Source organism: Streptomyces sp. SID13031 (genome assembly GCF_010548305.1).
In the GTDB taxonomy this organism is placed as follows: Bacteria; Actinomycetota; Actinomycetes; order Propionibacteriales; family Kribbellaceae; genus Kribbella.
In genome coordinates this window covers 1-110,499 of sequence record NZ_JAAGLV010000018.1, presented here as the reverse complement: position 1 = coordinate 110,499, position 110,499 = coordinate 1, and the positions used below count along the sequence as shown (strand labels likewise).

Sequence of the window (110,499 nt, the reverse complement as noted above, 5' to 3'; positions counted from 1 at the left end):
ACCCCGAGCACCTTGCCGGTGCCGTCGAAGCCGCCGCGGTGGTTGGTGGCTTGGCTGGCATCGGGCAGCAGCTCGAGCAGTACGCCGAGGGCCGCCTGCGGGGTGATGTCCGCTTTCGCCTTCTGTGGTTGAGTTGTGGCCACTGAAGCGGCCGGGGCCGGCGTGCTGCCGGGCGGGGCGTTCAGTGATCCGGCGTAGGCGACGGCTCCACCCAGTACGGCGATGGTGGCCGCGCCGCCGATGATCCGGGTCAGCCGCCGGCGGCGTACCAGCTTGTTGCCATAGGCAACGCTGCCGGTGAGGAGCAGATCGAGGTCGACCTGGGTGTCGTCCGCCTCGGTGTGCAGGCGGTCGCTGAGTTCGGTCTCGAAGCTCATCAGGGGTCCTTCCGGTTCCGGGCTCATCGCCCGCTCAATTCGCTGAGGTCGGTGCCGAGCCGGGCGCGCAGTTTGAGCAGCGCCCGCTGGCTTCGGGTCCGGACCGCGCCGGGGCTGACGCCGAGGATGTTGGCGGTGTCCTCGACGCTGTGGTCCTCCCAGTAGCGCAGGACGACGATCGCCCGGTCGCGCCCGGACAACTCGGCCAGTGCGGCGAACAGGGTCAGCCGCAACGCGGTGTCCTCGCCGTACCGGCCACCGTCCGGTACTTCGGAGGTCGGGCGCTCCAGCCGGATCTTGCGCTGGGAGTCGACATAGGTGCGCACCATGACGGTGCGGCTGTAGGCGACCGGGTTGTCGGCCCGGCTGACCTTGGACCAGGCGGCGTAGAGCTTGCCCAGGGTGGTCTGGGTCAGGTCCTCGGCGCCGTGCCGGTCACCGGCGAGCAGGTACGCCATCCGGAACAGCTGGGCCCCCCGCGCGGCGGCAAAATCGTTGAACCCTTCGAGATCGGCACTCACGATCACCCTTCCGTCGGTAACAGCCTGTCAGAGGAGTAAGAGCCCGCCTGGCTGGTTCTTGTTGCACCAGGCCTGCAGAAAGTTGCCGGGAAAGTTGTCGGGGCAGGGGCCGTAACCCCGCGATGGGCAGGTGCGTTGGAAGAAGAGTCAGTCCCAACTCGGGCGGGGACGGCGCCGGCTTCAGCCTGCGCTGGTTCGGGGTCAGGTGCGACCGTGGGGGAAGTCATGAGTTCGAATTTGCATGTCCGGCGAGCCTCGGAGCTCGTCGACATCACGCAGGTACCGGCCGCCAGACCGGCGAATCTGCAGCAGCTGGAAGAGATCTGGGGTGCTCTGGTCCACGAGGTCGCGACCGTGCAGGCGATCTCCACGGCTGCCGTGGAGGCCCGCAGCGACGAGTCGCGGGTGGCACTGCTCAAACTCCTCGAGGCCGAGACCGCCGAGGTGGTCGCTCTGGTTGAGGAAGTGGGCCGCGAGTTCCCCGCTCAGGTGAGCGCGGCAAGCTGACCACTACTGTGGTCCTCCAAGCCAGGAGGTGCACAGATGGTGGTGCCGTGGGCCGATCACGCGATCTGGTGGCACGTTTATCCGCTGGGGTTCGTGGGGGCTGAGCCCGCTGCGCTTCCCACCGGATTCCGGACGCCGCGGCTCGGGCGGTTGGAGAACTGGCTCGACTATGTGATCGAGCTGGGGTGTTCGGGGCTGCTGCTCGGGCCGATCTTCGAGTCGGAGACGCACGGGTACGACACCATCGACCACTTCCGGATCGACGCCCGGCTGGGTGACTACGAGGATTTCGACTCGCTGGTCGCCGCCGCCAAGGAGCGTGGGCTGCGGATCGTGCTCGATGGCGTCTTCAACCACGTGGCCCGGAGCTTCGCGGCCCCGCCCGAGTGGTTCAAGCACCGGCCGGACGGGTCACTCGAAACCTTCGAGGGGCACGAGCACCTGGTCGTGCTCAACCACGAGGAGCCCGCGGTCCGCGAGTACGTCGTCGAGGTGATGTGCCACTGGCTGGATCGCGGTGTCGACGGGTGGCGGCTCGACGCGGCGTACGCGGTGCCGCCCGAGTTCTGGCGTGGGGTGTTGTCGGAGGTTCGCGAGCGGTTCCCGGAGTCGTGGTTCGTCGGCGAGCTGATCCACGGTGACTACGCCGGCTATGCCGCGACGAGCACGCTCGACTCGATCACGCAGTACGAGCTGTGGAAGGCGATCTGGAGTTCGCTCAACGACCGCAACTTCTTCGAGCTGGCCTATGCGCTCGAGCGGCACCAGCAGTTCGTCGACCCGCTCGTGCCGCAGACGTTCGTGGGCAACCACGACGTGACGCGTATCGCCAGCAAGCTGGACGATCCACGGCACCTGGGGCACGCGCTCGCGGTGCTGTTCGCGGTGGCCGGCGTCCCGAGCATCTACGCGGGCGACGAGCAGGCCATGCAGGGCATCAAGGAGGACAGGTTCGGCGGCGACGACGCGGTCCGGCCCGAGTTCCCGGACAAGCCAGGGGAGTTGGTCGACCCGCACTGGGCGACGTACAGGCTGCACCAGCGGCTGATCGGCGTACGGCGTCGCAACGCGTGGCTCACACGTTCGCGGACCAAGGTCGCCCACCTGACCAACCAGGCGCTCGCACTGCGCTCAGGTGACGCGCGTGGCCAGCTACTTCTCCTGCTGAACGTAGGAGACGAGGCCTACCGCTTCCCAGTGGAAGTGGCAGGCCTCGTCATCGCAGCCCAGTCGGACCCCGGACACCTACCGGAGGACCCGCTGCTGGTGCCGCCGCACGGCTGGCTGGTACTGGCTACCGGTTGAGCAGAGCCTGGAACGCCTCTCCCAGTGCAGTAGTGGGGTCGGCCGGCAGGTCATGCGACCGGTAGGCGATGTGGGCGTCCGGGCGGACCAGTAGACAGCCGTTGTCAGTGATCTCGCGCAGTCGCGCCCAGTCGCCGTACAGGTCGTCCAGCTCGAGACCAGGGCCGACCACGAACGCCTCGACCTCGACACCGGTCTGCTCCGCGATCGCCCTGGCCGCCTTGACCCAGGCCTCGCCACCGATGCCGGTGAGCACAGTGAAGCGGCCCTTGCCGACCACATCGAGCGTGCTGACGGTCTCCGTGCCACGGGTCAGCCAGCAGTGCGGGATACGCGCACCCGGCCAGGTAGTCGGGTGGTAGTAGAGCTCCGGGTCCCTGTTGTACTCCGGCTCGTCGGTGCCGTCCGGGACGACCGCTGCCGACTTGTACCGCTGACCCAGCTCCACCCCGTGGGCGTTGAACTCGTAGTCCTTGAGCTCGATCGCCTTGCGCAGCTCCTCGCGCTGAGCAGCGCCCTCAGGAGTGTCGTCCTTGCGCGAGTCGATCGTGCGGCCCGCCGGAGCGTCCGGGGTCATCCCGAGCGCGTGGAAGATCTGGCCGAACTGGGTGCGGCTCTTGTTCGCGCGATCGACGATCTGCCGGGCGATCGGGGTGCGCTCCTCGTCGTACGTGTCGAGCAACGCCGGCGACGCCTGACCCTTGAGAACCAGGGCGAGCTTCCAGGCCAGGTTGTACGCGTCCTGGATCGACGTGTTCGAGCCGAGGCCGTTCGACGGCGGGTGCCGGTGGATCGCGTCGCCCATACAGAACACCCGGCCGACCGACGCCTTCTCGGCGTACATGTGGTTGACGCTCCAGACCGAGGTGCCCTTGAGCTTCACGTCGATCGTGTCGTCACCCACCAGGTTGTGCACGATCTCGGTCGCCATCGCCTCGTCGACGACCGGCGCGGGCTGGTTGATGTCGTAACCCCAGACGATCAGCCACTCGTTCCACGGCCGGACCATCCGGACCAGGCCGGCGCCGATGCCACCGATCTGCGCACCCGGCTGCAGTACCCAGTACAGAACGCTCGGCCGGTGTGCGACGTACTTCGACAGGTCGGCCTCGAAGACGATGTTCATCGAGCCCTCGATGTCCATCGCGCCGGCCATCGGCAGCCCGATGTCCTGGGCGACCTTGCTCCGGCCGCCGTCCGCGCCGATCAGGTACTTCGCCCGGATCTGGTACGTCTCGCCCGACAATCGGTCCCGGACCGTCGCGGTCACGCCGTCGTCGTCCTGCTCCAGCGACACGTACTCCGTGTCGAACCGCAAGCGCGCGCCGCGGCTGGCCGCAGTACTGACCAGGATGGGCTCGAAGAGCGTCTGCGGCAGGTCGCAGGGGAGGGTCGGGCTCGCCTCGGTGTAGTCGGCCAGGCGCTGCGGATGCGTGCCCCAGGTGCGGATCCGGCCGATCTCCTCACCGGCCAGGCTGGTACAGAAGGCGGTCTGGCCCATCAGGGCGTGCTCGGTGCCCTGGCCGGTGATCTTGTCCTCGATGCCCATGTCGCGCATCAGCTCGATCGTGCGCTGGTTGGTGATGTGGGCGCGCGGGGTGTTGGCGGTCCAGCCGTAGCGGGTCAGTACGACGTTGTCGATGCCGTAGCTGGACAGGAAGAGCGAGGCGGCGCCACCGGCCGGGCCGGTGCCGACGATGAGCACATCGGTGGTCATCACAATGATCGGGTCTCCTCGGTGGTGGCGAGCACCAAGTCGTACTGGACGGTCGAGTAGGGCTGGTCGAGCACGCGGCCGTCAGGCGCCGTACCGGCCGGGTGCTCGGTGACCTCGGCGATCAGCGAGTCCTTCACGCCGAAGACGGCGTCGTCGTGCAGGTGCTCGTCGCCGGCGGCGAAGACGTGGGTGATCAGCCGGGAGAAGCCGGGCGCGGTCACCATGAAGTGGATGTGGGCCGGGCGCATCGGGCCGCGACCGGCGGCCCTGAGCAGCTCGCCGACCGGGCCGTCGTCCGGGATCGGGTAGGCGACCGGGCGAACGGCCCAGAACGAGTAGTTGCCATCGGCATCTGTGGTCAGGTGCCCGCGGTTCTGCGGGCCGTCGATATCCTTCTGGACGTCGTAGAAGCCGTCCTCGTCGGCCTGCCAGGTCTCGACCAGGGCTGCTCTGATGGGATTTCCGTGGAGGTCCAGGACGCGCCCGGTCACCAGGCAGGGCTGTCCGGGGGCGCCGTTGGACAGGTCGTCGCCGAGCTTGATCTCCGGCGAACCCTCGACGAAGAACGGCCCGAACACGGTCGACTCGGTGGCCCCCTTGGGTTTCTTGTTGCCGAGGCCAACGGTCAGCATCGACAGCCCGAGTACGTCGGACAGCAGCACGAACTCCTGCCGGCTGCCGGTGGACTTGTGGCCGGTCCGGGTGAGGAAGTCGATCCCGGCGAACCATTCCTCCTCGGTCAGCTCGACCTCGCGAGCGAACGCGTGCAGATGCCGGACCAGCGCGCTCAGCACGGTCTTGGTGCGCTCGTCGCCGCTGCCGTCGAAGCTTGCCACGACCGCGTCGGTGAGTTCGTCTCCTGCCAGGTCCATCAGTAACTCCTCATGCTTCGATGACCATCGCCAGTCCCTGGCCGACGCCGATGCACAGCGTCGCCAGGCCGTACCCGCCACCACGACGGCGCAACTCGTGCGCGAGCGTGGTCAGAATCCTCGTACCGGAGCTGCCGAGCGGATGCCCGAGCGCGATCGCCCCGCCGTTCACGTTCACCTTTTCGCGGTCCAGCTCGGGCCATTCGCCCAAGCAGGCCAGGCTTTGCGCCGCATATGCTTCGTTGAGCTCGACCAGCTTCAGGTCGTCCCAGCCGATTCCAGCCTTTTGCAGGGCTTTGCGGGATGCCTCGACGGGGCCGATGCCGAAGTACTGGGGTTCGACTCCGTCGACGGCCCGGCTGACGATCCGCGCGAGCGGCGTGATGCCGAGCTGTTGGGTCATCGCCTCATCAGCGATCAGTACTGCGGACGCTCCGTCGTTGAGGGTGGAGGCGTTGCCCGCGGTGACCGTACCGTCGTCGCGGAAGGCCGGCTTGAGTTTCGCCATCGTTGCCGGGGTGCCGCCGTCGCGGATCGACTCGTCGCGGGTGAGCGGGTCCGGCGCGTTGCGGCCTTGGGGGAGGATCGGCGTGAGGTGCTCCCAGGGCACGATCTCGGCGTCGAACCTGCCGGCCGCCCAGGCCTTGCCGGCCTTCTCGTGGCTCTCCAGGGCGAAGAGGTCTTGGGCTTCACGGCCGACCTGGTACCGCTCGGCGAGCTGCTCGGTGGCCTCGCCGAGGGAGACCGTCCACTCCTTCGGCATCCGCGGGTTGATGAGCCGCCAGCCGAGCGAGGTGGATTCAGCGGTCACACTGCCGTGAGGGAAGGCCTTGTCGGGTTTGGGGAGGACCCAGGGGGCGCGGCTCATCGACTCGACGCCACCGGCCACGACCAGGGATGCGTCGCCGGTCTCGATCGCCCGGGCTGCCTGGATCGCAGCCTCCAGGCCGGAGCCGCAGAGCCGGTTGACCGTCGTACCGGGAACGCTGGTCGGGTAGCCGGCTAGCAGCGCGGCCATCCTTGCCACGTCGCGGTTCTCTTCACCCGCGCCGTTCGCGTTGCCGAGGAAGACGTCCTCGATCAGCGCGGGGTCGAGCCCGGGATGCCTCACCAGCAACTCCCTGAGCGTGACGGCGGCCAGGTCATCGGGGCGTCCACCGGACAGGGCGCCACCAAGCTTGCCGACGGGGGTGCGGACAGCATCCAGCAGAAAGGCGGATCTCATCGTTCACCTGCCCAAGCGCGGTTGAGGATTTCTCTTACGTCGATGGAGGTACTTGCCTGAAAACGCTCTGCTGCTTCCTTTGCCTGACTCTCGGTCAGCCCGAGCTCGCGCAAACTCGTCGGGACACCAGCGGTGCTGAACAGGTCGAAGAGACCGGTTGCCAGGTCGGTTGTCTCCAGCACGGCCTCGAGTCTCGCCTTTGCGCGGGGGACTTCGGGCGCCTTGACCCTGGTGACCTGGGGTAGCACTGCCGCGTGGGTCTCCGCGTGCGGGAGGTTGTAGGCGCCGCCGAGGAGGTGGCAGAGCTTGTGGTGCAGGCCTGTTCCCGCGCTCGCCAACGCCGAACCGGCCAGCGAGGCGCCGTACAGAAGGTTGCTGCGGGCATCGAGATCGGTGGGGTTCTCCAGCACCTGCAGAAGACCTTCGCGGAGAGCGCGGGCTGCTTCGACGGCGGTGACCTCGGTGATCGGGTCGGCCTTGTCGGTCCAGGTGGCTTCGACACAATGCGCCAGCGCGTTGGCGACGCTGGCCGCGGTCACCTTCAACGGAAGTCCGCGGCTGAGCACGGGATCGTAGATGACGGTCTTCGGCAGTACGTTGAGGTCGGTGCCGGTCTTCTTGTTCCCGTCCTCGGTCTGCCCCCAGACCGGAGTCATCTCCGACCCGGAGTACGTAGTGGGGACCGCGATGATGGGGAGCCCCGCGGTCAGCGCGATGGCTTTGGCCAGGCCGATCGCGGAGCCGCCGCCGATGGCCACGATTCCCGTCGCGCCGACCTCGATCGCCTTGGCTCGCGCCGCATCCGCCTTCTCCTTCGGGACGTGCTGCCTGACCTCGTCGATCCTGCCCGCGAAGTCGTCACCCAGCGCCAGCTGGACCACGTCCGCACTGTCACGTGCAGACTTGGTTGCTATCAGCAACACCTTGAGGCCGCTGGCCTCCAAGGGGATCTGATCGAGTGCTCCGGCGCCGAGGATCACCCGGCTCGGCAGGCCTACATGAATGAATGCCTCAGGCATCGACCGGCTCCCGGTTCCGCAAGTTCCGCAGGGCATCCAGCTCACGCTCGCTCGGCGCGGCCACCGCTTCGATGCTATCGGCAACCTTTAGCGGCCAGCCGGTCGCCGCGATCGCCTGCTCGACCGTGACTCCCGGATGCAAGCGGGTCAGGGTCAGCTCGTTGGTGACCGGGTCCGGCTCCAGTACGCCGTGGTCGGTGATCACCAGCGTCGGGCCCGCGCCGGGTGCCTGCCGTTCACGCCCGGTCGGGCCGTAGCCGACGGACGAGACGAAGTCGACGCGCTCGACGAACGTCCGCGGGGACTGCTTGACGATCACGATCACCCGGCCGGCCGCGGCGGCGATCTCCGGCGCGCCACCCGCGCCCGGCAGCCGGACCTTCGGGTTCGCGTGGTCGCCGATCACAGTCGTGTTGATGTTGCCGAACCGGTCGATCTGCGCCGCGCCCAGGAAGCCGACGTCGATCCGGCCCGCCCCGACCCAGAAGTTGAACATCTCCGGGACCGACACCACCGAGATCGCCGTTGCGGCCAGGTCGTCGTCGCCGATCGACAGCGGCAGCTTCTTCGGCTTCGCGTCGATCGCGCCCGATTCGTAGACCAGCCGGCAGTTCGGCGCGTGGGTGCGCCGGGCCAGGTTGGCCGCGAGGTTCGGCGGCCCGACGCCGACCAGGCAGACGTCACCGTCGAGCAGCTCGCGCGCCGCGGCGACGTTCATCATGTCCGCGCTCGTCCACTCAGCGCTGGTCGGCTCAGGCATTGCTGCTCTCCTTGAGGTCGTTCTCCGCGGCCCAGGCGAGGAAGGCCTCGCGATCGCGCGAGATGGCGTCCCACTGCTGGTAGAAGTCGTTGTCGCGCACGGAGTACCCGGCGGCGTACGACGGCCAGGCCCCGTTCGGTACGACGCTCACGGCCGACAGCACCCAGTTCGGCAGGATCACCGCGCCGGTGTGCTCGGGGAACTCGTCCACCACCTCTTCCACGGTGACGATGGCCCGCTTGGCGGCGAGCACGGCCTCCCGCTGCACCCCGGTGATTCCCCAGAGCATCACGTTGCCCTCGCGGTCGGCCAGCTGCGCGTGAATCACCGACACGTCCGGGTTCACTGCCTTCACGGCGGCCAACTCCTCGCCGGTGAAGGGGCAAGTGACCCGGCTGATGATGTCCCGCTGCTCCTCGAGATCCGTGCCGCGGTAGCCCCGCAGTACTGCGAATGGCAGCCGCGCTGCGCCGGCGGAGTACGCATTGGCGAGCCCTGCATGGCTGTGCTCGTGTACTACGAGCCGGTGCGGCCACTGGTTCTCCACTGCGTCCCGGAGCCGGTGCAACGAGCCCACGCCCGGGTTGCCGCCGTACGAGAAGACGATCTCGTCGGCACAGCCCAAACCGATCAGCTGGTCGTAGATGAGGTCGGGCGTCATCCGGACCAGAGTCAGGTGGCGACGGCCCTGCCGGGCGATCTCATGAGCGGCCGCGAAGGGGATCAGGTGCGTGAATCCCTCCAGCGCGACCGTGTCTCCGTCGTGAACGTGCTCGGCGATCGCGTCGGCCAGGGGGACTGGACTCGTCATCGGCTTCTCCGCTTAGATATTTCTGCTAGGATTTCGCACAGCGAAAGATTCTTCTTTCAACGAAAAGGCTAGCTCATGGTTGGTGATGCGTCTACAAGCCCTTCCGTCGGCGGCTCAGGCGGTGGGACTTTCCTGCAGGGGCTCGAGCGTGGGCTGGCCGTGATCCGGGCGTTCGACGCGGAGCAGCCGTCGCTGACCTTGAGCGAGGTGGCCCGGGAGGTCGGCATCACGCCGGCGACCGCGCGGCGGATCCTGCTGACGCTGGAGGAGCTCGGCTATGTGCGCAGCGACGGCCGGCGCTTCTCGCTGACACCGCGTGTGCTGGCGCTCGGGTGGGCCTACCTGTCCTCACTGGACCTCGGTGACATCGCCGGCCCGTTCATGGAGGAGCTGAGCCTCAAGACCCAGGAGTCGTGCTCGATCGCGACTCTGGACCTGCCCGACATCGTGTACGTAGCCCGGGTGCCGACCCGCCGGATCATGACGGTCGCCCTGGGCGTGGGCGCCCGCCTCCCGGCGTACGTGACGTCCATGGGGCGAGTGCTACTGGCGGATGCCGCGGCGCATGAGGTGTCGGCGTACCTGTCGGCGCTGGAGCCTGAGGCGCTGACTGACCACACTGTGACGTCGGTGGACGAGCTGCGGGGGCTGATCACGCAAGCAGGTGCCGACGGCTATGCACTGGTCGACCAGGAGCTGGAGCTGGGGCTGCGGTCGATCGCAGTACCGATCAGGGACTCGCGGGGCCGAGCCGTTGCCGCCCTCAACGTCTCGGCCCACGCGTCCCGATCCACCCGCGCCTCGCTGCAGTCCGACGTACTGGGACCGCTACGAGAGTGCGCCGACCACATCGGTACTGCGCTGCGGCGGCGCGGGCGAATCTAGCTGCGTCTACTAGGGGGTCCTAGCCAAGACCGATCTGGGCGTAGAAGGACTGGTTGTCCCAGAACAGGTACTCCTGAACGCAAGAACTCCCGCCACCCTCGTGGGGTGACGGGAGTCTTCTGAGTCTGGGTGCCGGAGCGCCGCGCCTGGGTGCCGGGAGTGCGCCGCGCCTGGGTGGTCGGGCCGGAGGGCCCGAGCCGGGCGGTTGTCAGTCGGTCTGGGTGACCTTGCGCAGGCCGCGGGGAGCGTCGGGATCGAGGCCCAGCTTGCGGGCCAGGGCCTCGATCGTGCGCTGGGCCGGGATCACCAGGGCCAGCGGGGCGAGCGTCTCGGGCAGGTCGGGGCCGACCAGGTTGACGTCGCACAGGGATGCGAACCGTGCGTCGCCGCCGATGCCGAGGATCTTGCTGCCCTTCTCGCGGACGATTGCGGCGAGTTCGGTCATGCCCGGCAGCGCGGGGCCGTCGGCGGCGGCGACCAGGATGGTGACCAGGTCGGCGTCGACGACGGCGATCGGGCCGTGCTTGAGGTCGGCGTACGAGAGACCGCGGACCGGCTGCAGGCAGGTCTCCTCGAGCTTCAGGGCGACCTCCAGCGTCGTACCGAAGGTCAGGCCGCGGCCGCTGGACAGGACGTCGTGGGCGCCGGCGAGCAGTTCCGCGGCGGCGTCGACCGAGCCTTCGAGCATCTTCGCGGCGGCGTCCGGGACGCGGGCGATGTCGGCGTCGAGCGTGCCGGGCTTCTGGGCCAGCGCGTCGACCGCGACGGTGATCGCGGCGAGCTGGGTGGTGTAGGTCTTGGTCGCCGGGACGGCCAGTTCCTTGCCTGCCTGGGTGATCAGCGCCACGTCGGCGACCGAGACCAGCGGGCTGTCGCCGTCGTTGGTGATGCCGACGATCGCGGCGCCGTTGCGCTTGGCCCACTCGGCGGTGTCGACGATCTCCTGGGTCGCGCCGGACTGGCTGACCGCGACGACGAGCGAGTTCGACAGGTCGAGGTTGGCGCCGTACAGGGTGGCCACCGACGGCGCGGCCAGCGAGGCCTGCCGGCCGGCGTGGATCTCGGTCAGGTAGCGGCCGTACACGCCGGCGTTGTCCGAGGAGCCCCGCGCGACGAAGATCACGTGCCGGCGGCCGGCGGCCAGCCGGGTGATCTCGTGCCGCAGTGGCAGCACGTGCTCGAACGTCGCGGCCAGGGCCGCGGGCTGCTCGGCGATCTCGCGGGCCATCTGGGTGACGGGGACGGGGACGGGCGTTGACACCACGACGATCACTGGTCCTATCTGGTCTTAACAGGTATGCTGCGCACGATAGCAGTGAGCGGTGAATCGGGGCACCCCCCGCCTTCCCGCCGAGGTCTGGAGGATCGAGATTCGATGGTGGCGACCAAAAGGGCCCAGGTCCGATCGGTACTTGAGCGGCTGATCGACGTCGAGTTGCACCCGGGTGACCCGATCCCGTCCGAGCGAGCCTTGGTGGACAAGCTGAACGTCTCCCGGGTGACCGTGCGGCAGGCGATCAGCGACCTGGTCGAGTCGGGCGCGCTGGAACGCGTGCATGGCAAGGGGACCTTCGTCACCGGCCCTCAGGTCGACTCCCAGCTGCACCTGACCTCGTTCTCCCGGGAGATGCGCGCCCGTGGGCTGGAGCCGGGCACGGTCGTCTTGTCGGCGACCGAGATCGAGGCCTCCGACGAGACCGCGAAGGGCCTGCGGGTGCCCAAGGGCACCAAGGTGATCCGGGTCGAGCGGCTGCGCACCGCCGACGCCTCGCCGATGGCCTACGAGGTCGGCTACTACCCGTCCGCGCTGTTCCCCGGCCTGCTCGGCCGCGAGCTCGGCACCCTGTACGACGTCTTCGCGGCCGAGTACGACGTCGTCGTCACCTCGGGTGAGCAGACCGTCCGGGCGGACAACGCCGACGGTCACGTTGCCCGGGTGCTCGGTGTGGCCAGGCGGGCACCCCTGCTGGTCCTCGAGCGCACCACCTTCGCCGGCCGCAAGGTGGTCGAGCTGTCCTGGTCGGCGTACCGGGCCGATCGCTATCGCCTGCACATGGCCCTGACACCCCGAGGGCCGCGTTCCGGGTCGGCTTGAACTAGCCGGCCCAACTCAGCCGCTTGACCCCTGTCCGACCCTCCGATCCGTAACAAACTGGATCGGTCCTGTTCATCAACTGGTCTGTTCTCTTGCTGTTCGCTCCCCGGTCACCTGACCGGCTCAGCAGGCGGGCCGCCTCGTACGACGAAGTGTGCGGCGGCAATACTGGAGCTCAACCCACATGGAACTTTGCTGTGAGGAGTACCGCGAGACATGCCTATTGCCACCCCTGAGGTCTACGCCGAGATGCTGGACAAGGCGAAGCAGAACGCCTTCGCCTACCCGGCCATCAATGTCAGCTCCTCGCAGACGCTGACCGCCGCGATCCGTGGTTTCGCCGAGGCGGGCTCGGACGGCATCGTCCAGGTCTCCACCGGCGGCGCGGACTACCTGTCCGGCTCGACCATCAAGAACATGGTCACCGGGTCCGTCGCACTGGCGGCGTACGCGCACGAGGTCGCCAAGAACTACAACGTGAACATCGCGCTGCACACCGACCACTGCCCCAAGGACAAGCTGGACGGCTTCGTCCGGCCGCTGCTGGAGATCTCCGCCGAGCGCGTCGCGCGCGGCGAGAACCCGCTGTTCCAGTCGCACATGTGGGACGGTTCCGCGGTGCCGCTGGACGAGAACCTCGAGATCGCCAAGGAGCTGCTGGCCAAGGCCGCGGCGGCGAAGATCGTGCTGGAGATCGAGGTGGGGGTCGTCGGCGGTGAGGAGGACGGCGTCGCCGCCGAGATCAACGACAAGCTCTACACCACCGTCGAGGACGGCCTGGCCACGGTCGAGGCGCTCGGCACCGGAGAGCACGGTCGCTACCTGACCGCGCTGACCTTCGGCAATGTGCACGGCGTCTACAAGCCCGGCTCGGTCAAGCTGCGCCCGGAGATCCTCAAGGAGATCCAGGACGCGGTCGGCGCCAAGGTCGGCAAGGAGCGCCCGTTCGACCTGGTCTTCCACGGCGGCTCGGGCTCCACGCTCGAGGAGATCCGCGCCGCGGTCGACCATGGCGTGATCAAGATGAACGTCGACACCGACACCCAGTACGCGTTCACCCGTCCGGTCGCCGGGCACATGCTCGCCAACTACGACGGCGTGCTGAAGATCGACGGCGAGGTCGGCAACAAGAAGGTCTACGACCCCCGCGCCTGGGGCAAGGCCGCCGAGGCCGGAATGGCCCAGCGCGTCCTCGAAGCCTGCGAGAACCTCCGCTCCACCGGCACCTCCCTCCTCGCCTGACACCAAACCCACACCACGGTGCACCAGCACCACCGCACCTGTTTTTCCGGAAGGGCTCGCCGTCAGGCGGGCCCTTCCGGCATTTCGTCATCTCCAGGGGTTTGTATCGTCGTGGACATGAAACCGCTGAAGTCCGCCGTCTGGATCCCGCTGTTCGACGAACTGGCTGATGCTCGCGTGGTCGCCGGCCTGGCCGCGAGCGCCGAGGAAGCGGGGTGGGACGGGCTGTTCGTGTGGGACCACGTGCGCTGGCGGCTCCCGGTACGAGCGGTCGCCGACCCGTGGATCGCCCTCACCGCCGCCGCGATGGCGTCGGAGACCTTGCGGCTGGGCCCGATGGTGACGCCACTGGCCCGTCGCCGGCCCGCCATCCTCGCCCGGCAGACCGCGACCCTCGACCAGTTGAGCGGCGGGCGGCTGACGCTCGGGGTCGGTCTGGGCAGTGATCGGTTCGGCGACGAGTTCAGCCGCTTCGGTGACGAGGTCGACGAACTCAAGCGCGCCGAGCTGACCGACGAGTCGCTCACCATCCTGCGCGCGGCCTGGTCGGGCGAACCCGTCCGGCATCACGGCGAGCACTACACGGTCGACGACGTCGAGTTCCTGCCTCGGCCCGCCCAGGATGACGGCATCCCGATCTGGATCGCCGGCTTCCCGGGCAAGCTGCGCCCGCGTCGCCGCGCGGCCCGGTACGACGGCTTCTTCCCGGTCAACCTCAGCCATCCCGACCAACTGGCCGAGGCGGTCGAAGGAGTAAAGGAGTTCCGCACCGATCCCACCTCGCCGTACGACATGGTGGTCGCCTTGCCGCCAGGCACCGACCCTCGGCCGTATGTCGCCGTCGGCGCGACCTGGTGCCTGACCGACTTCGACCCGCACTCCGTCAAGCTCGCCGAGGTCGAGGCAATCATTGCTGAGGGCCCCTTTTCCTGAGGGCTCTCCGCAGGAACGTCAAGGTCTTCGCCGGTGACGGCGAGGGTCGAGGGTGTGGACTCCGGTACGCCGGGTCGCCCGGGCGAAGGTGGTGCGGAGGCGGTCGGCGATGAGGTCGGGGTAGTCGAGGTCGGTCCAGGAGATCCAGCAGTACTCCAAAGGCTCGGGTGGCTCGGCGTCTGTCGATCCGATGGCGCCGAACGCGCGGTCGGACGCTTCGGGTGAATAGTCGTCGAATTCCTCGCTCCAGAAGGGGAACCGGGGCTCGAACTCGACGACCGTGCGCTGATCGGGAAACCAGAGTGTGCTCGCAGGGTCCAGCGTGTGCTCCTCGAGGAGAGGTGGCGGCGAGGGGGAGGGCGCAGGAAGGTCAGCCTCGGTGAGGATCAGATGGAGGCGAGACTCGGCCACGGAGGCCGAGCCCGAACCGGCCAACTCCAGCACCCGTTGAGCCCGCGCAGGGCCGCAGCCGAGCGGGTCCCCGTCGCGGGCAGGAGCCTCGGCGAGGTTGTTGATGGCGCGTCTCAGGTCTGCGGGGGTGGCCAGGCCGGCGTACAAGGCCGCTTCGGTCAGGGCTACGGCGGGAGCCAGGGGTGAGGTGGCGGCGATCTCGGCGACGGCTCGGGCTGGGGTGACGAGGCGGAGTTTGTTCCAGACGGTGACACCGGGGCCCACCGGGTCTCGGACATGGCGGTGGATGCCGCTGGGTTGCAAGCCGGGGGTGCCGGTGCGGGTGGTGAGGTGGAGGTCGGTGAGGTCGAGACCCCAGAGCGGCAGGGCATGTAGGGCCGCCGCCGATTGGTGGCTCGCGATCAGGCCGGGCTCGCCACGGCGTAGTACCTGGAAGAGGCGGCGGAGATGGAGCATCTGGTCGTCGACGAGGGTGAGGGTCTGGTGCGGGGCATAGGTGCCCGGCCGGATCCGGCGCCAGCCGCCGGTGTCCAGCAGGGAGTCGATGTCAGGGTCGGGGTAGCCGCAGGCGCGCGCATCGGCCCGCGTGAACACGCCGCCACGGATGTGCGTCATCACGCTGAGTTGTGGGTTCACACCTAAGAAGGTGCACCGCTCAGCGCCCCGAACCGGCGGCTACTTCAAAGCTGTGGACAGAAGAGGGCATAAAAATAGCCCGTCATGTCTGTATGACGAGCTCGGCGCGAGTCGGTACCCAGGGTTGCCACAGGAGCGGCATATTGGCCTCGGACGGCGTCCGATTGCCTTTGCGCTCGTTACACGAGGCATGGGCGGCGACCGCGTTCAGCCACTCCGTCCGGCCGCCTCTGGATCTTGGCTGGACATGATCCATCGTGTCGGCGTTGGCCAGCCCGCAGTAGGCGCAGTGGAACTTGTCCCGCCGCAGTACGCCGTGCTTGCTGTACTTCATCCGGCCGGCCGCGTAACGCCAGTGAGTCACCACATAGCGGACCAGTCGCAGCACGCGTGGCACCGGAAACGGGCCGATGGTCCGCTCTCCGTGTGCCTCTTCGACCACTGCTACCTCGCGGACCAGCATCCGGATGGCATGCTGGATCGACACGGTGTGCAGCGGCTCGTATGACGCGTTCAGGACGATCACGCTCATCCGGTGCCTCCTTCCGGCCGTAGCTGGGAACCACGGCGGTCTCGACGCAAGGTCTCAAGCATCCGTGGCCATCGGGTGAACGGTCAACGGATTTCGTCAGACGGTCACGTGCCGGTACGGCTTCGTGATCGGCGAAGATGGAGCTATGGAATTGAACAATCTGCTATCAGGCCCACCCGAGACATTACTCCCCGTCGACCCGGCGGCAGCGGAACTCGCCGCCGGGGCCGCCGCGGTCGACATCGCGGCCAAGTTCCCGACCTCCTCACTGGCCTGGTCGGTGCTCGCGGAGACTGCCCTCGCCGAGGGCAACACGATCGAGGCCTACGCCTACGCCCGGACCGGTTACCACCGCGCTCTGGACCTGCTCCGCCGCAACGGCTGGAAGGGGCACGGGCCGGTCCCGTGGGAGCACGAGCCGAACCGCGGCTTCCTGCGCTGCCTGGCTGTTCTCGGCAAGGCAGCCGGGATCATCGGCGAGACGGACGAGGCCGAGCGCTGTACTACGTTCCTGCGCGACTCGTCGCCCACAGCGGCCGACGTACTGGCATAAGCAGTCAAGTAGCTAAGTAGGTTGTAGGGGTCGGCACCGACGGGACATGATCCGTCGGTGACCAGCCCCTATGCACAGCAGGGATTCCGCGTCGGCTTCGACTGGGGGCCGGTCGGCGCGGCTGCCGTTCCCGGCAACCTGGTGGCGGTGGTGGACGTACTGTCCTTCACCACCGCCGTCACTGTCGCCGTCGACCTCGGTCTCGACGTCTACCCGTACCGCTGGCGAGACGAGACCGCAGTCGCGTACGCCGAACAGCACGGCGCCGTACTGGCCGTAGGCCGGTCGCAGAAGCAAGGCATCACTCTCTCGCCGGTCTCGATCCGGCAGGCACAAGGTGTACGCCGCCTGGTGCTCCCGTCGCCCAATGGCTCGACGATCTCCCAGCAACTCAGCGACAGCGGCTCGACTGTGCTGGCCGTATCGCTGCGCAACCGGTCGGCCGCAGCGGACTGGGCGGCTCAAAGGCTGGTCGATGACCCTTCACTGACGGTGGTGGCGGTTGCCGCGGGGGAGAGGTGGGCCGACGGCTCACTACGCCTGGCCGTCGAGGACCTCTGGGGTGCTGGTGGGTTCCTGGCCGCACTGGTCGACCGTGGCGTCGGGCCACTGTCCCCGGAGGCCCGAGCCGCCGCAGCGGCGTACAGGGACGTTGCTGGTGAGCTCCCGACGCTGCTGCACGAGTGCGCGGGCGGGCGGGAACTGGCGGAGTACGGGTTTGCGGAGGACGTGGTGATCGCAGCTGAGGTCGACGGGAGCGGGTCGGTTCCTGTCCTCGGGGATGTCGCCTTCAGGTCCGCGTCGCCGTCAGCCGGCGGAGGATGAGGCCGAAGACCCGCTCTGCCGGGATGTAGCCGATCTGGCGGGAGTCGTAGCTCTCGTCGGGGTTGTCGCCGACGACGAGGAGGTGGCCGGGTGGGACAGTGTCGCCCTCGGGGAGCTTGCCTGCGGCAACTGGTGGGACGCGGTCGCCGGCCAGGGCGACGACTCGCTTGACGATCCAGCGCCGGTTGGTCTCGCCAGGCCTGGCCGGCGGTCGCTGCCACGGAATGGTGACGTCCTCGCGGACCAGCACGCCGGCGTCGTACGGGGATTCGAGCACGACCACGTCACCGACCCGCAGTGGGCGCGGCGCCCGCCATGCGAGCAGCCGGTCGTTGTCGGACAGGGTCGGCTCCATGCTCCGGCCGGCCACGGTCACCGCGGCCAGCCGACGCCTCGCGGTCCGCACCGCAAGCAGCCCCAGCAGCGCGCCGCAGCCGAGCCAGACGGCCAGCGATGAACGGATCGGCATCGTCCGACCGTACCCGATCCGGTGCCTGCCAATGCCTCGCAGTTGGCAGGAACCTGACTTCACAATCCGTCGCTCAGACCAGCATGAAACCGTGTCGCCAGATTGCCGAAAGTTGCAGCAACCTGCAAATTTCGACGCTGGCGAGCCCCTGCGTTCCGTGGGTACTCTCGTGCCAGTTATCCGCCCTCCTCGGAAAGGAATAACACATGGTCAAAGCATTGCAGAACCTCGGCGACCGCATCCTCGGAAAGGTCGTCCCGGAGGTTGTCGCAGAAGCCGGTGTCCAGGACTCCCAGGTGAGTTGCGGTTGTTTCTGGGACTCCCCCGGCTACGTGAGAAAGGTCAAGAACTGCTCGGCCGGCTCCTGTGGGGCCTGCTACGTCGTCGGCGCCTGCTGACGCCGGTCCGCGGCGCGACGCGATTCTGACCACACGATGCCGGTGGCGGAGGTTTCCAGGTCACCGGCATCGTGAATCCTGACGACGGTCCGGGGAATCAATGATGGCATATCTTCTTTTCGCCTGCTCAATTACTCTCGGCCTGGTTTTCGGAATATCGGCGGCCAGTAAATCCGGCCGGTCGGCGTTCCGTGATTTCGCCACCTCGGCCGGACCCTTGGAAGTGCTGCCGCGGGCTGTCCGCCGGCCGGCGGCCCGAGCGGTCGTGGTGTCCGAGCTGGCGCTGACTGTGCTGCTGCTGATCTCGGCGGCGGCCGTTGTCAACGCGGCGTTGGTGCCGGTCGCGGTCATCGCGCACGCGGGTGCGGCGGCGGTATTGCTGGCCTTCACCGTCGCCATCGTGCTGACCCTGCGCCGCGGCGGACGGCAGCCGTGTCGCTGCTTCGGCGCCAAGGCGACACCGCTCGGGCCCGCTCATATCGTCCGCAACGTCCTACTTCTCGTCGTCGCGTTCGGTGGTCTGGCAACCCTGAGCGGAAGCCACTCGATCGAACCGGCCGGCGCTGCGCTGGCCGGTGTCGCCGGTCTGGTGGCCGGGCTGCTGGTGACGCGCTTCGACGACCTGACCGACCTGTTCCGCACCCCAGAAATCTCCGCCCGCGGTCACTGAGGCCCGGCGCACTCGACAAGGAGAAGGTCATGGCAATCCTGACTGCCGCGGTGGTCCTGGTCGGCGTTCTCGTCCTGTTCGACCTCCTGCTCACCCTCGGGCTGGTCAAGCGGGTGCGCACGCACGCCGAAGTGCTCGACAAGCTGGTCAACGCGCGGCCAGGCCCTCAGCTCGAGCCCGGCCGGCTGCCTCCTGGCACCGTCGTCGGCGAGTTCGCCGCCACCACCTCGGACGGGCTTGAGGTCAGCCGGGCGTCCTTCACCGACGGCGCGGTCCTCGGCTTCTTCTCCACCTGGTGTGAGACCTGCGCCGAGCAACTTCCGGGCTTTCTCGCCTTCGCGGAACCGTTGGGCCGTGAGCGGGTGCTCGCGGTCGTCCACGGTGGTGAGGACCAGCTGCCGGGACTGATCGCGAAGCTGTCGAAGGTCGCCCAGGTGGTGGTCGAGCCCGACAACGGCCCGATCGCCAAGGCCGTCGGTGTCGACGCGATGCCGACGATGGCCGTGATCGACAAGCACTGGCGAGTGACCTCCTCGGGCTACCAGGCGGACTCGCTCGCCAGCGCTGCAATCTGATGACCGCCCGCGACAGCGCCCGCAGTACCGGCCGTGATCCGGGCTCGATCAGGTCGTTGTCTGCGGGTGCGGTCGAGGCGCTCGTCGTGGCCTGGCGTGCCGCGCCCGGTGGATTCGCCGGATACTTGCTGGCGAGTGCCGTCAGCGGACTCGTACCGGTGGCGGCCGCCTGGCTGATGAAGCTGGTCCTGGATCGGCTGACGACGGGCGCCACCTCCACCAGCGACCTGACGTTGCTCGCGCTGGGCCTGGCTGTGGCCGGTCTGGCGATGGCGGTGACAGGTGAGGTGGTGCGCTATCTCGCCGCCGACGTCGCCCGGCGGGTGACGGTGCTGACGCGGGACCGGCTGTACGAGGCGACCGTCCGGATGACAGGGCTGGCGAAGCTCGAAGACCCGGTATTCCGCGACCGGTTGCGGATGAGCGAGCAGCACAGCACCTCCGGTCCGATGATCATCCTCGACGCCGTGGTGGGCAGCTTCCAGTCCGTGCTCACCTTGGTCGGGTTCGTGGTCACCCTGGTGGCGCTGAGCCCACTGATGGCCGCAGTCGTGCTCGTCGCCGCACTTCCCGGCCTGTACGCCGAACTCAAGCTGAGCCGGCGTCGCGCGGAGATGATGGCCGGGCTCACCCCGACCGAACGCCGCGAGTACTTCTACGGCGAGCTGATGACCGGCCTGGAGGCGGCCAAGGAGATCCGCCTGCTCGGCCTCGGCCGGCTGTTGCGGGGGCGGATGCTCACCGAACTCCGGAAGGCGAACGCGGACAAGCGGAGGATGGACCGGCGCGACCTGCTGGTCCAAGGGCTGCTCGGCGGCCTCGGTGCAATTGTCGCCGGCGCCGGGCTGGTCTGGGCGGTACTTGCCGCTGGCAACGGCCGCCTCACCCTCGGCGACATCTCGGTCTTCGTGGCGGCCGTGGCCGGAGTGCAGGCGGCGCTGGCCGCCCTGGTGAACCGGGTCGGCCTGGCGCACAACGCGCTGTTGATGTTCGCGCACTATCGGGCCGTGACGAGCGAAGGCCCAGGTCTGCCGGAAGCCGCCGAAGCGATCCCTGTACCGGAGCTGCGGCACGGGATCGAGTTCCGCGACGTGTGGTTCCGTTACAGCAACGACCATCCCTGGGTACTGCAAGGTGTCGACCTGTTCATCCCGTTCGGACAGGCGACGGCTCTGGTCGGGCACAACGGCGCAGGCAAGAGCACGCTGGTGAAGCTTCTCTGCCGCTTCTACGACCCGACCAAGGGTGCGATCTGCTGGGACGGCGTCGACCTGCGCGAGCTCGAGGTGACCGATCTCCGCAGGCGGCTCGGCGCGGTCTTCCAGGACTTCATGTGTTACGAGCTCAGTGCCGCGGAGAACATCGCCTTCGGTGAGGTGGACGGCGCGGAGGAGCTGGCCAGCGACCTCCGCCCGCGCGTTCAGGGGGCCGCGAACCGGGCCGGCATCGACAGCACTCTGGAGAGCCTGCCTCGCGGGTACGACACGATGCTGTCCCGGATGTACTTCGACCAGCAGGACAAGGAGGACCCGGAGACCGGGGTGCTGCTGTCCGGTGGTCAGTGGCAACGAGTCGCGCTGGCTCGTGCCTTCCTGCGGGACCGCCGCGACCTGCTGATCCTCGACGAACCGACCGCCGGTCTGGATGCGGAGGCCGAGCACGAGATCCACGTCAGTCTCGCCGCTCACCGGAAGGGCCGGACGAGTGTCCTCATCTCCCACCGCCTGGGGGCCGTGCGCGATGCCGACCGGATCGCAGTACTGGTCGGCGGCCGTATCTCCGAGCTGGGGAGCCACAGCACCCTGGTCTCCACCGGCGGCACCTATGCCCGCCTCTTCGCCCTCCAGTCCAGCGGCTACGCCGAGGCTCCGGGCGGTGGCGTAGACTGACTTCGTCATCAAAACCCTCGAGGTTCTGCCCGGTGACATAGCCGGTAGGCGGCGTGCGTCCCCGCTTCCTACCGACAATGGACGGTTATAGGCGGTACGGACGGACCGGCGCAGCAGGACGCCCACGGTCCGATCACCGCCCCACCGGGCAGCGGAAGGTACTACCGTGCCGGCACTCACCGGACGGATCCGCACGCCCCAAAAGCCTGCACAACAACCGCAGCAGCCCCAGAGCGGCTATCGCGTCGCCCTGCGCACACCGGGAGCGTTGAAGTTCTACCTAGCCGCCGCGCCAGCGCGGATCGGCATCGCCATGACCGGACTGGGCATCGTCTGGCTGGTCCACGGCTCCACCGGCTCGTACGCCGTCGCAGGCGTGGTGACCGGTGGATTCGCCGTCGCCGAAGCGATCGGTGGACCCCAGGTAGCCCGCCTGATCGACCGCTACGGCCAGCCCCGCATGCTCCCGATCACCCTGCTCCTGCATGCGACTGCCATCGCACTACTGATCGCACTGACGCTTGCCGCCGCGCCTGTCTGGATGCTGGTACTAGCCGGCGTGCTGGCAGGTGGTTCGCTCCCGCAGATCGGTGCGCAGACAGCAGCCCGCTGGTCGCACGTGTTGCGAGGGACCCCAGTCCTCTCGTCTGCCTTCGCGCTGGAGTCTCTCGGTACCAGCCTGGCCTTCCTGGTCGGGCCGGCCCTCGTTGGAACGACGAGCGCCTTGGTCTCCCCAGTGGCCGGCTCAGTGTTGGCCACCACCCTGTTGCTCACGGGCGGGTTCTCGCTAGCGGCACAACGCCGCACTGCGCCTCCGCCAGTCGTGCGTGTTCGCCAGGAGGGCTCGGATCGCCTGCTGCACAAGAGGTTCCTCGCGCTGGTCGGTGCCACTGTCGGAATCGGCCTGTTCTTCGGCAGCATGCAGGTCTCGGTCACAGCCTTCGCTGTCAGTCGCGACTCGGCTTCACTGGCCGGACCGCTCTACAGTGTCACCAGCCTGATCAGTCTGGTCGCCGGAATCGCCTACGGAGCAAGGCGTTGGCGCACGCCGGCCCAACGGCAGTTCGTCATCGCGTTCGCCGTCCTCTTCGTCACCAGCCTCCCACTCCTCGTGGTGAACAGCCCTCTGGCCATTGGCTTGGCGCTGGCTCTACCAGGCTTGGCGCTGGCACCGATCCAGGTACTGTCCGCAGTGCTGGTCGAGTCGGAGGTTGAGCCCGCAGTACTCACTCAAGCCTTTACCTGGTTGAACTCTGGCAGCGCGGCCGGCATCGCGATGGGTGCGGCCGTAGCAGGGCGAGCAGTGGATGCCCACGGCCCACAGTTCGGCTTCGCAATGGCGATCACCGCGACCCTGGTGGCTACTGCGATGGCCGTGGTGGTCTACCGGGTGCCGCGGCGGAGAAGTGCCCAGACGAGTCGAAGATGGTCATCGGAGACAAACGAGGTTCGTGCTGACGTAACGTAGTTTTGTCGGTGACTGCTGCGACACTTCGTCAGGTAGGGAAAGACGCGATGCTCGATCGCTGTGACGGGTAGTCTCGGCGAAGGTCGAGGAGGGGACAGTGATGACGGACATTTACACGACGCCGCTGCTGACCGCGCGTGAGGCGGCGCGGTACTTGAGGATGCCGGAGTCGACCTTGGACAGCTGGCTGGCCAATGACTCGCGGCAGCCGCTGGTACACGCTCTCCATCCCGAGCGCCGCGGTTGGCCGCGGGTTCCGTTCGTCGGAATCATCGAAGCCTATGTACTGCGGACTCTGCGTGAACTGGGTTTCTCGATGCCTGACATCCGGCGAGCTGCTGACCTCGTTCGATCTGAGTTCGATGACCCCTACGCCCTGGCCAGTGAACGGGTCGCGACCGACGGCGTCGGGCTGTTCGTCCAGGTCGCGGACGAGTCTCTTGTCCACACGCGGGATCGTCAGATCGCCTTTCCCGAGGTCATCTCGGAGTACCTGACCTACATCAGCTGGGATACGACGGGCAGCCCCGAGCGACTTCGCCTGCCGCAGTTTCCGTCGCAGGCAGAGGTCATCATCGACCCGAGGTTCGGATGGGGAGCGCCGGTCCTTGCCAAGAGCAAGGTGCCGGTCGAAGCCCTGGTCTCGCTGTGGAGAACCGGCGAATCAATCAGCGTCGTTGCCGAAGAATACGACCTTCCCGCGGATGTTGTAGAAGATGTCCTTCGCCAGGCCGCCTGAGTACTTCTTCGATCGCAGTCTCGGCAAAGCCTCTGCTGGTCGGCTGCGTGACAAAGGCTGGACGGTCCACCTCATCGCGGACTTCTACCGAGACGATGCTGCCGACGTCGCCGACGAGGAGTGGATCGCCGAGGGGTGTTCCCGCGGTTGGCTTCTTCTTACGAAGGACAAGAAGATCCGGTATCGGGCCAACGAACTCAGTGCGCTGGAGAGCGGACACCTGTTCTGCCTGGCCTCGGGAAATCTCGCCCTGGACGAAATGGCGCAACGCTTCGTTGCGGCAGAGCAGGCCATGATCAGGGCCAGCCGAAGACACGCTGTCGGCTTTTGGCACGTCCATGATCAAGGTCGCATCACCAAGATGTGGCCCTGACCGCCAGCTGCTCCCGTCCGTCAGCGGTAGGTGACCTGGGCTTCGGCGGCGGCGCGGGTTGCGTACTCGGCTGGGGTGACGCCGATCTGCTCTTTGAACTCGTGGGAGAAGTGGGCCTGGTCGAAGTAGCCGAGGGCAGCGGAGAGGTCGGCCAGATCGGTGACTTCTCCGCGGGCCAGCAGGTCGGCGCCGTCGTGCAGCCGGTAGCGGCGCAGCACCCACTTGGGCCCGACGCCGACGTACCGGCGGAAGAGGCGTTGGAGTTTGCGCACCGGCAGGTCGAAGCGCTCGGTGACCTGGTCGACCCGGGTCAGGTCGCGGTCCTCGCTCATCGCGGCGATGACGCTCCGGACCAGCTCGTACTGCGCGTCCGCCGCCACCAGGTGATCGGCCATGAACGCCTCGAAGACGGCCCGGCGGCGGACGTCGTCCGGCTCGGCGAAGACCAGGTCGGCCAGCCGGTCGGCGTCGTCGAACACGTCGCGCAGCGGCAGCACCTGGTCGCGGAACGAGCCGACATCCAGCCCGGTCACGGCGCCGAACCCGCCGGCCCAGAACTTCACCCCGAAGACGCGGCCCCGCCCGGACAGCTCGCGCTCGAACTTGTGCGTGCTGACGCCGTTGACGAAGGCGCCACCAGGCTGCTCGAACGTCACGTTCACGCTCGGATAGGGCAGCACCTCGGCGACGTACGGGGCTGGGAGGTCCCACTCGACGATCCAGTACCACTCGACGAAGCGGTCGATCCCCGGCCCGGGCGTGAGCCGGCTCAGGCTTCGGTGCCGGGCCTGCTCCCGCGGATGCAGGATGCCCTTCTCGCTCTCGATCGGCTGCCTGGACACTCTGCAAACCTACGGCAGGCCGCCGACAGAAACCTGTCGCGTTCTTACAAGACCGAACCCGCCCGGCTCGCGAAGACTGCGGGTATGACGACGAACAAGGTGAACCCCATTCCGGCCGGCTACCACTCGCTCACCCCGTACCTGGCCGTGTCCGACGGGCCGAAAGCGATCGAGTTCTACACCGAGGTGTTCGGGGCCGAGGTGATCAGCCGGCAGGATCTGCCCGACGGGCGGCTCGGGCAGGCGGAGCTGAAATTCGGCGACTCGATGCTGCAGCTGAGCAACGAGATGCCGCAGATCGGGCTGCAGGCGCCGACCGGGGAGTGGGTGCACTCCTCGCTGGTGCACTACGTGCCCGACGTGGACGCGACCTTCGCGAAGGCGATCGAGGGCGGGGCGCGGCAGGTGGAGGCGGTCCAGACGTTCATGACCGGCGACCGGTTCGGCACCGTGATCGATCCGTTCGGGCACCGCTGGGCGATCCTGACCAAGGTCGAGGACGTCTCCCCGGAGGAGGCCGACCGGCGGGTCAAGGAATGGCTTGCGTCGAACCCCGAGGGCCTGGACCCCTCCTGATCGACGCTGGCTGATCGACGCCACCTGATCGACGCTGCGGGCAACCAGCGGCGGCGACCGGCGGCAATCAGGAGGGGGCACCGGGCAACGAGCTTGAGCGCTTGTGAAACGGCCGAAACCCCTTGTGGGCATGAAGAAAGCGGCCCGCCGGAACCGTCCCCTGCGGCAGTTTCGGCGGGCCGCTGACTAAGAGTGTGCACGCGATCACCGAAAATCGCAACCCGTCGTGATGAATTGCGTGCTCGGTGTCACGTGTTGCCCACTGAGCCGCGTCCGAGCGTGGTAATGCGCAGTTCCGGTAGGCTTTGGCCGCAAGAGCCTGGACGCGGTGCCGGATGAATGTTCGGTGAACGTGGCCGGGCTTCACCCGTTCTTCAGCGGAACAGCTAGCGATCGGCCGCTGCGGCGAGGATGCCGTCCGGGCCGACGCGTGAAGAGGAGGGCTGAGATGCCCGCAATCGTGCTCGTCGGCGCCCAGTGGGGCGATGAGGGCAAAGGCAAGGCGACCGATCTGCTCGGCAACACCGGAGCTGAGATCGACTTCGTGGTGAAGTTCAACGGCGGGAACAACGCCGGTCACACGGTCGTGATCGGCGATGAGAAGTACGCCCTGCACCTGCTGCCGAGCGGAATCCTGACCCCGGGGGTGACTCCGGTGATCGGCAACGGCGTGGTGGTCGACCTGAGCGTGCTGTTCGAGGAGCTGGACGCGCTGCAGGTTCGTGGCGTCGACACCTCCCGGCTGCTGATCAGCGCGAACGCGCACCTGATCCCGCCGTACAACCGGACCTTGGACAGGGTCGCCGAGCGGTTCCTCGGCAGCCGCAAGATCGGTACCACCGGGCGCGGGATCGGCCCGACCTACGCGGACAAGATGAACCGGATCGGCATCCGGGTCCAGGATCTGTACGACGAGAAGATCCTCGAGCAGAAGGTCACCGGCGCGCTGGAGCAGAAGAACCAGTTGCTGGTGAAGGTCTACAACCGGCGCGCGGTCGAGATCGCCGAGGTGATGGACGAGCTCCTCGGGTACGCCGAACGCCTGCGCCCGATGGTCGCGGACACCCCGTTGCTGCTCGGCCGGGCGCTCGACGAGGGCAAGACGGTGCTGATGGAGGCCGGCCAGGCGACCTTGCTGGACGTCGACCACGGCACCTACCCGTTCGTGACGTCGTCCAACGCGATCTCCGCGGGCGCCTGCACCGGCTCCGGTATCCCGCCGACCCGGATCGACCGCGTGATGGCCGTCGTCAAGGCGTACACGACCCGCGTCGGAGAGGGCCCGTTCCCGACCGAGCTGCTGGACGCGGACGGCGAGTGGCTGCGCCAGCAGGGCTTCGAGTTCGGTACGACCACCGGCCGGCCGCGGCGCTGTGGCTGGTACGACGCGGTGATCGCCCGGTATGCCGCGCGGATCAACGGGGTGACCGATTTCGTCCTCACCAAGCTGGACACGTTGACCGGCCGGGAGAAGATCCCCGTCTGCGTCGCGTACGAGGTGAACGGGGTCCGGTACGACGAGATGCCGATGACGCAGACCGACTTCCACCACGCGACTCCGGTCTACGAGGAGTACGACGGCTGGAGCGAGGACATCACCGGCTGCCGGACCTTCGAGGATTTGCCGAAGAACGCGCAGACCTACGTGAAGGCGGTCGAGGCGCTCAGCGGCGCCCCGATCTCCGCGGTCGGCGTCGGCCCGGAGCGCTCCCAGATGGTCATCCTCGACAACCGGTTCTAGTCGTCGGTGTAGCCCTGGGCTACATCGATTGGCCGGGGCTCGCTCTCCGCGTGCACTCGAGGCATGACAGAACGAATCAGTACAGAGCGAATCAATACTGGGCGAATCAGCCGAGGCGTCATCCTGTTGCTGGCCGTCACCTGTGGGGTGGCGGTCGGCAACGTCTACTTCCCGGCCGCCATCAGTCCTGTACTGGCCGAAGGTCTCCACATCCCGCCGAACTCCGCCGCGCTGGTGGTGACGGCGACGCAGTTCGGGTACGCGGCCGGGATCTTCCTGCTGGTCCCACTTGGCGACCGGCTGCCGCATCGGCCGCTGATAGTCACCCTGCTCGGGGTGAGCGGGCTGGGGCTGATCGCTGCCGGGCTTGCTCCTGCACTGCCACCTCTGCTCGCTGCGAGCGCGTTGATCGGCATCGCGACTGTGGTTGCGCCGATCATCGGTCCGCTGGCCATCAGTCAGGTGGCGGAGGACAGGCGCGGAGTGGTCAGCGGGACTCTGCTCAGCGGCTCGATCGGCGGCATCCTGCTGTCCCGCGCCCTCGGCGGGACACTCGGCGAATGGCTCGGCTGGCGAGCGCCGTACTTGCTGGCTGCGGCTGTCGCACTCGCTGTAGCCGTGCTCCTACTGCGGCTGCTGCCCGACACGACTCCGCCCTCGGTACAGCGCTACCCGGCGCTGCTGGCCGAGTCGGTGCGGCTCCTGCGCACTGAGCCCGAACTGCGCCGCTCCTGCTTCTACCAAGCGAGCATCTTCGGCGCCTTCTCAGCAGTGTGGACGTGTGTGGCACTACTGCTCACCGGTACGACGTACAGGTTCGGGGCGGAGGCTGTGGGCCTGCTTGCCCTGGTCAACGTGGGCACGATGCTCTGTACGCCGATCGCCGGGCGGCAGGTGGATCGCAGGGGCGCTGACCGGGTCAACCTGGTGTGCCTGCTCGTCGTGCTCGGGTCGGCCGGCGTACTGGCGCTCGGGGCTCTTGGCGGCCTGGTGGGACTGGTGGCGTTGGTGCTGGGCACGTTGCTGCTCGACATCGGGATGCAGTCCGGGATGGTGGCCAACCAGGTGCGGATCTTCGGGCTGAACCGGAAGGTGCTCAGCCGGCTTAATACGGCGTACATGACGTGCGCGTACCTCGGGGGGAGCCTTGGGTCCTGGGTTGGCGTGCGGGTCTATGCCTGGCGTGGCTGGGCCGGTGTCTGTGGGTTGGTGGCCGTGCTGGCGGCTGCCGCGCTCGGCAGGCACCTGCTCGCGGTGGCAGGTGCCTCTGCTCGGGCGGTGGCCGTTGCGGGTGGGGCGTCAGTTGCCGATGAGGGGGAGGTCGTTGATGATCGGCCAGTTGCGGATGTCCCCGAGGCCGGGGTAGTCCGGTAGGTCGGGGGATGAGATCGGCTGGCGGGCCCAGTCGGCGCCGCCGCCGGCCGAAGCCCTGGAGAAGGCGAGGGCCGCGCCGGCCAGCAGCAGGGCTGCGACCAGCAGGCTCAGCCACGCGGGGCGGAAGGCCTTGCGCAGGGTGATCTTGGAGCCGCGGCGCAGCGACGTGCCACCGGGCCCCCACCAGGCGACGAACAGGCCCGCGACACCGCCGACGCCGAAGCCGACCGCGGACAGGGGCTGCCAGTCGATGCCGTTCTGGTTGGCGGCGCCGACGGTGACGATGCCGCCGACGATGAAGCCCACGATGACCGGCAGGATCAGGCAGAACAGCGTGATCAGGGTCGCCGCGATCAGGTGCATCGGGCTGGCGGCGACGGCGACCAGGCCGTCTGACTTGCCGCGGCCGCCACGGACCTGACGGCGGCGCATGAGAGCTGTGCTGCCACGGTCGACCGTACGGGCAAGGGTGATCAGCAGTGCGGCCACCAGCAGGCCGAAGCCGGGGGTGTAGGCGATCAGGCCGCCGAGCGCGAGCATGACGCCGACCGCGAGGACCGACCTCGCCACCTGCTGGTCAGCTGACGGGGGAGTGTCCGCCCGGGCCACCGGTTCGTGACTCTGGCGCCTCGCAACCTCGTTCCCAGCCTGTGGCTGGTAGGGCGCCGGCGGCTGAGGCTGGTACTGCGGCTGAGGCTGGTACTGCGCTGGCGGCTGAGGTTGGTACTGCGGCTGAGCAGGCACGGGGTAATGCGGTTGGTAGCCCGCCGGTAGTGCGGCTGGCGCAGCAGCAGTAGGAGTAGGGCTGTAAGTAGCCGGATGAATTGGGGCGCCGGCGCCATAGCCGGCCACACCGCCCGCATACCCGCCTGCAGCGCCCGCATACCCGCCTGCAGCGCCCGCATACCCGCCTGCGACGCCTGCTGCCGCGGCTGGTCCACCGGCGAGGGCCGTGCCCGCGGCACCTGCGCCTGCCGCACCTGCTGCTGCGGTAGCGGCGGCCTTCTTCGCCTTCTGTCTGGCGGCTACATCTCGGAGCATGTCGCGCGCTGGGGCGAAGGCCGAGAGCGGCGGGATGACCGGTGGCACCAGTTGTGCGACGTCAGCAGGGTCGTGTCTACCTGCGGCCGCGGCGCCGGCAGCTGCTGCTGCGACGGCCTCGTCTTCGTTCATGACGCGCGTCATCAGCGCCGTAGGCGGCGTGAGCAGAGCGGTCTTCGGGTCTTCTTCGGTGGCTGGGTAGGGATTGGGAATCAGCGCGTCGCGGCCCTCGGCATAGCGGTTGAGGCTGGCCATGATCTCCGTCTGGGTGGGACGGTTGCGCCGATCAGGGGAGAGGGCCGCAGCAAGCAGCGGCTTCAGGCGGGGGTCAAGGCCCTCCAGGTCGGCCTGGCCGCTGTGCACCCGATGCAGCACGACCTCGAACGGTCCCTTACCGAACGGACGTCGCCCAGTGGCGGCGTAGGCAGCCGTGGCCGCCCACCCCCACCAGTCGGCCGATTCGGAGACCATCTCGCCTTCGATCAGCTCCGGCGCGAGGTAGCCCGGCGTACCGATCACCAGGCCGGTCTGGGTGAGGCGGAGGTCGTCGGCCGCCTGGGCGATACCGAAGTCGATCATCACCGGCTTGCCGTTGAACATCATCACGTTGCCGGGCTTGAGGTCGCGGTGCACGACTCCCGCCTGGTGGATCGCCTGCAGCGACTCGGCCAGACAACCGGCCAGCGGCAGCCAGCGCTGAGGCGTCAGCGGCCCGCGCTCGTCCACCTGCTCGTCCAGCGGCCGGCCAGGGATGAACCGGGTCACCAGGTACGGCCGGTCGTTGAGCAGGTCGTGGTCGAGGATCCCCGCCACCCCAGGGTGGTTCACCTTCTGCAACGTCGTCACCTCACGCTGCAACCGCGCCCGTGCGGTCGGATCGTGGGCCACGTGCGGCCGCAGTACCTTGAGTGCTACCTCTTTGTGTTCAGGCCCCTCCGCCAGGTACACGACACCCATGCCGCCCTGCCCGAGCCGCCGGATCAACCGGTACGGCCCGACCCGTTCCTCCAGCACCTCGGTCGGTGCTGTAGGCCGTTCCCCCGTTGCTGACATGGCATCCACCGTACGTCGGGAACAGCCCAACCGCTCTCCCCGGACGGACTCCTTTCGCTGGGCCTTGGACGCAATCGTCCGAAAGCCCGTTCCGTCCTGGGGCTGTCTCCTCCCAATGAACGACCCCGATGAACGAACGCTGCACGACCCGCTGAACGGCTCAGCTGAAGAAGCGGAGCAGTACCGGCGAGATCGCGTCGGCCGCGACGTCATGGGTCTGACCGGGCAGTACTTCGAGGGTCGCGTTCGGCAGTACCTTCGCGATCGCCTGGTCGCCGTCGATGATGGAGGCGTCGGTCTGGTCGCCGTAGATCACCAGCGTCTCGGTCGCGACGTCGGTGTAGCGGTCCAGGGCGGCGAGGTCGCCGGACATCGTCCGGCCCATCACGGCGCCGTCGTTGGCGATCGTGTGAGCCACGTCGAGCATCGTCGGCCAGAACGGGCTCTGCTCCATCCCCGCCAGGTACTCCTCGGGCAGGCCGACCGCCTTTGTCATGAAGATCTTCACCGCGTCGCCCCGGCGACCTTCGGCGGTCGCCGCCTGCAACTGCTCGACATAGTCGTCCGGCAGCGGCGGCCGGTCTCCGCTGACGATGAACGGCGGCTCGTAGAGAGCAAGCTTGGTGACGGGCAGACCGGCCCGGGCGCCTTCGAGGGCGAGCGCGGCTCCGGAGGAGAAGCCGCACAGCGCGGCCGAGCCGCCCGCCGCGCCGATCATCGCGCCGAGGTCGGCGAGCTCGTCGTCGAACGGAGTGGTGGAGGCGTCGTTCCAGCCGCTCTCACCGCGCCCGCGGCGGTCGTACGTGTAGACGGTGAACGAGCCGGCCAGCAGCTCGGCGACCTGGTTGCCGGTCTGGTTGAAGGCGCGGAAGCCGGTGGCGCCGTCGATCAGGATCACGGCGGGGCCGGAGCCGACCTGGGAGTAGTCGAGCTCGGTGCCGTCGGACGAACGAACTGTGGACATCGGATTCTCCTCACGATTTGAGTACTGAACGGTACCGTACCCGGAAGAGTACGGTACTGTCTAGTACTGCGAAAGGAGCTCCCCGATGCCAGAACTCACCGCCCGAGCGGCGCTCAAACGCGAGCAGATCCTCGAAGCCGCGCTGGAGGCGTTCCTGGAGAACGGCTACGTCGGCGCGAACATGGACCAGGTCGCGGCGACCGCCTCGGTGTCGAAGCAGACCGTCTACAAGCAGTTCGCCGACAAGGAGCACCTGTTCCGGGCGTTGATCGTGGCGATCAGCGACCGGGTCGAGGATCCGTTCGCGGAGATCGGCCGCGAGGTCGCCGAGGCCGACGACATCGACGCCGCGGTCCGCCGGCTCGCGGACGCCTTCGTCGGCGGGATCATGACGCCGTCGGTGCAGCAGATGCGCCGGCTCGTGATCGCCGAGGCGGCACGCTTCCCCGATCTCGGCCAGGACTACTGGAACCGCGGTTTCGGTCGCGTGCTGCCGACGCTGGCCGACTGCCTCGCCCGGCTGGCTGAGCGCGGTCTGCTCACCATCAAGGATCCGATGATCGCCGCCAACCACCTGGCCGGTCTGCTGCTCTGGATCCCGAGCAACCGGGTGATGTTCTTCGGCCGGATGGACGCCGTCTCACCCGAAGAGCTCGCCGAGTTCACAGAAGCCGGCGTCGAGGTATTTCTGGCCGCGTACAAGAAGCAGTCAGGCAAGAAGTAGTCAAGCGCGACCGATGCCTCGGGGCGGAGGGCACCGGCCGCGCCGAGTCTTAGGTGACAGGCAGAGTGAAGGCGAGCAGCCCGGTGCCGGTGGCGTTGCTGACCCAGGGTCCAGCACCGTTGTGTCCTTGGTAGGTCAGCGCCGTTACGCCAGCCGCAGGGCCCGACAGAGTGAGCACAAGCTTGCCGCCCGCCTGGTAGGCCACCGACGACACAGCAACCGCTGCACCATCCACCCGGAAGTCAGCAGCAGCCCCAGCATCAACGGTCAGCGCATCGGTCGACCGAAGCTGTACTACGAGCTGCGACCCACTAGCACTCACGCGAGACGGGTTAGGCGGAGCAACCCCGACCGACGTCCCGCCGTACAAGTCCCTGGCCAGTACTGCGAACGTGTGGTCGCCCATGTCGCGATAGCCGCCCAGGTACGCGTAGTGGCAACCGTCATGGCCCGACAACCCGTTGGTGGAGAGCACTGTGACGCCGGCCGTGTCGCCGAGCTCCCGCTGAGCCTCACGCAGGCTCATGGCAGTCGTGTTGCCACAGGGAGACGTGCGCACCTGGTACACGTAGTACCGGCTGCCACCCGAGATGGCGCTGCCGAAGTCGGCTCGCCAGTCCTGCAGCAGTGTGTTGAAGCCGGCGAGGTGCACTGGCGCGTTGTCGTTGTCCGACTCGCCCTGGTACCACAGCACGCCGCGGACCTGGTTGATCACGCCGGCGGCCGTCAGGCGCTGCCGAAGCCTTCCGTAGTTGGTGTTCAGGTCGTTGGGGTTCGCGTCGTTGCGCTGGAAGAAGTTGATCGGCTGGCCGCCGTGTGCCCCGTTGACGAGCGCCACCGGCACCTTGTACGTATCCACGATCCGCCGGCCCATCCGGATCGCCCACTGGCCGATCGAGCCGGACTGGTTGGTCACGTCGCCGGTCGCGTAGTGCCAGACCCGGTCAGCCCCGGAGATGGTGCCGTCCGAGGTCGGTGAGCCGTAGCTGCGCAGATACGGCGACTCCTCCGTGTTGGCCGCGCCGTTGAACTTCGCCGCCTCCGCATTGGACTGTCCCTGTACTACGTAGACGTCGCCGGACACCACGCCCTCCCGGCGAGCCACCACTCGGTCGAAGCCGGGTCCGGTGGCGCGCAGTTCGAACGTGTACTCCTGCAGCCCAGCCTTGATCCTCGGCGTGAACCGGAACGAGCTCGACGAAGAGGTGAACGTCTCCGTGCGACCGTTGCTGGTCACCCGCAGCTGCACCCGGCGCACCCGAGGGTCGGTGACCCGCCCGGCCACCGGCACGGTCGAGCCGCTGTTGGCGTCCCGCGGGATCAGCTGCCGGTCCTGGGGCGACTCGGTCAGCGCGACGACCGCAGTACGGACGTACGCGGTGAATCGGCGCTGGGAGTAGCGGTTCGCGTTGTTCGCGAAGGTCCAATCGGGCTGGCCGCCGGGGTTGGTGCCGATGCCCAGCGACAGTGTGCTGTTGTCCGACTCGGCGAACGTGTTGATCGCGAAGACCTGCTTGGCCGCGAGGCTCGACGGGCGGGTGGGGCCGATCTGGGAGACCTGGAAGGAGCCGTAGCCGAGTGGCGAGGTCGGGTTGTCGTCGACGTCGAAGGTGATCGGCGACGCGTTCGCGACCTGGGTGCTGGCGCTCTCCTGGTACTGGTTCGGCCACATCTCCAGGTAGCCGGTCTGGCCGGTGCCGTTCGTCACGTTGGGCACGTTCGACTGGACGTCGAGGTCGCCGACCCGCTGCCGGACGAGTTCACCAGGCCTCGTCGGCAGTCCGATCCGCGTCGCCTCGGTGGAGAACGGTTCCATCGCCGTCCACACCCATTGGGGTCCGTCGGGTCCGTTGAGCTCTACGCAGTACCCGACGCGGTCGAAGTTCGAGCCGATCTCGGCAGTCCGGTCGAGGCTGTACGGCGGGGTCTTGTTCAGATAGCCCGCCCGCTCGGGGAGGTCGATTTGGAGGACCGGCATGAAGCCTGTCGCGGCGGTGTCGCAACTGGTGGCAGCTGCTTGTCCGGAGGCCGTTGCGGCAGCCGGTCCCACCACCGCCTGCAGGGTGGCAGTGGTGGCGATCAGGGTGGTGGCGATGGTGACGATCGAGCCGGCGTTGACGCGTCGAGGCATGGGCGGACCTCCATGGGCGGGATGTCTCCACCATGGGTAGCGGGTCGCTCACCCTTCGTGCGAGCTTTCTGCGCCCAGTGGTCCGATCCCTGCGCCCAGCGGTAGTGACTGCCACTTTGCGTTCGAGCCCCTACCCCACCGACTCATCATCGGTCCCTTGTGTCCCTCCTCACGCGCAATGCTCCAGCGGACCGCGAAACGGTGGAGGGACACAAGGGACCGATGATGAGTCGGTGGGTGGCTGGAAACTAGCGGACGATGTCTTTCAAGCCACTTTCGCTGTGGCGGCGGTCGCGATGAGCTGGTCCCATGCGAATCGAGATCCTGGTCTTCGACGGTGTGGACGAGATGGACGTGATGGGCCCGTTCGAGGTCTGGAGCCACGCGTCGAGGCGGCCGGAGTTCGAGCTGGCGCTGGTCGGGCTCGACGGCCCGGCCGAGGTCACCGGCATGCACGGCCTGCAGTTCAAGGCACCACAAGGACTCGGCACGCCGGACGCGCTGTTCGTACCGGGTGGTGGCTGGATGAACCGGGCGGAGCGCGGTTCCTGGGCGCAACGCGCTGTGCTGGCGCCAAGGATCGCCGAGGTCGCTCAGCACACCCAGTGGACCGGATCGGTCAACACGGATCATCTTCTGCGTAAGAGGATTCCGCGGCTGCCGCGCTTGCGCAGATAGGCGCGCCCGCCGACGACCGTCTCAACTCGCGGCAGGACCAGTTCGAGTTCCTCCTCGATCGTCCACGCGGCCGGCCAGACCTGCGCCGCCAGCTTGCCGGGCTCCATCGACACGAACAGCCGGTCGGTCGGGAAACGATCGAGCAGCGTCAGATCCTGGTCGTAGTACAGCATCTCGATCAGCAGGTACGCCGAACCCGTCAGGCGCCGCGTGGTGGTCAACTCCTCGAAGCTGTGCGGGTGGATCCGGGCGTCACCCTCGACGTTCTCGCGTAGCCGTGCCAGGAAGCTCGGATTGGGCTCGGTGGCATCGACCGAATAGCCGTCGTCGAGCAGCCGTCGGGTCAACGCGCCTTCACAGGCGCCGACCTCGATCACCCGTCCGGCGACGGGATCGAGATGCCCGCGCACCCAGGCCGCGGTCGCGTCCAGCCGCTCGATCTCGTACGCCGAGGTCGCGAACTCCCACGGATCGGGGACCAGCGCGGCGTCCGGGCTCAGGCTGCCCATCAGCGCGAACAACCGGGCGCGCTCGTCGGGGTCGGAGTCGAAGAACCGCTCGACCGACTGGATCCGGCGGGTCAGCAGCGCGTTCTCGTCCTCGTCGTCGAGGCGGAGCAGGTCGGCGCAGTGGGTGTTGACGAAGTCGAGCTTGGCGTCGAGGCTCGCTTGCTCGAGCCGGACATCCAGCTCGGTCCGCCATTGGAACCAGTGCGCGTCACCGACCGCGTGCCGCACCGGCGCCCGCCGGACAGCGGCGGAAAGCTCGAGCCCCCACTGGCCGCGTTGCTCACGCGTGTCGGCCGGGGAGTGGGTCCAGACGGTCGCTGCGACGTCACCGGTCTCGAGCGCGATCGCGTCGGCCGCGCTGCCCGGTGAGAACGGTTTGGCGCCTTCGCCGGACGTCTGCAGCAGGTCGGCGAGTGGCGCGAGCCGGCCGGCCAGCGGCACCCCGGCCGGCAACCGCAGGTAGGCACCACGGTCAGCGATGACCAGATGCACTTCACGGCCGGAGCCTGGGTCTAGAACGGAGAGGAAGTCCACCACGACGTCCTCTGGACGCGTCACCGCAACGACATCAATCATCGGGAACCATATTACGCAAGAAGGCTACGAAAAGATGTCCGCCGCGTGTCGGTGAGTGATCCGCCTGAGACCAGGCGGCCGGCTCGCGCTGACCGCCTGGTGCTTGGAGCTTGGAGCTTGCCAGTGCCCTGCGGCGGCTACTTCTTGAGCTCGGCGTAGACGTCGGCCAGGTCGCCGGCGACGGCTGCCTTGGCCCAGCGGGCGGTGCCGTCGGCCAGTACCTCGTATGCGCCGGACTCGATCCCGTCGAGCGCGGCCTTGGCGATGTCGGCGGGGTTCTCCTTCGGGTCGGTGACCGCGGTGGTCATGTCGGTGTCGACGTAGCCCATGTGCAGGCCGGTCACGCTGATGCCGCGGTCCAGCAGCTCCAGCCGCAGTGAGTTGGTCGCCAGCCAGAAGGCGGACTTCGTGGCGGAGTACGCGCCGTGCCGGGCGACCCACGACAGCGCCGAGTGCGCGTTCAGGATGTGCCCGCCACCGTTGCGCTCGATCACCGGGACCAGCGCGCGGGTCAGGTTCACCGGGCCGAAGAAGTTGATCTCGAAGATCTCCCGGATCGCCTCGAACGGCACGTCCAGGTAGGTGTCCGGCGAGCTGCCGCCGGCGTTGTTGATCAGCACGGTGACATCGGGCACCGCGGCGACCAGGGCGTCGATCGAGGCCTGGTCGGTGACCTCGAGCGGGAGCGTGACGACGCGCGGGTCCGTGCTCGGCTGCGGTTTGCGGGCGGTGGCGTAGATCTTCTTGACGCCGCGGGTGAGCAGGTCGTCGACGATCGCCTTGCCGATACCGCGGTTGCCGCCGGTGACGAGGACGACGGCGCCTTCGAGGGTGGTCATATCGAGCTCCAGGGAGTAGATGGAAACCGTTCTGTTTCCAGACTCTAAACCGATCGGTTTCCAAGCGCAAACCGAGCCGGTACGCTCGATCTCATGAACACCCAGGCGACACCCCGCGAGCGGTTGCTGGACGCGGCGGGCGAGCTCTTCTACCGAGACGGCGTGAACATCGGCGTGGATGCGCTCTGCAAGGCGGCCGGCGTCTCGAAGAAGTCGATGTACCAGCTGTTCCGCTCGAAGGACGAGTTGATCGCCGAGAGCCTGGCCAGCGTCGGCCCGGGCTACCAGCACGCGCTGGAGCCGGGGGTCGAGGACGGTTCCACCCCGCGCGAGCGGATCCTGGCGGTGTTCGGCAAGCTGGACCAGCAGAGCGGCGGCGGCGAGTTCTTCGGCTGCCCGTTCGTCAGTACGGCGTTCGAGCTGAAGAACCCCGAGCATCCGGGCAGCGTCGTCGCGCGGCACTTCAAGCAGCGGTTGACCGACTTCTTCCTCGGAGAACTGGTGGCGGCGGGGGTCGATGACCCCGAGGGGATGGCGATCCAGCTGACGATGGCCTTCGACGGCGCGAGCGCCCGGGCCGTCGTACGGGCCCAGGCGCTCGGCGGGGTCGGAACCAGGCTGGCCGAGGCCCTCCTTGATGCGGCTGGTGTGACAGCTCCGGTACTAGCGAGCCAGGCCCGCTAGCTCGGAGCCGGCGAGCAGAAAGCCGCCGACGCCGAAGTCGGCGGTGGAGTCGTAGGTGATCGGCTGGCTCGACTCGGGCCGGTCGCCGACCTTCTGGACATAGCCGAGGAATCCGTTCGAGTGGACGGCCGTCTGTGCCATTCCGTTCCAGGCACGGGCTGCTACCGGTAGATGATTGACCGACGTCACCAAACCGGTTTTGACCGCGTACGCCGTCGCATAGGTGAAGAATGCGGTCCCGCTCGTCTCCGGGCCGGGCAGGTGTTGCGGGTCGGCGAGATTGACGTTCCAGAATCCGTCGGACCGCTGGATCGGCCGCAATGCACCCACCAGTTGCGTCAAGGTGCTGCCGTACTCGGCGACATTCTGCTGGGTCGGCGGCAGTGCCTTCAGCGTCTTCACGTGGCCGGCCGCGACCCAGCCGTTGCCGCGCGACCAGAGCACCGGTTTGCCGTTCGGCGAGACGATCTTGCCCGGCAGGAACCGGTCGTCGCGGTACCAGAGTCCGCTCGACGCGACGTACAGGCCGCGGGTGCGTTTGGTGTGGTTGTAGAGCTGGTAGAGCTTCGTCCAGTACGCCGGATCGTTGCGCAGGCGGCCGATTCGCGCGAACGGCGGCATCGCCATGTGCAGGGCGTCGTCCCACCACCAGTCATCGATCTTGCTGCTGGCAACCATTCTGCTCAGCGTGTCCGTTGCCGCGGTCAACTTGTTGGCGGAAGGCTCTATTTCGTTGAGGTCCAGGTAGACCTGGATCGCGTTGTGGTTGTCGGCATGCCGGGTGGCGACACCGCCCATGATCCCGTACGAGTGCTTCTCGGCCCAGCTGCGGGTGTAGTCGAGATAGCGCTTCTCGTTGGTCAGCCGGTAGGCGGCCATCAGGCCGCTGAAGAAGGTCGCGCGAGCCCAGCCGTTGTCGCCGGAGGCGGGATGGGTGGCGATCCACTGATCGGCCACCCGGCGGACCAGGGTGACGATCTGTGCGCGGCTCGGCAGCAGGTCGGATGGCGGTGCGGCGGGTGCTGCGGTGGCGGTGACGGAGGGTAGTGCCGGAGCGGCCAGAACGGCGGTTCCCAGACTCAGGAAGTGGCGTCGTTTCATGGGACAAGACCTCACTTTGTTCCATTGGGGATGGGACAAATCAGATTTTTGTTCCAGGGTGAACTTAGTGCTGGTTTGGATATTGACGCCTTCACCCTCTGTCGTCAAACTTCCGAAAGGACCTTGCGGTAAGCAGGGGGTATCGCGGGTCCTACCGCCCCCAAGAACAGGACATCCGCCCATGCGAAAGAAAGCACTGATCATTGCTGCCTGCGCGGCCATCACGGCCGGGACCCTGAGCAGCCCCGCACTCGCCGCACCGAAGGCCGAATCCGCTGTCCAGGCGCCATCGGCCGTCCAGGCGCCGGCCACCTTCACCCATCCCGGTGTCGGTGTCAGCCGCCAGCAGCTCGACTTCATCCGTACGAAGGTGCAGGCCGGCGCGCAGCCCTGGACCAACGCATACAACCAGGCGAAGAACAGCACCTACGGATCGCTGACCCGGACCCCGACGCCCCGGGCGGTGGTCGAGTGCGGCTCGTACTCGAACCCGAACTACGGCTGCACGAACGAGCGCGAGGACGCGATCGCGGCGTACACGGACGCCTTGATCTGGTACGTCACCCGGGACGATCGCTATGCGCAGAAGGCGATCCAGCTGATGGACGCCTGGTCCGCGACGCTGCAGGACCACACCAACAGCAATGCGCCGCTGCAGACCGCGTGGGCCGGATCTTCCTGGCCGAAGGCGGCCGAGATCATCAAGCATGTCTACGGCAACTGGCCGAACTCCGGCCGGTTCGGCACCATGCTGCGCAACGTCTACCTGCCGGAGATCATCAACGGCTCGAACTCCAACGGCAACTGGGAGTTGAGCATGACCGAGGCCATCCAGGGCATCGGCGTGTTCCTCGAGGACAAGACCGTGTACGACAAGGCGATCTCGCTGTACCGGGTCCGGGTGCCCGCCTTCGTCTACCTGGAGTCGGACGGCGCGCTGCCGAAGACCAAGCCGGCGCAGAACCTCGACACCACCGCCAAGATCGTCTCCTACTGGCAGGGCCAGAGCACCTTCGTCACCGGCCTGACCCAGGAGACCTGCCGCGACTTCGTGCACACCGGGTACGGCATCTCGGCGATCGGCCACGTCCTGGAGACGTCCCGGATCCAGGGCATCGACCTCTACCCGGAGTTCGGTGAGCGGCTGCGCCAGGCGCTCGGCTTCCAGTCCCGCTGGGAGCGCAACCTCGAGGCGGTGCCGTCCTGGCTCTGCGGCGGCACCGTGACCCGCGGCCTCGGCCCGATCACCGAGGTCGGCTACAACGCGATGCACACCCGCCTCGGCTACGCGATGGCCAACACCCAGGCCCTGACGGAGTCCCGCCGCCCCGCCGGCTCCAACAACCTCTTCGTGGCCTGGGAGACCCTCACCCACGCAGAAAACCCCAGCTGACAAAGCGCTTACGTCCGAAGAACTCGCGAGACGTCTGCGCAGTTCTTCGGACGTAAGCGGTGTACGTCGGTCAGGTGGGCGTGACGTTCAGGGCGCTCAGGGCTGTTACGAGTTCGGCGAGGTGCTGGGGGTCGCGCAGTGACCGTCCGGTGAGCGTCTCGACCCGGCGCAAGCGGTAGCGGATGGTGTTGGGATGACAGTGCAACTGCTCGGCCGTGCGGTCGGGTGAGCCCTGGTTGCTGCACCAGGTGCGCAGGGTCCGGATCAGCGTCGTCCGCTCGTGAACACCGAGCGCGAGCAGCTCACCGAGTACGACGGCGCTGATCCGCTCGGCTTCGACGGGCGCGGCGCTGACCAGCATCGCGAGCGGGCTGGTGTCGTACTGGACGACCTTGCCGCCGCGATGGCTGAGCGTGGTCAACGCGATCCGCGCGTCGTGCAGCGCTCGGGGCGTGTCCCGGAGATGCTCGAAGAGCCCGCTGACTCCCATGTCGCTGACGGTGCCGCTCTCCAGATCAGCCAGTACTGCGTTCTCCGCCGTGCCCGGCCCGATCGACAGCAGACCGGTGAGCGCGTCCGGCTGCCACCGCCAGGTCGATCGCACTCCGTGCCGGCGCAGGTGGTCGTCCAGGTCGCGGGCGGAGAGCTCCGGTGTCCGGGTGATCGCCACCAGGAATCGCCCGCTGAGCGGCAACCCGAGGGTCTCGCCGATCTCCCACAATGAGGTCGTGTCGGTCACTGTGCCGAGGAACAATGCGTCGAGCATGGCCAGCCGTCGATGTTCGAGCTGGACTGCCAGGTCGGTCGAGGCCGCCCGGTACGCGATCGCCAGCGCATCGGTGCATTCACCCGCCAGGCGCCAGACGGTGGTGGCCGCATCGACCAGGCTCCCGTCGCCGGCGAGACCAGTGGCTCGGGCCGTCTCGACCAGGTCCTGCCAGAGGAGTTCGAAGCCGAGGCGGAAGGCGCGCAGTACGTCGGGGAGCGGTGCGTCCTGCTCGGCGCGCTCCCGGCCAGTGGCGCGAGCGGGGCCGAGGTCCAGCGGTACGGAGGCGCTGAGGCTGCGGAGTACGGGCTCGAGGTTGTCGTGGATCGAGCGCCGGAGATCGGCCGTCGGGAGGTTGCCGCCGGCGTAGAAGGGGAGCTCCTGGCGAACGCGCCGGCCCATCGCGTCGACCACGGCGTCCAGCCGCTCGAGAACCTGATAACCCAGCGCCGACAACTCGTCGCGGGCCTGCGCCTGTGCGCCCATTCCTGCAGCGTAGCCGCAGGTCAGCCTGCACGGATTGGTCCGGCGGACAAATTCTGCGGCTGATCGTGCTGCCCAGCGACATTGTCCGGCGGGCCCGGCCGGATCGAGGCTGCGATCAGGGCTTCGACAACGTCCCGGGAGGTTCGGCAGATGCTGCTCCAGTCGTTCACGGCGATCCTGCTCGCTGTACTTCCGTCGGCCGCCGCGCCCGGAGTGGTGCAGACCTGCTCGGACGTCAGTACTGCGATCTCGGTCGCGGGCGTCCCGGATGGCGTCATCTACGGGCGTTACTGCCGCAGTTCGGTGGCGAGCGCCAAGCCACTCCAGATCCTCGTGCCCGGGGTCACCTACACCCACGCGTACTTCGATCTGCCCGGCTTCGACGGGCGGTACTCATATTCGAAGTACATGAACGACCACGGCTACGACACGTTGGCGATCGACCGGCTCGGGATCGGTCGCTCGACCCGGCCTGCTCTGGGCGTCGCGGTCAACGCGTACTCCAATGCCGATGCGGTGCATCAGGTGGTCAGCGCAGTACGGGCCGGGCAGCTCGGCCGGTCGTATCAGCGGGTCGTGCTGACCGGGCACTCGTACGGGACCTTCGTCTCCGATCTCACGGCCGCGACCTATCACGATGTCGACGGGGTGATCGGCACCGGCTGGTTCCAGCAGCCCAGTGCGCTCGGCGTCGTCGGGCTGGTGTCGACGCTGGGGCCGGCCGCGCTCGACCCGAGGTTCTTCGGGAAGATCCTCGACCCCACCTATGTCACCACCCGGCCTGGTACGCGCGGCTTCTTCTACCAGGCGGACAACGCGGATCCGGCGGTGATCGCGGCTGATGATGCGCTCAAGGACACCGCGTCGCTGTCCGAGACGACGTACCTGGTGGAGACGAACACCGGGCTCAGCACGCGGATCGGCGTACCGACGCTGCGAGTCGTCGGCGCGCTCGACCGGGTGATCTGCAATCCGATCGCCTGTACGCAGGCAGGTCTGGAGCACGCCGCGCCGACGCTCTTCCCGGCCGGGGCCGAGGTCTATGTCCAGCCCGGTGCCGGGCATGACGTCGCGCTCGAGCTGAACAACACCCTGGGATTCGCGAGATCTCTCGCCTGGCTGGAGGAGAGGTTTTGAAGCGGGACTACAGCGGTGAGCTCGAGGGCCGCGTCGCGGTGGTGACCGGGAGCAGCCGCGGGATCGGGCAGGCGTTGGTGCTTGCGCTGGCCGCCGCCGGGGCCGATGTCGTGGTGAGTGGGAAGAGCGAGACGGAGGATCCGCGGCTGCCCGGCACGATCCACTCGGTCGCGGCGGAGGTTCAGGCGTTGGGGGGACGGGCGATCGCAGTACGGGCCGATGTCCGCGACGAGGCTCAGGTCGAGGCCTTGATCGGGCGGACGGTGGAGGAGTTCGGCCGCGTCGACATCGTGGTGAGCAACGCGGGCGCGCTGTGGTGGGAGCGCGTCGTCGACACTCCACCGAAGCGGTACGACCTGATGTGGCAGGTGAATGTCCGCGCGAGTTACCTCGCCGCGTACTACGCGCTGCCGCACATGATCCGGCAGGGCTGGGGCCACCTGCTCACGAACAGCCCCGCGGTGACAACCGCGGCGACGCCCGGAAAGGCGGCGTACATGACGACCAAGATGGGCATGAGCCGGCTCGCGCTGGGGATCGCGGCCGAGCACCTGGACGACAACATCGCCGCCAATGCACTCTGGCCGGCCGCGCCGATCGACACCGCCGCCACCCGGAACTGGGGTGCCGACCGGATGGGTGAACCGGCCCAGTGGCGGCGGCCGGAGATCTACGTCGACGCCGCGATGGAGATCCTGACCAGCGAACCCCGCACCTGTACCGGGCGGATGGTGACCGACGAGGAGATCCTGACCGAACGCGGCTGGACCGCCGAGGACCTCGACTCCTACTGGCTGACGGGTTCGCGCCCGGCCGAACCGTTCTGGATCGATGGGCGGACCTCATGATTCTGGATGAGACCGTGGGATCCTTGCTCCGGTGGGCCACTGAGCAGAATCCCTCAGCGGTCGCGCTGGTCGAGGGACTGCCCGATCCGGCGGATCGCCGTCGCTGGCGATACGCCGAGCTGCTTGCCGAATCCGAACAGGTCGCGCGTGCGTTGCTCGGCCGTTTCGAGCCCGGCGAACGGATCGCTGTCTGGGCCAACAACATCCCTGAGTGGGTGGTGTTGGAGCTGGCCGCTGGTCTTGCGGGGCTGACGCTTGTGACGGTCAACCCCGCGCTGCGGGAGAGGGAACTCGTCCACGTGCTCTCGCAATCCCGGGCCGCGGGCATCTTCCTGGTACGCCGGTATCGCGACAACCCCTTGCTGGACACGCTTTCCGCCGTACGGCCAGAGCTGCCGTCGTTGCGCGAGGTACTCCTTTTCGAGGACTGGTCCGGGTTCAAGGAGTCGGGGTCGCCGACCGAGGTGTTGCCGGATGTGTCGCCTGACGATGCTGCGCAGATCCAGTACACGTCGGGGACGACCGGGAGGCCGAAGGGCGCCGTACTGCGCCATCGGGGGATCACCAACAACGCACGGCTGTCCTACGTCGACACCTTCGACATGGCGCCTGGCGAGGTGTTCGTCAACCCGATGCCGTTGTTCCACACGGCCGGCTGCGTGCAGGGAACGCTTGCGCCGCTGGCGAGTCTGGGTACGCACGTGCTCGTACCTGGGTTCGATCCGGCGTTGCAGTTGCTGCTGACCGAGTCGGAGCGTGGCGCGCAACTGTGCGGAGTACCGACGATGTTGCTGGCGATGCTGGGTCATCCGGCCTTCGCTGGTACGGATCTGTCGTCGGTGCGTTATGCGATCTCCGGTGGCGCCACGGTCGCGCCCGACATCGTCCGGCGGGTCGAAGCGGCGCTCGGCGTACCGATGGCGATCGTCTACGCGCAGACCGAGGCCTCGCCTTGCATCACGATGACCCGGCTCGACGACGCGCCGGACGACCGCGCCGAGACGATCGGCCGGGCGCTAACTGGAGCCGAGGTGCGGATCGTCCGCCCCGGCAGCGGTGAGCCGGCCGGCCTGGGCGAGATCGGGGAGCTGTGCACCCGCGGGTATCACGTGATGGCCGGCTACTTCGACGACCCCGAGCAGACGGCCGCAGCCATCGACCCGGACGGCTGGCTCCACACCGGCGACCTGGCGAGCATGGACGAACGCGGCTACTGCCGGGTCGAGGGGCGCCTCAAGGAGATGATCATCCGCGGCGGCGAGAACATCTACCCCCGCGAGATCGAACAACTCCTGATCACCCACCCCACGGTCGAGGATGTGGCGGTCGTAGGCATCCCGGACCCCTACTGGGGCGAACAGGTCGCCGCCTTCATCCGCCCCGCCCGAGACCTGACCCCAGACCCCGAAACCCTCCAGGCCTTCACCCAAGCCCACCTGGCCCCGCACAAAGTCCCCCGCACCTGGCGCATCGTAGAAACCTTCCCCACCACAGCCTCAGGCAAAATCCAGAAATACGCCCTCCGCGACCAGCTGTCCTGAATCCCTTTGCCGCTGACCCGCTGTAGCTGCGACCATCTCGCCATGACTTTCCACCGAAAGGTCCATGCCGCGTAGGCGACCCGGCGCCGTGCGCGCCCAGCAGACTCCCGTCGACCAGTGCAGCGTGGTCGACGGACTGTCCGCCAGAACGACCGCAGCCCTGGCCCACATCGAACAACGCCGCCTGTGGCCCGGCCGTACCGCGTCCGCACTTCGCAGCTACCGCCGCTTCCTCCGCCAGCCTGGTCGCTGGCTCTATCTACCGCAGTACGGCTGCCCCTGCTGCGACGACGAACTAACCGACGCCAGAGACGACCTCCAGTTGGCGCTAGACGCACTGCCCCCATCGGGCCGCACTGAGCTGTGGCGAATCATCGCCCCACTCGACCAGGAAACACTCCGCCGTACCCTGCCAGACCCCCACTCAGAGGGAGGCCGGGGCCCCTACGGCGCCAACTGGTGGCACCACCGCCTGAAGGAGCGAACCTGATGGCTACATCTGGGGCTTCGCCGCTATCGGGAAACTATTTGCCGCCAGGTGCAAGTTAGTTTCCCTTCAGACGCACTCGTCACCACCGGGGTTTGGAGCTGCGACGAAGGAGCCGCGATGTCGGGTGGGTGGGAGCTGCGACGGAGGAGCTGCGTGAGGCTAGATCTGGGGTTCGCCGCGTTTCCAGTAGCCCTGGAAGGAGATGGCGGGCTTGGGGAGGCCGACGGTGTTGACCAGGTGGCGGCGGATTTGCTTGATCATCGCGGATTCGCCCGCCACCCAGGCGTAGTCGACGTCGTACGGGAGGGCTGTGGACTTGAGGGCCTCTAGCAACGACTTGGGGGCGTCGTCGGGGCCGCCGGTGTGGGGGAGCCAGGTGATGTCCACACGACCGGGGCTCGGGAGGGCGCGGATGTCGCGGATGTCGGGGACCTCTACGAAGACAGTCGCCCGTACGTCGGCCGGCAGCTGCTCGAGGATGCCGGCCAGAGCGGGCAACGCGGTTTCGTCGGCGACCAGCACCCGGCTGAGGCTCGTTGCCGGGGGCACGTAATCCACGCCGGACATCAACAGACCCTTGGTACTGCTGGTGTCGACGGCGAAGGGCAGGATCAGGCCGATCTCCGCGCCCACCGAGACCTCGCTGACCCACGCCGACGCCGGGCCGTTCACGCCGTGCAGGACGAACTCGATGTCGAGCTCGGCCACCGCCGGCCGGAGCGCGCGCACGGTGTACGTCCGCATGATGAAGCGTTCCTCGGCGGGCAGCGTGCACCACTCGGCGTACCAGTCGTCGCCGGTGGGCAGTCGCAGGTCGCCGCCGTCGGGCGGGGAGAGCAGCACCTTGATGCGCTGGTCCGGGCCGGCCGTGACCACGTCGGCGATCCGCGGGGCCACGAAGGTCACCCGGCGCAGGTGCGGGCTGAGGTCGTCGACCGCCGCCACGGTGGCGAGCACCGCGCTGAAGTCGATCGGGCGCTCGAGCACTGTCGTCATGCCAGTGTCTCCGTCAGGGGAAAGTAGTGACAAAGCAGGGGTTCAGATGCGACCCGGGAGCGAGCCGGGTTATGGTGATGCACCTAGAGGTTAGCCTTACCTAAGAGGATCATAAAGTCCAATGCCCCCGCCTTCCGCTACCGACACGGCTTCCGCCGCGGCCTCCGCCGGCGGTATGGGAACTGCTCCCGCCGGCGGTCAGCGGCGCCCGCGTGCCCGCCGGACGACCCTGATCGTAGGTCTGGTCGGCTGCTTCGCGTTGCTGGTGCTCGTCTCGCTGCTCAGCGTCGCGATCGGCTCGAAGCAGATCCCGCTGTCGACCGTGTTCGACGCCCTACGCCACTACGACGACGCGAACACCGATCACGTGATCATCCGGTCGCTGCGGGTGCCGCGGACGGCGATCGGGCTGATGGTCGGCGCGGCGCTCGGCCTGTCCGGCGCGCTGATGCAGGGCGTGACGCGCAACCCGCTCGCCGACCCGGGCATCCTCGGCGTCAACGGTGGCGCCGCGCTCTTTGTCGTCGCAGGCATCTACTGGTTCGGCCTGACCAGCCTGACGGCGTACGTCTGGCTGGCCTTCGCCGGCGCGGCCGCGGCCTCGGTGGCCGTCTACTTCCTCGGCTCACTCGGCCGCGAAGGCGCGACCCCGGTGAAGCTCGCGCTGGCCGGCGCGGCGATGACCGCGATGCTCGGCTCGCTCACCACCGCGCTGCTGATCGGTGACGTCGACACCTTCGACCAGTTCCGGTTCTGGGCGGTCGGTTCGCTGGCCGGCCGCGGTTCGGACATCGCCAACCAGGTCGCGCCGTTCATCCTGATCGGCATCGTGCTCGCGCTGGTCTCCGGCCGCGTCCTGAACGCGCTCTCCCTCGGCGACGACGTGGCCCGCTCCCTCGGCCAGCGCGTCGGGATGGCCCGGCTCTTCACCGCGGTGACCGTCGTACTTCTCTGCGGCGCGGCGACCGCAGCCGCAGGACCGATCGGTTTCGTCGGCCTGACCATCCCGCACGTCGCCCGCCTGGTGACCGGCCCGGACTACCGCTGGATCCTGCCGTACTCGATGCTGCTCTCCCCGATCCTGCTGCTCGGCTCGGACGTGATCGGCCGCGTCGTCGCCCAGCCCGGTGAGCTCCAGGTCGGCATCGTCACCGCGGTCATCGGGGCGCCCTTCTTCATCGCCCTGGTACGCCGCCGCAAGCTGGCGGACCTCTGATGGCCGGCCTCACCGCGGAGCACGCACCCGCCCAGGTGATCGCCCGGGCGCGCGCCGGCCGGCAGGCCCGGAACGTCGCCGTGGTCGTCGTCCTGGCCGTCGTCGTCTTCGTGATCTTCTGCGTCTCGCTCTCGCTCGGCGACTTCAAGATCCCGGTCGTCGACGTCGTCAAGACGCTCTTCGGCGGCGGCGACAAGGCCACCGAGTTCATCGTCAACCGGCTCCGGCTGCCGCGCGCGCTGACCGCGATCCTGGTCGGCGTCGCGCTCGGGATGTCCGGCGCGATCTTCCAGAGCATCGCCCGCAACCCGCTGGCCAGCCCCGACATCATCGGCGTCACGTACGGCGCGAGCGCGTTCGCCGTCTTCGCGATCATCACCCTCGGGGTGACCGGTGCGGCGGTGTCCGGCTTCGCGATCTTCGGCGCGCTGCTGACCGCCTTCACCATGTACCTGCTCGCCTGGCGGCGTGGAGTGTCGAGCTACCGGCTGATCCTGGTCGGGATCGGCATCGGCGCGATCGCGACCAGCGTCACGTCGTACCTGCTGACCAAGGCCCGGGTCGAGATCGCCCAGCAGGCGCTGATCTGGCTGACCGGCAGCCTGAACGGCCGCGACTGGTCGCACGTCCGGTCGATGGCGATCATGCTCGTACTGGCCGCGCCGGTCACGGTCGTACTGGTGCACCGGTTGCGCATCCTGCAGCTCGGCGACGAGACGGCGTACGGGCTGGGCCTGCGGGTCGAGGGCTCCCGGCTGGCGCTGATCGTGGTCGCCGTCCTGCTCGCCGCGGTAGCTACGGCGGCAGCCGGGCCGATCGGCTTCGTCGCCTTCGTCGCGCCGCCGATCGCTCGCTGGCTGACCCGCTCACCCGGCCCCGCGATGGTCGCTTCGGCGCTGATCGGCGCGCTCGTGGTGGCGCTGTCCGACCTCGTCGCGCAGCACGCGCTGGGCGACACCCAGTTGCCCGTCGGCGTCGTCACCGGCGTGATCGGAGCGCCGTACCTGATGTTCCTCTTGGCCCGGACCAACCGGATCGGAAGTGGTGGCTGACATGGAGGCGGAAGTGGACCACAGTCTGTCGGCCGAGAATCTCGCCGTCGGTTACGACCAGCGCGAGATCATCCACGACCTGTCGGTGCGGATCCCGACCGGCAAGATCAGCGTGATCGTCGGCGCGAACGCGTGTGGCAAGTCGACCCTGCTGAAGACGCTCGCCCGGCTGCTCAAGCCGAGCCGCGGGACGGTGCTGCTGGACGGCAAGAGCATCCAGTCGATCCCGACCCGGGCGGTGGCGCTGAAGCTCGGGCTGCTGCCGCAGTCGCCGACGGCACCCGAGGGGATCACGGTCGCCGACCTGGTCGGCCGCGGGCGTTACCCGCGCCAGGGCTGGATCCGGCAGTGGACCAAGGGTGACGACGAGGCGATCGCCGACGCGATGCTGTCGACGGACGTGCTCGAGATCGCCGACCGGCCGATCGACGAACTGTCCGGTGGCCAGCGGCAACGGGTCTGGATCGCGATGGCGCTCGCGCAGGAGACCGACATCCTGCTGCTCGACGAGCCGACCACGTTCCTCGACCTGACCCACCAGTTCGAAGTACTGGATCTGCTGGTCGACCTGAACAAGCGCGACCAGCGGACCATCGTGCTGGTGCTGCACGACCTCAACCAGGCCTGCCGGTTCGGCGACCACCTGATCGCGATGAAGGACGGCGCGATCGTTGCCGAGGGCAACCCGAGCGAGGTGATCACCGAGGAGGTCGTCCAGGACGTCTTCGGGCTGGCGGTCAAGATCATCCCCGACCCGGTCGCCGGTTCGCCGATGGTGGTCCCGATCGGCCGGCACACCACCCGGGCCGATCCGCCCACGACCGACTCGCCCACCACCGACTCGTCCGCGGCCGGCACAGCGAACCCGGCCGCCAAGGCACTGGCCGCGTCGGCCGCCGCCAACGGCATCTGCCGTCCTACCGACCGCTGATCGATGTGAGGGAACAGTGCCTGTACTGAAGTGGAAGACCGTCCTGGCCACGATCCTCGTGGCGGCGTCGGCGGCAGGCTGCTCGTCGGCCTCGGGCAACGAGGCAGGCGGGGGCGATGGAGCCCGCAATCCGGTCCTGGGCGCTTCCGAGGGCTCTGCCGACGGTCCTTCGGCCGCGCCGAGCGCTCTGGCCGACGGCATGGGTTCCGATGTCAGCAAGGACGGCGCGTTCCCGCGAACCGTCAAGCACTTCAAGGGCAGCTCCGTACTGAAGGCCGCACCGACCCGGATCGCCGTCCTGAGCACCGGGCAACTCGACGACCTGCTCTCCCTCGGCATCGTCCCGGCGGCCACCACCCGCGCCACCAGCGCCGGACTCGTACCCGGTTACCTGGCCACCGCCTTCCCGCAGTACCAGGCGAAGCTCGCGGTGATGACCGATGCGGGGACCCGGCAGGCGCCCAACCTGGAGACGCTGGCCGCCGCCAAGCCGGACCTGATTCTCGCCAACGACTCGCTCGGCGAGCTCTACCCCAAACTCTCGAAGATCGCGCCGACCGTTGTCACCGCCGGCAACGGCATCAACTGGAAGCGCGACCTGCTGCTTGTCGGCGACGCCGTCGGCAAGGGGCAGCAGGCCAGGCAACTGGTCGACAGCATCGCCGCCGACGCCGCCGCGCGGGGCAAGGCCCTCGGTGGTGTCACCGTCTCCATGCTGCGGTTCACACCCGACCGCACCCGGATGTTCGGCGTCTCGTCCTTCACCGGATCGATCGCGGTGGACATGGGGCTCGGCCGGCCTGCGTCCCAGCAGTTCAAGGCGATCTCGGAGGACATCTCGGCCGAGCGCATCGACAGCGCCGACGGGGACTGGATCTTCTACTCCGTGCAGGGCGACGAAGGCAAGACGGACGCGGCGAGCGTGCTGGCCGGTCCGCTGTGGAAGTCGATGAAGGGTGTCACGGCCGGCCACGCGGTCAAGGTCGACGACGACCCTTGGTACTTGAACGCCGGCCCGGCCGCCGCCCGCCTCGTCGTCACGCAGCTCGCCGAGCACATCGGCAAGTGAGCAGCCGTCTGGGCGCACGCACGGCCAGGCCGACCCGCCGTCTCGGCGCGCGTGTTGTCTGGCCGGCCGCCGTTCTCCTGGTGGCCGTCGTGGCGCTGCTCAGCCTCGCCGTCGGCGCCCGGCCGGTATCACCGTCGGCCGTCTTCGATGCGCTGCTGCGCGGCGGCAGTACGCCGGACGCACTGGTCGTCCTGTCGCTGCGGGTGCCGCGGACCGAGGTCGGGCTGACCGCGGGTGCCGCTCTCGGGCTCGCCGGGGCGACGCTGCAGTCCGTCACCCGTAACCCGCTGGCCGACCCCGGCATCCTCGGGCTGAGCCAGGGTGCGGCGGCCGGCGTGGTGATCGCCATCGCGCTCGGACTCGCGAACGGGTTCGGCGGCTACGTCTGGTACGCCTTCGCCGGCGCGGTCGTCGCAGCCTGGCTCGTGTATGCCATCGCGGCGCGCGGACGGGGCGGCGCGTCACCCGTGAAGCTCGCGCTGGCCGGCACCGCCCTCTCCGCGATGACTGCCGGGGGCACCACCGTCGTCCTCACCTCCAGCTCCGCCACGCTGGACCAGTTCCGCTTCTGGCAGGTGGGCGCGCTCAGCGGGCGCGATGCCGGCACCGTGCTGAAGATGCTGCCGTTCCTCGTCGCCGGGGCACTGGTCGTGCTGGCCTGCGCCCGCGGCCTCGATGCCCTCGAGCTCGGCGACGACACCGCCCGGGCGCTCGGCCACCGAGTGCTTCTCGTTCGCGGTTCGGCAGCGCTCGGCGCGACCCTGCTGACGGCGGCCGCAGTGGCCGCCGCCGGGCCGATCGCCTTCGTCGGTCTTGCCGTACCCCACCTCGCTCGCCGCTTGGTCTCCGGCGGCAGTCGCCAGGTGCTCCCGCTGTCCGCCCTGCTCGGAGCCGCTCTGCTGCTGGGCGCGGACGTGGCCGGCCGGGTCGTACGGGCGCCAGCGGAGGTACCGGCCGGTGTCATGACCGCGCTGGTGGGCGTACCGGTGCTGGTGGTGCTCGTACGGCGGAAGGTGGCCGGCACGTGATCCCCGCCGGGCTCACCGTGCTGCAGCCCCGGCCCGACCTTTCCATCGTCCTGCACCGGCGCTCCGCTGCCGTCGCCGTTGGCCTCCTGGTGCTCCTCGTCGTCGTGATGGGCGTCTCGGTGTGTGTCGGGCAGACCTTCGTAGCACCCGGCGAGGCATGGCGGACCATGCTCGACGGCGGCGGCCCGTACGACCTCGTCGTCAACGAGTTGCGGGTGCCGCGGGTCGTCCTCGGTGCGCTCGTCGGCGCCGCGCTCGGTACGGCCGGGGCACTCGTGCAGACGGTCGCGCGCAATCCGCTGGCCAGCCCGGACGTCATCGGCGTCGGGCACGGGGCCGCGGCCGCGACCGTACTCGCGCTGGCCACCGGCGCGGTGAGTTCACCCGGCGCGATGCCAGTCGTCTCTGTCGCGGGCGGTCTGGCAGCAGCGGCGCTCGTGTACGTGCTCGCCTGGCGACGCGGGATGCACGCGAACCGGTTCGTGCTGATCGGGGTCGGTATCGGCGTCGCGCTGTCGGCCGTCGTCCAGCTCTATCTCACCGACAGCCAGTTGGAGGCCGCCGAGCAACTGAAACTGTGGCTCACCGGGAGCCTCAACGGGCGCGGCTGGGAGCAGGCCGGCCCGCTGGCCGTAGTACTGGCGCTGTGTTTGCCCGCGCTGGTGTGGGCTGGGCGGGCGATGCGGCCGCTCGGCTTCAGTGACGACACGGCGGCTGCGCTCGGGGTACGGGTGCAGCGGACCCGCCTCTGGCTGACGGTCCTCGGGGTCGTCCTCGCCGCCACCGCCACCGGCGCCGCAGGCCCGATCGGGTTCGTGGCCCTCACCGCGCCGCAGCTCGCACGACGGCTCACGCGTCGGCCCGAGCTGCCGCTGCTCTGCTCCGCGTTGACGGGAGCGGTGGTGCTGGTGGGCGCCGATCTGGCGGCCCGTACGGCGCTGCCGCCGCTGGAGATACCGGTGGGCGCGCTCACTGCGCTCGTCGGCGGGCCGTATCTGCTGTGGTTGCTGGGCCGCGCCAACGAACAGCGGTGAGGATCAGTGTGAACGCCTTACCTGGTAGAGGATGAGGCCGGCCAGTAAGGCGCCCAGGGTGCCGAGGGTCAGGTCGCCGAGGGTGTCGGTGTAGGCGGTCTGGAGCTCGGCCGAGTGGCGGACGAAGGCGACGTACTCGCCGAGCTCCCAGATCACCGCCGCGGTGGCGCCGAAGCCGAGGGCGACCATGGCGGTCAGGCCGCGGGTGAGGTCGCGTCGGGCGAAGGCGGTCAGTGCGCCCGCGGTGAGCAACGCCCACAGGATGAAGTGCATCGCGTCGTCCCACCAGCTGATGGTGTCGAACAGGTTGAACCGGTTGCCGAGCAGATCGATCAGCCAGGGCAGCGTCAGCAACAGGTCGGCAGGCCACGGGAAAGCCTTGTGCAGCTTGCTTTTCGTACGTCCGTAGGCGAACCACCACAGCGGCAGTACCAGCGCGCCGATCGGGTAGACCACCAGCCGGGCGGTCGACGCCTTGCCCTTGATGCCACTGAGATCCGGCCAGATGATTGCCGTCAGCAACAACGCGAACAGCGCGGCCTTGGCCAGCAGGGCGGCGTACTTCGTCCGGTCGGCCCGAACTGCCGCCGGAACGGTCGTGGCAACCATCGTCGTCATGCCTCCCAGTCAACCCGCTGGGGCGACAGCGCGGATGCGTAGTACTACGTGAAAAGGCCCCCGATCGCGTCATTGTGACGCAATCGGAGGCCAGACGTCAGGACCGACGCCTACGGTTGGGAGATCAGCTCACGCTGACCAGGTCGACCACGAAGATCAGGGTCTCGCCCGGCTTGATCGCGCCGGGCGCGCCGCGGTCGCCGTACGCGAGGTGCGGCGGGATGACGAGCTTGCGCCGGCCGCCCACCTTCATGCCCTGTACGCCGGTGTCCCAGCCCTGGATGACCTGGCCGACACCGAGCTGGAAGGCCAGCGGGGTGCCGCGGTTGTAGGAGGCGTCGAACTCCTCGCCGGTGGAGTGCGCGACGCCTACGTAGTGCACGTTCACCCGGGAGCCGGCTTTGGCTTCGGCGCCGTCGCCCGCGGTGATGTCGGTGATCTCCAGATCCGCCGGCGGCGGGCCATCCGGAGGGTCGATCTCAGGCTTGTCAGTCATGTCTCCAGCTAACCAGATGGGTGCCGGGGGACCGGTCAGCGGGCCAGTACATCGCGCAGTTTCGCCCCGAAGTCGACCGGCTTGCCGGGCATCCCGTACTCGTCGCCGAGGAAGCCGCCGTGGTTGCTCGGGAACACCACCGGGGCGAGCCCGAGCCGCTCGGCAACCGCCTTCCCGCCGCGGGCGGCGAGCTGGTTGGCTGACTCCTCGCCGATCCCGACGACCAGTTTCGCGCCGGCCTTGCCGAGCGCGTCGAAGTCGGGCCGGTACGACGTAGAGCCGCGCAGGTTCTGGCCGAGGAGAGCGTCGTCGCGGGAACCGTCGTCCCCGGCGGGGAGCCCGAACATCGCCGGGTCGGGCGCAGGCTGCTCGGTGTAGTCGGCCGGGATCTCGCCGTCGAAGCCGACGAACGCGATGAACTTCGCCATCCCGGCGCCCATGCCGTCGCGCTGGTAGGTCTGGTAGATGTCCTCGGTGGCCTTGAGCGCTGCCTCGCTGTCGGGGACGATCGCCGCCAGCGGTGGCTCGTGTGCGACGAGGGTGTTGATCAGGTCGGGCCTGCTGGTGATGAGGGCCAGTGCATTGATTGCTCCGCCGCTGCTGGCGAACAGGTCGACCGGGCCGGCGTCGAGGGCCTCGATCAGGGCCGCCAGATCACCCGCGTGGTCGTCCGGGGTCAGCTCACCGGTGCCGTCGGTCCGCGTGCTGCGCTCGACGCCGCGCGGGTCGTACGTGACGACCGTACGATCGGTGAACTGCGCGGCCAGTGTCGGGAAGCCACTCGCGGCCATCGGGGAACCGATCATCAGCAGCACGGGCTGCTCGCGATCGCTGAGCTCGCCGCGGACGTCGTACGTGAGAATCGCGCCCGGTACGGCGAGCGTGTGGGTGACGGGATCCGGCATGACAACTCCTCGAATCGGGCACGTGGCTGCTGTCTGGACAGTAGCGCCTGTGCACCCTTCGAGGGCTAGCGTCGATGCCCATGCGGAAGAAACTCGCCATCCTGCTCAGCGCCGCGGTGGTAGTTGCCGCGGCAACAGGTTTGTCCCTGGCACGCCCGTCGGCTGCCTCCGCGTCTGCCCCTGCCTTGACGGGTGAGGACTACGGGCAGTACTCGCTGATGTTCGAGAAGTCGGCCGGTCAGTACTGGGCCGGTGAGGCCGCCGCGGGCCAGTGGGCCTGGACGCCGCTGAGCGCGACCACGGCCGACATCTCCTGGGGCGACCCGAAGGCGTGGCCGCCGAAGTCGGCCGAGCGCTTCATCCACTCCGGCGACTGGGTCCTGCTCGACGGCTACAACGACGGCGCCGGCCGCCCGCTCACCCAGCTCCAGCGCGTGACGTCGGAGAAGATCGGCTCCGCGACCTGCACGGGAATGCAGGAACTCCCGTCAGCCGGCGGCCGCCAGCACTACGTGAAGTGGAACATCCCGACTACCGGCTACTGCCTGGACGCCGTAGGCACCATCAAGCCCCCGAACAACTCCACCACGGTCAACTTCCGCCACCTGCAGAAGTGGAGCCCGCCGCACGCCTGCTCCAACGCGTACTTCACCAACCAGACCTGCATCACCCAGTTCGAGCAGTGGTGGGACGACAACAACCACGCCTACGCCCTCCAACTCTCCCGCTCCCTCGAGATCGCCCGAGGCAAAGGCCCGGCCTTCACCAACCACACCACCGTCCCCGTGGCATGGAACGCCGAAGCCCGCTACTACTGGCACTACTGAACCGCTGACATCCGACGACGCGGGGCGGCCCCGTCGTCTTGGGGTTAACCCCCGAGAGTTCGGCCGGAGGTGGAGCGACGGAGGAGAGGGCGCGTGGGGATAGAACTGAGCGGCCGGGGAGGTGAGTCCCCGGCCGCCTTTTGTTACTGGGCTACTTCTTGACCGTCTTGTTGTACTGGTCGATTTGCGGCTTGATGGAGTCCGCGGCGTCCTTCATGGCCTTGGCGGGATCGGTGCCGAGGACTGCTTTCTCCAGGCCGTCCTCGGCTGCCTTGCGGGCTTGGGGCATGACGCCGAGGATGCAGCCCGAGGAGGCGTTGGAGGGCTTGGTGCTGTGGAGTTGGGTGATGGCGGTGGTGAACTGCGGGTACTGCGCCACCCATGCCTTGTCCTCGGGGAGGTCGAGGGCCTTCGAGTTGATCGGAAAGTAGCCGGTGCCGGTGTGCCAGGCGGCCTGCTGCTCCGGCGACGACGCGAACTTCACGAACTCCCACGACGCGCGCTTCTCGGCGTCCGAGTGACCGACACCGTCGACCCACAGCGAGGCGCCGCCGATGATCGGGCCGCCGGTGCTGTCAGCGGACAGCTTCGGGAACGGCGCCGTCAGCACGGTGAACTTGCCCTTGGCCGCGTCCAGGTAGCCGCGCAGCGAGCCGGTCGACTCCAGGTGCATCGCGGAGGTACCGGACTTGAACACCGCCTGCGCGTCGTCGGTCTTCTTGCCCGTGTTCGGCATGTAGCCGAGCTTGACCATCTGCTGGTACCAGGTGGCGACCTTCACGCCCTGCTCGTCGGCGAAGTCGACCTGGGTCGCGAGGTCCTTGCGGCCGTTCTCGTTGTCGCAGTACGTCGTCCCGGACTGCGCGATCAGCTGCTCCAGGAACCAGCCGTAGATCGCCGCGTTGAAGCCGTACTGGACCGTCTTCCCACCCTGCTTGACGGTGAGCTTCTTGGCCGCGTCCATGATCTCGTCGAGGTTCGTCGGCGGCTTCGCGGGATCCAGCCCGGCCTTCACGAACGCTTCCTTGTTGATGTACAGCAAGGGCATCGACGTGTTGAACGGCATCGAGTTGAGCTTGCCGTCGATCGAGTAGTAGTTCGCGATGTTCGGCTCGATCGAGTCGAGCGTGTAGCCGTCCTTGTCGGCGAAGCTCTGCGTCGGCACGGTCTGCTTGGAGTCGATCATGAAGCGCGAGCCGATGTCGTAGATCTGGACGACCGACGGCGTGCTGCCCTGCTGTACCGACGTCTTGTACTTCGTGATCGTCTCGTCGTAGTCGCCCTGGTAGACCGCGGTGACCTCGATCTTGCCGCTGTTGGCAGCGTTGAACGCCTTCACCAGCTTGTCGACCGCCTCGCCGTTGGCACCCTTCATACCGTGCCAGAACGTCACCTTGGTGACGCCGGTCGCCTTGTCCAGCGCGTCCGCGCCGGGCGCTTCCTGGCCGCCGCTGTTCGAGCCGGAGTCGGAGTCGCCGCTGCCGCAACCGGTCGCCACCAGGGCGAGCACTGCCAGCAGGGAGAAGGCGGCTGCCGTACGCCGTTGTCGGACAGATCGCATCGCAATTGCCTTTCTTTTAACGGATCGCGCCCGCGGTCAGCCCGCGGACGATGAAACGCTGACCGAAGATCACGATGGCCAGGGTCGGGAGGATGGACAGGGTGACGCCGGCCAGGATCAGGCCGGGGTCGGCCGCCTCGGCGTCGTTGAGCTGGCTGATCCCGATCTGCAGCGTCCGCCGGGTGGCCGAGTCGCCGATCAGCAGTGGCCAGAAGAACTGGTTCCAGCCGGCCAGGAAGACGTACAACCCGACCGCCATCAGGGCGGGCTTGTTCAGCGGGACCAGGATCAGGCGCAGGAACCGCCAGTGCCCGCAGCCGTCGATCGTCGCCGCGTCGCGCAGCTCGGTCGGGAACTGCAGGAACGACTGCCGCAGCAGGAAGACGCCGAACGCGTTGGCCAGGAACGGCAGGACCAGAGCCAGCATCGTTCCGGCGTACGACGCGGTCAGCCGCTCGCCGCCGATCGACCAGCCGGTGATGGTCAGGTAGTTCGGCAGCACGATCGACTCCCACGGCACCATCAGGGTGCCGAGGAACAGGCCGAACAGCACGGTCCGGCCCCACATCTTCATGAAGACGAACGCGTACGCCGCGAGCACACTGGTGATCAGCTGCGACAAGGTGATGATCGAGGTCTGCAGGATCGAGTTCAGGTACTGCCGGCCGATCGGCGTACCGGCCGAGGAGGCGCCCTCGTAGTTGCCGGTGAAGATGCCGTGCGGGAACAGGTCCGGCGGGTACGACGAGATCTGGCCGGGCGACATGATCGAGCCCGCGATCACGTAGTACACCGGGAAGATCACCGCGAGCGCCGCGAGGATCAGGACGGCGTAGGTGACGAGCCGTCCGGGGGTCAGCCTGGTCACTTGTAGTGCACCCGCCTCTCGAGTACGCCGAACTGGATCCCCGTGCAGATGAGCAGGATCAGCAGCAGCACGATCGCCTGCGCCGAGGCGGCGCCGAAATCGCTGGCGTTGTTGGCGAAAGCGGTGTGGTAGATCGAGTAGACGAGCGTCTTGGTGGACTGCTCGGGGCCGCCCTCGGGGGTGAGGATCTTGATCTGCCCGAAGCCCTGCAGCGACTGGATGGTCGAGATCACCACCAGGAAGAACAGTTGCGGGCCGAGCATCGGCACGGTGATGAACCGGGCCGCGCGCCAGCCGCCGGCGCCGTCCAGCGTGGCCGCCTCGTTGATCTCCTGCGGGATCGCCCCGATCCCGGCCGACAGGACGAGCACGTTGTAGCCGATGCTCATCCAGACCGTCGTGATCGCGACGCTGACCAGCGCCCAGGAGGGGTCGGTCAGCCAGCCGATCCGGTCCACCCCGAACTTGCCGAGGATCCCGTTGGCCAGCCCGATCGCCGGGTTGTAGATGGTCGCGAAGATCACCGACGCGCTGGCCACCGAGAACGCGAACGGCAGCGCGAAGGCGGTCCGGAAGATCCGGATCCCCTTGATGTGCTGTTCGAGCAGCAACACGATCGCCAGGCCGCCGAGAACGCCCGGGATCACCGTCAGCAGCACGAAGGCGAAGGTGACCCACAGGATGTGCCGGAACTCGGAACTGCCGAGCATGTCCCGGTAGTGCTGCAGCCCGACGAAGGCGTCGGGCCGGCCGAACAGGTCGGACCCGTGCAGCGACAGCGAGACGGACTTCCCGAGCGGCCAGACGATGAACAGAGCGAAGATCACCACACACGGGAGCAGTAGCAGCCAGGAGGCCAGCGATGCCGGTGTGGGACGACGGCCGGGGCGGGCCGAGATGGATTTCGTAGTCAAGCGATTACCTCCAGTCACGCGCAGTCTTACACCGCCCAGGTCCGGACAAACCGAGCACACGCCTAAGTGCACTAGGCTCATGGCTCGTGAAGGTTCTAGTCATCGGCTCTGGCGGCCGTGAGCACGCACTCGTCTGGGCGTTGAGCCGGGATCCTGAGGTCGAGCAGGTCGTCGCGGCCCCGGGCAACCCTGGCATCGCCGCCTTGCAACCGGAGTACGAGAAGCAAACGATCGTTTGCCGTCCGGTGGACATCTCGGACCACGATGCGGTCGTCGCGCTGGCGACCGAGGTCGGCGCCGATCTGGTCGTCGTCGGACCCGAGGCGCCACTGGTCGCCGGGCTCGCCGATCCGCTCCGCGCGGCCGGGATCGCCGTCTTCGGCCCGTCGGGGGAGGCGGCCGAGATAGAGGGATCGAAGGCCTTCGCCAAGGACGTGATGGCCGCGGCGAGCGTACCGACCGGCCGGGCCTACGTCTGTACGACGCCGGAGCAGGCCGCCGAGGCGATCGATGCCTTCGGCCCCCCGTATGTCGTCAAGGACGATGCGCTTGCCGCGGGCAAGGGTGTCGTCGTCACCTCGGACCGCGCCGAGGCGCTCGAGCACGCGGCCGGCTGCGACCAGGTGCTGATCGAGGAGTTCCTCGACGGCCCCGAGGTCTCGCTGTTCGCGATCACCGACGGTGTCACCGTGCTGCCGATGCAGCCCGCCCAGGACTTCAAGCGCCTTGGGGACAACGACGAAGGCCCCAACACCGGTGGTATGGGCGCCTACACCCCGTTGCCGTGGGCACCGGAAAACCTGGTCGAGGAGATCACCGAGAAGGTGCTCCAGCCGACCGTCGACGAGCTGCGCCGCCGCGGCATCCCGTTCAGCGGCCTGCTGTACGCCGGACTGGCGCTGACGTCGCGTGGCGTCCGGGTGATCGAGTTCAACGCCCGCTTCGGCGACCCGGAGACCCAGGCCCTGCTGCCGTTGCTGAAGACGCCGCTCGGCGGACTCCTGTACGCCGCCGCGACGGGCAAGCTCGCCGCCGCCGAGCCGCTGAGCTGGAAGTCCGGCGCGTCCGTGGCGGTCGTCGTCGCGGCCAAGAAGTACCCGGCCAAGCCGCGCAGCGGTGACGTGATCAGCGGTATCGAGCAAGCCGAGGCCGGTGGCGTCCGCGTCTTCCACGCCGGGACCACGATCGAGGACGGCGAGGTGGTCACCTCGGGCGGCCGGGTCCTCGCGGTCAGTGCCACCGGCAAGGATCTCGACGAGGCCCGTCAGCGTGCCTACGCGGGGGTGGGCCAGATCCTGATCAAGGGCTCACAACACCGGACCGACATCGCCCTCAAAGCGGCCCGCGGCGAGATCGACCTGCAGCAGATCAGCTGATCGGCGGTAGAAAGCGGGCCAGCCCGTCGAGGACCAAGGTGAGACCGAAGTCGAACTCGTCGCCGAAGACGTAACCGGGCTGGAGGACGTGCTCCACCGCCAGCTCGGTCAGGTGTGGGTACTGACCTGAGCTGAACTGCTCCATCATCGCCCCGGCCACCTCGGCGGCGCCTTCGGAGCCCTCGAACGGCAGCGACGACTCCTGCAGCGCGAAGCCGTAGACGAAAGCGTCGAGCAGCGCATAGGCGTGGGCCGTCATCGGCACCGAGAAGCCGGCGGCGCGAAACGTGCCGACGTTGGCGTCGTGATGCCGCAACGTCGCCGCGCCCGGGTTGGTCCGCGACTCCATCAAGGCGATCGCCCATGGGTGCTGCCGCAGTACCTTGCGAGCCGACTGCGCGCGCTTGGTGATCTCCGCGCGCCAATCGCCGCCCGGCGCAGGCAGCTCGATCTCGGCGAAGACCAGGTCGACGATGCCGTCGAGGATCTCGTTCTTGTTCGCGACGTAGTAGTAGACCGACATCGGCTTGACGTCCAGCTGGGTCGCCAGCGACCGGATCGTCAGCCCGCCCAGGCCGCCACCGTCGGCGACCGCGACGGCGGCCCGCAGCACCCGCTCGCGGCTGAGCTGCGGGCGGTCTCCGGACCCCTGTGAACGTGGCACTGGACGGACGATAGCAGTTTCGTACTAAGTACGATACGCTCCCCGTACTTAGTAAGATGAGGCTCGGGGGAAGGGGCAACGCGATGGCGCACGGTTGGGAAGGCACTCTGTCGACCACGGGGGAGGACGGGGTGCGAGGGCGGATGCGGGCGGACGGCAAGATGCGCGCGGTCGTGCGGGACAGCTACGGCGCGGCGGACGTACTGCGGGTGGCCGAGATCGCCCGACCCGCGCCGGCGGCGGGCGAGGTGCTGGTGCAGGTCGAGGCGGCAGGGCTCGATCGGGGCGCCTGGCACCTAATGACCGGCAAGCCGTACCTGCTCCGGCTGGTCTTCGGCGTGCGCCGGCCCAGGAATCCGGTACTCGGCCGCGAGCTAGCGGGTCGCGTGGTCGGCGTCGGCGAAGGGGTGACCAAGTTCGCCGAGGGCGACGAGGTGTTCGGGATCGGCGAGGGCACCTTCGCGGAGTACGCCGTGGCGCGGGTCGGCAAGCTGGCTACGAAGCCGGCCAGCCTCAGCTTCGCGCAGGCCGCGGCCTGCGGCATCTCCGGTACTACCGCACTGCAGGCGTTGCGTGACGGCGGCCGGATCCAGGCGGGTCAGAAGGTGCTGATCACTGGAGCGTCCGGAGGTGTCGGCAGCTTCGCGGTCCAACTGGCCAAGGCCTTCGGCGCCGAGGTCACCGGCACGGCCAGTACTGCGAAGCTCGGGCTGGTCAAGTCGCTCGGCGCCGACCATGTCCTCGACTACACCAACGAGGACTTCGCCGACGGCACCGTCCACTACGACCTGATCATCGATCTGGCCGGGAACCCGACGCTGAAGCGGCTGCGCCGGGCACTCACAAAGACCGGGACCGCCGTCATCGCGGGGGGCGAGGGCGGCGGTCCCATAGCAGGTGGAACGGATCGGCAGCTGAGGGCGCGGCTGCTGTCACCCTTCGTCCGGCAACGGATGACCAGCCTGCTCGCGCGGGAGACGGCGACCGACCTCGAGGTGCTGAAGGAGCTGATCGAGGCCGGCCAGGTGGTGCCGAGTATCGACAGCATCGTGCCGCTGACGGGGGCTCCCCAGGCCCTCTGTGACCTCGAAGACGGGTTGGTCGGCGGCAAGATCACGGTCACTGTCTCCTGATGTGGACGACGAGGCCCCCGGCGAACACTCGCCGGGGGCCTCGTCTATTGCCGCAAAGTGCACTTTGCGGGTCGGGCGTGTTACCGATCGCAATTGGGTGGAAATCTCCCGGCTGTATGCAGCGCTTGACCCAGACTCCGTGATCAACCCTGGTCAATCGTCCAGGAAATACCACGGAAAATCAGCCGGCATTGCGCTGGTGATTGACGGTGCGTAGCCGAATTGTAAATTCTGCAAAACTCCTCGGGCTGGCTGCCGCGATGCTCTACAGTCGCTGCTGAGCAGTTCGAGCCCGCCGCCCCGTTGACTCGAAAGGCCTTCCGGAGGCATTGTTTCGGCCCCGGTTAAACAGTTGTATTAATCATCAGAATGCGGGGTCATTGATCCGTGGGGGATTGATCTGAATGACTATGAACACTGTCCTTCCCGCTGTCGAGGATATTCTCGGACCAGCGGCCCAACGTTTCTTCGGCCGGGGATTCCGCCGGGTCGGCTATGACTTGGCCGAGGTCCGGGCCGGTTGCGCCGACGACGTCCCGTGGGCCTCGGCCACCGTGGATGTCAGCTATCCGAGCGACTGGTCGAGGAAGGCCGTCGGGACCGATCTGCGGCCGCACTTCAGCACCATCGACGCCCTGGTCCTCGGCGCCCAGCTGGCCGAGCTCTGTCTGCTCGGGCCCGGGCAGGACCCGGCGATCCTCACCCAGGGCCGGCTGCGCAAGGTCCGGATCACGGCCGGCGGTAAGCCACAGGAAGACCTCGTCGGCCTCAAGGCGACCGCCCGGCGGAAAAGCGTCAAGGCCGAAGCGGGCCAGGAGGTCTCGGTGATCGACTCCGCGATCGGCGCGATGCGAGTGCTGTCCGAGGTGATCCATCCGGCCGCGCTCGCCCCGCCGACGCCGGGGGAGTGGCCCGCCCAGGACCTCGGCGCCCCCGAGGACCGGTACTACGGCGCCGGGTTCAAGGCTCGCGGACAGCGGATCCGCGACCTCGAAGTACAGGATCAGACCAGAGCCACGGCGGTGCTGGAGTTGTCCAGCGACGGTCCGGCGGCGTCGGGTGGTCTGGAGGCGGCCTATCAGCCGTCGGCTTCGATGGTCGACGCCTTTGTCACCGCGCTGCAAATGGCGCAGGTGATGATGTACGACCTCGACGGCGTGCCGCGGCAGCACAGCGACACGTTGTGGATGCGGCAGACGACGATGACTCTCGCCGAGGCCAAGGAAACTTGGGGTTCGGACCTCCCGGTCACCACCGAGCTCGCCGATCCGGCCTTGCTGCAGATGGGCGACGACACCTGGCGCACCTTCACCGTGCTCGCCGACGTGGCCGGGATCAACGTCCGGTCGGCGGTCACCCACCGACTACCGCGGAGCTCGTGATGCGCGCCGCGGTCATCTGTGGCCTCGGTGGCAGCGTGCCGCCGCGCGTCGTCACCAACGACGAACTGGCCCAGCGCCTCGACACCTCGGACGACTGGATCCGCACCAGAACCGGTATCAGCCGCCGTCACGTCGTCGATCCCGGTACTACGACCAGCCACCTGGCCGCCGAGGCCGGGTTGCGGGCCATGAAGAGCTCGGGCCAGAGCACCGTCGACCTGGTCGTCCTGGCCACGACGACCCCGGACCGCGTCTGCCCGGGAACGGCTCCGACCGTCGCCGCGCGGATGGGGCTGACCGACGTACCGGCGTACGACGTGTCCGCGGTGTGCTCCGGTTTCGTCTATGCCCTGCAGGCGGGGGCCGGTGCGATCGCGGCCGGGTTCGCCGACCGGGTGCTGGTGATCGGTGCCGAATCGTTCAGCACGATCCTGGCGCCCGACGACCGGACGACGTCGGTGATCTTCGGCGACGGCGCAGGCGCGGTCGTCCTGCGGGCCGGTGAACCGGGCGAGCTCGGGGCGATCCAGCACTTCGATCTGGGCAGCGACGGCAGCATGGCCGACCTGATCACGATCCGCGGCGGCGGCGCCGAGCAGCGGTCGAGCGGGTCGCAGCTGCTGAAGGAGGACACCTACTTCCGGATGGACGGCAAGTCGGTCTTCTTCGCCGCCGTCCGCCGGATGGCCGACTCGTCCCGGGCCGTGCTGGCCAAGACGGGCTGGCAGATCGAGGACGTCGACCGGCTGGTCGCCCACCAGGCGAACGTGCGGATCATCCGCGCCGTCGCCGAGCAGCTCGGGCTGCCACCGGAGAAGGCGCTGATGAACATCGAACGCGTCGGCAACACGTCGGCCGCGTCCATCCCGCTGGCGCTGGTCGACGGGTTCGCGTGCGGCTCGCTGAAGGCCGGCGACCGCGTCCTGCTGACCGCATTCGGCGGCGGCGCGACCTGGGGATCGGCGTCGCTGAGCTGGCCCGCATTGTCACCCGAACTGACCCTTCCGATCGAAAACGCAGTACCACTACTCACCGCCCATTGAGGAGAAATCTGATGTCTGCTGATGTGACCGCGAAAATCATCGAGATTCTGATCACCAAGTACGACGTACCGGCCGACGAAGTGTCCGAGTCGACCATTTTCGAAGACATCGCGATCGACTCACTCGCCTTGCTCGAGCTGGCGCTGATGCTGGAGAAGCAGCTCGGCGTCCTGATCGCCGAGGGTGTGCTCGGCGGCCACCAGACGATCGCGCAGGCCGGCGCGGCGGTCGGTGCCTTGCTGGCGCAGGCCGCCTAGCGGCGCTGTCAGCAGCCGGTGATGAGATGTTCGCGGATCGTGTTTGGCCGGAACCGGTTACGTGAGATCATCGCCTTTCAGAACGGTCCGATGGCTGGGGGGACAGGAGCCGCACATGACCGCAGTTGACGCTGCCGCCGCTGCCCGGGGGCACAGTTCTGATCGCTATCGCCGATCCGAGCTGGCCGGCTTCCTCCGGGCCCGCCGCGAAGGGCTCACCCCTGACGAGGTCGGTCTCCCGCACGAGACCCGCCGGCGCCGCACGCCGGGACTGCGCCGCGAAGAGGTCGCGGTCCTGGCGAACGTCGGCGTCACTTGGTATACGTGGATGGAGCAGGCGCGCGACATCTCGGTGTCCGCCGAGATCCTCGCCTCGGTGGCGAAGGTGCTGCGCCTGACCGACGCCGAACGCGACTACCTGTTCGACCTGGCCGGGCAGGAGCGCCCGTCCGACTCGACGCCCGAGGGCCCCGAGTCGGTGCACGTGCGCGAGTTGCTGGACAGCATCGCCGACCGCCCGGCGTACTGCGTCGATCGGTACTGGACGGTCCTGGCCAGCAACCGGCTGGGCGAGGTGGTGTTCGGCGCCCGGGCCGGCGAGAACTGCCTGGAGCGGTTCTTCGTCGACGAGGAGGTCGCCGAGCGGTATCCGTTCCGCGAGGCGACCGCGAAGATGCTCATCTCGCAGTTCCGCGAGCAGGCCGCGCGGTTCGCGGGCGACCCCGAGTTCGGCGCGATGGTGGATCGGCTGGCGGCCCAGTCGCCGGTCTTCGAGCACCTCTGGAAGTCTTATGTGGTGGGCGTTGCGCCGCACCTCGACCTCGTCTTCGACCACCCGGAGGTGGGCCGGATGAGCTTCTCGGCAAATGTCCTGCGACCCGTCGTCGACGACGACCGCCGGATCTTCGTCTACCACCCGAAGCCGCACACGCCGACCGCGTCCGCGTTGGCCTCGTTGGCAGCCGAGTGACCGCCCGCGAACGGTGGGCCGCCTCGGCGGTCCACCGGACCATCACGCTCGGCGACGCCGAGATCAGCTACCTGCCCGACGGCCGCGTGGAGCTTGCTCCGCAAGGGTGGTTCACCCTTCCCGACCTCGTCGCCTTCGACTCCGTACCCGAGCTGCTCACCCCGTCGGGCTACCTGACCGGATCCATCGGCTCGCTGCTGATCCGTACGCCGGACTGGGTCGTGCTGATCGACGCGGGCTACGGGCCGCGCAAGCTGTCCCGCGAGCAGTCGCATCCCTCCCTGGGCGAGCTCACCGGCGGCGGCCTGGCCGACCATACGGAAGCCTTCGCCGACGTGGACGCGGTCCTGTTCACCCACCTGCACGACGACCACACCGGCTGGGCGATGGCCGGCTGGCCCGGCACGAGCCTGACCGAGCGGCCGCATCTGGCCGGCGTGCTCGAGGCCCCGTCGAGCTTCCATGGGGTGTCCGACGGCGAGCAGATCTTCCCCGGCCTGACGGCACTGGCCTCGCCGGGGCACACCCGCGGCCACACGTCGTACCTGATCGATCGGGGCGGCGAGCAACTGCTGGTCTTCGGCGACGCGATGCACAGCCCGATCCAGGTCGCGCGTCCAGAGCTCAACTCCTGTTTCGAGGCCGACCCGTCCAGCTCGGTGAAGTCCCGCGCGCAAACGCTCGAATACCTGAGCCAGCCCGGCGTTGTGGGCGCAGGCGTGCACTTCGCCGACGTGGTGTTCGGTACGACGGCAGACAATGCCTGGCACCCGCTCGACGGTTAGCCAGGTAGTACGCAGTACCCCCATGAGGACGCTCTGGATGGGATCACGCCGAAACGTCAACCTGATCCCATGACCACCGAAACCCTCACCGGCCGGCAGCGGCTGATCATGTGCCTGCTGCTCGGTGCCCAGTTCATGTTCGCCCTGGACTTCTCGATCGTCACGGTCGCCCTGCCGGTGATCGGCGACGACCTGGACATGACGCCTGCCGAGCTCTCCTGGATCGTCACCCTGTTCGCCCTCTCGGCGGCCGGCCTGATGCTGCTGATGGGCCGCATCGGCGACTACTACGGCCGTAAGCGGATGTTCCTGATCGGGATGGCGCTGCTGACCGTCGGATCGGCCATCGGCGGCTTCGCGAACGAGCCGAACCTGGTCTATCTCGCCCGCATCCTGCAGGGCGTCGCGACGGCTGTCACCGCCCCGGCTGCCCTCGCGCTGCTGACCACCTCGTTCCCGGAAGGCCCGCTGCGCAACAAGGCGCTCGGCCTCAACGGCGCGCTGCTGTCCCTCGGCTTCGCCGTCGGCGCGGTCCTCGGTGGAGTGCTCACCGAGCTGCTGGGCTGGCGCTTCACCTTCTTCCTGAACGTTCCCGTCGGCCTGCTCGTCCTGGTCCTCGCCCCGGCGCTGATCAAGGAATCCTCCGAGCCCATCCGGCAGAAGCTCGACCTCCCTGGCGCCGTCACCATCTCGCTGGCCCTGCTCTCCCTGGTGCTCGGCTTCTCGCGCGCCGAGGCGGAGGGCTGGGGTTCACCCCAGGTCTGGGTCCTGCTCGTGGCCGCCGCCGTGCTGCTCGGCTTCTTCTGGCTGATCGAGTCGCGCTCCCCGCACCCGCTCGCCGCGGTCGCCGTGCTCAAGCGGCCATCCGTTGCCCTCGGCAACCTTGGTGGCCTGCTCACCTTCTCGATGGAGAGCGGCAAGGTCTTCCTGCTGACCATCTACCTGCAGCGGGTGCTCGACAGCTCGGCCTTCCTGACCGGGATCGCCTTCGCGGTCCTCGGCGCCGGCGCCTTCACCGGTGGCATGGTCGCCGCCAAGATCATCAACCGGATCGGCGCCCGCAACACCCTCGTCTTCGGACTGTTGTTGCAGGGGGCGACTGCTGCCACCTTCGTGCTGCTCGGCCACTCGTTCGCGGCCGGCTACGTCCACATCCTGGTGGCGACGGCTCTTGGCGGCTTCGGGCACGTCCTCGCCATCGTCTCCTACACCGTGGCCGTGACCTCGGGCCTCCCGGACAGCGAGCAGGGCCTGGCCGGTGGGCTGAGCGCCATGACCCAGCAGGTCGCCTTCACCCTCGGTACGCCGATCCTCGCCGCGATCGCCATCACGGCCGGAGCGACCGCGGGTGCCACCACCGACGGGATCCTGAGCGGAGTGAAGACCGGCCTGCTGGTCGACGCCCTCGCACTGGCGGTCGTCGCCGGCTTGATCGCCGTTCTCTACAAGGTCCCCCGTACCACTGCCAGCACCACCCCCGAGGCTGAAGAGACCGTCCAGGTTGCCGAGGCCGAGGTCGCTGGATGACAAATACCGCGCAGTTGCCGACGGACCACTGGCAGTCCATCGACGATGCGCTCGGCCCCGCGGCCGGCCGGTACTTCGGAACGGGCTACAAGAACACCGGGCCGATCATCGGCCAGGTACAGGTCCGTCACGACGCGCAGGCCTCGAGGCTGGCCGGTCACGGCTCCGTGACCGGGGACAAACTCAGTACTACGGACGCCGTCGCGTTGGTCACCGAGGCCCTGGTGGGCCTGGTGGCCGCGCGGTACAGCCCCCAGGCGGCCGGCCAGACCCGGATGATCGCACTCGATCTGCGGGCCTCGGCCAAGCCGCTCGGGGCGGCGCTCGACGACTTCCCGGTGCACGCCAGGTTGTCGGACGAGCCCGGCGGCAACCTGTCCATCAAGGCCTCGGTCGGCAACATCACGGCGGTCGGCCAGGTCGTCCGGCCGACCGGGGCCGGCAGCTTCGCCGACGTCGACTCGGCCGAACGCTTGCCGTCGCTGTTCGGTGTCGGGGAGGAAGCGCCCTACCAGGGCCACACGGTGGCACTCACGGGCGTCAGCTCACGTAGTACCACTGAAGCGGAAGCGGCCTTCGAGGTTGTGCACGACCGGGCCGGTGCTGACGAGGTCTGCTTCATCGACGCGTTCGTCGGCGCGGTCCAGCTGGGCCAGTTGCTGCTGGGCCGGCTGGACGATCTGGTCGGCGCCGGCTGTTTGTGGACGCGCCGGACCTCGTTCCGGGCCTACCGCCCGTTGCTCACCGCACAGCGTTCGCTTCTGCACACCAGGCTGGGCCGGTCCCGAATCGTCCGGCTCGAAGGAAGTCCCTGGCGCTGCGCCGACATCGTCGCCGGCGTCGGGGATGCCATGACTGTCACCTGTTCCGTCGGTCACCGCCTACCCGATCACCATCGGGTCTGACCACTCACACTGGAGAACACCTCATGCGACTAGCAGTCTCCGGAACGTACTCGACCGGCAAGACCATCACCACGATGGCCCTGGCCCACTACACCGGCATCACCCGCAGCGCGGCCAAGACGATGCGGGAGCTGCTGCCCATCTCGGTGCCGGGCAAGACGCTCGAGCAGTGCACGGGGTCGGAGATCCTGATGCTGATCACCCGCCGCAACACCGAGCGCGCGGTGAACGAGTCGCATCTGGGCGACAGCTTCATCTCCGACGGATCGTCCATCCACGAATGGATCTACGGCACCGTCCGGGTCATCGTCGGCGTCAACCCGACCGCGAACACGACGATGGAGAACGTCGAGCGCACCGACGAGATCCGGTACTTCGAAGACGTGATCGAGAAGCTCGGGGTGCCGGCCAAGCAGCATGCCAAGGCGAACTACGACGCCTTCGTCCGGCTGCCGATCGAGTTCCCGATGGTCGCCGACGGCCACCGGCCGGTGAACGAGCGGTTCCGCCTGCTGGCCGACGAGATGATCCAGGCCGAGGTGGACAAGCTCGGCATCCCGACCTTCACGGCCGGCGGCACGGTCGAGGAGCGGCTGGTCTCGATCACCGGCCACTACGGCCTGCCCACGGCGCTGTCAGTCGACGAGGCGGTGGCCCGGGCGAAGGAGGAGTACGCGCTGATCGACACCCGCTCCGAGCTCGAACGCGTCTGATCCCTCAGCTGAAGCGGCTCCGGCGCCCCACCAGGGCGCCGGAGCCCTGACTACGAAAGGAGTTCTCCTGTGGCCACCCGTCCCGCTCCAGACGGTCTCGATGCCATCCCCACGACCGGTCGGTCGGCCCGCCCCCGGCTGGTGATCGCCGATGCCGACGGGACGCTGCTCCGGATCAACTCGCTCTTCTCGCTGCTCCGCTTCGACGCCCGCCGCCGCAACATCCGCGAGCGCGGCGAGAGCTTCCTGGCCGATCTGCGGGCCCATCGCGAGCGCGGCGCTCCCCGCGAGTTCACCAACCGGCGCTACTTCACCTGGTGGCAGGACCGGCCGGTCGACGAGGTCGCGAACCTCGCCGCCGAGTGGTCGAACTCGACGCTGGGCCCGCGAACCTTCTTCCATTCCGGGGTGATCGCGCACGTGGCCAGGCATGTCGCCGCCGGACGTGACCTGGTGGTCCTCTCGGCGTCGTTCCGGCCGGCCCTCGAACCGATCGTGCGGCGCTTCCCGCAGGCCGAGCTGATCTGTACCGAGCCGACGATCCGCGACGGCCTCTACACCGGTGAGGTCGACCTCCCACTCGTCGGCGAGGCCAAACGGCAAGCGGTCATCGACCTGCTCTGCCGCCGCAACGCGGATCTGGCGGACTCGATCGGGTACGGCGACCATCACTCCGACGCGCCCTTCATGGCCCTGCTGGGCTCGCGCGTCGTGATCGGTAGCCGGTTCGACGACATCGGCTGGGCCCAGCGCGAGCTCGGCTCGTTCGAGCTGCTGGACCCGGGCGGCAGCGAGTGAGGCTCGCCCTGGTCGGCGCGCACGGCGCCGGCAAGACCACGCTGGCCAACGCGCTCGCGGCGCAGACCGGGATCAGCCTCGTCCAGCTCAGCCCGATGCGTGATCCGCGCCCGGGTCAGCGCAAGGAGCTGGCCGACTGCTCGAGCGAGGAGATCTGCCAACTCGCAGTACGGCGGTCCTGGGAGCGGGTGCGTGGTGAGGCTCGGGCCGGCGCCTTCATCTCCGACGGCTCGGTTCTGCACGAGTGGGCCTACGTCCTGGCCCGCCTCGCCGACGGACGCGTGACCGAAGGAGAGGCCGACCCGGTACTCCGCGGCTTCGCCGAGGGGGTCGCCACCGACACCTGGACTACCCTGGCCGACCGGTACGACCTGATCGTCTGGGTGCCCGTGGAGTTCCCGCTGCCACTCGACGCGCCGATCACGACCGGCTTCCAGGCCGCCCTGGAGAGCTACCTGAACTCCTGGGTCACCGCGAGCGGAGTACCGGTCCTGACTGTTCGTGGCTCGCTGGCCGAGCGGGTCTCGACGGTCGCGTACTTCCTGCGAGAGGCCTCGTAGGAAGTTCGGTGGATTCCCAGGCAACGTTTTGGCTGGGCCATCGCGTGTAGATAGATATGCAGATGACGAGGGTTCTGGAAGAGATCGCCGCTGGTGACTCCGCCCTGGTCGAGCAGCCGCCCGCCCATGAAACCGAACCTGGGGCCCGCGAGCCGCTCGACCAGCATCTTCGGTGGCTCTGGCGGTAGGGGAACCGAGAGCACCGTGAAATCACGGTTGTCGCGGGCCTTGGCTCGCTGACCCCACCGGTCGGGCACGCTTGCTGGGGGGTGATCGGATGCCGAGGGGGCGACGGCTCGGAGTGCTTGTGCTGGTGCTGGGCGTGGTGGTGATCGCCGCGGCGCTGGCGGGTTGGCGGCTGTGGGGCGGGCGGTCGGAGTACGACGGGAACCTGATGATCTCGTCGGCCCGGGCGGCCCCCGGGGAGACGGTCGAGCTCACCTTCGTGGCGGGCTACGACCACACGAGCATGTTCATGCTGTACCGGATGGGCAGCTCGAAGCCCTCGTACTTCCTGTACTCCGCCAGTGACCGGGGCCGGGCCGAGCCCAGTTGGACGAGGGCCGAGGACGTGCCGGAAGGGGCGGGCTTCTCGGCGATCGGCCGGACGGATCCAGGGCCGGAACGGGTTGTCATCCCGCCGCCCGTGGCGGACGGCGAGTACTCGGTGTGCGCGGTGGCCAAGGTCATGTCCTGCGCCCTGCTAACCGTGGGGCGTTGAGTCTGGGCGACAATGGGGTACGTGCCGACCTCTAGCAAGCCCCGGATCCCGAACGTTCTCGCCGCGCGCTACGCCAGCCCGTCGATGGCTCAGCTGTGGTCGCCGGAGTACAAGATCGTGCTCGAGCGGCAGCTGTGGCTCGCGGTGCTGGGGGCGCAGAAGGAGTTCGGGGTCGCCGTCCCGGACGGGGTGATCGAGGACTACCGGGCCGTGATCGACCAGGTCGACCTGGAGTCGATCGCTGCGCGTGAGCGGGTCACCCGGCACGACGTGAAGGCGCGGATCGAGGAGTTCAACGCGCTCGCCGGGCACGAGCACGTGCACAAGGGCATGACGAGCCGGGACCTGACCGAGAACGTCGAGCAGCTGCAGATCCGGGCCGGCCTCCTGCTGGTTCGCGATCGCGCAGTCGCGACGGCGGTTCAGCTCGGGCAGAAGGCGGCCGACCACGCAGCGCTGGTGCTGACCGGGCGTTCACACAACGTCGCGGCCCAGGCGACCACGCTCGGCAAGCGGTTCGCCTCGGCGGCCGACGAGTTGCTGGCCGCGATCGCCCGGCTGGAGGACCTGATCGACCGCTACCCGCTGCGCGGCATCAAGGGCCCGGTGGGTACTTCGCAGGACATGCTCGACCTGTTCGGCGGCCAGGAGAAGCTGCTCGCCGGGCTGGAGTCGGAGGTCGCGCAGCACCTGGGCTTCCGGCGGGTGCTGACCAGCGTCGGCCAGGTGTACCCGCGCTCGCTCGACTATGACGTCGTCTCGGCGCTCGTCCAGCTCGCGGCCGGGCCGTCCAGCCTGGCGACGACGATCCGGCTGATGGCCGGGCACGAGCTCGTCACCGAGGGCTTCAAGGACGGCCAGGTCGGCTCCTCGGCGATGCCGCACAAGATGAACACCCGCTCCTGCGAGCGGGTCAACGGGCTGGCCGTCATCCTGCGCGGCTACGCCTCGATGACCGGCGAGCTGGCCGGCAACCAGTGGAACGAGGGCGACGTCTTCTGTTCCGTCGTACGCCGGGTCGCGCTGCCTGACGCGTTCTTCGCGCTGGACGGGTTGTTCGAGACGTTCCTGACCGTGCTGGACGAGTTCGGGGTGTACCCGGCCGTGGTGGCGCGGGAGCTGGAGCGGTACCTGCCGTTCCTGACCACCACGAAGGTACTGATGGCCGCGGTCAAGAACGGGGTCGGCCGGGAGACCGCGCACGAGGTGATCAAGGAGCACGCCGTCGCGATGGCGCTCGACCTGCGCAAGGGCACCTCGGACAACGACCTGTTCCACCGGCTCGGCGCGGACGGCCGGCTGGGCCTGACCGAGGAGCAGATCGTCGGCATCGTCGGTGAACCGCTGTCGTTCACGGGAGCGGCTGTCGCGCAGGTCAATGCAGTCGTCCTGAAGATCGACGAGCTGGCCAAGCGCTACCCCGAGGCCGCTGCCTATACGCCGGGTGACATCCTCTAGCTCGTGTACGAACCGCTCACCTGGGCTCTCGTGGCCCTGTCGCTGGCCGCGACGGTCTTCGCGCTGGTACTGGCGGGGCTGGACCGCCGGATCAACTGGTGGCTGCTCGGTCTGATCGGTGTGGTCGAGGTCGCCCTGCTGGGGCAGTTGGTGGTCGGGATCGTCCAGCTGGTGGGCACGGATCGTGACGTCTCCGGGCCGTTCTTCGTGGGCTACCTGATCGGGTCGCTGCTCATCCTGCCGATCGGTGCCCTGTGGGCCCTGGCCGAGAGCAGCCGTTGGGGCGCGGGCGCGCTGGCGATCGCGTGCGTCGTCATCCCGGTCCTCGAGTTGCGCCTGCACGATCTGTGGGTCGTCTGATGGCGGACGCGTCGGCGACCAGGCACGGGCCGGGCCGGATCCTGATCGCCGTCTACGGGCTCTTCGCTCTCTCGGCGACGGGGCGGGCCGCAGTACAGCTCGCCACTCAGTTCTCGGATGCGCCGATCGCCTACTTGCTGTCAGCCGTTGCCGCGGTCATCTACTGCGCCGCCACCTTCGCGTTGGCCAAGGCAACGATCGTCTCCCGCCAGGTGGCGACGGTCGCGATCATCATCGAACTCATCGGAGTCATCGGCATCGGCGCCTTCAGCTACGCCGTCCCCGGCGACTTCCCAGACGCCACAGTCTGGTCCCACTTCGGCCAGGGCTACGGCTACGTCCCCCTGGTCCTGCCCGTTCTCGGGCTGCTCTGGCTGCGTCGTACCGCCAGATCCTGACTCCCAGGAACAGACTCACAGGGAACTGCCAGGTGGACACAGGGAGTGGCTAAGGTTCACCGGACAGCATCGGGGGCATGCAGACATCAGGTCATCCTCGGGTCGAGATCGTCGTACCCGTTCGCAATGAGGAGTACGACCTCGGTCCCAATATTCGGCGGCTGCGCGCGTTTCTGGACAGTGCGTTCCCGTTCCCGGCCGAGGTCTGCATCGCCGACAACGGAAGTACCGATGCCACCTGGGAGATCGGGACGCTGCTGGCGACCGAGCTGCCCGGGGTCCGGATCGTCCGGATCGAGGAGCCCGGTCGCGGTCGTGCGCTGAAACAGGTCTGGTCGTCCAGCGAGGCCGAGGTCCTTGCCTACATGGACGTCGACCTCTCGACCAATCTCAACGCGCTGCTGCCGTTGGTGGCTCCGCTGCTGGCCGGCCACAGTGACGTGGCGATCGGGTCCCGGCTGGCGCGCGGTTCCCGGGTGGTCCGGCGGCCGAAGCGGGAGGCGATCTCGCGCGGCTACAACCTGTTGCTGCGGGCAACCTTGGGGACCCGGTTCTCGGATGCGCAGTGCGGGTTCAAGGCGATCCGGCGAGATGTCGCCGTCGAGCTGCTGCCGCTGGTACAGGACACCAGCTGGTTCTTCGACACCGAACTGCTGGTACTGGCCGAGCGCGCCGGATTGCGGATCCACGAGGTCCCGGTGGACTGGATCGACGACCTGGACTCCCGGGTCGCGATCGCCAAGACAGTCGTCGAGGACCTGCGCGGAATCGCCAGGCTGAGCAAGGATCTCGGCCGCAACCGGATCCCGCTGGAGCCCGTGCGCCAGGCGTTCGGCCGGCCGTCGATCGCCGATCCGCGGACCGCCCTGGCGGCTCGCGTCCTGCGCTTCGCCGGGGTCGGCGTGGTCAGCACGCTCGCCTACATCCTGATCTACCTGGCCTTGCGGCATGCGATGCCGGCCCAGGTCGCGAACCTGCTCGCGCTGCTGATCACCGCGGTCGGGAACACCGCGCTCAACCGCCGGGTCACGTTCGGCGTCCGCGGGGTGGAGAACCGGACCAAGCACCACCTGCGCGGCCTCGTCACCTTCGGCATCGGCTGGAGCCTGACCGCGTCGTCGCTGTGGTTGCTGCACGCGGCGGTCGCAGTACCGGCGCACGGTCTCGAGATCGTCGTCCTGACGGCCGCCAACCTGGCCGCGACGGTGGTCCGGTTCAGCCTCTTCCAGGCCTGGGTCTTCGACGACGAGGCCCCCACTCTCCCCACCTTTGAACCCCAGGCGGTTCTCGACAGCACCCGGAGCAACTGATGAGCACTCTGACCGAACCGACGACCGCGGCGCCACCGGGAGCCAAACGCGCCAGACCGGCCGCGCGCGTCACGGCGTACTCGATCAGCCGCGACAAGGTCCTGTACGGCGGACTGCTGGTGCTGACCGCGATCGCCTACTTGTGGGGCCTGTCCAAGAACGGCTATGCCAACGAGTACTACGCCGCAGCGGTGCAAGCCGGCTCGACGAGCTGGAAGGCCTGGTTCTTCGGGGCGTTCGACTCGTCGAGCTTCATCACCGTCGACAAGACGCCGGGCTCGCTGTGGGTGATGGGGCTGTCCGGGCGGATCTTCGGGTTCGGCGTGTGGAGCATGCTGATCCCGCAGGCGCTGATGGGCGTCGCCAGCGTCGGCTTCGTCTATGTGTCGGTACGGCGGTGGTTCTCGGCGAACGCGGCATTGCTCGCGGGGGCCGTGCTGGCGCTGACGCCGGTGGCCGTCTTGATGTTCCGGTTCAACAACCCTGACGCGTTGCTGATTCTGCTGCTGGTGATGGGCGCGTGGGCGGTCACCCGGGCGATCGACTCGGAGAAGTACGCCTGGCGGTGGATGGCACTGGCCGGCTACCTGGTCGGGTTCGGATTCCTGACGAAGATGCTGCAGGCGTTCTTGGTGCTGCCGGCGTTCGGGCTGGCCTATCTGATCGCGGGCAAGCCGGCGTTGGGGAAGCGGTTGGTGCACAGCCTGATCGCGCTCGGTGCGCTGATCGTCAGCGCCGGCTGGTGGATCGCGATCGTGGAGCTGGTGCCGGCGTCGGCCCGGCCGTGGATCGGTGGGTCGTCGACGAACAGCATTCTGGAGTTGACCCTTGGCTACAACGGGCTCGGGCGGTTGACCGGTAATGAGACCGGGTCTGTCGGCGGCGGCGTCGGGAACCCCGGCTGGGGTGGCGCGACCGGTCTGCAGCGGTTGTTCGGTGGTGAGTTCGGGAGTCAGATCGCCTGGCTGTTGCCCGCTGCGTTGCTCGCGACGGTCGTTCTGGTTGTTGCCGCGGGCAAGGCTGGGCGGACCGATCGGACGAGGGCCTTCGCCATCCTGTGGGGTGGCTGGCTGGTGGTGACCGGGCTGGTCTTCAGCTTCATGCAGGGGATCATCCACAGCTACTACATGATCGCGCTGGCGCCGGCCATCGGTGCGTTGATCGGTGCCGCGGCGATGGTGCTCTGGCGGCGGCGGACCGAGTGGTTGCCGCGGGCAACACTTGCCGGTGGCGCGTTGCTGACTGCCGGGTGGAGCTTCTCCTTGCTGAATGCGGCGCCGACCTGGATGCCGTGGCTGCGGTGGACGGTGCTGATCGTGGGCGTGGTGGCTGCCGGGTTGGTGCTGGTGCTACCTGAGTTGAAGCTGCATCGCACGGCGGTACGGCGTACCGGGTTGTTCGCGGCGACCTTGCTGGCGTTGACGGCGCTCGCCGGGCCGGCGGCGTACTCGGTGCAGACGATCAGCACGGAACACGCCGGCGCGATTCCGACCGCTGGACCCGCCAGTGCCGGCGGCCGGGGCGGCGGTCCTGGCGGTGGCGGCGGCGGCCGGATGGGTACGCCTCCCGGGCAGACCACCAATGGCGCACCTGGCACCACTACCGCTCCTGGCACTACTACCGCGCCTGGCACTACTGGGCAGGGCGCTCCGACCGGGCGCGCTCAGGGTGGCGGCGGAACGGGTGGATTCCTCGGCGGTGGCGGGATCAGCGGGGTGTCCAGTGACCTGGTCTCACTGCTGCAGCAGGGTGCGAAGGGCTACACGTGGGCGGCAGCGGCGGTCACCTCGAATGCCGCTGCTCCGTTGCAGATCGCTGCTGAGGTGCCGGTGATGTCGATCGGCGGCTTCAACGGGACCGATCCGGCGCCGTCGCTGACCGAGTTCCAGCAACTGGTCGCGCAGGGGAAGGTGCACTACTTCATCGGGAGTTCCGGCGGCGGCTTCGGCGGCGGACGCAGTGGTGGTACCTCGAGCGAGATCAGTACCTGGGTCACGCAGAACTACACGGCGCAGACCGTCGGCGGTACGACCGTCTACGACCTCTCCAGCAAATGACGTTCGAAACAGGAGCAAAGAAGATGTCAGAGCCAACCAACCCCACCCAGCCGGTCCCGCACTGGGTAGCGGGCCCTCAGCACCAGAATCCGCCTGCCCCTCAGCCGCAAGGTGGTCCGGCTGTGTCGCCGAGCTGGCCGGCAGGAGCCGTTGCGGCGGAGCAGGCTTCGGCGAAGTCCGGGGCCGGCCGGCCTAGTGGGCTGGTGCTGGCTGGTGCGGGGTCGTTGCTGGCGGTGCTCGCGTTTCTTGGTGGGACCGCCGTCGGGCACGCGTGGGGTGGTTCCGGTGGGACGACGCCGACCCAGGTCGGACCCGGAGGGGGCCGACAGTTCCCCGGCCAGCAGGGGCAGGTGCCAGGCCAGGGGACAGTGCCTGGACAAGGGACCGTGCCGGGACAAGGGCAGCAAGGGCAGGTACCGGGCCAGGGGACTGTGCCTGGACAGGGACAGCGGCGGACGGTACCTGGGCAAGGGACCGTACCGGGGCAGGGGCAAGGCGTTGTCCCGCCGGACTCAGGGACCCAGCAATCTGGCGCTGTGACAGGTCAGGGGAGTGGGCAGACCAGGACCACCTGAGCGAGTGGGTTTGAGCGTGTCGTCCGGGTCTTGGGAGCGGACGACACGCTTGTAGGGCTGGTCAGGAAGGCAGCAGCCTCAGCCGGAGCGCTCGTAGTACCGTCTGCGGCCGGGCCAGGGCGCTCGGGTGGTCGAGCATCGTCGTCACCCGGCTGAACTGCACGTTCAGCCGGGGATCCTGCGCCGCTGCCTGGACGACCAGCCCTGCGATCCACTTCACCAGCCGATACCCGCGCGGATACGGCCCGTCGACGTGCGGCAGTTCGAGATCGGCGAAGGTCGAGATCTGCCAGGCGGCGTCGACGACGACTCGGACCTGGTCGAAGTACTCCCGCGCCGGCTCGTCCAGCGACGGGTCAGAGCGCAGGTAGGCAGACAAACACGACGCATGCAGCGCGGCCGAGGTCATGCCCTGCCCATAGACCGGGTTGAACGAGGCCACAGCGTCACCGGCGACGACCAGGCCGGCCGGGAAGCGTTCCAGCTCGTCGTAATCGCGGCGCCGGCTGTCGGCCTGGTGATACGTGACCACCTCACCGAGGAGCTCGCCGTGGTCGGCGATCTGCCCGAAGTCGGCCGGGAAGTCCTCCCGGCACCTCGTCCGGAAGTCCTCCAGATCTCGACTCGGCCGGTCGTCCCCGTAGCCGGCGACCAGTACCAGCCACCGATCACCCTCGACGGCCAGCACTCCACCTTGGCGCGGCGTCTGCCCACCGCCCGCCTGGTTCTGCGCGATCGAGATCCCGACATCGCTGATCTCCGGGTCACGCTTGAACAAGGCACTCGCGTAGTTGAGCTTGATCGGCATCCGCCGCATGACCGGCTGCGGCCAACCGGCGGCGCCAAGCCAGTCACTCAGCCGACTCGACCGCCCGGTCGCGTCCACCACCAGATCGGCCGGCTCCACCACTAGCGGAGCGTCCGGAGCCGGCTGGTACCGAACCGCGCTCACCCGGTCGCCGCTGAACTCGATCCCGTCGGCCCGCCCGTGGACGAGCCGGATGTTGCCGATCGCCAGCGTCCGCCGCCGCACGTGGTGTTCCAGGAACGGCCGGGTGCTCACCAGCGATGCCCCGATCGATCCCGCCGGCGCAGGCGGGCGGAACTCGCCGTTCACGTAGTTCCGGACGGTGTCCGGCGCCGGATCCACAGCCCCGGCAGCGAGCACGTCAGCCGTGAACCCCGGGAACCACCGATCGAGCTGCGCATGCCCCGCGGGCAGCAACGCGTGCACCTGACTGCCCTGCGGTACGCCGGGCCGCGGCAAGGTCGACTCCTCCGAGCCGTCCCGCTCGATCACGAGCACCTCTTCGGCATGGTCGCTGATCACCCGCGCGGCCATCAGCCCGGCCATACTCGCGCCGAGCACGATCGCGCGCCGCATCAGGATCTTCGGGGCCGCCGGGCGTTCCGCAGTACTGATCCGGGCGAAACGTCGCGCGACTGACTCCACCATGAACGGCCCCCAGCTCTCAAAATACGGAAGTGACTTCCACTTTAGAGCTGGTGCCGGAAATTTGCAGTCTTATGCATGTCGCAGGCCGCTCAGCAGCGCTGCCAAGGTCTTCCGCACCCCGCTCTCGAATGCCTCGGCCGACTGGGTCGTACCGGCTCCCGCGACCCGGTCGTAGAGCAGTCCGTCCATCATGGCCGCGACCGGCCAGGCGGCGGTGGCGGCATCAGGAACCCCCAAGCCCGCCAAGAGGTCCGCGAGCCCCTCGCGCAGTAAACGGCCGCCCTGGATGATCGCGTCGCGCAACTCTGGTTGCCGCCTTGCCTCCAGGGACAGTTCGTAGCGGGCGATCAGGTCGTCCGGGCGGTCGCGGGCCAGGTTCACGACCATGTCGACCATGAGTTCTTCCAGGTTCGAGTCGCCGGGGGGTTCCGCGGAGCCGCGGGCGAGGTCCCGCTCGAGCATGCGGTTGACGCAGGCGGTCAGCAGGGCGCCACGGGTGCGCAGGTAGTACGACGTTGAGCCCGGTGGCAGGCCGGCTTCCTCGTCGACCGCGCGATGGGTGAGGCCGCGCAGTCCGCGGGTCGCCACGAGATGGATGGCCGCGTCGGCGATGGCGGCCCGGCGGTCCTCGCCGAGCGGCACCTTTTTTGTCACGGCCTCTATTCTACTCAGGCTCTACAGATGTAGAGTACGGTTCATGACGACAGCGATCGTGGTGGGAGCGGGGATCGGTGGGGTGACGGCGGCCGTCGCGCTGGAGCAGTGCGGCTGGCAGGTCACGGTGCTGGAGCGGTCGGCGGAGCTGGGCGAGGTCGGTGCGGGGATCTCGGTCTGGCCGGGCGCTGCCGCCGTCCTGTCCGAGCTGGGCGTCAAGGGGATCGCCGATGCGGCGAGACCGGGCGGATCCGCCGGGATGCGCCGCTGGGACGGCCGCTGGATCGTAGACGCGGCCGGGCTCGGCATCGAGATGCCGGTGATGATCCACCGCGCCGAGCTCCACCGCCTGATCACCGATCGCCTCGGCCCCGCCGTCACGATCCACACCGGCACGACGGTCACCGGCCTCACACAGGACGCCAATGGAGTCACCGTCACGGCCGGCCGCCAGGTGTCAGGCGAACCGCGGCCGGGCGACCAGCAGCCGGGCGATCAGGAGTTCCGCGCGGAGTTGGTGATCGCCGCCGACGGGATCCGGTCGGGCATCCGCGGGCTGCTCTACCCGGAGTACCAGGGACCTCGGTACTCCGGCTATACGGCGTACCGGGGGATCGCCGAGCTGGAGCTCGCGGACGAGGGTGGCGAAACTTGGGGCCGAGGGCAACGATTCGGGTTCGCGAAACTGATCGACGGGCGGATCTACTGGTACGCGACGGCCAATCGCGAAGCGGGCGGTCCGGATGACGATCTGCGGGAGCGGTTCGCCGGCTGGCACGACCCGATCCCCGCGCTGCTCGCGGCCACTCCCGCGGTGCTGCGGAACGACATCCACGACCTGCGCACCCCACTCGTCCCCTTCGTGCAGGGTCGCGTGATCCTGCTCGGCGACGCCGCCCACGCGATGACGCCGAACATGGGCCGCGGTGCCTGCTCGGCGATCGAGGACGCCGGCGCCCTGGCCCGGGTGCTGAAGGAAAACAAGGATTTGCTGGCGTACGACGCCGAGCGCCGCCCCGCGACGACGAAGCTGGTCAGGCGGTCGCACTCGATCGGAGTGCTCGGTCAACTGGACAACAAGCTGGCCTGCAAACTGCGTGACGCCGTCCTCGGTCTGGGTGGCAAGGCGGCCGGATTACTGGCCAAACGCCGACGGGTGGAACAATCACCGGTGTGATCACCCCTCCGCAGGCTGTCGAGATCCCCGGTGCGAAGCATCTCCACTCCGGCAAGGTCCGGGATCTGTACGAGCTGGAGTCGGGCGACCTGCTGATGGTCGCCAGCGACCGGATGAGCGCCTTCGACTGGATCCTGGACACGCCGATCCCCGACAAGGGCAAGGTGCTGACCGCGATGAGCCTGTGGTGGTTCGAGCAGCTCGGCGTGCCGAACCACATCATCTCGACCGACGTACCGGTCGAGGTGGCCGGCCGCGCGGTGGTCTGCGAGAAGCTGGAGATGCTGCCGGTCGAGTGCGTCGCCCGCGGCTACCTGAGCGGCTCCGGTCTGCTCGACTACAACGCCACCGGCGAGGTCTGCGGCATCCCGCTGCGCGCCGGACTGGTCGAGGGCTCCCGCCTGGACGAGCCGATCTTCACCCCCGCGACCAAGGCCGACCTCGGCGAACACGACGAGAACGTCTCGTACGACGCCGTCGTGGCGACCGTCGGCGCGGAGACGGCTGAGGCGTTGCGGAAGCTCACGCTCGACATCTACTCGGAGGCGCACACGACCGCCGAGCAGCGCGGGATCATCCTGGCCGACACCAAGTTCGAGTTCGGGACCCGCGCGGACGGCACGATCGTGCTCGCCGACGAGGTGCTCACCCCCGACTCGAGCCGCTTCTGGCCGGCCGCCGAGTGGGCTCCGGGGCGGCAGCAGCCGTCGTACGACAAGCAGATCGTGCGCGACTGGCTGCAGTTCGACTCCGGCTGGGACCGGCACTCCGGCGAGGCGCCGCCGCCGTTGTCGGCCGAGGTGATCGAGCGGACCCGGTCGGCGTACATCGACGCCTACGAACGGCTCACCGGCCAGAAGTTCTGAGTCACCACGGCACCGAGGACCGCGACCTGTGCGCCTACCCGAAGGTCTCGAAGTACCTGGGTCACGGAGACCCCAAGCAGGCCACGAGTTATCGCTGTAGCTAGAAGAGGCCGACACCCAGGGCAAGGGCGATGAAGCGGGCGGCGCGGCCGGCCAGGACGGACAGGGAGAAGGTGACCACGCCCATCCGGCTCGCGCCCGCTATCAGCGCCACCCCGTACAGGGGTGGGATGCCGACCGAGGAGCTCAGCAGGGTGACCGGAATGCCCCAGCGGCGGTCGCTGAGCGCATCGAGCAGGCGCTTGCTGACATCACGGTTCCACTGGACGAACCGGCCGCGGCGGGTCCCGAGGTCGACCGGCTTGGGTGCCTTGCCCTTCTTCGCGGCGTAGCCCGGCCGATACCGCACGGCTAGGAACATCGCCACCTTGCCGATCGTCTGCCCGACCGAGACCCCGATCCCTGCGACCACCGGATCGAGCTTGCCGGAGGCACCGACCCCGATCACGTAGACCTCGGCGTTCAGCACAGGGATGACTGCGGATCCGATCCCGAATCCGATCGCCAGCACCAGTTGCCAAACCCACATGGTCTCGAGGCTATGTCCCATCTCGGCCCCCGGCACGGGACTTAGCACCACCCCGCCCTGTCATCTACGCCACAGCCGGTACTGCGGGCCGCCGCCCCCGCACGATCGCGACCAGCCGCTGCAGCGACCCGACCTTGACCACGACGCCCGCGGCGGCCACCGCGTAGGGGAGCCAGCTGATGTCGATCCAGGCGTCGATCAGCAGCGAGACGACGACGGCGCCGGTGTTCAGCGCCTTGGCCACCTTGGACCAGTTCCAGCGGTAGATCCGCTGGTCGATCCGGTAGAAGTAGTTCGGGCTGATGCAGTCGGGCCAGAGCAGGAACGCCAGCGACAGCATCGTGTCGAGCACCCCGAACTGGATCAGGAAGATCGCCAGCGGCCCGATCACCGCCGGATAGGTGGCCATGAACGCGGCTGCGAGCAGGAAGCAACAGGCCCGGTCGCAGACGATGTCGAAGACGGCGCCCGCGATCGTCTCCTCGTCGCGATGCCGCGCGACCGCGCCGTCGGCGATGTCGCCGATCCAGTACGCCGCATAGCCGGCGATCAGCCAGGCCAGGTCGCCGGTCGCGAAGGCCACCGTCGCGATCAGCATCGCCAGGACGGTCCTAACCAGCGTGATCCGGTTGGGCAGCCCGAGCAGGAGTCCGGGCTTGTGCACGACCATCGGCACGGTGCTCATCAGGCGGCCCGGAGGTTCTCGGGCGCCAGCGCGTCCTGGACGTGATTGCGCAGTACGTAGCCGGCCAGGTGGGCGCCGAGCAGGCCGAGACCGGTCCCGACGGCCGCCAGCAACAGCCCGGCCAATGCCAGCAACGGTGGCCCGAAGGCGCCCGTGCTGCTCAACCCCTGGAAACTGATGGCGGGACCCATCAGGAAGCCGAAGAACAACCCGACCGCGAGAGCGGGACAGGCGGCGACGGCGAGCTGCCGCTCGAGGACCTGGCGCAGGAACCGGGCATCGACCCCGAACGCGGTCAGGCAGGCGAGCTGGCGACGATGGTCGACGAGCTGATCGGTGACGCCGACGAGCAGGACGACGAAGGCCGTCGCCACGATCAACCCCAGACCGAATGCTGCGAAGGTGAAGCCGGTCAGGTAGAAACCCGCGTCGGTCGACTCGTTCAAGGGGATCGGCTTCACGATGAGGGCCAGGATGCTGTTCGCCAGGAATCCGACGACCAGGCCGCAGCAGCCGAGCAGCGTGCTCATCCGGCCGGTAGGGCGCGAGTCCGCGATCAGCCGTGCGCCGGCGAGCACGTTGATCGGTGCGGCGGACCGGGTGAGGCGGCGCCCGATGCCGATGGTCAGCCGTGAGCCGCCCAGCAAGGCGAAGACCGGTAGTACGAGCAGGACAAGGGCATAGCCGATGCCGAACGGCCCAGTGATCAAGAGGAGCGCCAGCAGGATCGTTGCGAGGGCTATCGCCAGCCGTAGACCGTTGGGGTACGGCGTCGGCTCGGTTGGGCTGCGATCGACGGTCAAGGACCAGCCGCTCGCCGCTGCAACTGCTGTGGTGACCAGGACACAGGCCAGCCAGACCGGCAGGTCGACGACGTCGGCTCCCGGCAGCAGTCTGGCCATCCGTGGCAGAGCAGCGAACACCAAGCTCAGGGCCAGGTAGATCGGAGCAGCCAGCAGGCCACCGGCAAGCCCGGCCAGGGCGGCGTCCACCGCGCCCAGCTGCTTGATCTGCCGAGGCGATCCACCTGCCAGCCGTACTGCGGTCAACCGCCGCTCGCGAGCCGCAACGCCGATCCGCAGCGACTGGCCCGCCAGGCCTGCCGCCAGGACGGCCAGGATCACGAACACTGTGATGACGCCCGGTCGAAGGCCTTCCTCGGCCAGGTAGTTGCTGTAGGTGTGCTTCGACAGATCGCCGGGACCGAGCCGGCCGATCCGGAAGGCGCCGATCACCAGTGCGCCGGACAACCCGACTGCCACTGTGGTGAGCCGGATCCTGCTGCGGTCGGCCGGAGTACGGGACCGCGACAGCTGAATGGCCGTCGAGAGCTTCATGAGAGCCTCACCTCGTGCTGGATCAGGCCGTCGCGGATCCGCACCTCGCGGTCGGCGACTGCGGCGATCAGGTTGTCGTGGGTGACCATCACCAGCGCGGCACCGCGGTCACGGGTCGCCTTGAGCAGTACGTCGAGCAACTCCTGCCCGGCCCGGCTGTCCAGACTCCCGGTCGGCTCATCAGCCAGTACGACGGCCGGACCGGTGATCAACGCGCGGGCCACGGCAGCTCGCTGGGTCTGCCCTCCCGACAGCTCGGCCGGGGTGGCATCTGCCTCGTCGGCCACTCCGACCTGCTCGAGCCACTCGAGAGCCGTCGCCCGCGCCGCCTGGCGGCCGTGGCCGTCCAGTAGCAGCGGCAGCGCCACGTTGTCGGCCAGCGACAGGTCGGGGACCAGTTGGCCGAACTGCAGCACCACACCGATGCGGCTGCGGCGGTACTTGCTGCGCTCCTCCTCAGTCAGCGCCGCCAGGTCCTGCCCGTCGATCGTGACCGTCCCGCTGTCGGGCTGGAGGATGCCGGCCGCGCAGTGCAGCAGCGTGGACTTGCCGCCGCCGCTGGCTCCGGTGATCGCGACCACCTCGCCTGGTGCGACGGCGAGGGTGATGCCGCGCAGGGCGACGTTGCGGCGGTAGGTGTACTCGACGTCGCGCAGTTCCAGTGCAGTCATCGGCGGGGCTCCTTCTGCTCGGTGATGCGCTCCATGACGCTGTCGAGCCAGCGCAGGTCGGCGTCGAGATGGGCGACCGTGTACTCGCGGACCAGTGGTGAGGTGGCGTCGTCCCCGGCCGGTGTGGCGTTGAGTTCGCGGATGCGGCGTAGGTGGCTCGCCCGCTGCCTGGCCAGGAACTCGGTCGCGTCCCCGCCGGTCCGGACCGCGGCCACCAGCTTGCGGAGCATCTCGTCGGCGCTGCCCCAGGCCGGTGGTACCGGATCGAGCAGCCAGTCGCCTAGGTGCTTGCGGCCGTTGTCGGTGATCGCGTAGACGGTCCGCTCGGGCCCGCCCTCCGAGCCCTTCTCGACCACCTCAGCCAGGCCATCCCGGGCCAGCCGGCCGAGCGTTGTGTAGACCTGCCCGAACGCCAGCGGGCGGTTGTCGGGGAACCAGGCGTCGTGGCCGCGCTTCACGTCGTACCCGTGCGCCGGGCCGTCGGCCAGCAGGCCCAGAACAAGCTCAGCGGTTGCCATGGATACGACTATACACACGATGTATGTACTGAGTGAATAGTCGCCGATGCGGGGAGATCGGGCGGTGGTCGGTAGGATTCAGGCGTCATCCCCGGTCCGAATCAGGAGTTTCAGTGGCTCGCGTTGTCGTCGACGTCATGCTCAAGCCCGAGATCCTCGACCCGCAGGGCAAGGCGGTGCACGGCGCGTTCGGCCGGCTCGGCTTCGACGGCGTGGCCGATGTGCGTCAGGGCAAGCGCTTCGAGATCACCCTGGACGGTGAGGCGACCGAGGAACAGGTCGCCGAGATCCGCAAGGCGGCCGACACGCTGCTGGCCAATCCGGTGATCGAGGACTACACCCTGCACGTGGAAGACGACGGCCAGTGAAGATCGGCGTCGTCACCTTCCCGGGCTCGCTGGACGATTTCGACGCCCGCCGGGCCGCCGCCGTCGCGGGCGCCGAGGTGGTCGCGCTGTGGCACGGTGACGCCGACCTGCACGGGGTCGACGCCGTCGTCCTGCCGGGCGGCTTCTCCTACGGCGACTACCTGCGGGCCGGCGCCATCTCCCGGTTCGCGCCGGTGATGGAGACGATCATCAAGAAGGCCGGCGAGGGGATGCCGGTGCTCGGCATCTGCAACGGCTTCCAGGTGCTCTGCGAGTCGCACCTGCTGCCCGGCGCGCTGATCAAGAACGACCGGCGCAAGTTCATCTGCCGGGATCAGCCGCTGCGGATCGAGAACAACCGCACCGCCTGGACCAGCGACTACGACGCCGACCACGAGATCACCATCGTGCTGAAGAACCAGGACGGTTCGTACGTCGCCGACGAGCCGACGCTGGACCGGCTCGAGGGTGAGGGCCTGGTCGTCGCCCGCTACCTGGGCGAGAACCCGAACGGTTCGTACCGCGACATCGCCGGGATCAGCAACGAGCGCGGCAACGTGGTCGGCCTGATGCCGCACCCGGAGCACTGCGTCGAGACCCTGACCGGCCCGAGCACTGACGGCCTCGGTTTCTTCACCTCGGTCTTGAAGGCCGTCGTCGCCTCCTGATGAACCACCGCTTACGTCCGAAGAACTGGCGACACGTCTCGCCGCTTCTTCGGACGCTAGCGCTGGTGGCGGCCGCTTTGCTCGCGGTCGCGGGATTCGTGGCCGGAACAGCTGGTACTGCGAACGCCCAGCCGCAAAGCCTGTACGCCAAGGTCGTGGTGATCGGTGTGCCCGGGCTGACGTGGTTCGACGTGAAGTCTTCACCTGAGTTGACCGCGTTGGTGGATCAGTCGCACGTCGGGTCGATCACCGTGAAGACGGCCGGGCCGCACACCTGCCCGGTCGACGGCTGGCTGACCATCAGCGCCGGCACTCGCGCCTGGGGAAGCGTCCCGGACCAGGCCTGCGGTGAGCTGCCGACTGTTGCCGACGGCAAAGTGCAGAACTGGCAGACGTACGTCGACCGTCAGGCCGAGCACCACACCGGCGCTCCGCTCGGCCGGCTGGCGGAGAGCCGCGAGCGCGTCTGCGGCTTCGGTCCCGGCGCTGCGATAGCCCTTGCCCACAGCAACGGCACGGTCGAGAACTGGACGGCCGATCTCGATCCTGCTCTACTGGCGAGCCCGGCCTGCGGCGACGCCATCATCGACGCCGGCGCCATGCCGCTCCGCGAAGGCCGGGATGAAGCCCGCAAGAAGGTCGCCGACCTGGTGGCCCAGGCTCGCGCGGCCGACGGCTGGGTCCTGCTCGTCGGCATCAGCCAGCTGACCGCCACCGCCCACCAGGAACCGCTGGTGGCGATGCAGCTCCCGCCGGACAACGGCCCGCGCTGGCTGACCAGCGACTCCACCCGCCGGCCCGGCCTGATCCAGCTCACCGATGTCACCGCAACGATCCTCCGAGGCGAGGCGAAGGAGCTGGATCCGGCCGGCCAGGAGCAACCCGGACCCCTCGACGGCAACGAGATCGGCTTCGGCGGCGACCGTCACACCGATGCTTCCGCAGTGATCGAGGACCGCCTCGACACGAACGAACGGTTCGAGCACCCGCGTCCGGTGCTGATCGCCGTCGTGGTGACCTTGGTGGTGGCGCAACTGGCCGCGCTCGGCTGGTTCCTGATCACCCGCAGCCGACGGGCCCGAAGTACGAGCGAATTCACCTTGCTCGCGGAGGGCGGCTTCTTCATCGCCGTTTTCCTGTCCACCGCGACCGTCTGGTGGCGCTGGCCGTCGCCCGGCCTTTCCCTGTACTTCGTCGTGCTCGCGATCAGCGCCGGGTTCGCGGCCGTGGCCAGGACCGTGCTGAAGCAATGGGCCGCGCTGGGCGTCCTGCTGGCGGCGTACCTGGTCCTGCTGGTCGATGGAGTGCTCGGGACGCCGCTGCAGTTCGGCAGCATGTTCGCCGACGGTCCCGTGATCGGTGGGCGCTTCTACGGCTTCGGGAACTCGACCTTCGCGACCCTCGCCGTCGCCGCACTCGTCACGGCCGGGTGGGTCGCTCAGAGATTGCTCGACCGAGGCCAGAGCCGGGTCAAGGCGGCCCTCGCAGTACTGGCGATCGGCGGCCTCGCGATCATCGTGGACGGCAAGCCCGGCTGGGGGACCGACTTCGGCGGCATCATCGCGCTGACGCCCGCAGTGTTGCTGATGGCCTGGCTGACCTGGCGCGGCAGCATCACCCTCAAAGCCCTGGTCGGAATCGGGATCGCAGGAGTGCTCGCTGTCTCGGCGGTCGCCTTCCTCGACTTCCTGCGGCCTGAGGACCAGCGCAGCCACTTCGGGACCTTCGTGGCCAGGCTGCTCGACGGTGACGTGAGCGACGTACTGATCCGGAAGCTGGAGATGGCCCTGGCCTTCTTCCACACGCCGGCCGGCTGGTTCATGCTCGCCGGGGTCGTCCTCGCGATGATCGCGACCGTCTGGCCCGACAAGGTCCCGTTCGAGAGCTACCGCCGCTTCTACGCCAGTCGGCCGATGATCCGCCCGACCCTGCTGGCCCTGTCGACCTGCGGTCTGGTCGGCATGCTGCTCAACGACGCCGGGGTCGCCCTGCCCGCAATCATGACCGGTTTCGCCCTGCCCTTGCTGGTGGCCCATCTACTGGCCGCTACCGTTTCACCCGAGTCCCACCTAGTTCAGGAGTCATCAAGTGTCGACCGACACCGTCAGTAACGCGACCAGTACGCCGGACGTGGAGCAGCCGTGGGCGGAGCTCGGGCTGAAGCAGGACGAGTACCAGCGGATCCGCGACATCCTGGACCGGCGGCCGACCAGCTGCGAGCTGGCGATGTACTCGGTGATGTGGAGCGAGCACTGCTCGTACAAGTCGTCCAAGGTGCACCTCAAGCGTTTCGGTGAGATCCCGCAGGAGACCCCGGCGGGCAAGATGCTCGCGGGCATCGGCGAGAACGCCGGCGTGATCGACATCGGCGAGGGCTACGCGGTCACCTTCAAGGTCGAGTCGCACAACCACCCGTCGTACGTCGAGCCGTACCAGGGCGCGGCGACCGGCGTCGGCGGTATCGTCCGCGACATCCTGGCGATGGGCGCGCGCCCGGTCGCGGTGATGGACCCGCTGCGCTTCGGCCCGCTGGACGCGCCGGACACCAAGCGCGTGCTGCCCGGCATCGTCGCCGGCGTCGGCGGCTACGGCAACAGCCTCGGCCTGCCGAACATCGGCGGCGAGGTCGTCTTCGACGCGACGTACCTGGGCAACCCGCTGGTCAACGCGCTCTGTGTCGGCGTCATGCGGCACGAGGACCTGCACCTGGCGAACGCGACCGGTATCGGCAACCAGATCATCCTGTACGGCGCCAAGACCGGCGGCGACGGCATCGGCGGCGTCTCCGTGCTGGCGTCCGAGACGTTCGCCGACGGCGGCCCGACCAAGCGCCCCGCGGTACAGGTCGGCGACCCGTTCATGGAGAAGCTGCTGATCGAGTGCACGCTCGAGCTGTTCGCCGCCCGGATCGTGGAGGGCATCCAGGACCTCGGTGGCGCAGGGCTGTCGTGTGCGACCTCCGAGCTGGCCAGCGCGGGCGACGGCGGCATGCACGTCTCGCTCGACAAGGTGCCGCTGCGCGACGCATCCCTTGCTCCAGAAGAGATTCTGATGAGCGAGTCGCAGGAACGGATGATGGCGGTCGTCACGCCGGAGAATGTCGAGCACTTCCTGAAAATCTGTGCGAAGTGGGACGTCCAGGCCGACGTGATCGGTGAGGTCACCGACACCGGCCTGCTGCAGATCGACTGGCACGGCGAGCGCGTCGTCGACGTACCGCCGCGGACCGTCGCGCACGACGGCCCGGTCTACGAGCGCCCGTACGCGCGGCCGGCCTGGCAGGACGAGCTGCAGGCCGACGGCGCCGAGAAGTTGCCGCGGGCAACCACTGGCGAGGAGCTGCGGGACACTCTGCTCAAGCTGATCGCCTCGCCGAACCTGTGCGACAAGTCCTGGGTCACCGACCAGTACGACCGGTACGTGCTCGGCAACTCGGTGCTCGCGCAGCCCGAGGACAGCGGGATGATCCGGGTCGACGAGACGAGCGGCCTCGGCGTCGCGGTCTCGACCGACTGCAACGGCCGCTTCGCCAAGCTCGACCCGTACACCGGCGCCAAGCTCGCGCTGGCCGAGTCGTACCGCAACGTCGCCACCACCGGCGCCCGGCCGGCCGCGGTCACCGACTGCCTGAACTTCGGTTCGCCGGAGGACCCGGGCGTGATGTGGCAGTTCACCGAGGCCATCCGCGGCCTGGTCGACGGCTGTATCGAGCTGGGCATCCCGGTCACCGGCGGCAACGTGTCCTTCTACAACCAGACCGGCGACACCCCGATCCTGCCGACGCCCGTGGTCGGCGTACTGGGTGTCATCGACGACGTGACGCGCCGGACTCCGATCGGTTTCACCGCCGAGATGGAGGGCCACCAGCTCTACCTGCTCGGTGAGACCGAGGAGGAGCTGTCGGGTTCGGAGTGGGCGCACGTCATCCACGGCCACCTCGGCGGACGCCCGCCGGCGGTCGACCTGGCCGCTGAGCAGCAGCTCGCGGACATCCTGATCAACGCGTCCCGCGACGGCCTGATCGACGCCGCCCACGACGTCAGCGACGGCGGCGTGGCGCAGGTCCTGGTCGAGTCCGCGCTCCGCGGTGGTACCGGAGCCCGCGTCTGGGCCCCTGACGGTCTGGACCCGTTCCTGTTCCTCTTCGCCGAGTCGTCCGGCCGCGCGGTCGTCGCCGTACCGCGGACCGAAGAGGTCCGCTTCACCGACATGTGCACCGCCCGCCGCTTCCCGCACACCAAGATCGGCGTCGTCACCGGCGAGTCCCTCGACGTCCAGGACCAGTTCGAGATCTCGTTGGCAGACCTCCGCGAGACCTGGACCGCGACACTGCCGGCCGCTCTTGGCTGAGGTGAGCCGCGACCTGGACTGGGACGGCGCGGTCAACGCGCGGGATCTCGGTGGGGCGGGTCTATCGGTCGGCGCGGCCTGATCTGCTGAGCGATACCGGGTGGCAGCAGTTGGCTGCGGCCGGGGTTGCCACCGTCATCGATCTGCGGAACGACTACGAGCGGCTCGAGGTACGGGTGATCGACGTCGTGCACCACCATCCCGTCGAGGACCAGCAGGACACCGAGTTCATGGCGGTGTGGGGCGGGCGGCTGAACAGCCCGGCGTACTACGGGGATGCGCTGCGCCGCTGGCCCGGGTTGATCACGTCGGTGTTCGCGCGGATCGCGGATGCCCCGCCAGGCGGCGTACTCGTGCACTGCAAGGCCGGCAAGGACCGTACCGGCATGATCATCGCGATGCTGCTGACTCTCGTCCGGACGCCGGTCGCGGACATCCTGGACGACTACGAGCTCGCCGTCCGGACGATGAACGCGTACTACGCGGAGCACCCGGGCGCCGCCTCGGGGGAAGTGGCGATGAGCGAGGACGCGCTCGAAGCCCACTGCGCCGACGCCTGCCTCGCGATGATCGCCTTCCTCGGCTCCACCGACATTCCCGGCTACCTGACCAACAGCGGCCTGACCTTCGACCAGCTTGACCGGCTACGGGAGCGCCTCGTCAGCCCTTGACCAGTTGAACGCGCCCGCTACAGATCTCCACCACCGAGTACTTCACTGCCTTGACTGTGATCGTGCTGCCCACGCTGACCGTGGCTTCGAATGCTTCGCCCGGGTTGCCGTCGAGGAGATACATCAGCGCGGTCGGCGGCGTCACGTCGAGGTGAGTCTCGTGGAGGACGGCCCGGCCGCCACCGGGCAGCGGCCCGGGCCCGGCGCTGATGATGTGGGTGCTGTCAGGGGTGTCCTTGCCGACGCACTGGGGGACGCTTTCCTTCGCCTTGTCATCGTCGTCGGAGCAGGCGGCGAGGGTGCCGACCAGCAAGCCGGCGGTGAGCAGGGCCGTCGCGGCTCTCACGCTTGCTCCTTCAGTTCGAGGTAGGGGCGGGGTCCGTCGGAGATGCTACTCACCAGCCAGCGTTTGCCGGCGATCTCGCACTCGTCTCCAGGCGCGAGTTCGAAGCCGGTGACCCATTGGCCCTCGCTGAACACGGACAAATGCGCCCGCTCGGGCCCGAAGTCGTCCAGGCCGACCAACAGCTCCCGGTCGCCGTCGGAGACCGGGTAGGGGACTCCTTGGCGGATCCGCCAGGTCTCCATCGTCACTTCCCCTCGATCTGCAGTGACTGCGCGTCGTCGAACATGTCTTCGAACTCCTCCTGGGTCACCGTGACCGTCGGTGAATTCGGGCCCCAGGGGTTGCCAAGCACGATCTTGCCGTCCTTGACCTCCTTGACGAAATACACGTGCCGGGTGACGTAGGCACTCTTCTGCGCCTCCGTCCAGTTGTCCGGTACGCCGTCCTTGTCGCTGTTCGACGCGACGATGATCGGGTGCCCTTTGTCGAAGGCGTCCTTCACATCGTCGTAGTCGGTGTCGATGCCCTCGGCATCCTTGCCGGTGACGTACGGCGGCGCCTTGTCCGTGTAGTCCCATTCCAGCGCGCCGTAGCTGCCCTGTTCCTTCTTGTCATAGCGCTTGTCGTCCGGGTGGTCGTCACCGGCGCCACCGGAGTCGTCCTCGTAGGCGATCGCGAACGCCTTCTCGTAGTACGCCGACCAGGTCGACCCGTCGCCGTGGGCTCCGACCGGGTTGCCCTGGTCGTCCAGCGGCAGCTCGCGGTTCATGGTCACCCAGCGCTGGTTGCCGTCGCCGTCCCAGACGCGGACCGAGATCGTCCCGTTCGGGTTTTCCTTGATGCCTGACCGGATGAAATCCGGATCGCGCTGGGCGGTCGCCGTCAGTGAAGCGATGTACCAGCAGTCGCCGAGCTGACCTTGGGAAACATCCTCGCCGAGCGGCTTGTCGGTGAACAGCGGGTCCGACGGCAGGCCGTAATGCATGCCGTTGGTGGTCTTGCCGGTCTGGGCGTTGAACTTGTCGAGGTAGACATCGGTCGACTCGAACCCGGGCTGCAGCCACGGGAAGGCCGTTTGCAACTTGCCCTGGTTGGGCGGGGCGGCCTTGGCCAGCAGGGTGCTGGCGAAGTCGACCCGTTCGCCTACCGGCAGGCCGTTGTCGCCGAAGAACGGGAAGCCGCCGCCCTTGGTGTTCTCCATCTGGCTCTTGAGCCCGGCCAGTTGCTCCGGCGGCGCAGCGTTGAGGAACATGTCCAGCTCCGCGCTGGTCAATCCCTTCAGCTGGCCGGCGACATCACGCAGATCGTCGCGGTTGCCGTTGATACCGGTGTCCTTGTTCTGCATCTCCTGCAGCGCCTTCAAGGCGTCGCTGACCTTCTTGGGGTCCGGCGGCGGCTCGTCGGAGAAAGCGAGCGACGGATCGACAGTGCCCTGGCACTTGTCCATCAACTCGGAGCACTTCTCCAGGTGGTTGGCGCGGCGCTCGATGCTGCCGGCCATGCTGTCCAGCGGACCGGCCAGGCTTCCCGGCGGTGCGAAGGTGATACCGAAGATCCCGCCGAGCTTGACCGCCGCGAGCCGGTCGCTCGTCGTCGCGGGTTTGCCGGCCAGCTGCAGCTCGGCGTCCTCGAGCACCTTCTTCACATCGCTATGCAGCCTCGTCGACGTGCCCGAGACCTTGCGCAGGTCCTTGGCGAGGGCGCGAACGCGGACCAGGTCGAAACCGACGTAGCTCATCGCGACCTCACTTCGGTGCCGCGGCAGCGGCGGTCTCGAGGCGCTCGGCTTCCTTCAGCCAGGCCTCGGCGCTGGCCTGCAGATCCGCGGCGAGCCCACGGACCGACTTCTGGTCGGCGAGCAGCTGACCGGTCGAGTCGGTGGCATACGGACCGTGCCAGACATCCTTGCCGGTCGCGGTCGTCACCGGCAGGTCGAGGTGGGTGCCGAGTGGCGAGATCAACGCCTTCGCCCGGCCCGCTGCCTCACGCAACGCAGTAGCTCGCTTCTTCATCGACTCCGGGCTTTCTGCACCAGGTTCGTCCGGTCGCACAGGCGGCTGCCCCTCTCACTCGCGTAGCACCATATCCGCCGGGGAGGCCGTTCGGCGCAGTCTTGGGTGACCAGTGGTCTGGCACACTCGGGAAGAGGGAGTGGGGTGTGCGGATGACCGATCGGTACAAGGGCCGGCCGAAGGCTGATCTGGCCGGCCTGGCGGGTTATGCGGCTGCAGCGGGCCAGGAGGCCCGGGCGGTTGCCGCGCGCCGCCGGATGATGCCGGTCCGGTTGACCGACGAGGAACGCCGGGTGGCCATCGACGAGCTCTGCGAGCAGTTCGCGATCGGGCGGCTCGACGAGCTGGAGTTGCATCGCCGGGTCGACCTCGTCAACGAAGCCGTCACGCACGGTCATCTTCAGGCTGCTTTCGAAGGGCTGCCGCAACCCGGGTTCTACGCACCGCCGCCGCGTCAGCCCGGACGCTGGCGCTGGGCCGCGTTCGCCGGTGCGGTCTGGCTGGCGCTGCCGTTCTTCCTGACCGGCCTGGTCTTCCTCGTCTTCGGCCGCGAGATCGCCGCCGCGATCTTCGCCCTGCCCGCCCTGGCCTGGGTCGCCGTGATGTGGCGCTGGGCCAAGGCTCCGATGCGCCGCTCCCACCGGAGCTGACTCCGGCGGGAGACGCCCGGCTACCAAGGACCCACCTCGTGAGCGCCTAGCCTGCGGGGTATGACCGTACTGCGTTCGATTGGATTGTTCGGGGTTGCGGCGGTGGCTGAGATCGGTGGGGCGTGGCTGGTCTGGCAGGGGGTTCGGGAGCATCGCGGGGTGCTCTGGGTGCTCGGCGGGGTTGTTGCCCTGGGCGCCTATGGGTTCGTCGCCACGCTCCAGCCGGACGGCAACTTCGGTCGCATCCTGGCGGCGTACGGCGGGGTGTTCGTGGCCGGGTCGCTCGCCTGGGGAGTGCTGTTCGACGGGTTCCGGCCGGATCGGTGGGACCTGGCCGGCGCGCTCGTCTGCCTTCTCGGCGTAGGGCTGATCATGTACGCGCCTCGCGGCTGAAATAGCCTGGCACCGTGGAGCCGCTGCAACGCCTCGCCGTCCCCGCGGACGCCCTTGCCATCGGGGAGCTGATGCGAGCCTCCGTGCTCAACCTCTTCCCGGCGTACTACGACGCGACCCAGGTCGCGAGCGCTGAGCTGCACATCGCCGGGCTGGACCTCGCCCTGATCGAGGACGGCACGTACTACGTGCACGAGGCCGACGGTGAGATCGTCGCCTGCGTCGACGCCGCGCGCGCCGCCGGGTTCACCCGGTTGGCGCTGATGTCCACCCTGCCCGGAGTACCGCTGTACAAGTCGTTCGGCTTCATCGAGGTCGAGCCCGCCGAGCTGACGATGCCCGACGGCGTCGTGCTGGCGGGGGTGGCGATGGAACGCGCAGTCGATCAGAACCGCCCAGTTGATCCGATCGGAGACGCACGATGACCGCAGGTACCACCGTCCAGGCCCCCGACGGCACCGAGGTCGTGCTCGGCGAGATCGGCACCGGAGTACTGCTGGAGAACTCCCGCGTCCGCGTCTGGGAGGTCTCCCTCGCACCCGGCGAGGCCCAGGGCTGGCACCTCCACCACAACCCGTACGTCGTCCTGTGCCTGGCGACCTCCCCGTGCCGGATGGACTGGCTGGACGGCAGCGCGGCCCGCGAGCTCAGCGAGACCATCGGTGGTTCGGTCTACCGCCCGGTCTCCCCGATCCACATGCTCACCAACGAGGGCGACTCGCCGTACCTGAACCGCCTGATCGAGCTCCTCGACCTGGGCGAGGAAGCCTCCGGCGAGCCGTACGCCCCCGGTGAGGGCGTCGGCCGCTTCTCCGAGCTCGGCGAGATCCCCGCCAAGGTGGTCGTCGACGACCACGACGTCCAGGTCCTCCACGTCACCCCCGAGGCGGGCGAGACCTACACCTGGAACACCGGCGCCCACCCGACGCTGATCGTCGACCTGGACCTGAACACCCCGGACATCACCTACCTCCAGCCCGGCGACGCCTACGCCCTACCACCGAAGCAGACCCGCACCAACGGCTTCAACGTCGTAGAGCTGCGCTACTACAGCTGAGGCGCCGCGTCAGGCCGTGAGGCCTGGCAGGCCACGGACCTCAGCGGCGCCTTTGAGCGCCAGCGCTTCGGTGGCGAGTGCTGCTGCGGCCGTGAGGTCGGTTCGCCGGAGGCGGGCCTTGATCGTCGGTACCTGTGGCCCGACTGCGCTCAGCTCGTGGACACCTAGTCCAGCCAGCAGCACCGCCGCGTCCGGGTCGCTCGCCAGATCACCGCAGACGGCCACCTCGACACCAGCAGGCACGCCGCGCACCACGCGATCGATCAGCTGCAACACCGCCGGATCCAGCCCGTCCGCAAGCCCGGCCACTGCGCTGTTACCGCGATCAGAGGCGGTCGTGTACTGCGTGAGGTCGTTCGTACCGATGCTGACGAAGTCCAGCCCATCAGCGAGCGTGGCGATCCGCAACGCGGCCGCAGGCACCTCGACCATGATGCCGACCTTCAGCCCCTCCGGTGGTCCGAGCGCATCGAGCTCCGCGCGGGCCCACGCGACCTCCTCGGCCGTCGTCACCATCGGGAACATCACCTGCACCGGCGTCTCGGCCGCCACCTGGCAGATGGCCTTCAACTGATCGCGCAGCAGCTCCGGCCGTCGCCGGAACACCCGGATCCCACGCTCGCCCAGGAACGGGTTCGCCTCGCGCTCCTGCGGCAGGAACGCGAGCGGCTTGTCACCACCGATGTCCCAGGTCCGGATCGTGATCGGCTTGCCACCGAACGCTGCCGCGATCGCGCGGAACGCCTCCACCTGCTCGTCGACGGTCGGCGCCACCCGCCGCTCACCGAACAGCACCTCGGTCCGTACCAGCCCCGACCCATCAGCGCCGCGCGCATCAACTGCATCCTGCACCGACCCGACGTTCGCGAGCACCGCGATCGTCCGGCCGTCCACAGTCACCGCCGGCAGCTCAGCCTCGACCAGCGCCGCTTCCCGCTCCGCCGCGCGCTCGCGCAACGCCGTACGGAAGCTCTCGCCACCGTCCGCGGGGTCCACCACGAACTCGTGCCGGCGGGCGTCGAAGGCAACGAGCGCACCCGCAGCCACCGAGACCTCGCCGATCCCAGTGATCACCGGGATGCCACGCGACCGCGCCACGATCACCCCGTGCCCGGTCGTCCCGGCCGCCCGCACGGCGACCCCGACGATCCGCTCGGCATCGACCCCGGCGGCAGTGGCCGCATCCAGCTCCCGTACTACGAGCAGCCCGCCTTCCGCCGGCTCCGTCTCACGCTGGCCGACCAGCGCGCGGAGTACCCGATCGCGAACGCTCCGGACGTCCTGGGCGCGCTCGCGCTGGTACGGATCGTCCAACCCTTCGAAGGTCGTGGCGAGCTCGTCCAGCGTCGACTTCCAAGCGCCCGGCGCGCCCTTGTTCTCGCCTTGAGAGATCGCCTGGAAGACCGAGTCGAGCACCACCGCATCGCCGAGCAGGGCCAGCTGAGCGTCGAAGATGGACGCCTCCGCGGCCCCGACCGTCTCGGCCGTCTTGTCCCGCAGCGCGGCCAGCTGGTCCTCGGCGGTCCACATCGCATCCTTCGCGCGCTGCCGCTCGGCGTCGACATCACCAGCCTGGTACCAGCTCAGGTCGACCTCTTGATCGGCCACGATCGCCGGTCCGACCGCGACATCCAGCCCCGACCCGCTCTTGCCGGCCGGCGCCGGACCCGCGGCGGCCGCCGGCGCCGGTACGTCGTCGAAGGCGCGATCAGCGAGCGCGCCAAGAGCCGCGACCGCTTCGTCTGCCTCGTAGCCGCTCGCGCTGATCCGCAGCCGATTCCCCTGCTGGGCGTTGAGCGTCGCCACCATGCTCAGGCTGCCCGCGTTGACCGGTCCCTTCCCGGTGGTCAGATTCGTCAACGTCACCTGGGCATGGAACCGCTGAACCAGCGCGACCACCTTCGCCGCCGGCCGGGCGTGCAGCCCATGCTCGTTGCTCACGACAACTTCGATGAAACTGTTGCCCTGCGCAACTTCCAGTGCGGGAGGCTCTTCGGCAACGGCGTCACCAAGATGGTCCTGCTTCCCGGCCAGCCCACGGGAAGCTTCGGTCAGTACTGCGTCCAGCGTCGCGCCGGTCGACGCGGTCACCACCGCTGCCACCAGCCCTTCGACCAAAGGCGCGCTGGACAACTTCACCCGCTCGGCGACCTCGGGATCCACGAACTCCAGCGCCAGCTCGGCACTCAGCACCGCACTGCCCAGATCCAGCAGAACCAGGACCCCATCGGGACTGTCGGCCACGCCGATCGCTTCGGCAACCGCCGCGGCATCCGTCCCGAAGGTGGTCTCATCCAGCCCCGCCGCCACCGCGATCACCGGCCGGTTGCCCTCAGCAACCATTTCGGACGCCAACCCGACAGCAGCCTCCGCCAACGCCCGGCTGTGCGAAACAACCACGATCCCGATCACCCGGCCACCTCATCGTGCGCGGTGGGCGACAGCGAAGCGATCGGCGTCATGCCAGCGTGCGCGCGGCCGATTCCAGCAGCAGCGTGGTGCTGGTGGCGCCCGGGTCCTGGTGGCCCTCGCTGCGCTCACCGAGGTAGCTCGCGCGGCCCTTGCGCGCGATCAACGGCGTCGTCGCGTCCCGCCCTTTCGCCGCTGCCTCGGCCGCTGCCGTGAGAGCGCCACCGAGATCGGACCCGCCCGCGACAGCATCGTCGTACGCGTCGAGCGCCGGCGCCCACGCGTCGTACATGGTCTTGTCGCCCAGCTCAGCCTTGCCGCGGGCAAGGATCCCGCCGACGCCCGCCTTCAATGCCTCGCCGACCGTCGCGGGCGTGATCTCCACCCCGGCCAACGCCGCGCCGAAGCGCAGGAAGAACGTCCCGTACAGCGGTCCGCTCGCGCCGCCGACCTTGCTGACCAGCGTCATCCCGGCCTTCTTCAGCAACTCGTCGACGGAGGAGAAACTGCTCTCGTCCAGAACGGCGACGACCGCCGCGAACCCGCGATCCATGTTGCTGCCGTGATCCGCGTCCCCGATCGCCGAGTCGAGCTCGGTCAGATACGCCGCGTTCTCATGGAACACCCCCGCGGCATCCCGCAGCCAGCTCGCGAAGTTGTCGACTCCCATGCTCACGAGCCCCAGCGTAGGCCGGGTGTGTTCACCGGGGCGTCCCAGAGACGTACCAGTTCGTCGTCCACTTTCAGTAGCGTGACCGAGCAGCCGGCCATCTCGAGCGAGGTGATGTAGTTGCCGACCAGCGAGCGCGCCACGGTGATGCCGGCGCGATCCAGGAGCTGCTGCACCTCGTTGTACATCAGGTACAGCTCGAGCAGCGGGGTCCCGCCCATACCGTTGACGAAGGCAATCACTGAATCGCCTTGCTGGTAGGGGAGGTCGCTGAGTACAGGGTCGACGAGCAGTGCGGCGATCTCCTTGGCCGATGCCAGTGGCAAACGTTTCCGGCCGGGCTCACCGTGGATGCCGACGCCGACCTCCATCTCGTTCTCGGCCAGGTCGAAGGTCGGCTTGCCCGCGGCCGGCACGGTGCAGGACGTGAGCGCCATCCCCATGCTGCGGCCGTTGTCGTTGACCCGCTTCGCCAGGTCGGCGACCTCCTGCAGCGGCCGGCCTTCCTCGGCCGCGGCGCCGACGATCTTCTCCAGCAGTACGGTGACGCCGACACCGCGGCGACCGGCGGTGTAGAGGCTGTCCTGGACCGCGACGTCGTCGTTGGTCACGACGGACAGCACTTCGGTACCAGCGTCGGCGGCGGCGAGCTCGGCCGCCATCTCGAAGTTCATCACGTCGCCGGTGTAGTTCTTCACGATGTGCAGCACGCCGGCGCCCGCGTCGACGGCCTTGGTCGCGGCCATCATCTGGTCCGGCACCGGCGAGGTGAAGACCTCACCCGCACACGCCGCGTCCAGCATCCCGAGCCCGACGAACCCGCCGTGCAGCGGCTCGTGCCCGGAGCCGCCACCGGAGATCAGCCCGACCTTCCCCGGCCGCGGCGCCTCCTTGCGGTAGACGATACGGTTCTCCAGATCCACCCGGAGGCGATCGGGGTGCGCTGCGGCCATTCCCTGCAGCGCTTCACTCACAACATCGGCAGGGTCGTTGATGAGCTTCTTCATGCCACCCATCTGAGCACACCCTGCCCGCTGGCGGCAGTCCCTCGGAGCTGCTTTGTCAGTCCTTCGGGCGGAGTAGCGGGCGGACTACCTCGCGGGCGTCGTGGATGCGCGACTTGATCGTGCCCAGCGGTGCGCCGACGACGGCGGCGATCTCCTCGTAGGAGAGCCCGTAGACGTCGCGCAGTACCAGCGGGGTCACCATCTGTGGCCGGTCGCGTTCCAGCGTCTCCAGGGCCTCCAGGAGGTCCAGGCGGGTGCCCGCGATCACGCTGGTGGTCCGTGGGTCCGGCCGGTCCATCTGGTCCGGGTTGTGCGCCGCTTGCGCGGTCCGCTTCAGCTTGCGGTACGTCGAGCGGGCCGAGTTCGCCGCGACCGAGTGCACCCAGGTCGAGAAGCTGCTCCGGCCGGAGTACGTGTGGATCTTGGTGGCGATGTTGAGGAGCGCTTCCTGGGCCGCGTCCTCGGCATCGGCGGAGTACGGCAGGACGCTGCGGCAGATCCGTAGTACGCGGGGGTGGACCAGCCTGAGCAGGTCGTCCATCGCGTTCTTGTCACCACCGACGGCTCGCTCGGCCAGGACGGCCAGGTCGTCGGTCGGACTGCTGCTTTCGCTCATCTGCGCCTTCGTTGTCATCGGTCCCCAGGGCGTAGGACTCCGCGTGCACCATAATGCCCTGTATGGGGGTCCCATCCAGACTAGGCCGGTACGTCGTGCGCCGTCGCCTGGGCTCAGGCGGTTTCGCCACGGTATGGCTCGCGCACGACGAGCAACTCGACGCCGAGGTGGCGGTCAAGGTGCTGGCCGACAACTGGGCGCATGACGACTCGGTCCGGCGCCGCTTCCTCGAGGAGGGGCGGTTCCTGCGCCGAGTCGAGTCCGAGCATGTCGTCCAGGTCCACGACGTGGGGGAGTTGGAGGACGGCAGACCGTTCCTGGTGCTCACCTACGCCGACCGCGGCACACTCGCGGACCGGCTGAAGAACGAGCCGCTGGCGCTGGAGCCGGCCATCGGGGTGATCGTCCAGGTCGGGCGTGGCCTCCAGGCACTGCACCGGCGCGGGCTGCTGCACCGCGACGTGAAGCCGGCCAACGTGCTCTTCCGCAGTACCGACGACGACGGCGAGCGAGCCGTGCTGTCCGATCTCGGTCTGGGCAAGTCGCTCGACGAGGTGTCGAGGATCACGATGCCCGGCGGGACTCCGTCGTACGTCGCCCCCGAGCAGGCAATGGGGGAGCGGCTCGACCAGCGCGCCGACCAGTACTCCCTGGGGGCAGTCGCCTACGCAGCGTTGACCGGCCGGTCCCCGCATCAGGTGGACGGCCTGGGCGCCGCCGGGCGGGTCAAGGCGGCGCCGCCACCCAGTTCGCTGGGCTTCGACGTCCCCGAGCGGGTCGACGCGGCGATCGTCCGTGCGCTCGACCCGGACCGCGAGAAGCGCTGGCCGGATATCGAGTCCTTCACCCGCGAGCTGGTCGGCGGCCTCGACGAGACGACCCAGAGCTTCATCGCCGGAACCGGTACTCCGGTCCTGGCGGCGCTGCTGGCCACCACCCCGGCCGCCAAGGTGGTGACCAGCCGGACCAGTCCGACCCATCCGACCGACGAGACGGAGGTCGGCGAGAAGACCGCGCTGAGCGAGTCCAACGCCCCGACCATCGTCAAGACCGGCGTCAAGACCGGTGCCACGACTGTCGCCGCCGACGCAGTCGGCACCCCGATCGCTGAGGCCGCAACGACCGCAGCTGCCGAGCCGATGCCGGCTCTGGCTGATCCCACCTCGTCGACGCCGGCGGGTAAGCCCGCTCGACGCCGGGGACGCTGGATATTGGCCGCGGTGCTCGCGCTGATTCTGGGCGCCGGTGCCGGGTTCGGCGTCCAGCGGTACCTCGACACGACCAGCGGGCTCAGGAAGGTCACCAAGGGCAATTTCTCGGTCGAACTGCCGCGCGACTGGGCGCACAGAATCTCCACCTCGAACTGGAGCCCGCCGGGGGCCCAGGGGGAGCGCCCGGCCCTGCGGGTCAGCCAGGACAACACCTGGGACACTCCGGGTAACAACACCCCGGGCGTTTTCGTCGGACTGATGAGCCATAGTGCGGCGCCGACGAGTGTCGTGCCCGACCCGAAGAGCTACGGCTGCACGGTCGTCAACATCCAGCCGGAGAATCCGGGTGATCAAACCGTGCTGGACCAGATTTCGGAGAATTGCGGAAACGGCACTACGCTACTCCAGCGAGTAGTCGATACGGGGAATGACAACTCGCTGCTGATCCAGGTGCAGGTGCCTGGATCCGAGCGTGCAAAGGCCATCGAGGTGGCCGACTCAGTCACCTTTTCCAGCTGAAGGATCCCCGTGAGAGATGTCGCCGAGCGGCTCCGCCCGTCCCCTGCCTTGGTCCAGTCGAGCCGCCGCCGCTTCTACCGCCTACGCTCGGCCATCTTCCGCACCATCTGGCCCAAATGAGCTAGTCGGTGCGAGTGGCCGACTCGGAGGCATGGTCGAGGATGTCGGCCAGGGCCGCCTTGTCCTGTGGTAGGCCGGTGACGGCGATCTCGAGGATGCACAGGCCTTTCGCTCCTGCCACCCAGCGGATCATGCCGTACTTGAGGGTGTTGCTCTCGATGTCGGCATAGTTGTAGATCAGCGTCGCGTCCTTCGTCACCGGGTTGACGGTGTGGGACTTGACCGAGACCATGCCGTCCGCCGGCAGCGCCTTGAACTGCTTGATCCGGGCCTCCAGGGACACGGCCGGCGCCCGGGCGATGGTGAAGCCGCCCTGCACCCGGACCGCGCGCCGGCGTTCGGGCTCGTTGAACTTCATGTCCTTCGGTGGGTCCAGCAGGATCATTTCCCAGTTGCCGGGAACCCGCACGCTGACCCGCGAGGCGACGACGCTGGTCACGGTGAACACCCGCGTCCGGTAGCGGATCTCGTCCGCCCGCAATGGTTCGCTGTCGTCCGGCACGAGCTTCCGCGGCGGCGGCGTCGTCGATGGGACCCCGCCGGGGGAGACGGTAACGGCCAGCGGCGCGGCCGGCGTACCGGCCGACGCCTGCTGGTCCGTCGTCACCAACCCGAGCGCATAGCCCCCTGCTCCCCCGAGCAGGGTCACTGCGAGCAGGCCAGAACCGAGCAGCGCGCGCCCAAGTCCCCGTCCAGCCACGACTACCCCTCCTCCCGGTCCGCCCCCGATACGTCTAAGACACCGTAGACCGCCAAAAGGTTGCCGCCGATTTCGCTGTGCCCGATCGGCTGCCCTCGTGCGGTCCGAGTTCAGTCGCGGATCCGGACCGAGGCGGTGGCCTCGGCGAGGATCTTCTCGAGCACGCTCTTCTCCTTCGGCAGGCCGGTGACGCTCATCGAGACCGTGGTCACGGTGCCGTCGCCGGTCGCGACGAAGCGGACGATCACGTACCGCGTCGTCGCGCCGGGGATGTAGGTGTAGACCAGCGTCGCCACCGGCCGCAGATTGCCGTCGTCGTCCTTGACCTGGCCCTCGGCCTGGTACAGGGTCTGCAGGTTGTTCTGGTACGGCTGGCTGGACTGAAGATTCGTCACCAGGCCCTGGAGCGAGTCCTTCACCGACGTGTCGGGCGCCAGCGCCGACTGGACCCGGATGGCGCGTTCCCCCGACTCGTCGACGAACCTGACCTCGGACGGCTTGTCCTTGGTGGGCGTGAGCTGCCAGCCGGCCGGCACCTTGATCGACAGCTTGACCTGACCGACCACGTCTCCGGTGACGGTGAAGTTGCGGTTCTTGAAGTCCAGGTCGGCGAGCTCCAGCGCCGGGAGCGGGTTCGGCTGCGGCGTCTTGCGGATCAACGGGATCGACGGCGTCGGCTTCGGCGTGGTGGTCGGAGTGCCGGGCGAGCCCGTCGGCAGCGGCGCGGCCGACCCGCCCGAGGTCCGCTGGTCCAGCACCTGTCCGCCCACGTACCCGCCGCCGCCCCCGACGAGTGCGAGCATGACGATGCCACTCACCAGGATGGGCTTCTTCACGCGTTCACCAGGTCCCAGAAGGCGAGCTCGAAGCGCAGTACGCGGTCGAAGGCCAGCGTCATCGCCGGCGTCAGCGACTCGCGGTCGACCAGCTCGGCCAACTGTTCGACGTACGCCGCGAACTCCGGCGACGACCAGTTCGCGATGAAGCCCGCGTACTGCGTGTCCGCGCCGGTCGTGTCGCGCACGGACGCCCAGGCGTCGTAGTACGCCTTCTCGACGGCGTAGAGCACGGTGATGCCGACCGGCCAGCCCTCGCCGACCGAGGTGAACAGGTATGACGAGTAGCCCAGGTTGAGCAGCGACGGCTCGCCGGCGAGGTCGATACCACGCACGGCGGCTGCCTGCTCAAACAGCGCCAGCTCTGGTACGAGCGCGGCCAGACCACCCGCCAGCACCTTCCTGGCCTCGTCGTCGGGTGCCGCCGCGGACAGCTCTTCGAGATACCGGTGGAACGACTGGACGAAGAAGTAGTCCTCGGCGATCCATCGGTCGAAGGTGGCCTTGGGCAACGAACCGGCGGAGGTCCGGGAGACGAACGGGTGGTCCAGGATCCGCCGCCAGGTGGCTGCCTGCGCGGTCAGCAGGGCACGGGTGGTCTCGGGCACGCCGCTATCTTGTCAGGCAACCCCCATGGCGGCCCTACTGAAACCTTTCAAGAGTAGATCTCGATCCGGTCGAGGCTGATCACGGTGTTGCTGGATGGCAGGTTCTGCGTGGCGCCAGCGGCCAGTGGGCTGCCGAGGTTCGGCGTACCGTCCGCGTTCCAGCTGATCTTCTGGACCCGTGCGGTCCTGAAGGCATACGTGTAGGTGCTGGTGTTCTTGCCGTGATACGCGATCCAGTCCTCGGTGCCGTCCGGGGACTGGAAGAAGGAGTGGTGCCCCGGTCCCCAGACCCTTCCCGTACTTCGCTGCAGCCACCGTCGGCCGGGATCGCGACGCGAGCGCCGGTCGCCGTCCAGGGGTCGCTCATCCGGACGATGTAGAGCTGTGCCGGTCCACCCTGGCCACGGCCGGGGCCGGTCCAGACGAAGTACTGCTGGCCGTTGTGCGTGATCGGTTCGCCGTCGATCGCGTCCACTCCGTCGGAGGCCGTGTAGTAGATGTACCAACGGCTGCCGACGTGCCGGAACGCCGGCGCCCACATCTGGGTGTTGCGGCTGACGAACAGCGGGGCGGGTGATCCTCATGGAACCATTTACAACGATGGAACCCGATTCGTAAACCGTTCGCACCGGTGTCGAATAGTGGGCCGGCGGCTATCCCGCCTGCTCGAGTGGCGGTGCGTCGCCCGCCCGAAGTCTGTTGCTTAAGGCAACTAGCATCTCGGTCAGCGAGGCGACCCGGGGGCCGACCAGGTCGTGCTCGAGCAGCAAGGTGTCGCCGCTCAGCTCGTACTCGCGGGCGCTGTCGGCGACCAGGTTGAGCAGTTCGGTGTTACTGCGCAGGGTCAGTCGCTGCAAGGCGATCCGGTACGCCGCGATGCCGTTCAGGCTCAGCCGCCGTCGCTCGGCGATGACGATCTCGGACCATGCCTCAGTGAGCTGGATGGCTGGCCCGGTCAGCCACGGCTGCACGGCGGCGCCGACCCGTTCCCGGTAGGCGTCGAGCCACGGCGAGCACTCTCCGGAGCCAGGGCTGATGGTGAAGGTCGCCGGCGTCGTACCGTCGGCCACGATCGCCCGCACCAGTGCCACGTTCTCCCGGACGGTGGCGAACCGCGGCGATCCGCCGAAAAGATCCAGCTCGTACTCGACCAGGATGCCGATCCGCCGCAGTGTCTGTACTGCGACGAGTAGCTCGCGCAGGCGGGCCGGATCGCCGGCGATGCCGGTCAGGTCCAGCTGGGCGCGGTAGAGCCCGAGCGCACTCAGCCCCTCGAAGTCCTGCGCCGCGACCTCCTGCGGCGTGCAGGACCTGCTCCACAGATCAGGATCCATGGTCCCCCCATGATGCCGATCGATTCTGTTCACGGTCTGTCAGCAGACCTCCGATGTCAAGGGCGGTGGCCGGTGGCAACTGTTGCCCCGGTGACGGATCGTGCCGCTTGGTGACGGAACGCTTACTACCCGCATCGCTAGCCAGAGTGGGGGAGGAGGCCATAATCTTTACCAAGATTTAGGCGTGACGTTCGATCCCAGTGGTCGTTGATCAGTCAGACAAGTTGTTGATCAACATCGGATCTCCTGGGGATCGTCATCCGATCGACTGGGGAAAGGCCACCCGTGCATCGATTCAACCCACCGCCCAGCTGGCCCGAGCCGCCGACCGTCGGCTGGCGGCCGCCGCTCGGCTGGGAGCCCGACCCGGAGTGGCCGGACGCGCCCGCGGGCTGGGGCTTCTGGACCAATCGGCACGGCCGTAAGACCAGTGGCCCGATCGGTGCGTACGGCGCTGTCGATGCCGGCCGCCTCGAGCTCGCCACGGCGGACCGCGCCCTCCTTTTGATGCACGGCTGACCCGCGATCGGCGCCTCGCCGTCGTACCGGTGACTGCTCACTGCGCCCGTCTGGGCCGGGCCGTCCGCAGCTGAGTTCCGCCTCGGCGTCTTGATGTGCGGAATTGTTCTTACGTGATCGGAGTATGTGTGATTGCCTGGGTTCATGAGCATCAGCATCGGTGTCGTCGGAGCCGGCCAGTTCGCCCCTTCCTTCCTGCGGCTGTGGTCCGCGCATCCCGACGTCGTTGACGTCCGGCTGACCGACGTATTGCCCGATCGGCTGGCCGAGGTCGCCGAGAAACAGGGCGTCTCGATCACCTACCAGTCCTTCGAGGAGATGCTCGCCTCGGACGTCGACGCGGTGGCGATCTTCACCCAGCGCTGGCTGCACGGCGAGATGGCGATCCAGGCGCTCGAGGCCGGCAAGCACGTCTACTCGACGGTCCCGATGGCGATCGAGGCCGACCAGATCGCGCGCATCATCGAGCTGGTCAAGGAGACCGGCCTGACCTACATGATGGGCGAGACGAGCTTCTACTACCCATCCTCCGTCTACTGCCGTCAGCGCCTGGCCGCCGGTGACTTCGGCCGCGTCTTCTACACCGAGGGCGACTACGTCCACGACATGGATCTCGGGTTCTACGCGGCGTACCAGTACAGCGGCGGCGAGGACTGGAAGAAGACCGCCTCCTTCCCGCCCATGCTCTACCCGACCCACGCGGTCGGCAATGTGCTGTCGGTGACCGGCCAGCACGCCACCCACGTCTCCTGTATCGGTGTGAAGGACGACCGCGGCGACGGTGTCTTCGACCGGGAGATCAGCCAGTTCGGCAACGACTTCAGCAACGCGACCGCGCTGTTCAAGCTGGCCGACGGCGGCATCATGCGCACCAACGAGATGCGCCGCGTCGGCTACCCGTCGCACCTGCGTGAGTCGCGACTGCGCGTGTTCGGCACCGAGGGCAGCTTCGAGCAGCTGGCCACGACCACGCTCTGGCAGACCAAGGACGGCGTGGAGGACATCAGCAACCTGATGGAGACCGAGCCGAGCGGTTCGCTGGACGACGCGGACCTGGCGAACGTCGACCCGGCCCTGCGCGACGCGTTCCGGTCCGGGCTGTCACCGGTCCACGACCGCAGCCGGCTGCCTTCCGAGTTCGACGGGCTGCACAACGGCCACGAGGGTTCGCACCACTTCCTCGCCGACGACTTCGTCCGCGCCGTCGCCGACAAGACCCTCCCGCCGGTCAACGCCTGGGTCGCCGCCCGCTTCACGCTCCCCGGCATCTACGCCCACCAGTCGGCCCTTCAGGGCGGAGTACAGGTGGAGATCCCCGACCACGGCGACGCCCCCGCCTGAGTTCGTAGCTAGTTCACCCTCGGGTCATTGCGGGTGGTAGGGGAGTGACATAGGAATGAACTATGACCTTCCGCCCAGCATTGTCTTCGCGTACTGCGGTCCTGGCGGCCGCGGCCTCCCTCGCGGCCGCGACCGCTTTGGCCGGTACTGCGGCAGCCCAGCCGTCGCATGACCCTTCATCGGTGGCCGCCGCCTCGCATGCTGGTGCCGCGAGCGTCTTGCCGCTGGGCCCGGCGAACCTCCCCGAGACTCGTGAGAGCCGCACCCTCCAACCCGGCGTCACGCTGACGACGATCGTCCGCGGCCAGGCCGGCCCGCAATCGTTCTGGACAGTCGAGGTGGCGATTCCCTCCAGCTCACCCGACCCCGACGCGCCCGCCACCGCACTCTCGGATCGCCCCACCGCCGATGCCGCCGCCGCCAAGCTCCGCGCCGTCGGCCTCGACCCCCGCGTGGAGGACGTCCCGACGCCGAAGCTCGCCGACGCAGGTGGCAACTCGCTCGGCTACCGCGTCCGCCTCGGCTCGTTCCCGGCCAAGGCCGACGCCGACGCACTCCGCGCCAAGGTCATCGCGACCGGCCTGGGCGGCTCCAGCATCTACACCGGCTGGGACGGCGAGCCCGACGACGTCAGCGGCTCAACGGGTCCTTGGCACGTCCAGGTACTGACCATCGACCCGAAGAAGTTCCGCGGCGGCCTCGATGCTTCCTATGGCCTCGATCTGGAAGCCCGCGAAACCACCACCACCCTGGCTGCCCTCACCGGTGCGACAGGCGCGATCAACGCCGGCTTCTTCGTCCTCGATCCGAAGGCGGGCGCACCCGGCGACCCAGCCGGCGTCGCCGTGTACGACGGCCACCTGGTCAGCGAACCGACCGACGGCCGACCCGCCCTGGTCATCTCGGACAACGCCCGCGGTACTGCGGTCGAACGCTTCGGCTGGCACGGCGAGGTAAGGGCCGCCGGTCACCCGCTCCCGCTGGACGGCCTGAATCGCGTCCCCGGCCTGATCCGCAACTGTGGCGGCACCGCCGACGACCTGCCGACCTCCGCGCCACTGCACGACGTGACCTGTGCCGACCCGGACGAACTGATCGCCTTCGACTCGACCTACGCCGCCCTCACCCCCAGCGGCCTCGGCGCCGAGGTCATCCTCGACCGTCGTGGCACCGTCACCGCGATCCGCCCGACCACCCGAGGCGGCGCAATCCCCGAAGGGGGCCGCACTATCCAGGCAACCGGCGCCCAGGTGGCCCCACTCCTGGCAGCTGCAAAGCCAGGCAAGCACGTGGACATCCGTGCGTCCCTCACCGATACCCGTGGCCGCGACATCCGCCTGTCCCGCAGTACGACGATCGTGAACGGCGGCCCCGAGCTCATCCACGACGGCCGCGTCGGAGCAACCCCAAAGGCCGACGGCATGGCCCCCGCCGGCAACCCGAGCTTCTACTACGGGTGGGTCCACAAGCGAAACCCCCGCACGATCGCCGGCGTCGACGTCCAGGGCCGCACCGTCCTGATCACCGCCGACGGCCGCAACGTCGACAGCCTCGGCCTCGGCATCGGTGAAGCCGCAGCAGTAGCCAAGTCCTTCGGCCTCCGCAATGCCATCAACCTGGATGGCGGCGGCTCGACCACAATGGTTGCCAATGGCAAGGTCTTGAACACCCCCTCCGACGCCACCGGCGAACGCCCCGTCGGAGACGCTCTGGTGATCACCCCCACCAGATAAGCCATCGCCGCTCCTCGCTCTGGCTGGCTTGTAATCGCCTTGTGCGTAAGGAGATTCGAGCCCGGAAGCGATTTGGTAGCGACCGCCTGCTTAGCATAGTATCGAACACACATGTTCGCATCTGATCTCGCCGATTACACGGCCCGGGAGACGCTCTCCTCGGTCGGTGAGCTGCACGTCCAGCGCAACTGGATCGATGTCGAGATCCTGCGCCACGGCCTGCACTTCGCCGATCTCCATCCCGGCACAGCGACCGTCTCTGACCACGAGTTGGTTCCCGGCGGCGAGCAGAGCAGGGTCTACGGCGGGTCCGGGTGCCCGAGTGTTGAGGAGTTCGCGGTGGCCGAGTTCGGGGTGATGATCGGCCGTAGTACCACCTCGGCGGCCAAGTACATGGGTCAGGCCCTGGCGTTGCGTCATCGCCTGCCCAGGATCTGGGCTCAGGTCTTGTCGGGGCACGCCACCGCGTGGAAGGCCTGCAACATCGCGACGGCCTGCAGGGAACTGTCCGAAGAAGCCGCCGGCATCGTCGACCGCCGCGTCGCAGACATCGTCGACACGCTGAGCCCGCTGCGCCTGCACAACATCGTCAAGGCCGCC

At 68.4% G+C, this 110,499-nt stretch carries 115 protein-coding genes (1 of these 115 only partly in view); 67 read left to right on the top strand and 48 right to left on the bottom strand.

Annotation, left to right across the window (positions count from 1 at the left end; translation table 11 throughout):
• A protein-coding gene (locus G3I17_RS30680) for a hypothetical protein (protein WP_164601117.1) crosses the window boundary here: on the bottom strand, positions 1 to 377 show its 5' end (the start). 394 nt of this gene lie to the left of the window's left edge; the window shows 377 of its 771 coding nt (coding positions 1-377); it begins with the start codon at positions 375 to 377; its stop codon lies off the left edge, out of view.
• A 23-nt stretch (positions 378 to 400) separates the two neighbouring features.
• Complete coding sequence (locus G3I17_RS30675; RefSeq protein ID WP_164601116.1) at positions 401 to 898, bottom strand: SigE family RNA polymerase sigma factor; 498 nt, start codon at positions 896 to 898, stop codon at positions 401 to 403.
• Positions 899 to 1,123: 225 nt separating this feature from the next.
• Between G3I17_RS30675 and G3I17_RS30670 the strand changes: the two genes are divergently transcribed.
• Positions 1,124 to 1,405 (top strand): hypothetical protein, encoded by a 282-nt coding sequence (locus G3I17_RS30670; protein WP_164601115.1) that lies wholly within the window; start codon positions 1,124 to 1,126, stop codon positions 1,403 to 1,405.
• Positions 1,406 to 1,441: 36 nt separating this feature from the next.
• Entirely contained in the window at positions 1,442 to 2,710 is a 1,269-nt protein-coding gene (locus G3I17_RS30665) for an alpha-amylase family glycosyl hydrolase (protein WP_203590988.1), read from the top strand.
• Here G3I17_RS30665 and G3I17_RS30660 read toward each other — a convergent pair.
• From G3I17_RS30660 to G3I17_RS30635, 6 genes are read right to left on the bottom strand one after another with little or no spacing between them, the layout of a single operon-like run.
• Positions 2,700 to 4,427 carry an FAD-dependent monooxygenase gene (locus G3I17_RS30660; protein WP_164601114.1) on the bottom strand — a complete coding sequence of 576 codons (1,728 nt, stop codon included), beginning with the start codon at positions 4,425 to 4,427 and terminating at the stop codon, positions 2,700 to 2,702. The two genes, G3I17_RS30665 and G3I17_RS30660, sit on opposite strands and share 11 nt — an antisense overlap.
• Positions 4,427 to 5,299 (bottom strand): intradiol ring-cleavage dioxygenase, encoded by an 873-nt coding sequence (locus tag G3I17_RS30655; protein ID WP_203590987.1) that lies wholly within the window; start codon positions 5,297 to 5,299, stop codon positions 4,427 to 4,429. Before G3I17_RS30655 ends, G3I17_RS30660 begins: the two co-directional genes overlap by 1 nt.
• Before the next feature lie 10 nt (positions 5,300 to 5,309).
• Complete coding sequence (locus G3I17_RS30650; protein ID WP_164601113.1) at positions 5,310 to 6,524, bottom strand: acetyl-CoA C-acyltransferase; 1,215 nt, start codon at positions 6,522 to 6,524, stop codon at positions 5,310 to 5,312.
• Positions 6,521 to 7,543 (bottom strand): maleylacetate reductase, encoded by a 1,023-nt coding sequence (locus G3I17_RS30645; RefSeq protein WP_164601112.1) that lies wholly within the window; start codon positions 7,541 to 7,543, stop codon positions 6,521 to 6,523. The genes G3I17_RS30650 and G3I17_RS30645 overlap by 4 nt, the downstream gene beginning before the upstream one ends.
• Entirely contained in the window at positions 7,536 to 8,303 is a 768-nt protein-coding gene (locus tag G3I17_RS30640) for a CoA-transferase (protein ID WP_164601111.1), read from the bottom strand. The genes G3I17_RS30645 and G3I17_RS30640 overlap by 8 nt, the downstream gene beginning before the upstream one ends.
• Complete coding sequence (locus tag G3I17_RS30635; RefSeq protein WP_164601110.1) at positions 8,296 to 9,114, bottom strand: CoA transferase subunit A; 819 nt, start codon at positions 9,112 to 9,114, stop codon at positions 8,296 to 8,298. Before G3I17_RS30635 ends, G3I17_RS30640 begins: the two co-directional genes overlap by 8 nt.
• A 75-nt stretch (positions 9,115 to 9,189) precedes the next feature.
• On the opposite strand from G3I17_RS30635, the gene G3I17_RS30630 reads away from it, so the two are divergent.
• Positions 9,190 to 9,999: an IclR family transcriptional regulator C-terminal domain-containing protein gene (locus G3I17_RS30630; RefSeq protein WP_164601109.1), complete on the top strand. Its 810-nt coding sequence runs from the start codon at positions 9,190 to 9,192 to the stop codon at positions 9,997 to 9,999.
• Between the two features lie 208 nt (positions 10,000 to 10,207).
• Here G3I17_RS30630 and G3I17_RS30625 read toward each other — a convergent pair whose 3' ends face one another.
• Complete coding sequence (locus G3I17_RS30625; RefSeq protein WP_203590986.1) at positions 10,208 to 11,260, bottom strand: SIS domain-containing protein; 1,053 nt, start codon at positions 11,258 to 11,260, stop codon at positions 10,208 to 10,210.
• Positions 11,261 to 11,374: 114 nt separating this feature from the next.
• Here G3I17_RS30625 and G3I17_RS30620 point away from each other — a divergent pair, with 114 nt between their 5' ends.
• The 3 genes from G3I17_RS30620 (at position 11,375) to G3I17_RS30610 (ending at position 14,269) form a co-directional block, all read left to right on the top strand.
• Positions 11,375 to 12,094, top strand: coding sequence for a GntR family transcriptional regulator (locus G3I17_RS30620; protein ID WP_164601108.1), 720 nt, complete (start codon positions 11,375 to 11,377; stop codon positions 12,092 to 12,094).
• Positions 12,095 to 12,310: 216 nt separating this feature from the next.
• Complete coding sequence (gene fbaA, locus G3I17_RS30615; protein ID WP_164601107.1) at positions 12,311 to 13,336, top strand: class II fructose-bisphosphate aldolase; 1,026 nt, start codon at positions 12,311 to 12,313, stop codon at positions 13,334 to 13,336.
• Between the two features lie 117 nt (positions 13,337 to 13,453).
• Positions 13,454 to 14,269 (top strand): LLM class flavin-dependent oxidoreductase, encoded by an 816-nt coding sequence (locus G3I17_RS30610; protein WP_164601106.1) that lies wholly within the window; start codon positions 13,454 to 13,456, stop codon positions 14,267 to 14,269.
• Between the two features lie 18 nt (positions 14,270 to 14,287).
• Here the strand turns inward: G3I17_RS30610 and G3I17_RS30605 are convergent, their stop codons facing one another.
• Positions 14,288 to 15,316 carry a type IV toxin-antitoxin system AbiEi family antitoxin domain-containing protein gene (locus tag G3I17_RS30605; protein ID WP_203590985.1) on the bottom strand — a complete coding sequence of 343 codons (1,029 nt, stop codon included), beginning with the start codon at positions 15,314 to 15,316 and terminating at the stop codon, positions 14,288 to 14,290.
• 82 nt (positions 15,317 to 15,398) lie between these two features.
• A complete protein-coding gene (locus G3I17_RS30600) occupies positions 15,399 to 15,848 on the bottom strand; it encodes an HNH endonuclease (RefSeq protein ID WP_164601105.1) in 450 nt (149 codons plus the stop codon).
• A gap of 145 nt (positions 15,849 to 15,993) precedes the next feature.
• On the opposite strand from G3I17_RS30600, the gene G3I17_RS30595 reads away from it, so the two are divergent.
• Entirely contained in the window at positions 15,994 to 16,401 is a 408-nt protein-coding gene (locus tag G3I17_RS30595) for a DUF3151 domain-containing protein (protein ID WP_164601104.1), read from the top strand.
• A gap of 57 nt (positions 16,402 to 16,458) precedes the next feature.
• Positions 16,459 to 17,226 (top strand): 2-phosphosulfolactate phosphatase, encoded by a 768-nt coding sequence (locus tag G3I17_RS30590; RefSeq protein WP_164601103.1) that lies wholly within the window; start codon positions 16,459 to 16,461, stop codon positions 17,224 to 17,226.
• On the opposite strand, the gene G3I17_RS30585 is transcribed toward G3I17_RS30590, so the two are convergent.
• A complete protein-coding gene (locus G3I17_RS30585) occupies positions 17,192 to 17,695 on the bottom strand; it encodes a S26 family signal peptidase (protein WP_164601102.1) in 504 nt (167 codons plus the stop codon). The two genes, G3I17_RS30590 and G3I17_RS30585, sit on opposite strands and share 35 nt — an antisense overlap.
• 206 nt (positions 17,696 to 17,901) lie before the next feature.
• Here G3I17_RS30585 and G3I17_RS30580 point away from each other — a divergent pair, with 206 nt between their 5' ends.
• The 7 genes from G3I17_RS30580 (at position 17,902) to G3I17_RS30550 (ending at position 23,807) form a co-directional block, all read left to right on the top strand.
• Positions 17,902 to 18,093, top strand: coding sequence for a hypothetical protein (locus G3I17_RS30580; RefSeq protein ID WP_164601101.1), 192 nt, complete (start codon positions 17,902 to 17,904; stop codon positions 18,091 to 18,093).
• A 100-nt stretch (positions 18,094 to 18,193) separates the two neighbouring features.
• Positions 18,194 to 18,763, top strand: a complete 570-nt coding sequence (locus tag G3I17_RS30575) for a MauE/DoxX family redox-associated membrane protein (protein ID WP_343238471.1) — start codon at positions 18,194 to 18,196, stop codon at positions 18,761 to 18,763.
• Between the two features lie 29 nt (positions 18,764 to 18,792).
• Positions 18,793 to 19,338 (top strand): redoxin domain-containing protein, encoded by a 546-nt coding sequence (locus G3I17_RS30570; RefSeq protein ID WP_164601099.1) that lies wholly within the window; start codon positions 18,793 to 18,795, stop codon positions 19,336 to 19,338.
• Positions 19,338 to 21,227, top strand: coding sequence for an ABC transporter ATP-binding protein (locus tag G3I17_RS30565; protein ID WP_164601098.1), 1,890 nt, complete (start codon positions 19,338 to 19,340; stop codon positions 21,225 to 21,227). The genes G3I17_RS30570 and G3I17_RS30565 overlap by 1 nt, the downstream gene beginning before the upstream one ends.
• Positions 21,228 to 21,393: 166 nt before the next feature.
• Positions 21,394 to 22,695, top strand: coding sequence for an MFS transporter (locus G3I17_RS30560; RefSeq protein WP_164601097.1), 1,302 nt, complete (start codon positions 21,394 to 21,396; stop codon positions 22,693 to 22,695).
• 100 nt (positions 22,696 to 22,795) lie between these two features.
• On the top strand, positions 22,796 to 23,434 hold the full coding sequence (locus G3I17_RS30555; RefSeq protein ID WP_203590984.1) for a DUF433 domain-containing protein: 639 nt from the start codon (positions 22,796 to 22,798) through the stop codon (positions 23,432 to 23,434).
• Positions 23,412 to 23,807 carry a hypothetical protein gene (locus tag G3I17_RS30550; RefSeq protein WP_164601096.1) on the top strand — a complete coding sequence of 132 codons (396 nt, stop codon included), beginning with the start codon at positions 23,412 to 23,414 and terminating at the stop codon, positions 23,805 to 23,807. Before G3I17_RS30555 ends, G3I17_RS30550 begins: the two co-directional genes overlap by 23 nt.
• A 20-nt stretch (positions 23,808 to 23,827) precedes the next feature.
• Here G3I17_RS30550 and G3I17_RS42315 read toward each other — a convergent pair whose 3' ends face one another.
• Positions 23,828 to 24,649, bottom strand: a complete 822-nt coding sequence (locus G3I17_RS42315) for a helix-turn-helix transcriptional regulator (RefSeq protein WP_164601095.1) — start codon at positions 24,647 to 24,649, stop codon at positions 23,828 to 23,830.
• A gap of 84 nt (positions 24,650 to 24,733) precedes the next feature.
• Between G3I17_RS42315 and G3I17_RS30540 the strand changes: the two genes are divergently transcribed.
• The 3 genes from G3I17_RS30540 to G3I17_RS30530 all read left to right on the top strand — a co-directional run bounded on the left by G3I17_RS30540 (position 24,734) and on the right by G3I17_RS30530 (position 28,340).
• Positions 24,734 to 25,225: a VOC family protein gene (locus G3I17_RS30540; RefSeq protein WP_164601094.1), complete on the top strand. Its 492-nt coding sequence runs from the start codon at positions 24,734 to 24,736 to the stop codon at positions 25,223 to 25,225.
• A gap of 448 nt (positions 25,226 to 25,673) precedes the next feature.
• Positions 25,674 to 26,966, top strand: coding sequence for an adenylosuccinate synthase (locus G3I17_RS30535; RefSeq protein WP_164601093.1), 1,293 nt, complete (start codon positions 25,674 to 25,676; stop codon positions 26,964 to 26,966).
• A 63-nt stretch (positions 26,967 to 27,029) separates the two neighbouring features.
• Positions 27,030 to 28,340: an MFS transporter gene (locus tag G3I17_RS30530; RefSeq protein WP_164601092.1), complete on the top strand. Its 1,311-nt coding sequence runs from the start codon at positions 27,030 to 27,032 to the stop codon at positions 28,338 to 28,340.
• Here the strand turns inward: G3I17_RS30530 and G3I17_RS30525 are convergent.
• Both G3I17_RS30525 and G3I17_RS30520 read right to left on the bottom strand, forming a co-directional pair.
• Positions 28,266 to 30,434: a serine/threonine-protein kinase gene (locus G3I17_RS30525; RefSeq protein WP_164601091.1), complete on the bottom strand. Its 2,169-nt coding sequence runs from the start codon at positions 30,432 to 30,434 to the stop codon at positions 28,266 to 28,268. The two genes, G3I17_RS30530 and G3I17_RS30525, sit on opposite strands and share 75 nt — an antisense overlap.
• A gap of 160 nt (positions 30,435 to 30,594) precedes the next feature.
• The gene (locus G3I17_RS30520) at positions 30,595 to 31,398 is read right to left on the bottom strand and encodes an alpha/beta hydrolase (protein ID WP_164601090.1); all 804 of its coding nucleotides are present in this window, start codon (positions 31,396 to 31,398) and stop codon (positions 30,595 to 30,597) included.
• Positions 31,399 to 31,483: 85 nt separating this feature from the next.
• Here G3I17_RS30520 and G3I17_RS30515 point away from each other — a divergent pair, with 85 nt between their 5' ends.
• Positions 31,484 to 32,122, top strand: a complete 639-nt coding sequence (locus G3I17_RS30515) for a TetR/AcrR family transcriptional regulator (RefSeq protein WP_164601089.1) — start codon at positions 31,484 to 31,486, stop codon at positions 32,120 to 32,122.
• A 49-nt stretch (positions 32,123 to 32,171) separates the two neighbouring features.
• Here the strand turns inward: G3I17_RS30515 and G3I17_RS30510 are convergent, their stop codons facing one another.
• Positions 32,172 to 34,253 (bottom strand): sialate O-acetylesterase, encoded by a 2,082-nt coding sequence (locus G3I17_RS30510; protein WP_164601088.1) that lies wholly within the window; start codon positions 34,251 to 34,253, stop codon positions 32,172 to 32,174.
• 309 nt (positions 34,254 to 34,562) lie between these two features.
• On the opposite strand from G3I17_RS30510, the gene G3I17_RS30505 reads away from it, so the two are divergent.
• On the top strand, positions 34,563 to 34,931 hold the full coding sequence (locus tag G3I17_RS30505; protein WP_203590983.1) for a DJ-1/PfpI family protein: 369 nt from the start codon (positions 34,563 to 34,565) through the stop codon (positions 34,929 to 34,931).
• Here the strand turns inward: G3I17_RS30505 and G3I17_RS30500 are convergent.
• Entirely contained in the window at positions 34,883 to 36,016 is a 1,134-nt protein-coding gene (locus tag G3I17_RS30500) for an SAM-dependent methyltransferase (protein WP_164601087.1), read from the bottom strand. The genes G3I17_RS30505 and G3I17_RS30500 overlap by 49 nt on opposite strands.
• A gap of 137 nt (positions 36,017 to 36,153) precedes the next feature.
• Positions 36,154 to 36,855: an SDR family oxidoreductase gene (locus tag G3I17_RS30495; protein WP_164601086.1), complete on the bottom strand. Its 702-nt coding sequence runs from the start codon at positions 36,853 to 36,855 to the stop codon at positions 36,154 to 36,156.
• A 93-nt stretch (positions 36,856 to 36,948) separates the two neighbouring features.
• Between G3I17_RS30495 and G3I17_RS30490 the strand changes: the two genes are divergently transcribed.
• Positions 36,949 to 37,539, top strand: coding sequence for a TetR/AcrR family transcriptional regulator (locus tag G3I17_RS30490; protein WP_164601085.1), 591 nt, complete (start codon positions 36,949 to 36,951; stop codon positions 37,537 to 37,539).
• Here the strand turns inward: G3I17_RS30490 and G3I17_RS30485 are convergent.
• Positions 37,519 to 38,640 carry a glycoside hydrolase family 88 protein gene (locus tag G3I17_RS30485; protein WP_164601084.1) on the bottom strand — a complete coding sequence of 374 codons (1,122 nt, stop codon included), beginning with the start codon at positions 38,638 to 38,640 and terminating at the stop codon, positions 37,519 to 37,521. The two genes, G3I17_RS30490 and G3I17_RS30485, sit on opposite strands and share 21 nt — an antisense overlap.
• Before the next feature lie 181 nt (positions 38,641 to 38,821).
• On the opposite strand from G3I17_RS30485, the gene G3I17_RS30480 reads away from it, so the two are divergent.
• Positions 38,822 to 40,033, top strand: a complete 1,212-nt coding sequence (locus G3I17_RS30480; RefSeq protein ID WP_164601083.1) for an alginate lyase family protein — start codon at positions 38,822 to 38,824, stop codon at positions 40,031 to 40,033.
• Between the two features lie 70 nt (positions 40,034 to 40,103).
• On the opposite strand, the gene G3I17_RS30475 is transcribed toward G3I17_RS30480, so the two are convergent.
• Positions 40,104 to 41,285, bottom strand: coding sequence for a helix-turn-helix domain-containing protein (locus G3I17_RS30475; protein WP_164601082.1), 1,182 nt, complete (start codon positions 41,283 to 41,285; stop codon positions 40,104 to 40,106).
• 150 nt (positions 41,286 to 41,435) lie between these two features.
• On the opposite strand from G3I17_RS30475, the gene G3I17_RS30470 reads away from it, so the two are divergent.
• Genes G3I17_RS30470 through G3I17_RS30460 form a run of 3 tightly spaced genes read left to right on the top strand, consistent with a single transcriptional unit; the run spans position 41,436 to position 44,811 of the window.
• Positions 41,436 to 42,422: an alpha/beta fold hydrolase gene (locus G3I17_RS30470; RefSeq protein WP_164601081.1), complete on the top strand. Its 987-nt coding sequence runs from the start codon at positions 41,436 to 41,438 to the stop codon at positions 42,420 to 42,422.
• Complete coding sequence (locus tag G3I17_RS30465; RefSeq protein WP_164601080.1) at positions 42,419 to 43,270, top strand: SDR family oxidoreductase; 852 nt, start codon at positions 42,419 to 42,421, stop codon at positions 43,268 to 43,270. Before G3I17_RS30470 ends, G3I17_RS30465 begins: the two co-directional genes overlap by 4 nt.
• Before the next feature lie 14 nt (positions 43,271 to 43,284).
• Complete coding sequence (locus G3I17_RS30460; protein WP_343238469.1) at positions 43,285 to 44,811, top strand: AMP-binding protein; 1,527 nt, start codon at positions 43,285 to 43,287, stop codon at positions 44,809 to 44,811.
• A 649-nt stretch (positions 44,812 to 45,460) separates the two neighbouring features.
• Here G3I17_RS30460 and G3I17_RS30455 read toward each other — a convergent pair.
• Positions 45,461 to 46,297, bottom strand: coding sequence for a siderophore-interacting protein (locus G3I17_RS30455; RefSeq protein ID WP_164601077.1), 837 nt, complete (start codon positions 46,295 to 46,297; stop codon positions 45,461 to 45,463).
• A 175-nt stretch (positions 46,298 to 46,472) separates the two neighbouring features.
• Between G3I17_RS30455 and G3I17_RS30450 the strand changes: the two genes are divergently transcribed.
• From G3I17_RS30450 to G3I17_RS30425, 6 genes are read left to right on the top strand one after another with little or no spacing between them, the layout of a single operon-like run.
• Complete coding sequence (locus tag G3I17_RS30450) at positions 46,473 to 47,513, top strand: iron chelate uptake ABC transporter family permease subunit (RefSeq protein WP_203590982.1); 1,041 nt, start codon at positions 46,473 to 46,475, stop codon at positions 47,511 to 47,513.
• Complete coding sequence (locus tag G3I17_RS30445) at positions 47,513 to 48,565, top strand: iron chelate uptake ABC transporter family permease subunit (protein WP_164601073.1); 1,053 nt, start codon at positions 47,513 to 47,515, stop codon at positions 48,563 to 48,565. The genes G3I17_RS30450 and G3I17_RS30445 overlap by 1 nt, the downstream gene beginning before the upstream one ends.
• A gap of 1 nt (position 48,566) precedes the next feature.
• Positions 48,567 to 49,496 carry an ABC transporter ATP-binding protein gene (locus tag G3I17_RS30440; RefSeq protein WP_164601072.1) on the top strand — a complete coding sequence of 310 codons (930 nt, stop codon included), beginning with the start codon at positions 48,567 to 48,569 and terminating at the stop codon, positions 49,494 to 49,496.
• A gap of 16 nt (positions 49,497 to 49,512) precedes the next feature.
• Positions 49,513 to 50,565 (top strand): iron-siderophore ABC transporter substrate-binding protein, encoded by a 1,053-nt coding sequence (locus G3I17_RS30435; protein WP_164601070.1) that lies wholly within the window; start codon positions 49,513 to 49,515, stop codon positions 50,563 to 50,565.
• Positions 50,562 to 51,593, top strand: coding sequence for an iron ABC transporter permease (locus tag G3I17_RS30430; protein WP_343238468.1), 1,032 nt, complete (start codon positions 50,562 to 50,564; stop codon positions 51,591 to 51,593). The genes G3I17_RS30435 and G3I17_RS30430 overlap by 4 nt, the downstream gene beginning before the upstream one ends.
• Positions 51,590 to 52,627 (top strand): iron ABC transporter permease, encoded by a 1,038-nt coding sequence (locus G3I17_RS30425; protein ID WP_164601069.1) that lies wholly within the window; start codon positions 51,590 to 51,592, stop codon positions 52,625 to 52,627. The genes G3I17_RS30430 and G3I17_RS30425 overlap by 4 nt, the downstream gene beginning before the upstream one ends.
• 3 nt (positions 52,628 to 52,630) lie before the next feature.
• Here G3I17_RS30425 and G3I17_RS30420 read toward each other — a convergent pair whose 3' ends face one another.
• The 3 genes from G3I17_RS30420 to G3I17_RS30410 all read right to left on the bottom strand — a co-directional run bounded on the left by G3I17_RS30420 (position 52,631) and on the right by G3I17_RS30410 (position 54,646).
• On the bottom strand, positions 52,631 to 53,245 hold the full coding sequence (locus tag G3I17_RS30420; RefSeq protein ID WP_164601067.1) for a hypothetical protein: 615 nt from the start codon (positions 53,243 to 53,245) through the stop codon (positions 52,631 to 52,633).
• A 124-nt stretch (positions 53,246 to 53,369) separates the two neighbouring features.
• Complete coding sequence (locus tag G3I17_RS30415; RefSeq protein WP_164601065.1) at positions 53,370 to 53,741, bottom strand: FKBP-type peptidyl-prolyl cis-trans isomerase; 372 nt, start codon at positions 53,739 to 53,741, stop codon at positions 53,370 to 53,372.
• A gap of 35 nt (positions 53,742 to 53,776) precedes the next feature.
• Complete coding sequence (locus G3I17_RS30410) at positions 53,777 to 54,646, bottom strand: alpha/beta hydrolase (protein WP_164601064.1); 870 nt, start codon at positions 54,644 to 54,646, stop codon at positions 53,777 to 53,779.
• 80 nt (positions 54,647 to 54,726) lie between these two features.
• Between G3I17_RS30410 and G3I17_RS30405 the strand changes: the two genes are divergently transcribed.
• Positions 54,727 to 55,473, top strand: coding sequence for a hypothetical protein (locus G3I17_RS30405; protein ID WP_203590981.1), 747 nt, complete (start codon positions 54,727 to 54,729; stop codon positions 55,471 to 55,473).
• Positions 55,474 to 55,624: 151 nt separating this feature from the next.
• Here the strand turns inward: G3I17_RS30405 and G3I17_RS30400 are convergent, their stop codons facing one another.
• The 3 genes from G3I17_RS30400 to G3I17_RS30390 are packed head-to-tail and all read right to left on the bottom strand — an operon-like array spanning position 55,625 to position 58,816.
• The gene (locus G3I17_RS30400; RefSeq protein ID WP_164601062.1) at positions 55,625 to 57,034 is read right to left on the bottom strand and encodes an ABC transporter substrate-binding protein; all 1,410 of its coding nucleotides are present in this window, start codon (positions 57,032 to 57,034) and stop codon (positions 55,625 to 55,627) included.
• Between the two features lie 16 nt (positions 57,035 to 57,050).
• Positions 57,051 to 57,902 (bottom strand): carbohydrate ABC transporter permease, encoded by an 852-nt coding sequence (locus G3I17_RS30395; RefSeq protein WP_164601061.1) that lies wholly within the window; start codon positions 57,900 to 57,902, stop codon positions 57,051 to 57,053.
• Positions 57,899 to 58,816, bottom strand: a complete 918-nt coding sequence (locus G3I17_RS30390; protein WP_239063067.1) for a sugar ABC transporter permease — start codon at positions 58,814 to 58,816, stop codon at positions 57,899 to 57,901. Before G3I17_RS30390 ends, G3I17_RS30395 begins: the two co-directional genes overlap by 4 nt.
• Positions 58,817 to 58,902: 86 nt before the next feature.
• Between G3I17_RS30390 and purD the strand changes: the two genes are divergently transcribed.
• Positions 58,903 to 60,192 (top strand): phosphoribosylamine--glycine ligase, encoded by a 1,290-nt coding sequence (purD, locus tag G3I17_RS30385; protein ID WP_164601059.1) that lies wholly within the window; start codon positions 58,903 to 58,905, stop codon positions 60,190 to 60,192.
• Here purD and G3I17_RS30380 read toward each other — a convergent pair.
• On the bottom strand, positions 60,185 to 60,856 hold the full coding sequence (locus G3I17_RS30380) for a TetR/AcrR family transcriptional regulator (RefSeq protein ID WP_343238466.1): 672 nt from the start codon (positions 60,854 to 60,856) through the stop codon (positions 60,185 to 60,187). The two genes, purD and G3I17_RS30380, sit on opposite strands and share 8 nt — an antisense overlap.
• A 56-nt stretch (positions 60,857 to 60,912) precedes the next feature.
• Between G3I17_RS30380 and G3I17_RS30375 the strand changes: the two genes are divergently transcribed.
• The 18 genes from G3I17_RS30375 (at position 60,913) to G3I17_RS30295 (ending at position 77,233) form a co-directional block, all read left to right on the top strand.
• Positions 60,913 to 61,989 carry an NAD(P)-dependent alcohol dehydrogenase gene (locus G3I17_RS30375; RefSeq protein WP_343238465.1) on the top strand — a complete coding sequence of 359 codons (1,077 nt, stop codon included), beginning with the start codon at positions 60,913 to 60,915 and terminating at the stop codon, positions 61,987 to 61,989.
• 404 nt (positions 61,990 to 62,393) lie between these two features.
• Positions 62,394 to 63,371 (top strand): AvrD family protein, encoded by a 978-nt coding sequence (locus tag G3I17_RS30370; protein ID WP_164601057.1) that lies wholly within the window; start codon positions 62,394 to 62,396, stop codon positions 63,369 to 63,371.
• A complete protein-coding gene (locus tag G3I17_RS30365; RefSeq protein ID WP_164601056.1) occupies positions 63,371 to 64,414 on the top strand; it encodes a beta-ketoacyl-ACP synthase III in 1,044 nt (347 codons plus the stop codon). The genes G3I17_RS30370 and G3I17_RS30365 overlap by 1 nt, the downstream gene beginning before the upstream one ends.
• Before the next feature lie 11 nt (positions 64,415 to 64,425).
• Positions 64,426 to 64,671: a phosphopantetheine-binding protein gene (locus G3I17_RS30360; protein WP_164601055.1), complete on the top strand. Its 246-nt coding sequence runs from the start codon at positions 64,426 to 64,428 to the stop codon at positions 64,669 to 64,671.
• A gap of 115 nt (positions 64,672 to 64,786) precedes the next feature.
• A complete protein-coding gene (locus tag G3I17_RS30355; RefSeq protein WP_164601053.1) occupies positions 64,787 to 65,641 on the top strand; it encodes a helix-turn-helix transcriptional regulator in 855 nt (284 codons plus the stop codon).
• Positions 65,638 to 66,426, top strand: a complete 789-nt coding sequence (locus G3I17_RS30350; RefSeq protein WP_164601052.1) for an MBL fold metallo-hydrolase — start codon at positions 65,638 to 65,640, stop codon at positions 66,424 to 66,426. The genes G3I17_RS30355 and G3I17_RS30350 overlap by 4 nt, the downstream gene beginning before the upstream one ends.
• Positions 66,427 to 66,495: 69 nt before the next feature.
• On the top strand, positions 66,496 to 67,953 hold the full coding sequence (locus G3I17_RS30345) for an MFS transporter (RefSeq protein WP_164601051.1): 1,458 nt from the start codon (positions 66,496 to 66,498) through the stop codon (positions 67,951 to 67,953).
• Complete coding sequence (locus tag G3I17_RS30340) at positions 67,950 to 68,858, top strand: AvrD family protein (RefSeq protein ID WP_164601050.1); 909 nt, start codon at positions 67,950 to 67,952, stop codon at positions 68,856 to 68,858. Before G3I17_RS30345 ends, G3I17_RS30340 begins: the two co-directional genes overlap by 4 nt.
• A gap of 23 nt (positions 68,859 to 68,881) precedes the next feature.
• The gene (locus tag G3I17_RS30335) at positions 68,882 to 69,571 is read left to right on the top strand and encodes an AAA family ATPase (RefSeq protein WP_164601049.1); all 690 of its coding nucleotides are present in this window, start codon (positions 68,882 to 68,884) and stop codon (positions 69,569 to 69,571) included.
• 69 nt (positions 69,572 to 69,640) lie between these two features.
• A complete protein-coding gene (locus tag G3I17_RS30330) occupies positions 69,641 to 70,369 on the top strand; it encodes an HAD-IB family phosphatase (protein WP_164601048.1) in 729 nt (242 codons plus the stop codon).
• Positions 70,366 to 70,929, top strand: a complete 564-nt coding sequence (locus G3I17_RS30325; protein ID WP_164601047.1) for an AAA family ATPase — start codon at positions 70,366 to 70,368, stop codon at positions 70,927 to 70,929. Before G3I17_RS30330 ends, G3I17_RS30325 begins: the two co-directional genes overlap by 4 nt.
• Before the next feature lie 62 nt (positions 70,930 to 70,991).
• On the top strand, positions 70,992 to 71,117 hold the full coding sequence (locus tag G3I17_RS41805) for a hypothetical protein (protein ID WP_275402584.1): 126 nt from the start codon (positions 70,992 to 70,994) through the stop codon (positions 71,115 to 71,117).
• 89 nt (positions 71,118 to 71,206) lie between these two features.
• Positions 71,207 to 71,650: a hypothetical protein gene (locus G3I17_RS30320; protein WP_164601046.1), complete on the top strand. Its 444-nt coding sequence runs from the start codon at positions 71,207 to 71,209 to the stop codon at positions 71,648 to 71,650.
• A 21-nt stretch (positions 71,651 to 71,671) separates the two neighbouring features.
• A complete protein-coding gene (purB, locus tag G3I17_RS30315; RefSeq protein WP_343238464.1) occupies positions 71,672 to 73,108 on the top strand; it encodes an adenylosuccinate lyase in 1,437 nt (478 codons plus the stop codon).
• A gap of 3 nt (positions 73,109 to 73,111) precedes the next feature.
• Positions 73,112 to 73,468 carry a hypothetical protein gene (locus G3I17_RS30310; protein ID WP_164601044.1) on the top strand — a complete coding sequence of 119 codons (357 nt, stop codon included), beginning with the start codon at positions 73,112 to 73,114 and terminating at the stop codon, positions 73,466 to 73,468.
• On the top strand, positions 73,468 to 73,866 hold the full coding sequence (locus G3I17_RS30305) for a hypothetical protein (protein ID WP_164601043.1): 399 nt from the start codon (positions 73,468 to 73,470) through the stop codon (positions 73,864 to 73,866). The genes G3I17_RS30310 and G3I17_RS30305 overlap by 1 nt, the downstream gene beginning before the upstream one ends.
• A gap of 77 nt (positions 73,867 to 73,943) precedes the next feature.
• Entirely contained in the window at positions 73,944 to 75,176 is a 1,233-nt protein-coding gene (locus G3I17_RS30300) for a bifunctional glycosyltransferase family 2/GtrA family protein (protein ID WP_164601042.1), read from the top strand.
• Positions 75,176 to 77,233, top strand: coding sequence for a glycosyltransferase family 39 protein (locus tag G3I17_RS30295; RefSeq protein ID WP_164601041.1), 2,058 nt, complete (start codon positions 75,176 to 75,178; stop codon positions 77,231 to 77,233). Before G3I17_RS30300 ends, G3I17_RS30295 begins: the two co-directional genes overlap by 1 nt.
• Positions 77,234 to 77,869: 636 nt before the next feature.
• On the opposite strand, the gene G3I17_RS30290 is transcribed toward G3I17_RS30295, so the two are convergent.
• Positions 77,870 to 79,264, bottom strand: a complete 1,395-nt coding sequence (locus G3I17_RS30290; protein WP_239063066.1) for an FAD-dependent monooxygenase — start codon at positions 79,262 to 79,264, stop codon at positions 77,870 to 77,872.
• Positions 79,265 to 79,333: 69 nt separating this feature from the next.
• The gene (locus G3I17_RS41200; protein WP_164601040.1) at positions 79,334 to 79,918 is read right to left on the bottom strand and encodes a TetR/AcrR family transcriptional regulator; all 585 of its coding nucleotides are present in this window, start codon (positions 79,916 to 79,918) and stop codon (positions 79,334 to 79,336) included.
• A 43-nt stretch (positions 79,919 to 79,961) separates the two neighbouring features.
• On the opposite strand from G3I17_RS41200, the gene G3I17_RS30280 reads away from it, so the two are divergent.
• Together G3I17_RS30280 and G3I17_RS30275 are read left to right on the top strand one after the other, a co-directional pair.
• On the top strand, positions 79,962 to 81,095 hold the full coding sequence (locus G3I17_RS30280) for an FAD-dependent monooxygenase (protein WP_164601039.1): 1,134 nt from the start codon (positions 79,962 to 79,964) through the stop codon (positions 81,093 to 81,095).
• Positions 81,083 to 81,961: a phosphoribosylaminoimidazolesuccinocarboxamide synthase gene (locus tag G3I17_RS30275; protein WP_164601178.1), complete on the top strand. Its 879-nt coding sequence runs from the start codon at positions 81,083 to 81,085 to the stop codon at positions 81,959 to 81,961. The genes G3I17_RS30280 and G3I17_RS30275 overlap by 13 nt, the downstream gene beginning before the upstream one ends.
• A 100-nt stretch (positions 81,962 to 82,061) precedes the next feature.
• Here G3I17_RS30275 and G3I17_RS30270 read toward each other — a convergent pair whose 3' ends face one another.
• The 5 genes from G3I17_RS30270 to G3I17_RS30250 form a co-directional block, all read right to left on the bottom strand.
• Positions 82,062 to 82,550: a hypothetical protein gene (locus G3I17_RS30270; protein WP_164601038.1), complete on the bottom strand. Its 489-nt coding sequence runs from the start codon at positions 82,548 to 82,550 to the stop codon at positions 82,062 to 82,064.
• Positions 82,551 to 82,614: 64 nt separating this feature from the next.
• A complete protein-coding gene (locus tag G3I17_RS30265; protein ID WP_164601037.1) occupies positions 82,615 to 83,235 on the bottom strand; it encodes a CDP-alcohol phosphatidyltransferase family protein in 621 nt (206 codons plus the stop codon).
• The gene (locus G3I17_RS30260; RefSeq protein WP_164601036.1) at positions 83,235 to 84,572 is read right to left on the bottom strand and encodes an FtsX-like permease family protein; all 1,338 of its coding nucleotides are present in this window, start codon (positions 84,570 to 84,572) and stop codon (positions 83,235 to 83,237) included. Before G3I17_RS30260 ends, G3I17_RS30265 begins: the two co-directional genes overlap by 1 nt.
• Positions 84,569 to 85,243, bottom strand: a complete 675-nt coding sequence (locus G3I17_RS30255; RefSeq protein ID WP_164601035.1) for an ABC transporter ATP-binding protein — start codon at positions 85,241 to 85,243, stop codon at positions 84,569 to 84,571. The genes G3I17_RS30260 and G3I17_RS30255 overlap by 4 nt, the downstream gene beginning before the upstream one ends.
• A complete protein-coding gene (locus G3I17_RS30250; protein ID WP_164601034.1) occupies positions 85,240 to 85,761 on the bottom strand; it encodes a PadR family transcriptional regulator in 522 nt (173 codons plus the stop codon). Before G3I17_RS30250 ends, G3I17_RS30255 begins: the two co-directional genes overlap by 4 nt.
• Positions 85,762 to 85,874: 113 nt before the next feature.
• Between G3I17_RS30250 and purS the strand changes: the two genes are divergently transcribed.
• The 5 genes from purS (at position 85,875) to G3I17_RS30225 (ending at position 91,818) form a co-directional block, all read left to right on the top strand.
• Positions 85,875 to 86,129, top strand: coding sequence for a phosphoribosylformylglycinamidine synthase subunit PurS (gene purS, locus G3I17_RS30245; RefSeq protein WP_164601033.1), 255 nt, complete (start codon positions 85,875 to 85,877; stop codon positions 86,127 to 86,129).
• Positions 86,126 to 86,797, top strand: a complete 672-nt coding sequence (gene purQ / locus G3I17_RS30240) for a phosphoribosylformylglycinamidine synthase subunit PurQ (RefSeq protein ID WP_164601032.1) — start codon at positions 86,126 to 86,128, stop codon at positions 86,795 to 86,797. The genes purS and purQ overlap by 4 nt, the downstream gene beginning before the upstream one ends.
• A 65-nt stretch (positions 86,798 to 86,862) precedes the next feature.
• Positions 86,863 to 88,908: a hypothetical protein gene (locus tag G3I17_RS30235; RefSeq protein ID WP_203590979.1), complete on the top strand. Its 2,046-nt coding sequence runs from the start codon at positions 86,863 to 86,865 to the stop codon at positions 88,906 to 88,908.
• Positions 88,886 to 91,147: a phosphoribosylformylglycinamidine synthase subunit PurL gene (purL, locus tag G3I17_RS30230; protein ID WP_164601031.1), complete on the top strand. Its 2,262-nt coding sequence runs from the start codon at positions 88,886 to 88,888 to the stop codon at positions 91,145 to 91,147. Before G3I17_RS30235 ends, purL begins: the two co-directional genes overlap by 23 nt.
• A gap of 44 nt (positions 91,148 to 91,191) precedes the next feature.
• Positions 91,192 to 91,818 (top strand): tyrosine-protein phosphatase, encoded by a 627-nt coding sequence (locus G3I17_RS30225; RefSeq protein ID WP_343238475.1) that lies wholly within the window; start codon positions 91,192 to 91,194, stop codon positions 91,816 to 91,818.
• Here G3I17_RS30225 and G3I17_RS30220 read toward each other — a convergent pair.
• Genes G3I17_RS30220 through G3I17_RS30205 form a run of 4 tightly spaced genes read right to left on the bottom strand, consistent with a single transcriptional unit; the run spans position 91,808 to position 94,176 of the window.
• Positions 91,808 to 92,164, bottom strand: coding sequence for a hypothetical protein (locus G3I17_RS30220; RefSeq protein WP_164601029.1), 357 nt, complete (start codon positions 92,162 to 92,164; stop codon positions 91,808 to 91,810). The two genes, G3I17_RS30225 and G3I17_RS30220, sit on opposite strands and share 11 nt — an antisense overlap.
• Positions 92,161 to 92,406, bottom strand: a complete 246-nt coding sequence (locus G3I17_RS30215) for a hypothetical protein (protein ID WP_164601028.1) — start codon at positions 92,404 to 92,406, stop codon at positions 92,161 to 92,163. Before G3I17_RS30215 ends, G3I17_RS30220 begins: the two co-directional genes overlap by 4 nt.
• 2 nt (positions 92,407 to 92,408) lie before the next feature.
• On the bottom strand, positions 92,409 to 93,902 hold the full coding sequence (locus tag G3I17_RS30210) for a C2 family cysteine protease (RefSeq protein ID WP_164601027.1): 1,494 nt from the start codon (positions 93,900 to 93,902) through the stop codon (positions 92,409 to 92,411).
• Positions 93,903 to 93,909: 7 nt separating this feature from the next.
• Complete coding sequence (locus tag G3I17_RS30205) at positions 93,910 to 94,176, bottom strand: hypothetical protein (RefSeq protein WP_164601026.1); 267 nt, start codon at positions 94,174 to 94,176, stop codon at positions 93,910 to 93,912.
• 152 nt (positions 94,177 to 94,328) lie between these two features.
• Between G3I17_RS30205 and G3I17_RS30200 the strand changes: the two genes are divergently transcribed.
• From G3I17_RS30200 to G3I17_RS30185, 4 genes are read left to right on the top strand one after another with little or no spacing between them, the layout of a single operon-like run.
• Positions 94,329 to 94,826 carry a DUF1707 domain-containing protein gene (locus G3I17_RS30200; RefSeq protein ID WP_164601025.1) on the top strand — a complete coding sequence of 166 codons (498 nt, stop codon included), beginning with the start codon at positions 94,329 to 94,331 and terminating at the stop codon, positions 94,824 to 94,826.
• Positions 94,827 to 94,886: 60 nt separating this feature from the next.
• Positions 94,887 to 95,219, top strand: a complete 333-nt coding sequence (locus tag G3I17_RS30195; protein ID WP_164601024.1) for a YnfA family protein — start codon at positions 94,887 to 94,889, stop codon at positions 95,217 to 95,219.
• Positions 95,220 to 95,233: 14 nt separating this feature from the next.
• Positions 95,234 to 95,644: a hypothetical protein gene (locus G3I17_RS30190; RefSeq protein WP_203590978.1), complete on the top strand. Its 411-nt coding sequence runs from the start codon at positions 95,234 to 95,236 to the stop codon at positions 95,642 to 95,644.
• On the top strand, positions 95,641 to 96,276 hold the full coding sequence (locus G3I17_RS30185) for a hypothetical protein (RefSeq protein ID WP_164601023.1): 636 nt from the start codon (positions 95,641 to 95,643) through the stop codon (positions 96,274 to 96,276). Before G3I17_RS30190 ends, G3I17_RS30185 begins: the two co-directional genes overlap by 4 nt.
• 9 nt (positions 96,277 to 96,285) lie before the next feature.
• Here the strand turns inward: G3I17_RS30185 and ptsP are convergent, their stop codons facing one another.
• Genes ptsP through G3I17_RS30165 form a run of 4 tightly spaced genes read right to left on the bottom strand, consistent with a single transcriptional unit; the run spans position 96,286 to position 100,978 of the window.
• Entirely contained in the window at positions 96,286 to 98,688 is a 2,403-nt protein-coding gene (gene ptsP, locus G3I17_RS30180) for a phosphoenolpyruvate--protein phosphotransferase (RefSeq protein WP_164601022.1), read from the bottom strand.
• Positions 98,689 to 98,734: 46 nt separating this feature from the next.
• The gene (dhaL, locus tag G3I17_RS30175; RefSeq protein WP_164601175.1) at positions 98,735 to 99,355 is read right to left on the bottom strand and encodes a dihydroxyacetone kinase subunit DhaL; all 621 of its coding nucleotides are present in this window, start codon (positions 99,353 to 99,355) and stop codon (positions 98,735 to 98,737) included.
• Between the two features lie 2 nt (positions 99,356 to 99,357).
• Positions 99,358 to 100,362 carry a dihydroxyacetone kinase subunit DhaK gene (dhaK, locus tag G3I17_RS30170; protein WP_164601021.1) on the bottom strand — a complete coding sequence of 335 codons (1,005 nt, stop codon included), beginning with the start codon at positions 100,360 to 100,362 and terminating at the stop codon, positions 99,358 to 99,360.
• Between the two features lie 55 nt (positions 100,363 to 100,417).
• Positions 100,418 to 100,978: a sigma-70 family RNA polymerase sigma factor gene (locus G3I17_RS30165; protein ID WP_164601020.1), complete on the bottom strand. Its 561-nt coding sequence runs from the start codon at positions 100,976 to 100,978 to the stop codon at positions 100,418 to 100,420.
• Positions 100,979 to 101,040: 62 nt separating this feature from the next.
• Between G3I17_RS30165 and G3I17_RS30160 the strand changes: the two genes are divergently transcribed.
• The gene (locus G3I17_RS30160; protein ID WP_164601019.1) at positions 101,041 to 102,708 is read left to right on the top strand and encodes a serine/threonine-protein kinase; all 1,668 of its coding nucleotides are present in this window, start codon (positions 101,041 to 101,043) and stop codon (positions 102,706 to 102,708) included.
• Positions 102,709 to 102,829: 121 nt separating this feature from the next.
• Here the strand turns inward: G3I17_RS30160 and G3I17_RS30155 are convergent, their stop codons facing one another.
• The 5 genes from G3I17_RS30155 to G3I17_RS30135 form a co-directional block, all read right to left on the bottom strand.
• Positions 102,830 to 103,528, bottom strand: a complete 699-nt coding sequence (locus G3I17_RS30155; RefSeq protein ID WP_164601018.1) for a hypothetical protein — start codon at positions 103,526 to 103,528, stop codon at positions 102,830 to 102,832.
• A 110-nt stretch (positions 103,529 to 103,638) separates the two neighbouring features.
• Positions 103,639 to 104,364 carry a hypothetical protein gene (locus G3I17_RS30150; RefSeq protein WP_164601017.1) on the bottom strand — a complete coding sequence of 242 codons (726 nt, stop codon included), beginning with the start codon at positions 104,362 to 104,364 and terminating at the stop codon, positions 103,639 to 103,641.
• The gene (locus G3I17_RS30145; protein ID WP_164601016.1) at positions 104,361 to 104,972 is read right to left on the bottom strand and encodes a transcriptional regulator; all 612 of its coding nucleotides are present in this window, start codon (positions 104,970 to 104,972) and stop codon (positions 104,361 to 104,363) included. Before G3I17_RS30145 ends, G3I17_RS30150 begins: the two co-directional genes overlap by 4 nt.
• A gap of 47 nt (positions 104,973 to 105,019) precedes the next feature.
• Positions 105,020 to 105,556: a family 43 glycosylhydrolase gene (locus tag G3I17_RS30140; protein ID WP_343238463.1), complete on the bottom strand. Its 537-nt coding sequence runs from the start codon at positions 105,554 to 105,556 to the stop codon at positions 105,020 to 105,022.
• Between the two features lie 69 nt (positions 105,557 to 105,625).
• Positions 105,626 to 106,306, bottom strand: coding sequence for a hypothetical protein (locus tag G3I17_RS30135; RefSeq protein ID WP_164601015.1), 681 nt, complete (start codon positions 106,304 to 106,306; stop codon positions 105,626 to 105,628).
• Between the two features lie 285 nt (positions 106,307 to 106,591).
• Here G3I17_RS30135 and G3I17_RS30130 point away from each other — a divergent pair, with 285 nt between their 5' ends.
• The 4 genes from G3I17_RS30130 to G3I17_RS30115 all read left to right on the top strand — a co-directional run.
• Positions 106,592 to 106,825: a hypothetical protein gene (locus G3I17_RS30130; RefSeq protein ID WP_164601012.1), complete on the top strand. Its 234-nt coding sequence runs from the start codon at positions 106,592 to 106,594 to the stop codon at positions 106,823 to 106,825.
• A 144-nt stretch (positions 106,826 to 106,969) separates the two neighbouring features.
• Positions 106,970 to 108,166, top strand: a complete 1,197-nt coding sequence (locus G3I17_RS30125) for a Gfo/Idh/MocA family oxidoreductase (RefSeq protein ID WP_164601014.1) — start codon at positions 106,970 to 106,972, stop codon at positions 108,164 to 108,166.
• A 62-nt stretch (positions 108,167 to 108,228) separates the two neighbouring features.
• Positions 108,229 to 109,899 carry a phosphodiester glycosidase family protein gene (locus tag G3I17_RS30120; protein WP_164601013.1) on the top strand — a complete coding sequence of 557 codons (1,671 nt, stop codon included), beginning with the start codon at positions 108,229 to 108,231 and terminating at the stop codon, positions 109,897 to 109,899.
• 111 nt (positions 109,900 to 110,010) lie between these two features.
• On the top strand, positions 110,011 to 110,499 hold a 489-nt coding region (locus G3I17_RS30115; protein WP_203590977.1), incomplete at its 3' end, for a hypothetical protein.

What these genes read in the sequence shown, in the direction of transcription:
- G3I17_RS30260 (WP_164601036.1), bottom strand. Translation starts at nt 84,572, where the DNA reads ATGAAGCTCTCGACGGCCATTCAGCTGTCGCGGTCCCGTACTCCGGCC.
- G3I17_RS30265 (WP_164601037.1), bottom strand. Translation starts at nt 83,235, where the DNA reads ATGAGCACCGTGCCGATGGTCGTGCACAAGCCCGGACTCCTGCTCGGG.
- G3I17_RS41805 (WP_275402584.1), top strand. Translation starts at nt 70,992, where the DNA reads ATGACGAGGGTTCTGGAAGAGATCGCCGCTGGTGACTCCGCCCTGGTC.
- G3I17_RS30300 (WP_164601042.1), top strand. Translation starts at nt 73,944, where the DNA reads ATGCAGACATCAGGTCATCCTCGGGTCGAGATCGTCGTACCCGTTCGC.
- G3I17_RS30530 (WP_164601092.1), top strand. Translation starts at nt 27,030, where the DNA reads ATGACAGAACGAATCAGTACAGAGCGAATCAATACTGGGCGAATCAGC.
- G3I17_RS30135 (WP_164601015.1), bottom strand. Translation starts at nt 106,306, where the DNA reads ATGGATCCTGATCTGTGGAGCAGGTCCTGCACGCCGCAGGAGGTCGCG.
- G3I17_RS30655 (WP_203590987.1), bottom strand. Translation starts at nt 5,299, where the DNA reads ATGGACCTGGCAGGAGACGAACTCACCGACGCGGTCGTGGCAAGCTTC.
- G3I17_RS30610 (WP_164601106.1), top strand. Translation starts at nt 13,454, where the DNA reads ATGAAACCGCTGAAGTCCGCCGTCTGGATCCCGCTGTTCGACGAACTG.
- G3I17_RS30660 (WP_164601114.1), bottom strand. Translation starts at nt 4,427, where the DNA reads ATGACCACCGATGTGCTCATCGTCGGCACCGGCCCGGCCGGTGGCGCC.
- G3I17_RS30620 (WP_164601108.1), top strand. Translation starts at nt 11,375, where the DNA reads ATGGTGGCGACCAAAAGGGCCCAGGTCCGATCGGTACTTGAGCGGCTG.
- G3I17_RS30585 (WP_164601102.1), bottom strand. Translation starts at nt 17,695, where the DNA reads ATGCCGATCCGTTCATCGCTGGCCGTCTGGCTCGGCTGCGGCGCGCTG.
- G3I17_RS30630 (WP_164601109.1), top strand. Translation starts at nt 9,190, where the DNA reads ATGGTTGGTGATGCGTCTACAAGCCCTTCCGTCGGCGGCTCAGGCGGT.
- G3I17_RS30255 (WP_164601035.1), bottom strand. Translation starts at nt 85,243, where the DNA reads ATGACTGCACTGGAACTGCGCGACGTCGAGTACACCTACCGCCGCAAC.
- G3I17_RS30140 (WP_343238463.1), bottom strand. Translation starts at nt 105,556, where the DNA reads ATGAGGATCACCCGCCCCGCTGTTCGTCAGCCGCAACACCCAGATGTG.
- dhaL (WP_164601175.1), bottom strand. Translation starts at nt 99,355, where the DNA reads ATGGGAGTCGACAACTTCGCGAGCTGGCTGCGGGATGCCGCGGGGGTG.
- G3I17_RS30355 (WP_164601053.1), top strand. Translation starts at nt 64,787, where the DNA reads ATGACCGCAGTTGACGCTGCCGCCGCTGCCCGGGGGCACAGTTCTGAT.
- G3I17_RS30520 (WP_164601090.1), bottom strand. Translation starts at nt 31,398, where the DNA reads ATGTCCACAGTTCGTTCGTCCGACGGCACCGAGCTCGACTACTCCCAG.
- G3I17_RS30600 (WP_164601105.1), bottom strand. Translation starts at nt 15,848, where the DNA reads ATGAGCGTGATCGTCCTGAACGCGTCATACGAGCCGCTGCACACCGTG.
- G3I17_RS30595 (WP_164601104.1), top strand. Translation starts at nt 15,994, where the DNA reads ATGGAATTGAACAATCTGCTATCAGGCCCACCCGAGACATTACTCCCC.
- G3I17_RS30570 (WP_164601099.1), top strand. Translation starts at nt 18,793, where the DNA reads ATGGCAATCCTGACTGCCGCGGTGGTCCTGGTCGGCGTTCTCGTCCTG.
- G3I17_RS30210 (WP_164601027.1), bottom strand. Translation starts at nt 93,902, where the DNA reads ATGAGCTACGTCGGTTTCGACCTGGTCCGCGTTCGCGCCCTCGCCAAG.
- G3I17_RS30165 (WP_164601020.1), bottom strand. Translation starts at nt 100,978, where the DNA reads ATGAGCGAAAGCAGCAGTCCGACCGACGACCTGGCCGTCCTGGCCGAG.
- G3I17_RS30420 (WP_164601067.1), bottom strand. Translation starts at nt 53,245, where the DNA reads ATGACGACGATGGTTGCCACGACCGTTCCGGCGGCAGTTCGGGCCGAC.
- G3I17_RS30120 (WP_164601013.1), top strand. Translation starts at nt 108,229, where the DNA reads ATGACCTTCCGCCCAGCATTGTCTTCGCGTACTGCGGTCCTGGCGGCC.
- G3I17_RS30160 (WP_164601019.1), top strand. Translation starts at nt 101,041, where the DNA reads ATGGGGGTCCCATCCAGACTAGGCCGGTACGTCGTGCGCCGTCGCCTG.
- G3I17_RS30415 (WP_164601065.1), bottom strand. Translation starts at nt 53,741, where the DNA reads ATGACTGACAAGCCTGAGATCGACCCTCCGGATGGCCCGCCGCCGGCG.
- G3I17_RS30580 (WP_164601101.1), top strand. Translation starts at nt 17,902, where the DNA reads ATGGTCAAAGCATTGCAGAACCTCGGCGACCGCATCCTCGGAAAGGTC.
- G3I17_RS30515 (WP_164601089.1), top strand. Translation starts at nt 31,484, where the DNA reads ATGCCAGAACTCACCGCCCGAGCGGCGCTCAAACGCGAGCAGATCCTC.
- G3I17_RS30185 (WP_164601023.1), top strand. Translation starts at nt 95,641, where the DNA reads ATGACCGCAGGTACCACCGTCCAGGCCCCCGACGGCACCGAGGTCGTG.
- G3I17_RS30455 (WP_164601077.1), bottom strand. Translation starts at nt 46,297, where the DNA reads ATGACGACAGTGCTCGAGCGCCCGATCGACTTCAGCGCGGTGCTCGCC.
- G3I17_RS30535 (WP_164601093.1), top strand. Translation starts at nt 25,674, where the DNA reads ATGCCCGCAATCGTGCTCGTCGGCGCCCAGTGGGGCGATGAGGGCAAA.
- G3I17_RS30125 (WP_164601014.1), top strand. Translation starts at nt 106,970, where the DNA reads ATGAGCATCAGCATCGGTGTCGTCGGAGCCGGCCAGTTCGCCCCTTCC.
- G3I17_RS30280 (WP_164601039.1), top strand. Translation starts at nt 79,962, where the DNA reads ATGACGACAGCGATCGTGGTGGGAGCGGGGATCGGTGGGGTGACGGCG.
- G3I17_RS30375 (WP_343238465.1), top strand. Translation starts at nt 60,913, where the DNA reads ATGAGGCTCGGGGGAAGGGGCAACGCGATGGCGCACGGTTGGGAAGGC.
- G3I17_RS30400 (WP_164601062.1), bottom strand. Translation starts at nt 57,034, where the DNA reads ATGCGATCTGTCCGACAACGGCGTACGGCAGCCGCCTTCTCCCTGCTG.
- G3I17_RS30555 (WP_203590984.1), top strand. Translation starts at nt 22,796, where the DNA reads ATGACGGACATTTACACGACGCCGCTGCTGACCGCGCGTGAGGCGGCG.
- G3I17_RS30500 (WP_164601087.1), bottom strand. Translation starts at nt 36,016, where the DNA reads ATGATTGATGTCGTTGCGGTGACGCGTCCAGAGGACGTCGTGGTGGAC.
- G3I17_RS30345 (WP_164601051.1), top strand. Translation starts at nt 66,496, where the DNA reads ATGACCACCGAAACCCTCACCGGCCGGCAGCGGCTGATCATGTGCCTG.
- G3I17_RS30410 (WP_164601064.1), bottom strand. Translation starts at nt 54,646, where the DNA reads ATGCCGGATCCCGTCACCCACACGCTCGCCGTACCGGGCGCGATTCTC.
- G3I17_RS30250 (WP_164601034.1), bottom strand. Translation starts at nt 85,761, where the DNA reads ATGGCAACCGCTGAGCTTGTTCTGGGCCTGCTGGCCGACGGCCCGGCG.
- G3I17_RS30665 (WP_203590988.1), top strand. Translation starts at nt 1,442, where the DNA reads ATGGTGGTGCCGTGGGCCGATCACGCGATCTGGTGGCACGTTTATCCG.
- G3I17_RS30640 (WP_164601111.1), bottom strand. Translation starts at nt 8,303, where the DNA reads ATGCCTGAGCCGACCAGCGCTGAGTGGACGAGCGCGGACATGATGAAC.
- G3I17_RS30475 (WP_164601082.1), bottom strand. Translation starts at nt 41,285, where the DNA reads ATGGGCGCACAGGCGCAGGCCCGCGACGAGTTGTCGGCGCTGGGTTAT.
- G3I17_RS30405 (WP_203590981.1), top strand. Translation starts at nt 54,727, where the DNA reads ATGCGGAAGAAACTCGCCATCCTGCTCAGCGCCGCGGTGGTAGTTGCC.
- G3I17_RS30645 (WP_164601112.1), bottom strand. Translation starts at nt 7,543, where the DNA reads ATGCCTGAGGCATTCATTCATGTAGGCCTGCCGAGCCGGGTGATCCTC.
- G3I17_RS30565 (WP_164601098.1), top strand. Translation starts at nt 19,338, where the DNA reads ATGACCGCCCGCGACAGCGCCCGCAGTACCGGCCGTGATCCGGGCTCG.
- G3I17_RS30290 (WP_239063066.1), bottom strand. Translation starts at nt 79,264, where the DNA reads ATGGTGGAGTCAGTCGCGCGACGTTTCGCCCGGATCAGTACTGCGGAA.
- G3I17_RS30360 (WP_164601055.1), top strand. Translation starts at nt 64,426, where the DNA reads ATGTCTGCTGATGTGACCGCGAAAATCATCGAGATTCTGATCACCAAG.
- G3I17_RS30540 (WP_164601094.1), top strand. Translation starts at nt 24,734, where the DNA reads ATGACGACGAACAAGGTGAACCCCATTCCGGCCGGCTACCACTCGCTC.
- dhaK (WP_164601021.1), bottom strand. Translation starts at nt 100,362, where the DNA reads ATGAAGAAGCTCATCAACGACCCTGCCGATGTTGTGAGTGAAGCGCTG.
- G3I17_RS30495 (WP_164601086.1), bottom strand. Translation starts at nt 36,855, where the DNA reads ATGACCACCCTCGAAGGCGCCGTCGTCCTCGTCACCGGCGGCAACCGC.
- G3I17_RS30480 (WP_164601083.1), top strand. Translation starts at nt 38,822, where the DNA reads ATGCGAAAGAAAGCACTGATCATTGCTGCCTGCGCGGCCATCACGGCC.
- G3I17_RS30550 (WP_164601096.1), top strand. Translation starts at nt 23,412, where the DNA reads ATGTCCTTCGCCAGGCCGCCTGAGTACTTCTTCGATCGCAGTCTCGGC.
- G3I17_RS30195 (WP_164601024.1), top strand. Translation starts at nt 94,887, where the DNA reads ATGACCGTACTGCGTTCGATTGGATTGTTCGGGGTTGCGGCGGTGGCT.
- G3I17_RS30200 (WP_164601025.1), top strand. Translation starts at nt 94,329, where the DNA reads ATGACCGATCGGTACAAGGGCCGGCCGAAGGCTGATCTGGCCGGCCTG.
- G3I17_RS30270 (WP_164601038.1), bottom strand. Translation starts at nt 82,550, where the DNA reads ATGTGGGTTTGGCAACTGGTGCTGGCGATCGGATTCGGGATCGGATCC.
- G3I17_RS30335 (WP_164601049.1), top strand. Translation starts at nt 68,882, where the DNA reads ATGCGACTAGCAGTCTCCGGAACGTACTCGACCGGCAAGACCATCACC.
- fbaA (WP_164601107.1), top strand. Translation starts at nt 12,311, where the DNA reads ATGCCTATTGCCACCCCTGAGGTCTACGCCGAGATGCTGGACAAGGCG.
- G3I17_RS30470 (WP_164601081.1), top strand. Translation starts at nt 41,436, where the DNA reads ATGCTGCTCCAGTCGTTCACGGCGATCCTGCTCGCTGTACTTCCGTCG.
- G3I17_RS30650 (WP_164601113.1), bottom strand. Translation starts at nt 6,524, where the DNA reads ATGAGATCCGCCTTTCTGCTGGATGCTGTCCGCACCCCCGTCGGCAAG.
- G3I17_RS30215 (WP_164601028.1), bottom strand. Translation starts at nt 92,406, where the DNA reads ATGGAGACCTGGCGGATCCGCCAAGGAGTCCCCTACCCGGTCTCCGAC.
- G3I17_RS30670 (WP_164601115.1), top strand. Translation starts at nt 1,124, where the DNA reads ATGAGTTCGAATTTGCATGTCCGGCGAGCCTCGGAGCTCGTCGACATC.
- G3I17_RS30505 (WP_203590983.1), top strand. Translation starts at nt 34,563, where the DNA reads ATGCGAATCGAGATCCTGGTCTTCGACGGTGTGGACGAGATGGACGTG.
- G3I17_RS30450 (WP_203590982.1), top strand. Translation starts at nt 46,473, where the DNA reads ATGGGAACTGCTCCCGCCGGCGGTCAGCGGCGCCCGCGTGCCCGCCGG.
- G3I17_RS30635 (WP_164601110.1), bottom strand. Translation starts at nt 9,114, where the DNA reads ATGACGAGTCCAGTCCCCCTGGCCGACGCGATCGCCGAGCACGTTCAC.
- G3I17_RS30370 (WP_164601057.1), top strand. Translation starts at nt 62,394, where the DNA reads ATGACTATGAACACTGTCCTTCCCGCTGTCGAGGATATTCTCGGACCA.
- G3I17_RS30365 (WP_164601056.1), top strand. Translation starts at nt 63,371, where the DNA reads ATGCGCGCCGCGGTCATCTGTGGCCTCGGTGGCAGCGTGCCGCCGCGC.
- G3I17_RS30445 (WP_164601073.1), top strand. Translation starts at nt 47,513, where the DNA reads ATGGCCGGCCTCACCGCGGAGCACGCACCCGCCCAGGTGATCGCCCGG.
- G3I17_RS30440 (WP_164601072.1), top strand. Translation starts at nt 48,567, where the DNA reads ATGGAGGCGGAAGTGGACCACAGTCTGTCGGCCGAGAATCTCGCCGTC.
- G3I17_RS30295 (WP_164601041.1), top strand. Translation starts at nt 75,176, where the DNA reads ATGAGCACTCTGACCGAACCGACGACCGCGGCGCCACCGGGAGCCAAA.
- G3I17_RS30575 (WP_343238471.1), top strand. Translation starts at nt 18,194, where the DNA reads ATGATGGCATATCTTCTTTTCGCCTGCTCAATTACTCTCGGCCTGGTT.
- G3I17_RS30205 (WP_164601026.1), bottom strand. Translation starts at nt 94,176, where the DNA reads ATGAAGAAGCGAGCTACTGCGTTGCGTGAGGCAGCGGGCCGGGCGAAG.
- G3I17_RS30485 (WP_164601084.1), bottom strand. Translation starts at nt 38,640, where the DNA reads ATGAAACGACGCCACTTCCTGAGTCTGGGAACCGCCGTTCTGGCCGCT.
- G3I17_RS30525 (WP_164601091.1), bottom strand. Translation starts at nt 30,434, where the DNA reads ATGTCAGCAACGGGGGAACGGCCTACAGCACCGACCGAGGTGCTGGAG.
- G3I17_RS30490 (WP_164601085.1), top strand. Translation starts at nt 36,949, where the DNA reads ATGAACACCCAGGCGACACCCCGCGAGCGGTTGCTGGACGCGGCGGGC.
- G3I17_RS30510 (WP_164601088.1), bottom strand. Translation starts at nt 34,253, where the DNA reads ATGCCTCGACGCGTCAACGCCGGCTCGATCGTCACCATCGCCACCACC.
- G3I17_RS30320 (WP_164601046.1), top strand. Translation starts at nt 71,207, where the DNA reads ATGCCGAGGGGGCGACGGCTCGGAGTGCTTGTGCTGGTGCTGGGCGTG.
- G3I17_RS30340 (WP_164601050.1), top strand. Translation starts at nt 67,950, where the DNA reads ATGACAAATACCGCGCAGTTGCCGACGGACCACTGGCAGTCCATCGAC.
- G3I17_RS30305 (WP_164601043.1), top strand. Translation starts at nt 73,468, where the DNA reads ATGGCGGACGCGTCGGCGACCAGGCACGGGCCGGGCCGGATCCTGATC.